General features: G+C 72.3%; 100 protein-coding genes and 5 pseudogenes (1 of these 105 cut by a window edge). 60 read left to right on the forward strand and 45 right to left on the reverse strand.

Going from position 1 to position 113548, the window contains the following annotated elements:
* A pseudogene (locus KBX37_RS03815) lies at window positions 1-324 on the forward strand (hypothetical protein); the annotation flags it as partial.
* A 75-nt stretch (window positions 325-399) separates the two neighbouring features.
* On the opposite strand, the gene KBX37_RS03820 reads toward KBX37_RS03815, so the two are convergent.
* Window positions 400-2253, reverse strand: coding sequence for a glycoside hydrolase family 15 protein (locus KBX37_RS03820; protein ID WP_210774528.1), 1854 nt, complete (start codon window positions 2251-2253; stop codon window positions 400-402).
* 259 nt (window positions 2254-2512) lie between these two features.
* Between KBX37_RS03820 and lepB the strand changes: the two genes are divergently transcribed.
* Complete coding sequence (gene lepB / locus KBX37_RS03825) at window positions 2513-3007, forward strand: signal peptidase I (RefSeq protein ID WP_247657003.1); 495 nt, start codon at window positions 2513-2515, stop codon at window positions 3005-3007.
* A gap of 244 nt (window positions 3008-3251) precedes the next feature.
* Here the strand turns inward: lepB and KBX37_RS03830 are convergent, their stop codons facing one another.
* A complete protein-coding gene (locus KBX37_RS03830; protein WP_210774530.1) occupies window positions 3252-3518 on the reverse strand; it encodes a helix-turn-helix domain-containing protein in 267 nt (88 codons plus the stop codon).
* A gap of 76 nt (window positions 3519-3594) precedes the next feature.
* Between KBX37_RS03830 and map the strand changes: the two genes are divergently transcribed.
* Window positions 3595-4413 carry a type I methionyl aminopeptidase gene (map, locus tag KBX37_RS03835; protein WP_210774531.1) on the forward strand — a complete coding sequence of 273 codons (819 nt, stop codon included), beginning with the start codon at window positions 3595-3597 and terminating at the stop codon, window positions 4411-4413.
* A 182-nt stretch (window positions 4414-4595) separates the two neighbouring features.
* Window positions 4596-5330: pseudogene (locus KBX37_RS03840) on the forward strand (class I SAM-dependent methyltransferase); the annotation flags it as partial.
* 343 nt (window positions 5331-5673) lie between these two features.
* Here the strand turns inward: KBX37_RS03840 and KBX37_RS03845 are convergent.
* The gene (locus KBX37_RS03845) at window positions 5674-5844 is read right to left on the reverse strand and encodes a hypothetical protein (protein WP_210774532.1); all 171 of its coding nucleotides are present in this window, start codon (window positions 5842-5844) and stop codon (window positions 5674-5676) included.
* Between the two features lie 242 nt (window positions 5845-6086).
* Here KBX37_RS03845 and KBX37_RS34130 point away from each other — a divergent pair, with 242 nt between their 5' ends.
* Together KBX37_RS34130 and KBX37_RS03855 are read left to right on the forward strand one after the other, a co-directional pair.
* Window positions 6087-6302: a helix-turn-helix transcriptional regulator gene (locus tag KBX37_RS34130; protein ID WP_307848940.1), complete on the forward strand. Its 216-nt coding sequence runs from the start codon at window positions 6087-6089 to the stop codon at window positions 6300-6302.
* 23 nt (window positions 6303-6325) lie between these two features.
* On the forward strand, window positions 6326-6475 hold the full coding sequence (locus tag KBX37_RS03855; RefSeq protein WP_210774533.1) for a hypothetical protein: 150 nt from the start codon (window positions 6326-6328) through the stop codon (window positions 6473-6475).
* A gap of 133 nt (window positions 6476-6608) precedes the next feature.
* On the opposite strand, the gene KBX37_RS03860 is transcribed toward KBX37_RS03855, so the two are convergent.
* Together KBX37_RS03860 and KBX37_RS03865 are read right to left on the reverse strand one after the other, a co-directional pair.
* Window positions 6609-8264 carry an ATP-binding protein gene (locus tag KBX37_RS03860; protein WP_307848929.1) on the reverse strand — a complete coding sequence of 552 codons (1656 nt, stop codon included), beginning with the start codon at window positions 8262-8264 and terminating at the stop codon, window positions 6609-6611.
* The gene (locus KBX37_RS03865; protein WP_210774534.1) at window positions 8261-8998 is read right to left on the reverse strand and encodes a response regulator transcription factor; all 738 of its coding nucleotides are present in this window, start codon (window positions 8996-8998) and stop codon (window positions 8261-8263) included. The genes KBX37_RS03860 and KBX37_RS03865 overlap by 4 nt, the downstream gene beginning before the upstream one ends.
* A gap of 179 nt (window positions 8999-9177) precedes the next feature.
* On the opposite strand from KBX37_RS03865, the gene KBX37_RS03870 reads away from it, so the two are divergent.
* The 5 genes from KBX37_RS03870 to KBX37_RS03890 are packed head-to-tail and all read left to right on the forward strand — an operon-like array spanning window position 9178 to window position 13388.
* On the forward strand, window positions 9178-9345 hold the full coding sequence (locus KBX37_RS03870; protein WP_210774535.1) for a hypothetical protein: 168 nt from the start codon (window positions 9178-9180) through the stop codon (window positions 9343-9345).
* 56 nt (window positions 9346-9401) lie between these two features.
* Window positions 9402-10547, forward strand: a complete 1146-nt coding sequence (alr, locus tag KBX37_RS03875) for an alanine racemase (protein WP_247656993.1) — start codon at window positions 9402-9404, stop codon at window positions 10545-10547.
* The gene (locus KBX37_RS03880; RefSeq protein WP_210774536.1) at window positions 10544-11572 is read left to right on the forward strand and encodes a D-alanine--D-alanine ligase family protein; all 1029 of its coding nucleotides are present in this window, start codon (window positions 10544-10546) and stop codon (window positions 11570-11572) included. The genes alr and KBX37_RS03880 overlap by 4 nt, the downstream gene beginning before the upstream one ends.
* Window positions 11572-12747, forward strand: coding sequence for a glycosyltransferase (locus tag KBX37_RS03885; protein WP_210774537.1), 1176 nt, complete (start codon window positions 11572-11574; stop codon window positions 12745-12747). Before KBX37_RS03880 ends, KBX37_RS03885 begins: the two co-directional genes overlap by 1 nt.
* Window positions 12744-13388, forward strand: coding sequence for a M15 family metallopeptidase (locus tag KBX37_RS03890; RefSeq protein WP_210774538.1), 645 nt, complete (start codon window positions 12744-12746; stop codon window positions 13386-13388). The genes KBX37_RS03885 and KBX37_RS03890 overlap by 4 nt, the downstream gene beginning before the upstream one ends.
* A gap of 114 nt (window positions 13389-13502) precedes the next feature.
* Here KBX37_RS03890 and KBX37_RS03895 read toward each other — a convergent pair.
* Window positions 13503-13637, reverse strand: a pseudogene (locus KBX37_RS03895) (site-specific integrase); the annotation flags it as partial.
* A 103-nt stretch (window positions 13638-13740) separates the two neighbouring features.
* Between KBX37_RS03895 and KBX37_RS03900 the strand changes: the two are divergent.
* Window positions 13741-14355: an RNA polymerase sigma factor gene (locus KBX37_RS03900; protein WP_210774620.1), complete on the forward strand. Its 615-nt coding sequence runs from the start codon at window positions 13741-13743 to the stop codon at window positions 14353-14355.
* Window positions 14348-15295, forward strand: coding sequence for a CU044_5270 family protein (locus KBX37_RS03905; RefSeq protein WP_210774539.1), 948 nt, complete (start codon window positions 14348-14350; stop codon window positions 15293-15295). Before KBX37_RS03900 ends, KBX37_RS03905 begins: the two co-directional genes overlap by 8 nt.
* A gap of 67 nt (window positions 15296-15362) precedes the next feature.
* Here the strand turns inward: KBX37_RS03905 and KBX37_RS03910 are convergent, their stop codons facing one another.
* Both KBX37_RS03910 and KBX37_RS03915 read right to left on the reverse strand, forming a co-directional pair.
* Window positions 15363-16568 carry a D-alanyl-D-alanine carboxypeptidase family protein gene (locus KBX37_RS03910; protein WP_210774540.1) on the reverse strand — a complete coding sequence of 402 codons (1206 nt, stop codon included), beginning with the start codon at window positions 16566-16568 and terminating at the stop codon, window positions 15363-15365.
* A gap of 254 nt (window positions 16569-16822) precedes the next feature.
* Window positions 16823-17533, reverse strand: coding sequence for a DNA alkylation repair protein (locus KBX37_RS03915; RefSeq protein WP_210774541.1), 711 nt, complete (start codon window positions 17531-17533; stop codon window positions 16823-16825).
* A 92-nt stretch (window positions 17534-17625) separates the two neighbouring features.
* Between KBX37_RS03915 and KBX37_RS03920 the strand changes: the two genes are divergently transcribed.
* From KBX37_RS03920 to KBX37_RS03945, 6 genes are all read left to right on the forward strand, one after another.
* Window positions 17626-18069, forward strand: coding sequence for an OsmC family protein (locus KBX37_RS03920; RefSeq protein ID WP_210774542.1), 444 nt, complete (start codon window positions 17626-17628; stop codon window positions 18067-18069).
* Window positions 18070-18341: 272 nt separating this feature from the next.
* Window positions 18342-18881, forward strand: coding sequence for a hypothetical protein (locus tag KBX37_RS03925; RefSeq protein ID WP_210774543.1), 540 nt, complete (start codon window positions 18342-18344; stop codon window positions 18879-18881).
* A 38-nt stretch (window positions 18882-18919) separates the two neighbouring features.
* Complete coding sequence (locus tag KBX37_RS03930; RefSeq protein ID WP_210774544.1) at window positions 18920-19765, forward strand: DUF4097 family beta strand repeat-containing protein; 846 nt, start codon at window positions 18920-18922, stop codon at window positions 19763-19765.
* Between the two features lie 150 nt (window positions 19766-19915).
* Window positions 19916-20893, forward strand: coding sequence for an ATP-binding cassette domain-containing protein (locus KBX37_RS03935; protein ID WP_247656994.1), 978 nt, complete (start codon window positions 19916-19918; stop codon window positions 20891-20893).
* Window positions 20893-21687, forward strand: a complete 795-nt coding sequence (locus KBX37_RS03940; protein WP_210774546.1) for an ABC transporter permease — start codon at window positions 20893-20895, stop codon at window positions 21685-21687. The genes KBX37_RS03935 and KBX37_RS03940 overlap by 1 nt, the downstream gene beginning before the upstream one ends.
* A gap of 268 nt (window positions 21688-21955) precedes the next feature.
* On the forward strand, window positions 21956-22405 hold the full coding sequence (locus KBX37_RS03945; protein WP_307848930.1) for a hypothetical protein: 450 nt from the start codon (window positions 21956-21958) through the stop codon (window positions 22403-22405).
* 17 nt (window positions 22406-22422) lie between these two features.
* Here KBX37_RS03945 and KBX37_RS03950 read toward each other — a convergent pair whose 3' ends face one another.
* On the reverse strand, window positions 22423-23085 hold the full coding sequence (locus tag KBX37_RS03950) for a response regulator transcription factor (RefSeq protein WP_210774547.1): 663 nt from the start codon (window positions 23083-23085) through the stop codon (window positions 22423-22425).
* The gene (locus KBX37_RS03955) at window positions 23082-24209 is read right to left on the reverse strand and encodes a sensor histidine kinase (RefSeq protein ID WP_210774548.1); all 1128 of its coding nucleotides are present in this window, start codon (window positions 24207-24209) and stop codon (window positions 23082-23084) included. Before KBX37_RS03955 ends, KBX37_RS03950 begins: the two co-directional genes overlap by 4 nt.
* Window positions 24210-24426: 217 nt before the next feature.
* Between KBX37_RS03955 and KBX37_RS03960 the strand changes: the two genes are divergently transcribed.
* A complete protein-coding gene (locus KBX37_RS03960; RefSeq protein ID WP_247656995.1) occupies window positions 24427-24849 on the forward strand; it encodes a DUF6223 family protein in 423 nt (140 codons plus the stop codon).
* Window positions 24850-24990: 141 nt separating this feature from the next.
* Here the strand turns inward: KBX37_RS03960 and KBX37_RS03965 are convergent, their stop codons facing one another.
* The 6 genes from KBX37_RS03965 to KBX37_RS03990 form a co-directional block, all read right to left on the reverse strand.
* Complete coding sequence (locus KBX37_RS03965; protein WP_210774549.1) at window positions 24991-25395, reverse strand: VOC family protein; 405 nt, start codon at window positions 25393-25395, stop codon at window positions 24991-24993.
* Window positions 25396-25408: 13 nt separating this feature from the next.
* Window positions 25409-26179, reverse strand: coding sequence for an ArsR family transcriptional regulator (locus KBX37_RS03970; protein ID WP_210774550.1), 771 nt, complete (start codon window positions 26177-26179; stop codon window positions 25409-25411).
* 147 nt (window positions 26180-26326) lie between these two features.
* Complete coding sequence (locus tag KBX37_RS03975) at window positions 26327-26806, reverse strand: hypothetical protein (RefSeq protein WP_210774551.1); 480 nt, start codon at window positions 26804-26806, stop codon at window positions 26327-26329.
* Window positions 26807-27169: 363 nt separating this feature from the next.
* A complete protein-coding gene (locus KBX37_RS35520; protein ID WP_307848931.1) occupies window positions 27170-30310 on the reverse strand; it encodes a glycosyltransferase in 3141 nt (1046 codons plus the stop codon).
* Between the two features lie 161 nt (window positions 30311-30471).
* Entirely contained in the window at window positions 30472-31071 is a 600-nt protein-coding gene (locus KBX37_RS03985; RefSeq protein ID WP_210774552.1) for a hypothetical protein, read from the reverse strand.
* 350 nt (window positions 31072-31421) lie between these two features.
* Window positions 31422-33062, reverse strand: a complete 1641-nt coding sequence (locus tag KBX37_RS03990) for a glycoside hydrolase domain-containing protein (protein WP_210774553.1) — start codon at window positions 33060-33062, stop codon at window positions 31422-31424.
* Window positions 33063-33331: 269 nt separating this feature from the next.
* Here KBX37_RS03990 and KBX37_RS03995 point away from each other — a divergent pair, with 269 nt between their 5' ends.
* From KBX37_RS03995 to KBX37_RS04010, 4 genes are all read left to right on the forward strand, one after another.
* A complete protein-coding gene (locus tag KBX37_RS03995) occupies window positions 33332-34519 on the forward strand; it encodes a low temperature requirement protein A (protein ID WP_210774554.1) in 1188 nt (395 codons plus the stop codon).
* Window positions 34520-34671: 152 nt separating this feature from the next.
* Window positions 34672-37485: a BTAD domain-containing putative transcriptional regulator gene (locus KBX37_RS04000; RefSeq protein WP_210774555.1), complete on the forward strand. Its 2814-nt coding sequence runs from the start codon at window positions 34672-34674 to the stop codon at window positions 37483-37485.
* A gap of 114 nt (window positions 37486-37599) precedes the next feature.
* Entirely contained in the window at window positions 37600-38124 is a 525-nt protein-coding gene (locus KBX37_RS04005) for a sigma-70 family RNA polymerase sigma factor (RefSeq protein ID WP_307848932.1), read from the forward strand.
* A 121-nt stretch (window positions 38125-38245) separates the two neighbouring features.
* Complete coding sequence (locus tag KBX37_RS04010) at window positions 38246-41068, forward strand: BTAD domain-containing putative transcriptional regulator (RefSeq protein ID WP_210774556.1); 2823 nt, start codon at window positions 38246-38248, stop codon at window positions 41066-41068.
* A gap of 42 nt (window positions 41069-41110) precedes the next feature.
* Here the strand turns inward: KBX37_RS04010 and KBX37_RS04015 are convergent, their stop codons facing one another.
* Window positions 41111-44434: a S8 family serine peptidase gene (locus tag KBX37_RS04015; RefSeq protein ID WP_210774557.1), complete on the reverse strand. Its 3324-nt coding sequence runs from the start codon at window positions 44432-44434 to the stop codon at window positions 41111-41113.
* A 349-nt stretch (window positions 44435-44783) separates the two neighbouring features.
* Between KBX37_RS04015 and KBX37_RS04020 the strand changes: the two genes are divergently transcribed.
* The 3 genes from KBX37_RS04020 (at window position 44784) to KBX37_RS04030 (ending at window position 47310) form a co-directional block, all read left to right on the forward strand.
* Window positions 44784-45548 carry an SDR family oxidoreductase gene (locus KBX37_RS04020; RefSeq protein ID WP_210774558.1) on the forward strand — a complete coding sequence of 255 codons (765 nt, stop codon included), beginning with the start codon at window positions 44784-44786 and terminating at the stop codon, window positions 45546-45548.
* 99 nt (window positions 45549-45647) lie between these two features.
* Window positions 45648-46631: a zinc-dependent alcohol dehydrogenase family protein gene (locus tag KBX37_RS04025; RefSeq protein WP_247656996.1), complete on the forward strand. Its 984-nt coding sequence runs from the start codon at window positions 45648-45650 to the stop codon at window positions 46629-46631.
* A gap of 175 nt (window positions 46632-46806) precedes the next feature.
* Entirely contained in the window at window positions 46807-47310 is a 504-nt protein-coding gene (locus tag KBX37_RS04030; protein ID WP_210774560.1) for a hypothetical protein, read from the forward strand.
* 11 nt (window positions 47311-47321) lie between these two features.
* Here KBX37_RS04030 and KBX37_RS04035 read toward each other — a convergent pair whose 3' ends face one another.
* The 6 genes from KBX37_RS04035 to KBX37_RS04060 all read right to left on the reverse strand — a co-directional run bounded on the left by KBX37_RS04035 (window position 47322) and on the right by KBX37_RS04060 (window position 55446).
* Window positions 47322-48263 (reverse strand): TerC/Alx family metal homeostasis membrane protein, encoded by a 942-nt coding sequence (locus KBX37_RS04035; protein ID WP_210774561.1) that lies wholly within the window; start codon window positions 48261-48263, stop codon window positions 47322-47324.
* 247 nt (window positions 48264-48510) lie between these two features.
* Window positions 48511-49260, reverse strand: a complete 750-nt coding sequence (locus tag KBX37_RS35525; protein ID WP_210774562.1) for a cellulose binding domain-containing protein — start codon at window positions 49258-49260, stop codon at window positions 48511-48513.
* 56 nt (window positions 49261-49316) lie between these two features.
* Entirely contained in the window at window positions 49317-49697 is a 381-nt protein-coding gene (locus KBX37_RS04045; RefSeq protein ID WP_210774563.1) for a DUF742 domain-containing protein, read from the reverse strand.
* A 63-nt stretch (window positions 49698-49760) separates the two neighbouring features.
* Window positions 49761-51614 carry a nitrate- and nitrite sensing domain-containing protein gene (locus KBX37_RS04050; protein WP_210774564.1) on the reverse strand — a complete coding sequence of 618 codons (1854 nt, stop codon included), beginning with the start codon at window positions 51612-51614 and terminating at the stop codon, window positions 49761-49763.
* Window positions 51611-54175 carry a helix-turn-helix transcriptional regulator gene (locus KBX37_RS04055; protein WP_210774565.1) on the reverse strand — a complete coding sequence of 855 codons (2565 nt, stop codon included), beginning with the start codon at window positions 54173-54175 and terminating at the stop codon, window positions 51611-51613. The genes KBX37_RS04050 and KBX37_RS04055 overlap by 4 nt, the downstream gene beginning before the upstream one ends.
* Entirely contained in the window at window positions 54172-55446 is a 1275-nt protein-coding gene (locus tag KBX37_RS04060; protein WP_210774566.1) for an Hsp70 family protein, read from the reverse strand. The genes KBX37_RS04055 and KBX37_RS04060 overlap by 4 nt, the downstream gene beginning before the upstream one ends.
* A gap of 302 nt (window positions 55447-55748) precedes the next feature.
* Between KBX37_RS04060 and KBX37_RS35405 the strand changes: the two genes are divergently transcribed.
* From KBX37_RS35405 to KBX37_RS04075, 3 genes are all read left to right on the forward strand, one after another.
* Window positions 55749-56666 (forward strand): IniB N-terminal domain-containing protein, encoded by a 918-nt coding sequence (locus tag KBX37_RS35405; protein ID WP_210774567.1) that lies wholly within the window; start codon window positions 55749-55751, stop codon window positions 56664-56666.
* 113 nt (window positions 56667-56779) lie between these two features.
* The gene (locus tag KBX37_RS04070) at window positions 56780-58633 is read left to right on the forward strand and encodes a dynamin family protein (protein WP_210774568.1); all 1854 of its coding nucleotides are present in this window, start codon (window positions 56780-56782) and stop codon (window positions 58631-58633) included.
* Window positions 58630-60099: a dynamin family protein gene (locus tag KBX37_RS04075; protein WP_210774569.1), complete on the forward strand. Its 1470-nt coding sequence runs from the start codon at window positions 58630-58632 to the stop codon at window positions 60097-60099. The genes KBX37_RS04070 and KBX37_RS04075 overlap by 4 nt, the downstream gene beginning before the upstream one ends.
* A gap of 66 nt (window positions 60100-60165) precedes the next feature.
* Here KBX37_RS04075 and KBX37_RS04080 read toward each other — a convergent pair whose 3' ends face one another.
* The 4 genes and pseudogenes from KBX37_RS04080 to KBX37_RS04095 form a co-directional block, all read right to left on the reverse strand.
* Window positions 60166-64458, reverse strand: coding sequence for a GH92 family glycosyl hydrolase (locus KBX37_RS04080; RefSeq protein WP_210774570.1), 4293 nt, complete (start codon window positions 64456-64458; stop codon window positions 60166-60168).
* A gap of 122 nt (window positions 64459-64580) precedes the next feature.
* Window positions 64581-64751, reverse strand: coding sequence for a hypothetical protein (locus tag KBX37_RS04085; RefSeq protein WP_210774571.1), 171 nt, complete (start codon window positions 64749-64751; stop codon window positions 64581-64583).
* Between the two features lie 193 nt (window positions 64752-64944).
* A complete protein-coding gene (locus tag KBX37_RS04090; RefSeq protein ID WP_210774572.1) occupies window positions 64945-65757 on the reverse strand; it encodes an SDR family NAD(P)-dependent oxidoreductase in 813 nt (270 codons plus the stop codon).
* 22 nt (window positions 65758-65779) lie between these two features.
* Window positions 65780-66070, reverse strand: a pseudogene (locus KBX37_RS04095) (NADPH-dependent FMN reductase); the annotation flags it as partial.
* A 45-nt stretch (window positions 66071-66115) separates the two neighbouring features.
* On the opposite strand from KBX37_RS04095, the gene KBX37_RS04100 reads away from it, so the two are divergent.
* Together KBX37_RS04100 and KBX37_RS04105 are read left to right on the forward strand one after the other, a co-directional pair.
* On the forward strand, window positions 66116-66592 hold the full coding sequence (locus KBX37_RS04100; RefSeq protein WP_210774573.1) for a MarR family winged helix-turn-helix transcriptional regulator: 477 nt from the start codon (window positions 66116-66118) through the stop codon (window positions 66590-66592).
* A gap of 82 nt (window positions 66593-66674) precedes the next feature.
* Window positions 66675-66962 (forward strand): cupin domain-containing protein, encoded by a 288-nt coding sequence (locus KBX37_RS04105; RefSeq protein WP_307848933.1) that lies wholly within the window; start codon window positions 66675-66677, stop codon window positions 66960-66962.
* 306 nt (window positions 66963-67268) lie between these two features.
* Here the strand turns inward: KBX37_RS04105 and KBX37_RS04110 are convergent, their stop codons facing one another.
* The gene (locus tag KBX37_RS04110; protein WP_247656997.1) at window positions 67269-67865 is read right to left on the reverse strand and encodes a TetR family transcriptional regulator; all 597 of its coding nucleotides are present in this window, start codon (window positions 67863-67865) and stop codon (window positions 67269-67271) included.
* A gap of 169 nt (window positions 67866-68034) precedes the next feature.
* Here KBX37_RS04110 and KBX37_RS04115 point away from each other — a divergent pair, with 169 nt between their 5' ends.
* The 11 genes from KBX37_RS04115 (at window position 68035) to pdxY (ending at window position 77593) form a co-directional block, all read left to right on the forward strand.
* Window positions 68035-68805: an SDR family oxidoreductase gene (locus KBX37_RS04115; protein ID WP_210774575.1), complete on the forward strand. Its 771-nt coding sequence runs from the start codon at window positions 68035-68037 to the stop codon at window positions 68803-68805.
* Window positions 68805-69587 carry an SDR family oxidoreductase gene (locus KBX37_RS04120; protein WP_210774576.1) on the forward strand — a complete coding sequence of 261 codons (783 nt, stop codon included), beginning with the start codon at window positions 68805-68807 and terminating at the stop codon, window positions 69585-69587. Before KBX37_RS04115 ends, KBX37_RS04120 begins: the two co-directional genes overlap by 1 nt.
* Entirely contained in the window at window positions 69584-70567 is a 984-nt protein-coding gene (locus tag KBX37_RS04125; RefSeq protein ID WP_210774577.1) for an NADPH:quinone oxidoreductase family protein, read from the forward strand. The genes KBX37_RS04120 and KBX37_RS04125 overlap by 4 nt, the downstream gene beginning before the upstream one ends.
* Window positions 70564-71277 (forward strand): HAD family phosphatase, encoded by a 714-nt coding sequence (locus KBX37_RS35530; RefSeq protein ID WP_210774578.1) that lies wholly within the window; start codon window positions 70564-70566, stop codon window positions 71275-71277. The genes KBX37_RS04125 and KBX37_RS35530 overlap by 4 nt, the downstream gene beginning before the upstream one ends.
* On the forward strand, window positions 71274-72029 hold the full coding sequence (gene fabG, locus KBX37_RS04135) for a 3-oxoacyl-ACP reductase FabG (RefSeq protein WP_210774579.1): 756 nt from the start codon (window positions 71274-71276) through the stop codon (window positions 72027-72029). Before KBX37_RS35530 ends, fabG begins: the two co-directional genes overlap by 4 nt.
* 17 nt (window positions 72030-72046) lie before the next feature.
* Window positions 72047-72499: a MaoC family dehydratase gene (locus KBX37_RS04140; RefSeq protein WP_210774580.1), complete on the forward strand. Its 453-nt coding sequence runs from the start codon at window positions 72047-72049 to the stop codon at window positions 72497-72499.
* Complete coding sequence (locus KBX37_RS04145) at window positions 72496-73524, forward strand: phosphotransferase family protein (protein WP_210774581.1); 1029 nt, start codon at window positions 72496-72498, stop codon at window positions 73522-73524. Before KBX37_RS04140 ends, KBX37_RS04145 begins: the two co-directional genes overlap by 4 nt.
* On the forward strand, window positions 73524-74756 hold the full coding sequence (locus tag KBX37_RS04150) for an acyl-CoA dehydrogenase family protein (protein WP_210774582.1): 1233 nt from the start codon (window positions 73524-73526) through the stop codon (window positions 74754-74756). The genes KBX37_RS04145 and KBX37_RS04150 overlap by 1 nt, the downstream gene beginning before the upstream one ends.
* Before the next feature lie 223 nt (window positions 74757-74979).
* Window positions 74980-76203 (forward strand): multidrug effflux MFS transporter, encoded by a 1224-nt coding sequence (locus KBX37_RS04155; RefSeq protein WP_210774624.1) that lies wholly within the window; start codon window positions 74980-74982, stop codon window positions 76201-76203.
* Window positions 76204-76310: 107 nt separating this feature from the next.
* Window positions 76311-76613 (forward strand): GNAT family N-acetyltransferase, encoded by a 303-nt coding sequence (locus KBX37_RS04160; protein ID WP_210774583.1) that lies wholly within the window; start codon window positions 76311-76313, stop codon window positions 76611-76613.
* 128 nt (window positions 76614-76741) lie between these two features.
* Window positions 76742-77593: a pyridoxal kinase PdxY gene (gene pdxY, locus KBX37_RS04165; protein WP_210774584.1), complete on the forward strand. Its 852-nt coding sequence runs from the start codon at window positions 76742-76744 to the stop codon at window positions 77591-77593.
* A 47-nt stretch (window positions 77594-77640) separates the two neighbouring features.
* On the opposite strand, the gene KBX37_RS04170 is transcribed toward pdxY, so the two are convergent.
* Window positions 77641-78300 carry a TOPRIM nucleotidyl transferase/hydrolase domain-containing protein gene (locus tag KBX37_RS04170; RefSeq protein ID WP_307848934.1) on the reverse strand — a complete coding sequence of 220 codons (660 nt, stop codon included), beginning with the start codon at window positions 78298-78300 and terminating at the stop codon, window positions 77641-77643.
* A 182-nt stretch (window positions 78301-78482) separates the two neighbouring features.
* On the opposite strand from KBX37_RS04170, the gene KBX37_RS04175 reads away from it, so the two are divergent.
* The 4 genes from KBX37_RS04175 (at window position 78483) to KBX37_RS04190 (ending at window position 83302) form a co-directional block, all read left to right on the forward strand.
* Window positions 78483-80111: a glycoside hydrolase family 10 protein gene (locus KBX37_RS04175; protein WP_210774585.1), complete on the forward strand. Its 1629-nt coding sequence runs from the start codon at window positions 78483-78485 to the stop codon at window positions 80109-80111.
* A gap of 188 nt (window positions 80112-80299) precedes the next feature.
* Window positions 80300-81628: a SpoIIE family protein phosphatase gene (locus KBX37_RS04180; RefSeq protein WP_307848935.1), complete on the forward strand. Its 1329-nt coding sequence runs from the start codon at window positions 80300-80302 to the stop codon at window positions 81626-81628.
* A gap of 118 nt (window positions 81629-81746) precedes the next feature.
* Window positions 81747-82688: a sensor histidine kinase gene (locus KBX37_RS04185; RefSeq protein ID WP_210774586.1), complete on the forward strand. Its 942-nt coding sequence runs from the start codon at window positions 81747-81749 to the stop codon at window positions 82686-82688.
* A 143-nt stretch (window positions 82689-82831) separates the two neighbouring features.
* A complete protein-coding gene (locus KBX37_RS04190; protein ID WP_247657000.1) occupies window positions 82832-83302 on the forward strand; it encodes a phage holin family protein in 471 nt (156 codons plus the stop codon).
* Between the two features lie 88 nt (window positions 83303-83390).
* Here the strand turns inward: KBX37_RS04190 and KBX37_RS04195 are convergent, their stop codons facing one another.
* The 4 genes from KBX37_RS04195 to KBX37_RS04210 all read right to left on the reverse strand — a co-directional run bounded on the left by KBX37_RS04195 (window position 83391) and on the right by KBX37_RS04210 (window position 87410).
* A complete protein-coding gene (locus KBX37_RS04195) occupies window positions 83391-84734 on the reverse strand; it encodes a glycoside hydrolase family 18 protein (protein WP_210774588.1) in 1344 nt (447 codons plus the stop codon).
* A 258-nt stretch (window positions 84735-84992) separates the two neighbouring features.
* Window positions 84993-86366, reverse strand: a complete 1374-nt coding sequence (locus tag KBX37_RS04200; protein ID WP_210774589.1) for a permease prefix domain 1-containing protein — start codon at window positions 86364-86366, stop codon at window positions 84993-84995.
* On the reverse strand, window positions 86363-86737 hold the full coding sequence (locus KBX37_RS04205; RefSeq protein ID WP_179804021.1) for a PadR family transcriptional regulator: 375 nt from the start codon (window positions 86735-86737) through the stop codon (window positions 86363-86365). Before KBX37_RS04205 ends, KBX37_RS04200 begins: the two co-directional genes overlap by 4 nt.
* A 121-nt stretch (window positions 86738-86858) precedes the next feature.
* Window positions 86859-87410 (reverse strand): DUF5872 domain-containing protein, encoded by a 552-nt coding sequence (locus KBX37_RS04210; protein ID WP_210774590.1) that lies wholly within the window; start codon window positions 87408-87410, stop codon window positions 86859-86861.
* A 232-nt stretch (window positions 87411-87642) separates the two neighbouring features.
* Here KBX37_RS04210 and KBX37_RS04215 point away from each other — a divergent pair, with 232 nt between their 5' ends.
* Window positions 87643-88833 (forward strand): MFS transporter, encoded by a 1191-nt coding sequence (locus tag KBX37_RS04215; protein WP_210774591.1) that lies wholly within the window; start codon window positions 87643-87645, stop codon window positions 88831-88833.
* A 49-nt stretch (window positions 88834-88882) separates the two neighbouring features.
* On the opposite strand, the gene KBX37_RS04220 is transcribed toward KBX37_RS04215, so the two are convergent.
* The 3 genes from KBX37_RS04220 to KBX37_RS04230 all read right to left on the reverse strand — a co-directional run bounded on the left by KBX37_RS04220 (window position 88883) and on the right by KBX37_RS04230 (window position 94092).
* Window positions 88883-89656: a thioredoxin family protein gene (locus KBX37_RS04220; RefSeq protein WP_210774592.1), complete on the reverse strand. Its 774-nt coding sequence runs from the start codon at window positions 89654-89656 to the stop codon at window positions 88883-88885.
* 271 nt (window positions 89657-89927) lie between these two features.
* Window positions 89928-93455 (reverse strand): glycosyltransferase, encoded by a 3528-nt coding sequence (locus tag KBX37_RS04225; protein ID WP_210774593.1) that lies wholly within the window; start codon window positions 93453-93455, stop codon window positions 89928-89930.
* Window positions 93456-93627: 172 nt separating this feature from the next.
* A complete protein-coding gene (locus KBX37_RS04230; protein ID WP_210774594.1) occupies window positions 93628-94092 on the reverse strand; it encodes a MarR family winged helix-turn-helix transcriptional regulator in 465 nt (154 codons plus the stop codon).
* Between the two features lie 138 nt (window positions 94093-94230).
* Here KBX37_RS04230 and KBX37_RS04235 point away from each other — a divergent pair, with 138 nt between their 5' ends.
* Together KBX37_RS04235 and KBX37_RS04240 are read left to right on the forward strand one after the other, a co-directional pair.
* Window positions 94231-94791 (forward strand): NADPH-dependent FMN reductase, encoded by a 561-nt coding sequence (locus tag KBX37_RS04235; RefSeq protein WP_210774595.1) that lies wholly within the window; start codon window positions 94231-94233, stop codon window positions 94789-94791.
* 257 nt (window positions 94792-95048) lie between these two features.
* Window positions 95049-95975 carry an MBL fold metallo-hydrolase gene (locus tag KBX37_RS04240; RefSeq protein WP_210774596.1) on the forward strand — a complete coding sequence of 309 codons (927 nt, stop codon included), beginning with the start codon at window positions 95049-95051 and terminating at the stop codon, window positions 95973-95975.
* 97 nt (window positions 95976-96072) lie between these two features.
* Here KBX37_RS04240 and KBX37_RS04245 read toward each other — a convergent pair whose 3' ends face one another.
* Window positions 96073-97071 carry a hypothetical protein gene (locus tag KBX37_RS04245; protein WP_210774627.1) on the reverse strand — a complete coding sequence of 333 codons (999 nt, stop codon included), beginning with the start codon at window positions 97069-97071 and terminating at the stop codon, window positions 96073-96075.
* 402 nt (window positions 97072-97473) lie between these two features.
* Here KBX37_RS04245 and KBX37_RS04250 point away from each other — a divergent pair, with 402 nt between their 5' ends.
* The gene (locus KBX37_RS04250) at window positions 97474-98235 is read left to right on the forward strand and encodes an MBL fold metallo-hydrolase (protein ID WP_307848936.1); all 762 of its coding nucleotides are present in this window, start codon (window positions 97474-97476) and stop codon (window positions 98233-98235) included.
* Window positions 98232-98813 (forward strand): DedA family protein, encoded by a 582-nt coding sequence (locus KBX37_RS04255; protein ID WP_210774598.1) that lies wholly within the window; start codon window positions 98232-98234, stop codon window positions 98811-98813. Before KBX37_RS04250 ends, KBX37_RS04255 begins: the two co-directional genes overlap by 4 nt.
* On the opposite strand, the gene KBX37_RS04260 is transcribed toward KBX37_RS04255, so the two are convergent.
* From KBX37_RS04260 to KBX37_RS04270, 3 genes are all read right to left on the reverse strand, one after another.
* Complete coding sequence (locus KBX37_RS04260; RefSeq protein ID WP_210774599.1) at window positions 98746-101097, reverse strand: phage holin family protein; 2352 nt, start codon at window positions 101095-101097, stop codon at window positions 98746-98748. The two genes, KBX37_RS04255 and KBX37_RS04260, sit on opposite strands and share 68 nt — an antisense overlap.
* 208 nt (window positions 101098-101305) lie before the next feature.
* Window positions 101306-101728: a thioesterase family protein gene (locus KBX37_RS04265; protein ID WP_210774600.1), complete on the reverse strand. Its 423-nt coding sequence runs from the start codon at window positions 101726-101728 to the stop codon at window positions 101306-101308.
* A 45-nt stretch (window positions 101729-101773) separates the two neighbouring features.
* Entirely contained in the window at window positions 101774-103624 is a 1851-nt protein-coding gene (locus KBX37_RS04270) for an FG-GAP-like repeat-containing protein (RefSeq protein WP_210774601.1), read from the reverse strand.
* A 512-nt stretch (window positions 103625-104136) separates the two neighbouring features.
* Between KBX37_RS04270 and KBX37_RS04275 the strand changes: the two genes are divergently transcribed.
* The 4 genes and pseudogenes from KBX37_RS04275 (at window position 104137) to KBX37_RS04290 (ending at window position 106549) form a co-directional block, all read left to right on the forward strand.
* Window positions 104137-105150, forward strand: a complete 1014-nt coding sequence (locus KBX37_RS04275; RefSeq protein ID WP_210774602.1) for a glycosyltransferase — start codon at window positions 104137-104139, stop codon at window positions 105148-105150.
* Window positions 105151-105281: 131 nt separating this feature from the next.
* A pseudogene (locus KBX37_RS04280) lies at window positions 105282-105530 on the forward strand (dihydrofolate reductase family protein); the annotation flags it as partial.
* On the forward strand, window positions 105527-105988 hold the full coding sequence (locus tag KBX37_RS04285) for a deaminase (RefSeq protein ID WP_210774604.1): 462 nt from the start codon (window positions 105527-105529) through the stop codon (window positions 105986-105988). The pseudogene KBX37_RS04280 and the gene KBX37_RS04285, both read left to right, overlap by 4 nt.
* Window positions 105989-106102: 114 nt before the next feature.
* Window positions 106103-106549, forward strand: coding sequence for an SRPBCC family protein (locus tag KBX37_RS04290; protein WP_210774605.1), 447 nt, complete (start codon window positions 106103-106105; stop codon window positions 106547-106549).
* A gap of 4 nt (window positions 106550-106553) precedes the next feature.
* Here KBX37_RS04290 and KBX37_RS04295 read toward each other — a convergent pair whose 3' ends face one another.
* Together KBX37_RS04295 and KBX37_RS04300 are read right to left on the reverse strand one after the other, a co-directional pair.
* Entirely contained in the window at window positions 106554-107297 is a 744-nt protein-coding gene (locus KBX37_RS04295) for an N-acetyltransferase (RefSeq protein WP_307848937.1), read from the reverse strand.
* A gap of 73 nt (window positions 107298-107370) precedes the next feature.
* Entirely contained in the window at window positions 107371-108429 is a 1059-nt protein-coding gene (locus tag KBX37_RS04300; RefSeq protein ID WP_210774606.1) for a nitronate monooxygenase, read from the reverse strand.
* 128 nt (window positions 108430-108557) lie between these two features.
* On the opposite strand from KBX37_RS04300, the gene KBX37_RS04305 reads away from it, so the two are divergent.
* The gene (locus KBX37_RS04305; protein ID WP_210774607.1) at window positions 108558-109067 is read left to right on the forward strand and encodes a DinB family protein; all 510 of its coding nucleotides are present in this window, start codon (window positions 108558-108560) and stop codon (window positions 109065-109067) included.
* A 65-nt stretch (window positions 109068-109132) separates the two neighbouring features.
* Here KBX37_RS04305 and KBX37_RS04310 read toward each other — a convergent pair whose 3' ends face one another.
* On the reverse strand, window positions 109133-109861 hold the full coding sequence (locus KBX37_RS04310; protein WP_210774608.1) for a DUF4386 domain-containing protein: 729 nt from the start codon (window positions 109859-109861) through the stop codon (window positions 109133-109135).
* A 106-nt stretch (window positions 109862-109967) separates the two neighbouring features.
* Between KBX37_RS04310 and KBX37_RS04315 the strand changes: the two genes are divergently transcribed.
* Both KBX37_RS04315 and KBX37_RS04320 read left to right on the forward strand, forming a co-directional pair.
* The gene (locus tag KBX37_RS04315; RefSeq protein WP_210774609.1) at window positions 109968-110687 is read left to right on the forward strand and encodes a TetR/AcrR family transcriptional regulator C-terminal domain-containing protein; all 720 of its coding nucleotides are present in this window, start codon (window positions 109968-109970) and stop codon (window positions 110685-110687) included.
* Window positions 110688-110909: 222 nt separating this feature from the next.
* Window positions 110910-111032 carry a 50S ribosomal protein L36 gene (locus KBX37_RS04320; RefSeq protein WP_210774610.1) on the forward strand — a complete coding sequence of 41 codons (123 nt, stop codon included), beginning with the start codon at window positions 110910-110912 and terminating at the stop codon, window positions 111030-111032.
* A 36-nt stretch (window positions 111033-111068) separates the two neighbouring features.
* Here KBX37_RS04320 and KBX37_RS04325 read toward each other — a convergent pair whose 3' ends face one another.
* Together KBX37_RS04325 and KBX37_RS04330 are read right to left on the reverse strand one after the other, a co-directional pair.
* Entirely contained in the window at window positions 111069-112223 is a 1155-nt protein-coding gene (locus KBX37_RS04325) for an L-dopachrome tautomerase-related protein (RefSeq protein WP_307848938.1), read from the reverse strand.
* A gap of 156 nt (window positions 112224-112379) precedes the next feature.
* Complete coding sequence (locus tag KBX37_RS04330; RefSeq protein WP_210774611.1) at window positions 112380-113237, reverse strand: SDR family oxidoreductase; 858 nt, start codon at window positions 113235-113237, stop codon at window positions 112380-112382.
* Between the two features lie 111 nt (window positions 113238-113348).
* On the opposite strand from KBX37_RS04330, the gene KBX37_RS04335 reads away from it, so the two are divergent.
* A protein-coding gene (locus KBX37_RS04335) for a helix-turn-helix domain-containing protein (protein ID WP_210774612.1) crosses the window boundary here: on the forward strand, window positions 113349-113548 show its beginning. Its footprint extends 235 nt past the window's final position; 200 of the gene's 435 nt are visible here — the first part of the coding sequence; its start codon is at window positions 113349-113351; its stop codon lies off the right edge, out of view.

The raw sequence follows: 113548 nt of genomic DNA on the forward strand, positions 1-113548 counted from the left end.
TCCGGTCGAGTCTTGACCCCGACCCCTTACCGGCGTTTGCCTGCACCGAGCCGGGAATCAGCACAAACCGGTCGCAAGCAGTCCGACCAAGAAGGGTTGACACGGCCCCACTCCTTCAGGAATGACAGACCCGTCGTTTTTGCCGATCCGACGCAGGCGCCGGCGTGGCACACCATCCCGTCCTGGGGTCTGGTCGCCACCGCCGACAAGGCAATTCCGGCGAAGCTTGAGCGATTCGAGTACGAGCGGGCCGGTGCTCGCAAGGTGGTCGAGGTGAGCGGCGCATCGTACAGCGTCATGGCCAGCCAGCCCGGCTACGCCTGATGCAGTTCCGGCGCTGCGACAGGTGCCGGCGGTCAGCCCAAGGACACCCTTTGGGCTGACCGCCCCGCCGTCCGTTCACCGTCGCTGGTCGTTCTCCGGCCGACCGCTCTCCTGGAAGGACGGGATGAGCCGGCCTGGTGCCGGCGGAAGGTCGTGGCGCCCGGCGTCCAGGTCGGTGAGGTCTCCGGCGGCGTTGATGAGGCCGATGTGTGAGAACGCCTGAGGGAAGTTGCCCAGGGCTTCCCCGCTGTACGGGTCGATCTGCTCGGCGAACAGGCCCAGGTCATTGGCCCGGTCGGCGAGCCGCTCGAAAAGCTGCCCCGCCCGGTCGCGCTCGCCGGTCAGCGCCAGGCAGCTGACCAGCCAGAACGAGCAGATCACGAAGCCGGCGGGGTCGCCCTCCCAGCGGCGTAGCAGCCCGTTGTGGGACAACCGATCCTCGATTAGCCGGATGGTGGAACGCATTCTCGGCTCATCGGCGGGAAGGAAGCCGACCAACGGCATCAGGAGCACCGACGCATCCAGCTCGTCGGTGTCGAACGCCGCGGTGAAGGCGGCAAGCCGGTCGCTCCAGCCCCGGGTCAGAACGGCTCGGCGTACCTCGTCCCGTGCCGCTGCCCACCTGGCGACGTCCGCCTCGGAGCCGAGGCGGGACCCGAAGCGTACGGCTCGGTCCAACGCCGTCCAGCACTGCACCTTCGAGGACACGTAGTGGCGTGCGGCGCCGCGTGCCTCCCACATCCCGGCGTCCGGCAGGTGCCAGTCCTGCTCGGCCCGCTCGATCATCGCGCGCAGCAGTTGGCGGACGGGCGGCGGCATCGGGTCCAGGTGCTCGCGCATCAGCCAGGCAGCGGCGAGCGCCTCACCGGGCACGTCGCTCTGACGCTGCTGCCAGGCGTCGTTGCCGACCAGTACCGGGCGGCTGCCGGCGTAGCCGGCGAGGTGGTCGAGGTGGTGTTCGGTGAGGTCCCGTTCCCCCTCCACGCCGTACATGATCGGCACGATGCCCTCGTTCACGCCCATCGACCGCGCCAACCACCCGATCTGCAGGTTGACCTCATCCGTGCAGGCCACGCGCCACAGCGCCTCCAGCGTGAAGCTGAAGTCGCGTACCCAGCCGTAGCGGTAGTCGTAGTTGCGCTCGCCGCCCAACTCCTCGGGCAGGGACATCGTCGGGGCGGCCACCATCGCGCCACTGGGCCGGTAGGTCATGCCCTGCACCACCAGCGCGCTGCGCAGTACCTGGTCCCGGTAGAGGCCACGGTAGTCGTGCAGACCCATGAAGGAACGCCAGCCCGCAACGGCATTGTCGATCACCTGCTCGGCGTCGAGCATCGCCGGCGGGCCGGCACCGTAAGCCGGTGCGTACCCCACGGTGAAGCCACGCGTCTCGCCGGCCCGTACCGTGAACGACCCGGACGCCTCCCCGGCCTCGCAGACCAGCGGGATGGTGGCGCGCAGATCCAGCCGGGCCGACGCGGCTACGGCGACCAGCGCGTCGTCCTGCCGCACCAGTTGGGCGGCCATCCGGCCGTACTCGAACCGTGGTCGGTAGTGCAACCGTAGTCGGACCTCGCCGGAGAGCCCCCGCACCACCCGGGCCAGCACCCTCGGCGAGCGCAGACCAACCTCATGGCCCCGCGCACCCGGTTCCAGAGCCAGCGCGTCGATCACCGCCACGCTGCCGTTCGCGGTGGTGAAGACGGTACGGAGCACGAGCGTATCGGTCAGGTAGGCACGTTCCGTGCTGAACCTGCCCTCGGGACGGATCACCCAGTGCCCGGCGTCATCATCAAGCAGGCGGGCGAACACTGACGGAGCGTCGAAGCGTGCCGGGCACCACCAGTTCACCGAGCCGGCGCGGTCCACCAGCACCGCGCTGCGACCATCGGCCAGGAAACCGTGATCCGCGATCCGTCCGCACCCCATGGAACGGACTACCCGAGCGGAACGGAGTGACACGCCACGTCCCGCCTTGAACCACCGTCCAAAGCCTGACAGCCCACCTGGCTCTGGCCGCCGGACCGGTCATGGGGTGCGGGCGTCGTGCCGGGCCGGTTCAGTCGACGGGTGCCGGCATCGGGGAGAGGGAGACCGAATCCGGGGGCCTCGCGCCGGGCTGTCACGGTCCGCGGGTTCGATGAGGGAGGCGGATTCGCGAAGCAGCTGGCATGATCCGGACGTGCGGATGGCTGTCGTCCTGATCGGACTCGTTGTTTCCCTGGCCGCCTGCGCGTCGCCCGGCGATGCCCCCCGGGACAAGCGCTACCAGGTCAACTCTCCCACGATGGAGCCAACGATCACGGAAGGCTCGACAGTCACCGCCAAGGTAGTGAAGCCGGGCGAATACCAGCCGGGCACGGGCGACGTCGTCGTGTTCGATCCACCGGACAGCTACGGCTGGAATCCCGATGGACGGCCACGGGTTTTACGAGTGGTGGCGGTATCCGGCGACACCATCGCCTGCTGCGACGCTCAGGGCCGGATCATCCGTAACGGCACCGCGCAGGACGAGCCCTACGTCAACGAGGCATCGAAATTCGAACCCTTGGGGGCGTTCGAGCCCATCACAGTGCCGGCGGGTGAGCTCTACCTCCTCGGCGACTACCGAGGCGCGGCCAACGACTCATCGCAGAACGGAACGGTGCCGGTGAAAAACGTGATCGGCGTCGTCAAGCTCTGAACCCGCCGTGTAGAGCATCAACCGGCGCAGGACAGACGGCTCTTGGCGGGCCACACGCGCCGCCGCCTGGGCGTGCCGGCAGCGCCGCTGTCGCTCTGCGGCCGTCACGCCTGATGCCCGGCGGCTGGCGCGGAGAGCGGGAAGCGCGGGCATCAAGCCGCCGCCAGGACCAGCCGTTACACCCGGCAAGCCCGCACGGAACCCTGAACCGGATCTCCTACTCAGGTACCTGGGCGGCTGGTCTCTAGGACGCCTGGCGGACGGGCATGCCGGCCAGCCAGACGTCGGCCAGGTCGCTGAGGGGGACGTCGAGGGCCTGGCTGAGGCAGACCACATTGCCGAACGCCGGTGCGGGAAGGCGGCCGGCTTCGATCTTGCGCAGCGTCTCGGGGGAGATGCCGGCTGCCAGGGCCACCTCAACGAGGCTGCGGTCGGCCCGCGCGGCCCGGAGGGCGGCTCCGAGGCGCTGGCCCGCTGCGATCTGTTCGGCGGTGAGTGGTTGGCGAACCATGCCAGCAGGATATCCCTCCGGAGCATCCCTGACCTGGCGTGGTATAAAAATACCGTATCCGGAGGGGGAGGCTGTCGTGATCGAGCTCAAGTCCGCCGAGGAGATCGGCCGGATGGCGGTGACCGGCCAGTTCGTCGGCGAGCTGCTCGCCGAGCTGAGCGGTGTCGCCGCAGTCGGCGTCAACCTGATGGACCTCGAACACCACGCCCGCCGCCGGATCACGGAACGCGGCGCCGAATCCTGCTACTGGGACTACGCCCCGTCGTTCGGTCGCGGCCCGTTCCGCAACGTGCTGTGCCTGTCGGTCAACGACGCGGTGCTGCACGGCCTGCCGCACGACTATGTCTTGCGGGACGGTGACCTGCTCAGCATCGACATGGCGGCCGGTATCGACGGCTGGGTCGCCGACTCCGCGCTCTCCGTCATCGTCGGCACCCCCGACCCGGCCGACCTGAAGCTGATCGAGGCCACCGAGGTCGCACTGGAGGCCGGCATCACCGCCGCCCAGCCCGGCGGCCGCCTCGGCGACATCTCCGCCGCGATCGGCGAGGTCGCCCACTCCTACGGCTACGGCGTCAACGCCGAGTTCGGCGGCCACGGCATCGGCCGCACCATGCACGAGGCCCCGCACGTCTCCAACAACGGCCGCGCCCGCCGCGGCATGAAACTCGACCCCGGCCTCACCATCGCCATCGAGCCCTGGTTCTGCCGCTCCACTGACAAAATCAAGTTCGACAACGACGGCTGGACGATCCGCTCCGCCGACGGCTCCCGCGCCGCCCACTCCGAACACACAGTCGCCATCACGGCTTCCGGCCCCCAGGTCCTGACCCGCCGCCCCACTCACGGCGCCACCTCGGCCGACCCCACCAAAGAGCCCGCCACAGCCTCCTGACCCTCTCCCGCCTTGAGGCGTGACTCAGGATCGATGGATCAGCCTAGGTGCTGCCCGGATCGCCGCCTGCACTGTTGTCCGACCCAAGCGCGTACGTGACCTACTCTCCAGGGCAGCGACGCCAGGCCCCGTGCGCGGCGTGGGCTGGTGACAGCCAGGGAGGCGGCGACATGTCCAGCACGCAGTTGTACGACACCATCGGAGCCACTTACACCGTGACGCGGCGCACCGAGCCGCGGATCGCCGCAAGGGTCTGGACCGCGCTCGGCGATGCGCGGACGGTATTGAACGTCGGGGCCGGTACCGGCTCCTACGAGCCCGTCGACCGTGACGTCACCGCGGTGGAACCGTCGGCGCTCATGCGTGCGCAGCGCTCCACAGGCGCAGCGCCGTGCGTGGCTGCCGCCGCGGAGAGCCTTCCGTTCGAGGACCAGTCCTTCGACGCGGCGATGGCTTTTGCCACCATCCATCACTGGCAGGACCCGATCGCGGGCCTGCGCGAGATGCGGCGCGTTGCTCGCCGCGTGGTGGTGTTCACGCACGACACCAGTGACACCGGATGGCTTCGTCGGTTCTGGCTTACTCGCGACTACCTTCCCGAAGTCGCGGACATCCTTGTCGGCCGGCCTTCACTGACCGAGCTGGCCGGCGCGATCGGAGCCCGCGTGGAGCCGGTGCTCATCCCGTGGGACTGCGTTGACGGCTTCTTCGAGGCCTACTGGCGCCGGCCGGAGGCATACCTGGACGAGAATGTCCGTCGCGGGGTATCGGTCTGGGCCAGAGTCGGGCCGGACGCCGAGCAGAGGGCGGTGCACAGCCTCCGTGATGACCTCGCCTCAGGTCGGTGGGCAGAACGCAACAGGGACCTCGTCGATCTCGATGCGGCAGAGCTCGGCCTTCGCCTGCTCATCGCCTGAACCCGCCATATCCGGGTACGACTTCGCTGCCCGAAGCCGGGTCTGCACGTCCCGCGGCATGTCTCGTGCCGGGGCACCCCAGGCCGAAGCGTCATGGACAGCGATCGCCTGCCAGCACAGTGATGGCCTGCTGGCACCCGCCGAGACCTGGCCCGATCGCCAGCAATGCCAGGGCCGCGAGCATCCGATGGCGAGAGGACGTCACTTTGGACATTCCTATCGCTGGAAGGCCCGGCTGTTTGAGCTGGTCTTTGTCCTGCTCGGGGCGACCGAGGGGCTCGGAGTTGAGCCACTCGGTCGCCCCGGCGAGCGCGGGCATCTGCACCCGCTCGCACATGGTGATTCAGCGCATCGACCGGAAGCCCGCCCGCACCTCCTGAACGAAGGCCGTCGGCTGCTCCCAGGCCGCGAAGTGCCCGCCCTTGTCGAGCCGGTTGTAGTGGACGAGCTTGGGGTACGCCTTCTCCGCCCAGCTCCTCGGAGCCTGGTAGAGCTCGTCGGGGAAGACGCTCACGGCGACCGGGATCTTGGTGCCCTTGACACCGAAGAACGAGAACTTGTTCTCCGCGTAGAGTCGCGCCGCGGAGACCCCCGAGTTCGTCAGCCAGAAGTGGGTGATGTTGTCGAGGACGCCAGGAAAGCCGTACGCAGCTACGCTCCGCCTACGAGGTCTTCAGCCGGATCGGCGCCGACGGCTTCGCCGAGCGGGCCCGCCGGGAACTTCTGGCAACCGGGGAAACGGTACGCAAGCGGACGATCGGCGCCGTCGCTGAACTCACCAGCCAGGAGGCCCAGATCGCCAGGCTGGCCAGAGACGGGCACACCAACTCTGAGATCGCCGCCCAGCTGTTCATCAGTCCACGCACGGTGGAGTGGCACCTCGGCAAGATATTCACCAAGCTCGGGGTCAGCTCTCGCCGCCACCTCCGCTCGGCGCTGTCTGCCCCGAAGCCGGCGACGCCGCCGGCGTAACGGGATCACACATCCCCGAGGTGGTGGCGCGGCAAGCGGCAGAGCTCTACCGCCCGGGCGGCAACACCGAGTACCGGAAGTTCGACGATCGCGGCCACTCCCTCGTCTTCGACAGCGGTTGGCGCGAGGTCGCCCAGCCCGTTCTCGACTGGGTGCGTACGCAGACCGCCTGAGCAGCAGCCCTTCGCGGCAAGGACTACGCGAGAGCCAGCTCCTCCACCCGCATGCGGCCTTCGCCGACGGTCCGCACAGCGGAAAGGCCACCTCCTGGAAACGGGAGGTGGCCTTTCCGCTGTGAAGATCAAGCTAGTCGACGCGGGGAAGCGTGATGGTGAACGTCGTCCCGACGCCGACCTCACTCGCGACCGTGATGGTGCCCTGGTGGTCCGTGACGATCTGCCGGGCGATGGCGAGGCCGAGGCCACTGCCCCCGGTACGGCGGCCCCGTGCGGAGTCGGCCCGCCAGAACCGGTCGAACACGTGCGGCAGCGCGTCCGCTGCGATTCCCGAGCCGGTGTCGACGACCCGGACGGTCGCCTGGGTGTCGGTCCGGCTCGCGACCAGCCGGACGCTGCCGTCGGCAGCGGTCGCCTGTAGGGCGTTGGTGACGAGATTGCCCATCACCTGGCGGAGCCGGTCGGGGTCGGCGTGTACCGCGACCGGCTCGGCCGCCACGCGCAACGACACCCCGGCCGACTCCGCCCTTGCGTGGTGGGCGGTGCGGCAGGTCTCCAGGAGTTCGGCCAGATCCACCGTGACCCGGTGGTACGCCAGGTTGCCGGCCTCGGCCAGGGCCAGGTCCTGCAGGTCGTCGACGATGCGCTGTTGCAGCACCGCCTCTTCGTGGAGTGATGCGAAGAGATCCTGGTCCGGCGTGATCACGCCGTCGGAGAGCGCCTCGAGATAGCCGCGCAGGTTGGCCAGCGGGGTGCGCAGTTCATGGGCGACATCGGCGACCATCCGGCGTTGCCGCTCCTCCCCGCGCTGCAGGGAGTCGGCCATCCGGTTGAACGACCGGGCCAACTCCGCCAACTCGTCGTTGCCCCGCACCGGAACCCGTCCGGTGAGGTCGCCCCGGCCGAGCCGTTGAGCGGCCGCGGTGAGCGTGTCGATGGGGCGCAGCACCCGCCGGCTCAGCAGCAGGGTGCCGATGACCGCGACCGCCGCAACGCCCGCTGCCGCGGCGAGCAGTGGACCGGCGGTCAACACGGACGCCGGATCGCCGCGAGCACCGAGGTAGACCCGGGCGGGTACCGGCGCGACGTCACTGATGTCGTTGGTGAAGGCCTGGGCCAGGCAGGAATCCAGTGCTTCCACCCTCGAGGTGCCGCACACCTGCACCGAGGCAGCGTCTGCCAGGTTCCGGCCCGGCTCTGCCGCGACGTCGGCGCAGCCGTCGACGATCTCAGCGACACCAGGGCGATCACGCACGTCGGCCGCGCTCAGGCCGGCGTCGAACTGCGGAACTCCCGTGCTGGTGGGTGAAGCGACAACAGGGACGGATTCCCGGGTCAGGCAGGCCGCGAACAGCACGCCGGTGCGGTAGCCGGCGATCGCAGCGGCCACACCTTTCTGCCGGCTCGCCGGCTCCGCCGGCAGTGCGGCCAGATTCAGAACCGGCCGCGGGTCGACGACCCCGACCATCGTGCCGAGCGGCCGGGCGGTGCGGTCCTCCTGGGTGTCCGTATCCACGATCACCTGGCCCGTGTCGGCGACCAGGTGGATCCGCTGACCGGTCTGGGCGCGCAGGTCCCGCACCAGGTCGGGCACACCCTCCCAGGTGCCGTGCCGGCTGCCGTACGTCGTGAGTCGGCCGACGACCTCATCGAGTTGCGCCCGGTCGGTGGTGGCCGAGTCGTTGATCTGTTGCGAGGCCTGCCGCAGGGTCAGCCACGCGGTCGCCGCGGTCGCGCTCACCGCGACGAGGACGACCAGCCAGAGCACCCGGAGCCGAAAACTCACCGGCCGGCTCCGGGCGTGCCCTCGGGCGTCGGCGCCGCCGCCAGTGGCTCCGGTTCGGCGAGCCGGTAGCCGCGGCCGTAGACGGTCTGCACGTACCGCGGCTCGGCAACGTCGTCCTCGATCTTGCGGCGGAGGTTCATCACGTGCGCGTCAACGGTACGTTCGAGCACGAAACGATCGAATCCGAAGGCACGGTCGATTATCTGCGCCCGGGTGAACGCCCGCCCGGGCTCGCCGGCGAGCACCTCGAGGATGCCGAACTCCTTGGCCGTCAGGGCGACCGGCCGGCCACCGACGCGTACCTCGAACCGGCCGGCGTCCACCTCGAGCTCGCCGACGCGCAGCACCGCCCGGTTGTCGGCGCTCACCACCCGGGCCCGGCGCAGCAGCGCCCGCACCCGAGCGGCCAGCTCGCGCGGGCTGTACGGCTTGGTGAGGTAGTCGTCGGCACCGAGATCGAGGCCCAGCAGGACGTCGTCCTCGGTCGTCCGGGCGGTCAGCAGCAGGATCGGAATGTCCGATTCGGCGCGCAGGATCCGGCACACGTCGAGGCCGTCGACGACCGGCATCATCACGTCGAGGACCACCAGGTCCGGCCGGCGGGACCGGCACTGGTCCAGCGCGGCCCGCCCGTCGCCGACCAGCAGCACGCTGTGCCCCTCGCGTTCGAGATAGATCCGAACGAGGTTGGCCTGCTTGGGGTCGTCCTCGGCGACCAGGATCCGCGCGCTCATGTTTCCCCCGTCCTGCCTGGTGGTTGCGGGGTCAAGTAAACCCGAAACCCGTGAAGAACTGATGTGGGCGGGCTCCGGAGAGCGGCGAGCGCAATATCGCACAGCTGGCCCACGCCTTCTTCAAGGGTTCTTCACAACCGGCTGCCTACCGTTCCCGTCGTGTCAGTCAGGAGCCGGACATGATCTTCGAACCAGCACACCCAGGCCGCCGCGACGAGCAACTGCGGCGGGCGGTCCGGCGGCGGATCCGGGAGACGCTGGCGGTGCGCCGGGCCGCCGCGGTGGGCGGGCACGGGGCCGCCGAACCGCCGGATGAACCACCCGTCGAGCCCGGGGCTGCCGGGTGACGCCGGGTACGCGTGGCCGGCGCGCGCCGACCGGTGTGATCAACGAGAGTGCCCCGTTGGCCGAGGCCGTGATCGATCTTGCGGCGATCGCGGAGAACATCCGGACGATCGCGGCGATCGCACGTACCGGGTTGATGGCCGTGGTGAAGGCCGACGCGTTCGGGCACGGCGCGGTGCCGGTGGCGCGGGCTGCGGTGGGCGCCGGCGCCGCATGGCTGGGTGTGACCTCGGCGACGGAGGCGGTGGCGCTGCGATCGGCGGGCATCGACGCCCCCGTCCTGAGCTGGCTGCACCGGCCGGACGAGGACTTCACCCGCCTGATCGCCGCGGACATCGACATCGCGGTGTCGACCGTGACCCACCTGCGCGCGATCGCCGACGCGGCCAGGGAACTCGGGGTGCCCGCCGCGGTCCAACTCAAGGCGGACGTCGGTCTGTCCCGCAACGGTGCCGACGTCGACGAATGGCCCGAGCTGGTCGCCTGGGCTCGCAAGCACGAGGCGGAGGGCAGCGTCCGGGTACGCGGGGTGTGGTCCCACCTGACGAACGCCGACGTGCCGGGCTGCCCGGGCATCGCCCGGCAGCTGTCGACGTTCCAGGAGGCGCTGCGGATCGCCCGGGATGCCGGACTCGACCCCGAAGTGGTGCATCTGGCCAATTCGGCGGCGGCACTGGCTGCCCCGCAGACCCGGTTCGATCTCTGCCGGATCGGCCTGGCCATGTACGGCGTCGACCCGTTCGGCGCGACCGGTCCCCGCCGTTTCGGCCTGCGACCCGCCATGACCCTGCGGTCAAGGGTGATCAACCTGAAGCGCGTGCCCGCCGGTACCGGCGTGTCCTACGGCCCCGATCATGTGACCGATCGGCCGACCACGCTCGCCCTGCTGCCGCTCGGGTACGCCGACGGCCTGTCACGCACCGCCGAGGGCCGCGCGTGGGTCTGGCTCGCCGGTCGGCGCTGCCCGATCGTCGGCCGCATCGCCATGGATCAGTGCGTCGTCGATGTCGGCGACCTGCCGGTGGCGCTCGGCGATCCGGTGGTCGTCCTCGGTCCCCGCGCCCAGCCCGGCTCGCCCGACCCGGCCGAGCCGACGGCCGCCGAGTGGGCACGGTGGTCCGGCACCAACCCGCACGAAGTCCTGACCGGAATCGGCGCGCGAGTGGCGCGCGTACACCTGCACGGGGAAGCGGCAACATCATGACTGTTCGTCTGGCGGTGCTGTTCGGCGGGCGCAGCGGGGAGCACGACGTCTCCCGGCGCTCGGCGGAGAGCATCCTGGCCCACCTCGACCCCGCCGCCTACCAGGTGACCGAGGTGCTGATCGAGCGGGACGGCCGGTGGCGGGTCAACGGCGACCGGGCCACGTTCGCGCAGGCGCTGCGGACCCTCGGCGACCAGGACGTGGTGTTCCCGGCGCTGCACGGCCCGTACGGTGAGGACGGCACCGTCCAGTCGATGCTGGAGTGGCTCGGCGTCGCGTTTGTCGGAAACGGTGTCTTCGCCAGCGCCGCCGGGATGGACAAGCCGGTCACGAAGAAACTCCTCGCCGCCGACGGCCTGCGCGTGGCCGACGGGGTGACGCTGCGGCCCGACGAGGATCTGTCGTCGCGGGAGCAGGAGCGGCTGGGGCTGCCCGTCTTCGTCAAACCGGCCCGGGCCGGCTCCAGCCTGGGAGTCTCCAAGGTCGAACAATGGGCGCAACTGCCCGCCGCCCTGCGGCTCGCGCGCGAGAGCGACGCGAAGGTTCTCGTCGAACGCGCCGTGCCCGGGCGCGAGATCGACGTCGGCGTCCTTCAGCACCCCGACGGCCGCGTCGAGGCCGGGCCGCCGCTGGAGATCCGGGTGGCGAACGCCGCCTTCTTCGACTACGACGCCAAGTACGACGGCGGCGCCGTCTTCCACATTCCGGCCCGCCTCGACCCCGGCACCACCCGGCTACTGCAGGACCGGGCCGTGCGGGCGTTCCACGCGCTCGGCTGCCGTGGGCTGCTCCGCGTCGACTTCTTCCTCCCGGATCCGGACGCCGACCACGGCACAGGGTGGACCGGAGACCACCGGGAGCCGGTGATCAACGAGGTCAACACCTTCCCCGGATTCACCGCCGCCTCCCAGTACCCGCAGATCTGGCAGCGGGCCGGCGTCGGCTACTCGGCACTGCTCGACATCCTCATCCAGGGCGCACTACAGCGAAGCGACACCGCCTCCCCCTGCCCGAGTCCCTGCTGATGGCCGTCTACACCGCGGAACATCTCCGTGGCCTCCGCATGATCGTCACGGGCGGGGGAACGGGCGGGCACACCTACCCGGCACTGACCACGATCCGTACGCTCCGCGACCGGCTGGCGGCAGCCGGCACCGCACCGGACGTCCGCTGGGTGGGCGTCGCCCACGGACTGGAGGCCAGGATCGCCCGGCAGGAGGGCATTGCCTTTACGGCGATCACCACCGGCAAACTGCGCCGCTCGCCCAACCTGCACGAGTGGGGCCGCAACGTCGCCGACGCCTTCCGCGTGCCGCTCGGCATCCTCCAGGCCATCATGATCGTGGTGCGCACCCGGCCCGAGGTGGTCTTCTCCACCGGCGGATACGTCTCCGTCCCGATCGGGATCGCCGCCTGGATGACCCGCCGCCCGCTGGTCATGCACGAGCAGACCCTCACCGTCGGGCTGGCGAACCGGATCCTCGCCCGCCTCGCCGATCGAGTCCTGCTGAGTCACGAGTCTTCCATCGACCATCTGCCCGCCCGAGCGAGAACCCGCGCGGTGGTCACCGGCAACCCGATCCGGCCCGAGATCCTCACGGGCGACCGCGACCGGGCGCTCGCCGCGTACCACCTGGATCCGCGCCTGCCGCTGGTGTACGTCACCGGCGGCGCCCAGGGCGCCGTCCAGGTCAACAACCTGATCGCCGACATCCTCCCCGGGCTCCTGCAGAAGTGTCAGGTGCTGCACCAGTGCGGCGACTACTCCCTCGACCGGATGCGGCAGGTCGCGGCCGCCCTCCCGGAACACCTGCGCAGCAGGTACCGGGTCGTCGACTTCGTCCACGGCGAGCTGCCCGACGTCCTGAGCGCCGCCGACATCGTCGTCGCGCGCAGTGGCGCCGGCACCGTCGCCGAACTCACCGCCCTGGGCAAGGCATGCGTCTTCATCCCGCTCATCCCCACCGGCGGCGACGAACAGCGGCGGACCGCCCGGCACCTCGCCGACGCCGGTGCCTCCCGCATGCTCGCCGGCCCCGACGCCTCTGCCCACCGCCTCTACGAGGAGATCATGGTGCTGCTCGACCACCCGGAACGACGCCGGGAGTTGGCCAACGCCGCCCGCCAACACGGCCGGCCCCATGCGGCCACTGCCGTGGCCAGCGCGATCATCGACGCCGCTGGGCGGTACCGGTCATGATCCTGCTGTCTGATCGGCGAATCTCGGCCATCCCGCTCGGCGACAACGGGGAGGCCCTGGTCGACGTACGCCAGGTCGCGGACCTTCGGGTGGACGACCGGCTGGCCGACGAGGCCGGCGCGTACGCGCACCTGCGCGAGGCGACGGTGCAGCGTCTGCTCGCCGCCCAGCGGACCCTGCCCGGAGGGCTGCGGCTGCTGGTCATCGAGGGATACCGGCCGCTCAGCCTGCAGACGACCTACTTCGAGAGCTACCAGGACGAACTGCGCCGCAGGTACCCGGAGTGGGACTCGGCGCGCCGGCACGTGGAGGCCAGCAAGTACATCTCGCCGCCCGAGGTGGCTCCGCACAGTACCGGCGGGACGGTCGACCTCACGCTCTGTACGGCCGATGGGATCGAACTGGACCTGGGCACGATCGTCAACGCCAGCCCGGTGGACAGCGCCAACGCCTGCTTCACGGGATCACCCCGCATCTCCCCGCGGGCCCGCACCAATCGCGGCATCCTGGGCCAGGCGCTGTCGTCTGCCGGCATGGTCAACTACCCGACCGAATGGTGGCACTGGTCGTTCGGCGACCGCTACTGGGCGCTGAGCACCGGGGCCGCCCGGACCCGGTACGGGCCGGTGGATCTGCCGTGAAGCGGCTGTACGACATCGACCTGTTACGGATCATCGCAGCTCTGGCGGTGATGATCTTCAAAGGCCACTTCCCAGTCTCGGGGGTGGCCTTTCTGCTGTCGAACAGCAACGGCGTCAGCGGACGAGCGAGTCGCCGAGGCGCTTGAGGGCTTCCCGCGTCGCCTTGGCCGAGACCCGCGTGTAGACCTGCATGGTGACGGAGAAGCGGGCGGGCCGGAGGACCTGCATCGCGACTCTCGGGTGGACGTCGGGGCGGCACCTCAGTTCGGACATCTACCGTCCCGTCCGTGAACCGTCCGGCCGTGGGGTGCGGATAACAGGTGATGCTTCCCCACTCCGCGAAGGGCGTTACATGAAACACCTGCGACGAGTGAAGGATGTCGACGTCGGTGCGGTGACGGACGCCGCGATCATCGCGCGGTCTGTGCAGGAACCCGAGATCTTCTCCACGATCTTCGACCGGCACGCGCCGTACATCCATCGCTACCTGGCACGGCGCCTCGGCGCGCCGGCCGCGGACGACCTGGTCGCTGAGACCTTCCTCGCGGCGTTTCGTCGTCGGGATCGATTCGACATCACCTATCCGAACGCCCGGCCCTGGCTGTACGGGATCGCCACCAACATCGCCGGCCAGCACCGGCGGACGGAGGAGCGCGAATACCGACTGCGGCAGGCGTACGTCCCCGCGACGAACGAGGCATCACACGCCGACCGGGTCGCCACCGTGGTGACGGCGCAATCGCTACGCCGACTTCTCCTCGACGCGTTGGCCACGCTCTCCGACGGCGATCGCGACGTGTTGCTGCTGATCGCCTGGGAGGAACTGACGTACGAGGAGGTTGCCGCCGCACTGGGGATCCCGGTCGGCACCGTGCGATCACGACTCAACCGAGCCCGCAGGCTGCTCCGCGAGCAGTTGGGCGGCGACCCGGCCAGCACGATCGAGGAGGCACTGAGCAATGGATGAGATGCGACTGCTCCAGCAATTCGGCGACGAGACCGAGCTGCCGACTGTCGAGCGGTTGAGCCCGGCCCGCAGCCGACTGACGACCGCGATGGCCGCGATGACGGCACAGTCGTCCGTACCCATGACGTCGACCGTGCCCTCGGCGCTTCCTCGCTCGAGGCGACCGGCCTGGCGGCTCGTGCTCAGCGGGGTGGTATCGGCGGGCATCGCGGCGTCGCTCGCCGTGGTGCTGGTGCTTGCGCCGGACCGGCTCGGTGGCAGCACGCCGCCCGCGCGGGCCGATGCCACCCAGGTTCTCCGGAACGCGGCAACCGCCGCGCTGCGAGTGCCCGACGTCAAGCCCCGGCCCGACCAGTTCGTCTACTCCCGCAGCCAGGAGGGTCGGGGGATGCGGGAGAGCTGGATGTCGGTGGACGGAACCCGAGACGGACTGCTCATCGAGACCTCTGCCACCGGTCGCACGGAAAGCATCGTCCCCGGCTGCCGGAACGGACGGGCGGCGGTGCTCAAGGGCGGCGAGGTGGTTCCGGGCGTGACCGAGCGGTGCACCCCAGCACCGGCCTACCGTGCCGACCTGCCCACCGATGCCGCCGCCATGCGGACCTTTCTGATCGAGCATGGCAGCGGTGAACCAGGTGACGCCAATGCCGCCGGCAAGGACGTGCTCTACTACCTCACCGGCAGCTATCTACGCCCTCGCACCCTTGCTGCGCTCTACGAGGCCGCGGCGACGACGCCGGACCTGCAAGCCGTTGAGCATGTCAAGGACGGCGCGGGCCGATCCGGCATCGGGATCAGCTGGCCATCGACGCGCGGTTCAGGCGAAATTGTGCTCGTCTTCCACCCCGAGACCTACAACTTTCTCGGGGTGGGCGGATCGGCGGGATCGTCGGCCGTGCTTGGCCTCGCCATCGTCGACCGAGTTGGTCAGACGATCTGAATTCCGTCTCACCGGGCGGGCCGCCTCGGCGCGCCCGCCCGGTCTCCGGATCTGAACCGCCGGCTTCCTACGGGTTGGCCGCCCGGCGCGTGGCCCTTTGTCGCCAGGACGCCGCCAGGAGGAGGACGGCCAGCACGACGGCTGCGGCGAGGCCCAGGATGGCCGCCAGCGAGAACGATGGTCCTGCCCCAGCATGACCGTCGAGCCCGCCTCTGACCTCGGCAATGGGGCGGTCCTGCTTCTTCTCATCGGGAGTGACCAGGCGGCCGACCGACGCGTCGGGCGGGAGAGCGAAGCCCCAGTCCAGCAGGGCCGCCGCCTCGCCCAGGCTCCCCAGTGGCGCGGTCTCCGCGCCGAGCAGGGTCACGGCGAGCCGTCGGCCATTACGTTCCGCCACCCCCACGTATGTCTGCCGCGCCAGGTCGGTGAAGCCCGTCTTGCCGCCGAGCGTCCCCGGGTAGTGGTCCAGCAGGGTGTTGTCGTGGGTGATGGAGAAGCCTGGCGTTCCCGGCTTTGCCGGTATCTCCGCCACCCGGGTGGCGATGTATCGCCGGAAGTCTGCGCGAGCGTAGGTGGCGCGCGCGATCAGCGCCAGGTCGTACGCGCTGGTGTACTGACCGGGACCGTCCAGGCCGGACGGTGTCGCCGCGTGGGTCTGGTTTGCGCCCAGCCGGCGTGCCTCGTCGTTCATCGCCTGCACGCCGCCCTGCCGCCCGGCGGTGCCGCCGCCGGCGCGGGCCAGCACGTTCGCCGCGTCGTTTCCCGATTTGAGGAGGAGCCCCAGCCACAGGCTCTCGACCGAGTAACGGCCGCCCTCGACCACCCCCATCAGTGAACTGGCCGGATCGAGATCCCGCAGATCCGCCCGGGTCACCTGGACCACCTGTGCAGGGTCGAGGTGAGGCATCAGGGCCGCGGCCAGCAGCATCTTCTGCACGCTGGCTGGCGTGCGGTGTTCGTGCGGGCCGCATCCACCCAGCACCGCGCCACTGTCGAGGTCGGCCACGACCCACGAGGTGGCGGTCACCGACGGCGCCATCGACGCACCCGCGGGAATGGCCAGCCCCGCCGTCGCCAGCGTCTCTCCGCCGACGGCCAGGTCGGCGGGACCGACCGGTGGCGGCGACGGTGCGGCGGGCGGGGGCACTGGCGGCTTCACGGCCGGGCAGGGCACGTACGGCGCGGACGCCGCCACCGCCGAGGACCCGACTGCCACGGCGGGCGTGGTCAGTACGGCGCTGAGCACTACGGCAGTAATACGAACAACCGTCATGTTAAAGCACCGTAACTGCTGACAAGGCAGGCACAGGCCGGTTGCAGAAAGGCGGCGCGAATTCCGGTCTTTGGGTGGACTGCGCTCTTTCGATCACCTTTTCCGTTTACCAGGGCTCTCTGTGAATATTGGGACATATGCGATCGCTGGGTCCGCAGGCGAACAGCACAGAGTGGCCTCGTCGGACCGAAAGCGGAAAGGCCGGGCGTAGCCGGTCCGCGCGACGGTGCCCGCGCCCGGCGGGCATCAATCATCTAGACCACGCCGGACAGGTACTCCCGACGTCGCTGCGGTTCAAACTTTTCGATCGCGTACCGCAGCATGACCCGCGGCATGACCCGGTAACGTCGGGCCAGAAACTCCTCCTCCGCCGCTCTGTCACGGTTGCCCACCTCGCGCAGCATCCAGCCCACCGCCTTCTGGACGAGGTCGTGCGGGTCGCGCAGGAGCCGTTCACCGAGGCGGAAGGTCCAATGGAAATCGCCGGCTTTGATGAAGGCGAAAGTTGCCATGATGGCGACGCGCCGGTCCCACACCAGGCTTGACCCGGCCAACCCATCCAGGACGCTCCGATCCTTGTCGATCAGCCAGGGGCCGACGATGTACGGCGCGGATGAGTCCACCAGGTCCCAGTTGTTGATGCGGTCGGTGTTGGCCAGGACGATGCTGAAGATCCGGCCCTGTTCCTCCTCGTCTCCCTTGGTGAACTTTCGCACCAGGATGAAGAGCGCCGTCAGCCTCTCCTCGTGCACGCCGCTGGTCAGCAGCTTCGCCGTTTCGGCGAGGGAGAGGTCGCGCCAGTACCGGGCGGCCACCCTGCGCTGTTCCGGCACGGAGACACCAATGGCCGTGTCGCCCTCGCCGTACCCGCCCGGAGTCATCTGCAGAAACCGGCTCGATGCCTCCGCCCGCCGGGGGTCGGCGAGGCTGGCGAGGTCGTGACGGACATCGGCGGTCGTGGCCATGACTGGGAAACCTACCGCGACCGCCGGTGGATGGGCCGTCAGCCGGCCAGGCCGATGGCTCGGGACCGGAGGGCCCCGGTAGTTTCCCTGTCATGAGTGATGACACCTTCCGCTCGGTCGAGATCGAGCGCACCAGCGTGGGGAAGTACGTCGCGCGAAACGTCCGCGGTGGATCGCTGTCGATGGGCACGGGCGAGGACGCCAGCTTCACGCCGGTGGAACTGCTGCTGGCCGCCATCGCCGGCTGCACCGCGATAGACGTGGACCACATCACCAGCCGCCGCGCCGAGCCGACCCAGTTCTCCGTCGAAGTCACTGGCGACAAGATCCGGGACGAGGCCGGAGGAAACCGGATGCAGAACCTCAGGGTCGAGTTCACCGTGACGTTCCCGGTGGGCGCGGACGGCGACAGGGCGCGCGAGGCGCTGCCCCGGTCGCTGCAGCAGTCGCACGAACGACTGTGCACCGTCTCCCGTACCGTCGAACTTGGCACTCCCGTCTCGATCGTCGAGGCTGCCGGTTCCACCGGAGACTGAGGTCTCCGGGCGTCACCCGGGGTTACGGGCGGCGAGGCGTTCGATCACTCGGCGGGCGAAATGCCGGTGCCTCAGTCGTCCCTGTTGACAGGGGGTGCTTGGCGACCGCCGTAAGGCCGTGGGGGAGAGGTCCTCGCTCGTCGCCGCAGGCGCAGATGCTGGGCTGCCGGCTGCCCGTCCGCGACCCACACTCGGCACGGTTCGAGCGGAAACTGCGCGGGATGGCACCACTCTGCTTGCGCATGGCATCAATGTGATGCCATGCTGGCACCATGGAACTTCGCGCTTACGTCGACGCGATCCGGCATCAGCTCGCGGTAGCCGCCGCCGCGGGCGGTGACGATGCCCGGGAACTGGCCGAACGGCTCACCGCACCGCTGGAGTCCGCGGTCCGGCTCGCCCTGCTGGACGCGCTTTCCGAAGCGGCCACCGAGATCACCCGCGATCTCGCGCCCGGTTCGGTTGACCTGCGCCTGCGTGACCGGGAGCCCAGCTTCGTCGTGACGCCGCCGCCCGCCGAGCAGTGGGCCGACGAGGCGGAGGCGGCAGCGGCGGCCCCGCCGAATCCGGTGCCGCAGCCAGCCGCGGACGGCGAGGACGAGGCGACCGTGCGGATCAGCCTGCGCCTGCCGGAGCACCTCAAGGCGCGCGTCGAGCACGCGGCCGGCCGCGCCGGCGTCTCGATCAATACCTGGCTGATCCGGGCTGCAGCCGCTGCCGTCGACACCGACAACCAGCAGCACCGGGCGGACGCCCCCCGGCGATCCGGCGTCGCCACCGGCGGTCAGCGCTTCACCGGCTGGGTGCGCTAGCAGCGCCGGCCCCATCGACTACCCGAGAGGGGAGCACCATGCCATCCTTCGACACCCCCGGACCGATTTCGGCATCGGTCGAACTCGTCGCCGGTGAGGTACGGCTCACCGCCGGTCCGCGAACCGACACCGTCGTCCAGGTGCGGCCGGCCGACGAGACCGACGACCGCGATGTGCGCGCAGCCGCGCAAACCCGTGTGGAGTACGCCGCCGGCCGCCTCGTGGTCCGCGGCCCCAGGCAACCCGGCTTCGGCATCTTCGGCAGGACTGGCTCGGTCGAGGTGACCATCGGCCTACCGGCTGATTCCGGCGTGGACGGGAAGCTGGGCGTCGGTGCCATCAGCTGCTCCGGCTCGCTGGCCGACTGCCGCCTCAAGACCGGCGCCGGCGACCTGCAGGTCGAGGACACCGGCAAGCTCAGCCTCCACACCGGCTTCGGCGCGGCCATCGCCGAGAACGTGGCAGGCGACGCCGAGGTCACCACCGGCTCCGGCAAGCTCAGCGTGCGCGCCGTCGGCGGTCACGCCGTACTGAAGAACGGCAACGGCGACACGTGGATCGGCGAGGCGGGTGGCGAGCTGCGGGTCAATGCCGCGAACGGCCACGTCGCCGCCGAGTACGCCGCCGCCTCGGTCACGGCGAACACCGCCAACGGTGACATCCGCATCGGTGAAGTGGTCCGCGGATCGGCCACGTTGCGCACCGCGGCCGGGCGGATCCAGGTCGGGATCCGGCGTGGTACCGCAGCCCGGCTCGACCTGCACACCCAGTTCGGCAAGGTTCGCAACGACCTGGACGCCGCCGCCGGTCCCGCGGACAGCGACGAGAAGGCCGAGGTGCGGGCTCGCACCGCCTTCGGCGACATCGCGATCCACCGCTCCTGAAGCATCCCACCAACTGTTCGACCGGTCGCGGGCGTCCCGCCCGGACCGAGGATGATGCGCCCTTTCCTATCCCGGTCCGCCTGTGCGGCCTGACCGGCGATGACGCGCGCCTCCGTATTCGTGCAAAGCCCTCGATCAGTGGAGGAAGCAATGGCGGTAACGACCGCGACGCGGCCGGCCATCTCGGTGTCCGGCCTGCGCAAGACGTTCGGGGACAAGGTCGTCCTGGACGGCATCGATCTCATGGTCACCGAGGGAACGGTCTTCTCGCTGCTCGGACCCAACGGCGCGGGCAAGACCACCATGGTGCGGATCCTGTCCACCCTGGTGCCCGCCGACGCCGGTTCGATCCGCGTCGCCGGCCACGACCTCACCAAGCAGCCCGACGGGGTACGGGCGGCGATCGGTGTGACCGGCCAGTTCTCCGCCGTCGACAACCTCCTCACCGGCGAGGAGAACCTCAAACTGATGGCCGACCTGCACCACCTGGGCCGTACCGAGGGCAGACGCCGCACCGTTCAGCTGATAGACCGTTTCGATCTCGGCGAGCTGGCGAGCAAGCCCGCCTCCGTCTACTCAGGCGGCATGCGCCGCCGTCTCGACCTGGCGATGACCCTGGTCGGCGACCCGCGGCTGATCTTCCTCGACGAGCCCACCACCGGACTCGACCCCCGCAGCCGGCACGCGATGTGGCAGATCATCCGCGGACTCGTCGCCGAGGGCGTCACCGTGTTCCTGACCACCCAGTACCTCGACGAAGCCGACCAGCTCGCCGACCGCATCGCCCTACTCGACCACGGCCGCATCGTCATCGAGGGCACCCCCGACGAACTCAAGCGCCGCATCCCCGGCGGACACATCCTGCTGCGCTTCGCCGACCCCACCGCGCTGCACACCGCCGCCCGCACACTCACCGTCGCCCAGCGCGACGACGTCGCCCTCACCCTGCAGATCCCCAGCGATGGCGACGTCCGCTCACTGCGGGCCGTGCTCGACCGGCTCGACGACGCACACGTCGAGGTCGACCAACTCTCGATCCACACCCCCGACCTGGACGACGTCTTCTTCGCCTTCACCGGCACGCCCACGCCCGCCGCCGCAGGACACGACCTCACCGAGGGACACTGATGACCAGCCTGGTCTACACCCTGACCGACTCGGCGACCATGCTCCGCCGACAGATCCGCCACATCCAGCGCTACCCCTCGTTGACCGGGATGCTGATCGGTCTCCCCGTTGTCATGCTGTTGCTGTTCGTCTACGTGTTCGGCGGGACCCTCGGCGCCGGACTTCCAGGCGGCGGGAGCGGCGACCGCGGCGCCTACCTCAACTACCTGGTTCCCGGCATGCTGCTGTTCGCCGTGTCGGGTGCCGCCCAGGGAACCGCCATCTCGATCGCGATGGACATGACCGAAGGCATCGTCGACCGCTTCCGCACCATGGCCATCTCCCGGGCATCCGTCCTGACCGGACACGTCCTCGGCAGCTTGGCACAGACCATGCTCTGCATCGCCGTCCTGCTCGGCGTCGCACTGGCCATCGGCTTCCGTCCCACCGCCGCCCCGGTCGAGTGGCTCGCCGCCGCCGGCATGCTCGCCGCGATCGCGTTCGCGCTGATCTGGCTGTCGGTCGCGCTCGGCCTCGTCAGCGACAGCGTCGAGACCGCCAGCAACCTGCCGATGTTCCTGATTCTCCTACCGTTCCTGGGCAGCGGTTTCGTGCCCACCGACACCATGCCCGCCGGCCTGCGGTGGTTCGCCGACCATCAGCCGTTCACGCCGGTGACCGAGACACTGCGCGGACTGCTGCTCGGCTCGGGAATCGGGAACAGCGCGCCAGTCGCGCTGGGCTGGTGCGCGGCGATCTCGCTGTTGTCCTACCTGTGGGCCAAGCGCTCGTTCCACAAGCGGGCGGCCCGCTAGGACGTGTCCTGGAGGTGCCCGTTGCGAGGGCTGGTGCCGGGTGAATGACCCCTCCTGACCCGGCTTCGGCCCGTCCGCGGCTGCCTCGTCGTCCGGCGGCGCTGGCCAGCACCTCTGGACGCCCTCAGTGCAGGCCGCGTGACTCGAACGCCTCGTCCGGGCCGGCCATCTGATCAGGAATCGAGAAGCGGCGGGGTGTCGTCGGGTCCTAGCCTTTTCCCAGGTAGCCGGCATCACGCCGAACCTTTACGGCGAAGGGGAGAACAGAGTGTCCGCGAAGAATTCCACCACCGTGTCCGACGGCTTCAGCGCTGAGGAGCGTGCCGCGATGAAGGAGCGCGCCGCCGAGCTGCGCGCCGAGGGCAAGAAGGGGACCAAGAAGGCCGAGGGGCTGCAAGCGCTCCTCGACAGGATTGCGCAGATGGCGCCGGAAGATCGTGCGCTCGCCGAGCGTGTGCATGTGGCGGTGACCGCTGCCGCTCCGGAGCTGTCGCCAAAGACCTGGTACGGGATGCCTGCCTACGTCAACGCGGACGGCAAGGTTGTCGTCTTCTTCCAGGACTCGGGCAAGTTCAACTACCGGTACTCGACCCTGGGCTTCCAGGACACGGCCAACCTCGACGACGGAGACCTGTGGCCGGTGGCGTACGCGCTGCAGAAGTGGAGCCCCGCGGTGGAGAAGAAGGTCGTGGAGCTGGTGAAAGCCGCGGTTTCCTGACCGCCCCGGACGCGATGTCAGGAGTTGCGCGGGGTTGCCAGGCCGGATTCGTAGGCGAGCACCACGAGTTGGGCGCGGTCGCGGGCGTGGAGCTTGGTCATGGCTCGGTTGATGTGGGTCTTCGCGGTCAGCGGGCTGATCACCATGCGTGCGGCGATCTGGTCGTTGGACAGGCCCTGGGCGACCAGGGCGACGGCCTCGCGTTCGCGGCTGGTCAGCTCGTCCAGCCCGGCGTCGGCGGCGGTGTGGAGCGGCTGGTTGACGTACCGGTTGATCAGCCGGCGGGTGATCGACGGCGCCAGCAGGGCGTCGCCGCGCGCGGCGACGCGTACGGAATGGAGGAAGTCTTCCGGGTGGATGTCCTTGACGAGGAACCCGGCCGCGCCGGCTCGCAGCGCGTTGAAGACGTATTCGTCCAAGCCGTAGTTGGTCAGGATGACGACGTGTACCCCGGCCAGGGTCGGGTCCGCGGCGATGCGCCGGGTCGCCTCGATGCCGTTGACGACCGGCATCTGAATGTCGATGAGCGCGATGTCGGGCAGGTGTTCCCTGGCCAGCGCCAGGCACTCGCTCCCGTCGGCGGCCTCGGCCACCACCTCGATGTCGTCCTCGACGTCGAGGAGCGCGCGGAACCCGCTGCGAATGAGCGGCTGGTCGTCGACCAGCAGGACCCGGATCATGACGTCTGGTCCACGGGGAGTTCGGCCCGGACGGTGAAGCCGCCCTCACTGCGCGGTTCCGCGCGCAGGCGGCCGCCGAGGGCGGTGACCCGTTCGCGCATCCCGAGCAGCCCGACGCCGGGCATCGGCGCGGTGTCCGGCGTGGCCTTGCCGTCGTCGTCGACCTGTATGGCGAGGACGTCGGGACGGCAGTCGATCCGGACCGACGCGGTAGCCGCGGCGGCGTGACGGGCGATGTTGGTCAGCGACTCCTGAACGATCCGGTAGGCGGTCCGGCCCACCGCGGCCGGCACGTCGTGCCGCTGTCCCTCGATCGTCAGCGTCGCCTCCAGGCCGGTCCTGCCAGCCCGCTCCACCAGCTCCGGGATGTGGTCGAGCCCGTGGGGCGGGGTGGTGTCGTCGTCGCGCAGCGCCTCCAGAGTTGCCCGCAGCTCCCGGGCCGCCTCACGGCCGGCCTCCCGGATCGCCAGCAGGGCCTCCGGCACCGGGTCACCCCGCTTGCGGGCCAGGTGGACGGCGACTTCGGCCTGCACCTTGATGACCGAGATCTGGTGGGTGAGCGAGTCGTGCAGCTCCCGCGCGATGTGCAGCCGCTCCTCATCGGCGCGGCGCCGTGCGGTCTCCTCCCGGGTGCGCTCGGCTTCGTCCGCCCGCCGCTCGGCCTGCCGCAGCGCCTCCCCGGCGGCGCCGGCAGCGAGCAGCCAGGCGATTTCGAGGGCGCCTCGGGCCTGCGCGAACGCCTCGCCCGTATCGTGCAGGCCCGACGCCAGGGCCGCCAGGGGGAGAGCGGACAGCAGGGTCACGCTCGCCGCCACCGTGATGATGCGGTGTCCCGCCCGCACGGCTGCGTACACCGCGAACAGATACGCGACGGCAGGTACGTCGAAACCGGCCGCCTGGTAACCCACCGCGCACAACCCGGTCACGGCCAGCACGGGAACCGGAGCCCGGCGACGCGCGGCCAGCGCCAGACCACCCGCCGCCAACAGCGCGTAGCCGAGCAGGTCGACGTTCGTGGCGGACTGCTGTCCGGACAGCCCGGCGGCCAGCAGCGCCGCCGCCACGCCGACGGCGATCGCCCAGTCTCGGACCCCGGCCGGGACACCGAACCGTCCTCTGTCCATGCGGGCACCCTAGCCGGACGCCGCTGCGAGCGAATCCCGCTCCCGGACGACTGCTGTATACCGCGCCCGCAGTACCTTCGCGGCGCCTACGGCACCCGCGGCAGCCGGCTACGGCATCGGCGGCAGCGCGAATTGCCTGCGTCCGCAGGACGACCGGCGGTGGGTCCAGCGGACAGGATCAGGCGACGTCCAGTCGTCAGAGGAGAAGGAGCACCTCATGTCCGTCCGTCACCTGCTTGCCGCCGCCGAAGCCGCCATGATCGGAGATTTCGGGCCGGCCACACCGTCGGCCGCGCACGTCGTGGTCGAGTCAGCCGCCGCCAGTTCCTACACCTTGACCGCCGGGCGTTTCTGGTCCCTGGTGGCCGCGCTGCTGGGGCTGGTCGGCGTGGTCATCGGTGGGCTGGCTCTGGCCCGCTCGGCCGGTCGTATCGGCACCGGCACCGGGAAGAGAGGGGCCATCGTGGCCCTGGCTGCGGGGCTGGCCGCCGCGGTCATCGGCGGGCTGGTTGTGGCCGGCGCCGATGGTGGTCCCGGTACCGGCGGCGGAATAGTCGGCGGCTTCGTGGCCCTGGTGGTGGGGCTGATCGCCATGGTCCTCGGCGGACTGGGTCTGGCCCGCTCCCGCCGCACCGGCTGACCGGCTGGTCGCAGCGAATACGAGGGCGCGCTCAGGTCTGCCGGAAGACCGCCTCACCAGGTTCCAGCGCGCCGTACGCGTCCGTCGGGCCGCCGCCCCACCGGCACGAACGCCGACGGATCTTCTCCCGGCGGGCTGCGGTCAGGTGGTCGGCGTGGCGGGGGACTGGTGAGCGGGTTGGAACAGCTCGATCAGGTTGCCGGCGGGGTCGGCGAGCAGGATCTGCCGCCCGCCGGGCCCGGAGATCGGCTCGCTGCGGAACGACACCCCCGCGCCACGGAGCCGGTCGACCTCCGTGTCCAGGTCGTCAACGATGAGGTGGATGCGGTTGCGGCCCGGGCTGGTGGCGTCGTTGGGGGTGGCGCGGGCGCCGGAACTGGCTGGCCCGGACAGCAGCAGCCGCAGCGGGCCGCGCAGCACGTCGGCGAACGCGGGCGCGGCGCTGGTGTTCAGGGTGAAGCCGAGATGGGTGGTGTAGAAGTCGACGGCCGCCTGGACGTCATCAACGAGGTAACGGACGTTGGCGTACTGGTCGGATGCTGTCACGACGGAATCTCCTTCAGGAGCGGGTGGCGGTGAGCACGGGCAGCAGGTGCGTGACGCGGGTGTCGATGTCTGTCGCGGTGTGCTGGAAGGCGGGGTAGCTGGTCTGGTCGGTGTTGCCGGCCGTGGCGGGGTCGGCGATGCTCCAGTGCACCCGCCGGGGATGGTCCGGGAAGTCGGGGCAGGCCTCGCGGGCCTTGTCGCACAGGCTGATCACGTAGTCGAACCGGCAGCCGGTCAGGGTGTCCAGGTGCCGGGGGCGCCGGCCGGTGATGTCGATGGCGAACTCGTCATGTAGCACCCGTATGGCGTTCGGATGATGGCGGGGCTTGGGTCGGCTGCCGGCGCTGGCCACCTCGACCTGGCCGCCGGTGCGGTGGCGTAGCAGGGCCTCGGCGATCGGTGAGCGGGCGCTGTTGCCTGTGCAGACGAACAGCACGCTGACGCGAGGCGAGCGCCGCAGCTCCACCGGTGTGTGCGGGGCGGGCTCCCGGCGCAGCGCCGGGTGCAGCGCGGCGCCGGTGTCGGCCAGCGCATCCGTGCAGCGATCCAGATCCAGGTGGTAGTAGCTGTCGCGGCCGTCGAAGCTGCTGCGCGTGGCCGTGACCAGCCCGCCGTCACGCAGCAGGCGGAGATGGTAGGAGACCAGGTTCTGCGGCTCATCCACCAGCGTCACGAGTTCCCGGACCCGGTAGTCGCTGTCGGCGAGTGCGGTCAGCAGCCGCCACCGCAGCGGATGGGCGGCCAAGCGCACGAACGCCGGGGGAGCCTGACTCGACGACGCCACGATCAACAGAATACATCAAATCGGCTTGATGGAATAGCGGCCGACGCTGGACTCCCGCAACCCGGTCGAGATCGCCGCGTGGGCGTGGGAGAGCCGCATCCTGGAAAGACCTGAGGGACAGGACCGGAGGTGGGACCGGGTCTTCGGTCAGCGTCCGAGCCGGCAGTGCGGGACCTGTCCGGACGCCGGCCGGGACGACCGGGCGGCGCCGACCAGGGCCACATCGAGAAAGGCGCCGACCCCGACCTGCGCCACGAGGGCCAGGTGGGTGATCAACAGCAGCCGACGCGTCGTCTCCTCCGGATCACCGGGCGTAGCCGCCAGTCGTCCATCGTGGCGTCGGGGGAGGAAGGTGAGCAGACCAGGGTCCGCCCGTGCCCACGGCGCGAGGCCCGCGCCGGGCGGCACCGAAAGTGGCCAGTGGACAGACCCGGGCGGGCCGATTTCCTCGGCCAGTAGTTCGGCGGTGTGGTCGAGGACCTGGTCCGCCCACGGCCGGGGGAGGCGTCGCAGGCGGCTGACCGCCGCCTCGAAACCCGCCCGATCCGATGCGCCGGCCGCGCGGACCCCGTCCACCACGGCGCTCCACAGTGCCCGCTCGGTCGGCGTGTTCGGCGGATACGACATGCTCTCTCCTTTCGGCCCTCGGCACGGGGCGAGTCTCTCGCCAACGCCAACCTGTGGGGCGACGCCCCCTGAAGGTGGCCGGCACGGGCCCCGTAGGAGGCGAAGGCCCGTGCCGGCCGTGGTGACCACCCAAGTCACCGTCTTCCCGCTCGCGGGCGTCCGGACGGATCGTGTCCGGTCCGGTCGGCCCGCGGCGGCGTCCTGCCCGCCGGGCAACCGTCCGCCGCCGTCGCTGCGGACGCATCGCCCCCGGTGTCAGCGCCTCCGGACCTGCGGCCTGGGAAGCGCCAAGTTGAGTCAATGATACGACAAAATTAACTGAATGTTACGTTTTCGCATGAATGCGACGTGCGTGTCGGCTGGTCATCGCATGGCGGCCGCCTCCTGCTGCCGAACGTCCGCCGCGGTGACGCCGTCCGGGTGCTCTCCGACCGACTGAGCGGGTCCGGGCGCCCTCGTGGGACGTGCCCAGGGCAGCAGACGGGGCCGACGCCGGGCGCTGACGTCCTCGATCCAGCCCAGGGCCAGCACCACACCGGCGAGGATCACCAGGGCCACCGCCAGGTAGCCCACCTGGCCCACCCGCCAGAGGCCCATGCCGTCGCCGACGGCGAAGCAGACGGCGATGGCGGCGTTGTGCCAGAGGTAGATGGTCAGGGCCCGGCTGTTCAACGCCGTCACCAACACCTCGAGCGGCCGGATCCGGGTCAGCCAGCCCATCGGGGGCGTGACCCGGAGCAGGACCAGCACGAAGGCCAACGACCAGAACGCCTGGGCGACGGGGATGTCGTTGAGGTCCAGGCCCCCGTCGGGGTGGGTGGCGAGCCAGCCGAGCGCGAACCCCAGGCACCCGGCTGCGGCGGCCAGGAGCGCCGACAGCGGAAGCCGCCGCAGCCGGCCGTCGCGGTGCGCGAAACCCACCAACCAGCAGGCGCCGAACGTGGCCAGGTCGGTCAGCGCCGACCCCACCGGCCCGCCGGGTGACGGGTCAGCCGTCTGCAGCACCACCACTGCGGCCAGCGGGACGAGTACGGACCCGACCGGCCACCGCCGGTACACCGCGAGCAGCACGGGGGAGAGCAGGACCAGCCACAGGTACGCCACGAGGTACCACAGCACCCCCGTCACGTCCGCCGCCCACTCGTTGCCCGGCGGCTGCACCAGCGGAACCAGCCAGCTCAACAGCGCCGGCCAGGCCGGCCGGTCGGACCAGCCGTGCCAGACCATCACGGGCACCAGCACGAGCCCCATCGCGCACAGGGCCGGCAGCAGGCGGCGCAGGCGGCTGATGACCGCCCGGTCCGGCGACCGGGCCAGCGAGGCGGCCATCAGCGAACCGCCCAGCGCGAACATCACCCCCATGGCGGGGAAGACGAAGCTCAGCCAGGCGGCGCCGAACATGTGGTACACGACGACGCGGCCCAGCGCCACGGCTCGTAGCGTGTCGAACCAGCGGTCCCGGACCGGGCGTCCTCCCGCGCCACCGTCCGTCGGCGCGGGTGGCGCGGCATGGTGCCGCACGACGTCGCCGGCGCGCTTGACCTTGCGCCAACCCAGGCGGGAGCCGGTCACCGCCGTCACCACGGACCGGGCCAGTACCAGGTACATCAGCTGGCGGTAGGCGAACTGCTGAATCGGCAGGGTGAGCAGCGGGCGCAGCGGTTCCCCGTCGAGCCGGAAGGCCACCGCCGCGGTCAGGGCCTGCACGACCAGCATCGCGACCCACGCCACGGCCGTCGTCTTCGTGTCCATGAAGAAGAGCCCGTACAGGGCGAGCAGGTCGAGCACCGGGCCGAGCAGGGGCAGTACCACGCCGAAGAGGGCGAGCATGGGCAGGCCGAAGCGGCCGAAGCGGCCCGAGGCGCCGCGGTCGAACACCGCGCTCCGGTGCTTCCACATCGCCTGCAGGGTGCCGTAGCTCCACCGGCAGCGCTGTCGCCACAGGTCGCCCAGCGACGCGGGCGTCTCCGTCCAGGCGCGGGCACGGTCCTGGTACACCACCCGCCAGCCGGCACGGAGGACCGCCATGGTGACGTCGGTGTCCTCGGCCAGCGTGTCACCGCTCATCCCACCGACAGCCGTCAGTGCGTGCCGGCGGAAGGCGGCGATCGCCCCGGGCACCGTCGGTATGCAGCCGAGCGTCTCGTAGAACCGGCGGTCCAGGCTGAAGCCGATGACGTACTCGATGTGCTGCCACTGGCCGAGCAGCCCGTGCCGATTGGTGACCTTGACGTTGCCGGCCACCGCGCCGATCCGCGGATCGGTGAACGGTTCGACGAGCCTGCGGATCGCGTCCGACTCGAAGACGGTGTCCGCGTCGGCGGTCACGATGATGTCGTGCGAGGCGTACAGGAGACCGGTGTTGAGGGCGCTCGCCTTGCCTCCGTTGGGCTTGCGGATGACCCGCACGGTGTCGAGGCCGAGCGCGTCGACGAGGTCGGCCGTGCCGTCGGTCGAACCGTCGTCGACCACGATCACCTCGATGCCCGGGTGGTCGTTGGCGGCCAGCGATCGAACCGTGGCAACGATGCCGGCCCGTTCGTTGTAGGCGGGCACGATCACCGACACCGGTGCGGTGGTGACTCCCCAGGGCCAGCGGTGCGCCCGCCGTCGCCGCGCGAGTTTGCGGGCGAGCAGGACCAGCAGCAGCGTCCGGGCCAGCATGAGCGCCCCGACCACCACGAAGAGGACGGCCAGACCGCGCAGCATCGAATCGGCCAGCACGATCGCCCAGCGGAGCGGGGCCGCCTGCCAGCGGTCCGCGGTCGACGCCGGGACGTTGCCGGCGAAGGCTTCCGCCCCCGGCCGCCCCCGGTTCATCCCGTCGCTGACCGTGGTGAAGGTGTAGCCCTGTGCCTGCATCAGAGGAATGAACCTGTCCAGTGCGGCGATGGTCTGCGACCGGTCGCCGCCGGCGTCGTGCAGCAGTACCACGGCACCCGCTCCCTCGGCCGGCGTCATGTTCCGCACGATCGCGTCCACGCCGGGGCGGGCCCAGTCCCTGCCGTCGATGTCGTTGACGACGGTCAGGTAGCCGAGTCGGGCGGCCGCCCGGATGGCCGGCCACTTCGAGTCGTCGACGGCGCTGGGCACCGACGAGTAGGGAAACCGTACGAGGCTGGTGCGTACGCCGGCTGCGTCCACGATCGCCATCTGCGTCTGTGCGTACTCCATCCGCTGCCGCCAGTTCGGCAGCGCGCTCACGTCCGGGTGGGTGAAGGTGTGCACACCGAGCTCGTGCCCCTCCGCGACGGTCCGCCGGGCCAGGTTCCGGTGCCTGGCCGTCTGCGAACCGACCACGAAGAACGTGGCCCTGGCCCGGTGCCGTCGCAGGACGTCGAGCACCTTGGGGGTCCAGGTGGGATCGGGCCCGTCGTCGAAGGTGAGCGCGATGGTCCTCGCGGGCATCCGGTAGGACCGGGGTTGCTCGCCCCGGACGTCGAGGACCGGGCCGCCGCTCAGGATGTCGGTCGGAACGGTGCGCTGGTCCGCGGACCCGCCCACGTGGTCGGGTCTGAATCCCGCGTTCGCGTACGCCTCGACCAGGAGCACACACACGACCACCGTCAACAGGGACGCGCAGACGAACCGGCCGGTCCACCGACCGGGGCGGCCGGACCTGCGCCGCCCGGGTGGGCCACTGGCGCGAGGGCGGCTCCGAACGGTCATCCGACCGGCTCCGGGCCGGGAACGGGCAGGGCCGGCGAGGCCGTGACCGGTGCCGGTTCGCTGCTTTCGGGGGTCGACGGCGTCGCCTCCGGGCCGGGAACGGGCAGGGCCGGCGAAGCCCTGACCGGTGCCGGGTCGATGCTCTGGGCGGTCCGGGGCGCGTCGAACTTGGGCCGGTGGGGAGCGGGATCGAGCGGCTGGGCCGGCAGATCCGGCTCGTTGGGCTCCCGCTCCTGCCGGCCTGGACGCGGTGGCCGGTCCACCGTGTCCGAAGGCCTCTCGGTCCCCTCTGGGTATGCGGCGTCGAGTGGCGGTGGTGTGCTGGCCGGCGGGCGTCCGCTGCGATCGAGTAAACCGCCGCCGACGGTGAGCGGCCCGGGTTGCGCCGGCGTCGGCGGACCGGGCAGCAGGCCGCTCCCGGCCATCGGCAGGTACGTCAGCGACGCGAGGGCGACGATCACTCCCGCCCGTCCGATTCGTCGGCGGCGGGTCCCGGTGACATCGACGAACACGGGTCGATCGGGTCCGGACGAGAGGATTGGCGAAGTGAACTGCGGGCGACGGGGGGTTCCATCGAAGGAGACGCGAAAGGGCACCGGTCGAGGCTACGAGTCCCCTGAGAGGGGATATGTCCTGATTGACTAATCAAACCGCCGTGGATGTACCACTATCTGCATATTCGAATTTCGGGTCATAGATGCACCAAACAGGACATCTCAACCTTGAGTGACCGAATAGGAACAGTAAGGCCGAAAACGCTATGAGCCTGGGCGACAGAACAGGACACAGAGGTAGAAAACGCTTGGGCTCGTCGCGAGTGAGGCAGCCTCATACCCGGCGAGTCCCGTGGGCCGGTAGGGCCAGCCGGTCTGCGCGCCCTGCCCGCCGACCGGCTCGCGGCGTCCGACGCCGACGCGCGATACCGCCGCTCGCGGACGGCCGTACTTCACAGCAGGGGTTGCATCCCGCCCCAGCTCACACCGAGCCGGATTCTGGCGGCGAAGCCCGTGCCCTGACCGCGGTAGAGGTACAGGTAGCTCGTGGACTTCTCGATGGCGAGCAGATCCGGGTAGCCGTCGCGGTTGAAGTCACCGACGCCGACGAGGTCACGCATGCTGTTCCACGCGGTGCCGACCTGCAGCCTCGTACCGAGCCCGCCTGCCCGTCCCGGGTAGAGGAAGAGGTTGCCGGTGGACTTCTGCCGGGCGAGGAGGTCTTGGTAGCCGTCGCGGTTGAAGTCGCCGATTCCGGTGAGTTCGTCCATGGTGTTCCAGCCGGTTCCGAGACTCGTTCGTGGGCCGAACGACGTGCCCCGGCCCGGGTACAGGTACAGGTATCCGGTGGAGGCCTGCCCGGCGAGCACGTCCCGGTAGCCGTCCCGGTTGAAGTCGTTGGCGGGGGTGATCTCGCGCATGGAGTTCCAGCCGGTACCGAGGCGGATCCGGCTGCCCCACCCCGACGGCGTGTGCGGATACAGCCACAGGTAGCCGGTCGCCTTGTCGCGGGCGATGACGTCTCCGTGACCGTCCCCGGTGAGGTCCGTCCGGACGATGACGTCCATGCCGTTCCATCCCGTGCCGATGGTCGTGCGGATGCCGAGGGACGTCCCGTTGCCGGGGTAGAGATAGAGGTTGCCCGTGGCGGGCTGGCGGCTCAGCAGGTCGGACCAGCCGTTGCCGTTGAAGTCCCCGAAGGGAGTCGCCGGAATGGGAGCGACGTCAAGGTAGTCGTTGTCGATGTTGATCGTCACCCCGCCCCACGTCTCGTTGTGGTCGCCTCGGTACTGCTTCATCCGTCGCTGGGGAGACCAGTACGAGCTGGGGATCGCCGGGTCGGACACGGTGGCGACTCCGTCCCAGCGGGCGAAGTCCAGGTAGTCGGGGCGGACGTAGCCGGGGGTGTTGTAGGCCGCGACCTGGTCGGCGACGCCCGAGGCCATGCTGCCGTAGAAGCCGGAGAGGTAGCCGAGGTCGTGCAGCCGCGCCGTCCAGGCGCTCATGAACGAGAGCACCGCGGAGCGGCAGGCCGCATCGTCGGTCCGGTACGCCTCCATGTCGAAGACGAGTACGCTCTCCGGCGCCAGGCCCAGCGCCTTCGCCTGTGCGACCGCGTCGTCCGCCTGTGTGCGTCCCTGCGCCGCCGCGTTCGCTGCGTCGATGAGATAGCGCTTGGTGGACGTCGTGCACGGCGCCTGCAACCCGAGATAGATCGGCACGAGATGCCAGCCCGCCGCCTGCTGCGCGGCGACCCACGAGGGGGTCAGGTTGGGCTGTGCGCACGCGCGGTTGACACCGCCGAAGTAGATGACGATCGCCCGGTAGGGCGAGGCCGCCAGCCACGCCTGCATGGTCGCCGACGATGGGGCGGTGCAGGCGTCGAAGCCCAGTCCGGTGAACGTGCCGGGCGACGGGCCCGTCACCGCGGCCGCCGTCGTGCGGCCGGCGGTGGCCGGGGCGGCGGTGGCCGGGGCGGCGGTGGTGCGGCCGGAGGCGGGCGCTGCTCCGGCGAACGCCAGCAGGGTGACGACGCCGACCAGGAGGGCGCAGCTCAGGCGGCGCGCGCTTCGAGGGAGATGAATGTTGTCCATGCCGGTCTCGATTCCGGTCCAGATGACCAACCGAGTGGTCCTATCCCTCAGCAGACCAGGTCAGACGTGGTTTCACCAGAGCTGAACGGACTGATTCGGCTGCTGCATGGAGGCGTTCCGAGCGACCGGAGCATGGCCGACGGCGGTACTGGGTCCGCAACGCCTGAGGGCGCCCGGCTACTGCCGTTCCTGTTCGTGGACGTCGGGAGGCGTGTCGGCGTGATATGACTGCTTCGGCCTGTTACAAATCCGGCAGAACGGGCGAGCCTATGACGACCGGTAGGGCGCGCGGGCTGTTGCGCGGGCGGGGAGATCCCCGGGCAACGTACCTGGAACTGTTCTTTGATCTGGCCTTTGTCTTCGCGCTCGCACAGCTTTCGTACGCGCTGGTCCAGGATCTCGGGTGGAGCGGTGCCTTCCAAGCGTTGGTGCTGTTGCTGGCCGTCTGGTGGGTGTGGTTTACCACGGCCTGGACAACCGAGTTGTTCGACCCGCAGCGGCCGGCGGTCCAGGTCCTGACCATCGCGATCATGATCGGCGCCCTGGTGATGGCGGTCGCGCTGCCCGACGCGTTCAGCGAGCGGGGCCTGATCTTCGCGGGCGCATACGTTGCCATCCACATAGGTCGCGAAATCTTCCTTGTGATCGCTCTGCGGGGTCACGAGCTGCGCCGCGCCCCCCGCAGGGGGCTGTTCTGGTTCGGCGTGTCCGCGCTGCCGTGGATCGCGGGGGCGCTCGCACACGGTACGACACGTGGGGTGTTGTGGACCCTGGCTGTGCTCCTGGACTACGCCGCATACGCGCTCCGGCACCCCACGCCGGGGATCGGCCGCACGCCCACCGCACTGCTACCGAACGTGGCCGAGCATCTGGCCGAACGATATCGGCAGTTCTTCATCATCGCGCTCGGCGAGTTGATCCTGGTGATCGGACTGACGCTTCGCGGCACCGGGTTCGCGGCCCACCGCACCGCAGCCTTCATCGTGTCGATCACCATCACCGTGCTGCTGTGGCGGATCTACATCTACCGCGCCGGGGAGTTGCTCTCCGCAGCCATCGCAGCGGCCCCTGACCAGGCCCGCCTCGCCCGCTCCGTGTCATACACCCACCTGGCCATGGTGGCCGGCATCGTGTTCACCGCCGTCGGCGCCGAGTTCGTCATCGCTCATCCAGTCGGGCACAGCGAGCCGGCCTGGGTCGCCGTGATGCTCGGCGGACCCGCGCTGTTCCTCGCCGGGCGGGCTGCTTTCGAATACACGGTCTTCGCCCGCGTGTCCCGCACCCGGTTGATCGGGCTGGTCGCGTTGGCCGCCTTGACACCCGCGATGCCGCACGTGCCGCCGCTGCTGTCGAGCGTCGCCGCCACCGCCGTACTCGCCGGCGTCGCCATCTCCGACGCGGTCCGCGCCCGTGGACGCCCACCTGAGCCGCCGTTGCCACCCGGCGTACCGGCATGACTGGCGACGGCCAGGTCGACCTCGTTCAGTGATGTGGGGGATCGGTTGCTGCGGGTCGACGAGGAGTGGTCGGACCCGCCGCTGTCGTCGCCGTCCCGGAGACCCGGTGGTCGAAAGGTCCGGGTGGCGGGTCGCCGGTTACCGTTGCCGGTGTGCGGGCGGAGGCGGGCGAGACGATCGGTTTCTCGGTGCTCGGCTCGATCAGGGTCGTCCGCGCCGGCGTCGAGCTGCATCTGGGTGCCCGCCAGCAGCGCCTGGTGCTCGCGTTGCTGCTGGCCCGGGCCGGTTCACCGGTCTCCCTGGCCGAGCTGGTCGACCTGCTCTGGGACGAGGAGGCCCCGGCCAGCGCCGCGAACGTCGTGCACCGGCACGTCGGGGTGCTCCGGCGGCTGTTCGAGCCCGGCCTGCCCACCCGGTCGGCCGGCCGGCACATCCTCAGGGAGCTCTCCGGCTATCGGTTGCGCGCCGACGAGGACTCCCTCGACCTGCTGAAGTTCCGGTCGCTGAGCCGGCTGGCGGGCCGCAGCCTGCAGGACGGCGACCCCGAGTCGGCGCTGCGGCATTCCCTCGACGGGCTGCGGCTGTGGCGCGGCCGGTGCGCCGCGGGCCTGGAACCGGCCTCCCGCCTGCATCCCGCGTTCCTCGCCGTGGAGGCCGAACGCGCCCAGGCCGTGCGCGAGGCCGCCGACGCCGCCGAGCGCTGCGGCCGGATGAGCGCGGTGCTGGCGCCGTTGCGGCAGGCCGCCGAGCAGCACCCGCTCGACGAGTCGCTGCAGAGCCGGTTGCTGCTGGCGCTCGCCGCCGACGGCCGCCAGGCGGAAGCCGTCGAGATGTACCGGGTGGTGCGCCGCCGACTCGCCGACGACCTGGGCATCGATCCGGGCGAGGAGCTGCGGGAGGCGTACGACCGGCTGCTGCACCAGCGCACCCAGCCGGCGCGTACCGAATCGCCGTCGCCGTTTCCCCGGCCCGCGCAGCTGCCGCCGGATCTGCCCTTCTTCAACGGCCGGGGCGACCTCGTCGCCGAGGCCCGCGCGGCGGTCGCGCGCCCGGGCGGGCCGGCGGTGCTCGCGATCGACGGCATGCCGGGGATCGGCAAGACCGCCCTCGCCGTCCACCTCGCCCACGAGTTCGCCGCCGGCTACCCGGACGGGCAGCTCTATGTCGACCTGCGCGGATACGACGGGCGGGAGCCCGCCATGAGCCCGGCTGAGGCGCTGCGCGGCTTCCTCGGCTCGCTCGGGGTGCCCCAGGAGGGCATTCCCGCCGAGCTGCACGCCCAGGCGGGCATGTACCGCAGCAGGCTTGCCGGCCGGCGCCTGCTGATCCTGCTCGACAACTGCCGGGACGCCGAGCAGATCCGGCACCTGCTGCCGGGCAGCCCCGGTTGTCTGGTGATCGTCACCAGCCGCAGCCGGCTCAGCACCCTGCTGACCACCGCTGGCGCCCACCCGTTGCCGGTCGGTCTGCCGAGCATCGACGAGGCCCGCGCGGCGCTCCTGCGGCCGCTCGGCGCCGGCGGCGTCGCGGCGGACCCGGCCGCGATCGACGCCATCATCGCCAGCTGCGGGCGGCTGCCGCTCGCGCTGGCCGTGGTGGCCGCCCGCGCGGCGACCCTGCCGCGGAGGCCACCGGCGCAGATCGCCGCCGAGCTGGCCCAAGCGCCCGGGAGCCTGGACGGCTTCGACGGCGATGACCCGCAGACCGGCCTGCGTGCCGTCTTCTCCTGGTCCTACCAGGCACTCTCCGCCCCGGCCGCCCGGCTCTTCCGGCTGCTGCCGATCCATCCCGGCCCCGACATCTCGATCGCCGGCACGGCGGGCCTGGCCGGCGTTTCGCTGCGGAGCGCGCGGGCGCTGATCGGCGAGCTGAGCCGCGCGCACCTGATCAGCGAGGACCTGTCGGGCCGCTACCGCACCCACGACCTGCTGATGGCCTATGCCACGGAGCTCGGCGAGGAGAACGACAGCCCGGCCGAGCGCGCCGCCGCGGAGCTGCGTGGCCTGCAGTTCTACCGGGCCACCTGTTATCAGGCGCACCGGCGGCTGCTGGCCTCCGAGCACCACCCGATGATCGAGCCGGGGCCGGGCGAGACGCCGCTGCGCTTCGCCGGCCACGGCGACGCCATGCGCTGGTTCACCGCCGAGCGGCAGGTCCTGATCGCGCTGGTCGGCCGGGCCGCCCGGCAGGGCCGGCACACCGACGCCTGGCAGCTCGCCCTGGGCATGCAGCACTTCTTCGACCGCAGCGGCCGGTGGGCCGACTGGACGACAACCGGCGAGGTGGCCCTCGATGCCGCCCGGGCGGGCGGCGACCTGGTCGGGCAGGCCCGGATGCACCGCAGCCTGGCCGGGGCGGCCTACTTCCGGCGCGAGCACGAGACCGCGGTCAGGCATCTCGACCAGGCGCTCGAGCTGCTCGCCCGGCTCGGCCTGCACGCCGAGATGACCCGGGCCGTGATCAACCGGGCGATGATCCTGGGCGCCCAGGGGCGACATGAGGAGGTCGTCCGGACGCTTTCCGTGGCGCTGGGGCCATGGGCGGCCGGAGACGACAGACTGCGCGCGGACGCCCTGGTGATCATGGCCGCGAGCAACGCCGAACTGGGCCGGGAGGAAGAGGCCGTGCGCTGCGCCGAGCAGGCGATGGCGCTGTCGCGCGGAGCGCAGTACAGGCTGGGCATCGCCGAGGCGTGGGAGGTGCTCGGCCAGGTGCATTCCGCACGCCGGGAGCCCGGCAAGGCGGTCGGCTGCTGGCGCGAGGCGGCCGTCGCCTACCAGGAGGCCTCGGCACCGGCGCCGGCCGCGGAGGTGCTGGCGCTGCTCGGCGGCGCCCACGCCGCCACCGGCGACCAGGACGCCGCGGTGCGGACGTGGCAGGAGGCGCTGGCCCTGATCCCGTACGCGCAGACCCGCACCGGCCGGCGGCTGGCCGGCCTGCTCGCGGCGGTCACGTCGCGTCCGTGACCGATCGCGATCGGCGACGGCACTCGATCCGCACTTACGCATCAGTTCATTCGCATCGGCCGTCCCTAGGCTCGTGCCTCATTCACCGTTGCTCCTGCTAGCGGGGGAGATATCGTGCTGCGGGCACCCGACGAATCACCGGCCGGCCGGGCCGAGCGCATGACCGCGCTGCATGCGGACCACGCCCGTGCCGTGCTGCGTCTCCTGCTCCTGCTGACCCACGGCCAGCGGCAGACCGCCGAGGATCTGCTCCAGGAGACGATGCTGCGGACCTGGCGGCACCTCGACTCCGTGCCGGCCGAGCCCGATGCCGCCCGCCGGTGGCTCCTCACCGTCGCCCGGCGGCTCGTCATCGACGGCGTCCGGCTGCGGCGGGGCCGCCCAACCGAGGTCCATCTCGTCGACATGACCTGGATTCCCGCCGGTGACGACACCACCGGCAGCGCGCTGGCGTCGCACGCCATCCGGCACGCGCTCAGCCGGCTCAGCCCGGCGCAGCGCAGTCTGCTCTCCGAGGTCTACCTGGTCGGGCGGTCACCGGAAGAGGTCGCGGGCCGGCTGGGAGTGCCGATCGGCACGGTGAAGTCCCGGACCCACTATGCGCTGCGCGCCCTGCGCACCGGGCTCAAGGCGGCCTGAGCAGGGACGACTCCGGCGGCCGGCGATCGGTGCCGCTGAGTCGAAGCTCACATTGCGGCGGCGCGCCCGTCGGGCGGCGCGGGCCCTGCCATGCTATGGCGATCGTGGCAACCAGCCCTGTATGGATCGCATCGAGATGACCACCCCCCTCTCCTTCGCCGTCCTCGGCCCGGTGCGGGCCTGGCGCGACCAGTCCGAGATCGACCTGGGCACCCGGCAGCAGCGGCTGATCCTGGCGCTGCTGCTCGCCCGGGCCGGCGGCGCGGTCAGCGTCGCCGAACTCGTCGACCTGCTCTGGGATTCCGACCCCCCACCCAGCGCGGTCAACGTGGTCCACCGGCACGTCGGGATGCTCCGGCGGCGCTTCGAGCCGGGCCTGCCGACCCGGGCAGCGGGCTCGGTGCTGATCCGCGACGGCGCCGAATACCGGCTGCGGATCGACGGGGAGTCGCTCGACCTGCTGCGCTTCCGGCGGCTGGTGGCCCAGGCCGCCGGCAGTTCCGGCGAGCCGGCGGTCGAGCTCTACCGGGAGGCGCTGGCGTTGTGGCGGGACCGGTGCGCCTCGGGCCTGCAGCCCGGGGGTCGGGCCCATCCGGAGTTCGTCGCTGTCGACGGCGAGCGGTTCGCGGCCGTCCGGGCCGCGACCGACGCCGCCCTACGGGCCGGGTGCGTCCACGCGGTGCTGCCCGCGATCCGGCTGGCCGCCGAGTACGAGCCGCTGGACGAGGCACTGCAGGCGCGGCTGCTGCTCGCGCTCGCCGCGGACGGCCGGCGGGCGGAGGCCCTCGCGGCCTATGCCGACATCGAGCACCGGCTCGCCGACGAACTCGGCATCCAACCGGGCGGCGACCTGCGCGCGGCTCGGGACAGCGTGCTCGACCAGGACGCCTCGACCGACGGCTCCAGGTCGCGGCGCGGCGTCAGACGCGCCGAGCTGGAGTTGTCGCAGCCGACCCGGGCCGAGCCGCCGGCGCAGTTACCGGCCGACCACCCCCACTTCACCGGCCGCCGCGACGTCCTGGCCGCCGCGGAGGAGCTGCTGGCCGGGGACCGGCGGACCAGCGCGCTGGTCATCGACGGAATGCCCGGCGTCGGGAAGACCACCCTCGCGGTGCATCTGGCCCACCAGTTGGCCGCCCGCTTTCCCGACGGGCAGTTGCACGCGGACCTGCGCGGTTTCGACTCCGGCGACTCGGTGATGACACCGGCGGAGGCGCTGCGCGGCTTCCTGTGGTCCCTCGGGGTCGCGCCGGCCGCCATCCCGGCCGAGCTGCACGCCCAGGCCGGCCTCTACCGCAGCATCCTGGCCGAGCGCCGGATGCTGATCCTGCTCGACAACTGCCGCGACTGGGACCAGATCCGGCACCTGCTGCCCGGCACCGGCGGCAGTCTCGTCATCGCCACCAGCCGCCGCCGGATCACCGGCGTGGCCGGCCCAGCGGGCGCCCACCCGCTGCACCTCGACCTGCTCACCCACGCCGAGGCCCGCGAGCTGCTCACCCGCCGGCTCGGTGACGCGGCGGCCGCGGATCCGGGCGCCGTCGACGAGATCATCGCGCGGTGCGGCCGCCTGCCGCTGGCCCTGGCGCTGGTCGCCACCCGCAGCGTCGGCCGGCCCGGGCTCAGCCTGCCCGCGGTCGCCGGCGAGCTGGCCGAGGCCGACGGCCGGCTGGCCGGCTTCGGGGACACCCACGCCGACCTGGAGGCGATCTTCTCCTGGTCCTACCGGGCCCTGACTCCCGAGGCGGCCCGGCTCTTCCGGCTGCTGCCCCTGCACCCGGCCGGGGAGCTGAGCGCGGAAGCGACGGCCGCTCTGGGGGGCCTGTCCCTGCGCTCCGCCCGCGGCCTGCTCGCCGAGCTCGGGGCGCAGCTGCTGGTCCAGCCCGGCGACGGCCGGTGGCGGATGCACGATCTGCTGCGCGCCTATGCCGTGGAGCTCGGGGAGGAGCACGACGACGCGGCCGAGCGGGACGCCGCCATCGAGCGGGTCTACGACTACTACCAGCTCAGTGCGTACGCGGCGCACCTGCCCTTGCAGCCGCAGGTGCCGCTGCCGGAGCCGGAGCCGTCCGAGCGCGGGGTCACCGGGCCCGGCTTCACCGGCCGGGCCGACGCGATGGCCTGGTTCGCCGCCGAGCAGCGGGTGCTGACCGCTATCGTCGCGCGGGCCAAGGAGCGCGGCCGGCCGCGTACGGCCTGGCAGATCGCGTTGGCCCTGCAGAACTTCTTCCAGGACACCGCGCAGTTCCGGCAGTGGGCGACAACGATGAGCACCGGCCTCGCCGCGACCGGGGACGACCCGGCCGCCCAGGCCCTGCTGCACCGCAGCCTCGCCGGCGCCTGCTACTTCCTGGCCGATCTGGACCGCGGGCTGTCGCACCTGCAGCACGCCCGGGCGCTCTTCGAGCGGCTCGGCCGGCGCAACGAGCAGGGCCACGCGGAGAACAACATCGCCGAGATCCGGCTGGACCAGCGGCGCTACCACGAGGCGATCTGGCATGCCGAGGCCGCACGGGCGCTCTTTCGCGCCGAGGGCAACGTGCGGGGCGCCACCAACGCCCTGCTGGTCATCGCGCGGGCACAGGGCTGGCTCGGCCGGCACGCCGAGGCGCTGGGCATGTTCGTCGAGGCGCGGCGGCAGTTCGAGGCCCTCGGCGACCTGCACGGGACGGGCACCACCCAGGCCTGGCTGGCGCACACGTACTCGATGATCGACGACCTGCCGCACGCGATGGCGACCTGGCAGCAGGCGATCGACATCTTCCGCGACGCCCGGGCCACCCACCACACCGCGGAGGTGCTGGTCTCGATCGGCGACTTCCACTCGGCCAACGGCGACCCGGCCCTGGCCGGGCAGGCGTGGAGCGAGGCCCTCGCCGAGCTCGACGGGACGGACTCGCCGATGGCCCGGCGGATCCGCGACCGGCTGCTCTGGCACCGGTGACCCGGACGCGGCGCCGGTGGGCGCCGCGTCCGGGGGCCGTTCTCAGTACCGGTAGGCGCGGATGACGGTCTGCTTGACCGTGTTACCGCTGGTGTCCGTCGCGGCGGCGCGCAGCGAGACGAAGCCGGTGCCGGCCGGGTTGCGCACCCAGGCGACCGCCTTCTCGCCGGACCGCTGCACGGTCAGCTCCTGCCAGGTCTCGCCGTCGTCGAAGGACGCCTCGACGGTCAAGGTCCTGGTCTGGCCCGGTGCCGCCCCGATCTGACGGTCGAGCGAGAACGGGATCCGGAACAGCCGGCCGGCCGGCGCCCGGTTGTCGATGTCGAGCTCCGGGGTGTACCGGATCGCCGTCATCGGCAGCTTCACCAGTTCGCCGTCGCCCACGTGCCCGGACTTGAAGGTCCACTCCGCGTCGACCACCGTCGACAGGGTGAACGCCGGGTCGCTGCGGAACGTCGCCGCCAGCCGGTAGTCACCCGTCTCCGCCGGTACGTTCCACACCCAGGGCGTCTGGTTCGCGTCGCCGACCTTGACCCCGTTGCGGTAGAGGTTGACCTCCACGCTGCCGCCGCGCACATGCCGGAAGCCCATGTGCCCGGTGCCGTCGCCGTGCAGCGGCCCCGGCCCGCCGATCAGGTCGCCCCAGTAGCGGGTGGCGAACTGCTGGCCGAAGTTCGGCTCCGGGAAGACCGGCCCGGCCACCGCGTTGGCCCACTTCACCGTGTACGTGCGCCCGGGCCGGAAGCTGGTCCACGCCGACTCGTAGTACGTGTACCGCGGCTGGCCCGAGGTCGACTGCCACACCGCCTTCTTGTCCTGGTTGTAGTACTCGGTGATGGTGCTCGGCACGTCGTAGGTGAAGCTCGGCGGGCCTACGCGCTCGGTGCGGTAGACCGGCGAGTTGCCGGGCGCGTGTGCGCGCGCGAGCCGCGCAACCGGCACGCCGGCCACGTCCGCGCTGATCTGGGAGCGGACCGTGGCGAAGTCGCCCGCGCGCAGGTTGCGGGTCAGCCCGGTCATCATCTTCTCCGGCTCGTACAGGTAGACCCGGTAGACGTACGGGCTGTTGTGCAGGCTGTAGTCCTGGGCCACCTGGCCCCACATGCCGTTGACGTAGGAGACGAAGCCGGGCGTCTCGCCGGCCCCGATCTGCGCGGTCCGCAGGTGGTCGAAGGGGATGTTCATCAGCACGCCGTACAGGTCGTTGCTGCCCCAGATCTGCGGCTCCTCGGTCCGGATCGTCCAGCCGAACTCCTGGTGGACCGCGGTGGCCTTCGAATTCGGCACGGACACCGAGATCGGCTTCGCCAGGCGGGCGTCCATGGTGAGCGCCTGGTCCGTGGTCAGGTCGAGGCTCGGGCGTACCAGCGTGATGACGTCGTCGCCGCTCACCAGGTAGGTCTGGACCAGGTAGCGGCCCGCGCGGACCCGGTACCCGGTGGTCGCGAGGTCGCCGAACACCTGGATGGTCTGCCGGTCCAGGTCGGTCAGGACGGTCACCCAGCCCTGCTCGGGCGTGGGCGCTCCACCGTCCGGCCCGATGAGCTTGAGGGCCAGATCGTGGCGGGCGATGTCGAGCGCGACCGGGGTCTGCACCTGCGCGCCGCCGCCGGTGGCGGTCACCTCTCCGCCGAAGTAGCGGTCGGGCAGGTCGGCGCCGGCCTGCACGGTGACGGTCACGGTGGTGGTGCCGCCGGCCGGGACCGTCACCGAGGAGGCGCTGAGGCTGAACAGGCCGGCCGGCGCCGGGGCGCCCCCGGCGTCCTTGGCGTCGAGGGAGACGGCCAGGGTGAGGGCGGAAGAGCCGCTGTTCGCGTACGTGATCGTCTGCTGCTGCGCCGCGGTGGTCCGCTCGAAGGCGACGCTGACCGGGCTCGCCGTGACGGTCTGCTGGATCGCCCGGGCGACGTCGAGGAAGCCGGCGCCCTGCTCGTAGACACCGATGCCGGCGTTCGGCTGCGCGGCCGCCATCAGCGTGGACTTGATCCGGTCAGGCGTCCAGTCCGGGTGCTGCTGGGTCAGGATCGCCGCCGCGCCGGCCACGTGCGGAGCCGCCATCGAGGTGCCGTTGAGGCTGGCGTACTGCGGGTTCTCGTCGTTTGGCCACAGGTCGGAGGTCGAGCTGCGGGCGGCGACGATGCCGACGCCGGGAGCGGTGATGTCCGGCTTGATGCCGGCGTCGCCCGCGCGCGGCCCCCGGCTGGAGAACTCGGCCAGCTCGCCCGTCTTGCTCACGGCGCCCACGGTCAGCGCCTCGGCCACACCGCCGGGCGAGCTCACCGTGGACTCGCCGGCCTCGCCGCTGTTGCCCGCGGAGACGACGAAGAGCACCCCGTAGCGGGAAGTGAGGTCGGTCAGGGCCGCCTCGATCGGGTCGGTCCCCGGGCTGTCCGGGCCGCCGAGGCTCATGTTGGCGACCTTGACGCCCTGCTCCGCCGCCCAGGTCATGCCGGCCAGGATCGCCGACTCCGGGCAGCCCTCCGCCATGCAGACCTTGGCGCTGTAGAGGGTCGCGCCGGGCGCCACGCCCTTGTGCCGGCCCTGCGACGCGGCCGCGTTGCCGGCGATGGTGGAGGCGACGTGGGTACCGTGGCCGACCCGGTCGAGGGCGTCCGGTTCGGCGGTGAAATTCTCCGCGGCGGCGACGCGGCCGGCCAGGTCGGGGTGGGTCTGGTCGACGCCGGTGTCGATGACGCCGACCTTCACCCCCGTTCCCGTCCAGCCGGCCTGCCAGGCCTGCGGCGCGCCGGTCAGCGGGACGCTGACGTCGAGGGTCGGCTGGCGCAGCCCGTCGAGCCAGATCTTGTCGAATCCGGCCCGCAGCTGCCGCTCGGTGCCACTCCCGGCGGACGTGACGGTGTTCCAGAAGGCCACCGCGTCCGCGCGGCTCTCCGCGACAGCGCTCGCCCCGGAGAGCTGGCGGGTGGTCCGGGCGCCGGCGAGGCCGGCGGCGGCGCCGCTGCCGTGTTGGACGATGAGCGGCAGGGTGGCCCGGGTGTCGTCGTAGCCGAACTCGACCAGCTTCGAGATGTCGAAGAGCCGCGTGTCGAGCTTGCCCCGGTTGAGCAGGCCGACGGCGTCCGCGGGGATGACCCGCACGTCCTTGCCGGCGCTGTGGGTGATGAACGGGATCCGTTCCCGTCCCTTGCCCGGCACCACGTCGACGGTCGTCTGGCCGTTCACGGTGCCGAGGTGGACGGTGTCGCCGGTGAGCAGAGTGACCGTCCGGGGCTCGGCCGCGACCTTGGGTGTGGTCGTCGGCTTCGCGGCCCCGGGCTGCGCCGATGCCGGCACACCCCCCGGAGCCGCCGCCGAGACGCCGAGCACCAGCAGTGCCAGCGCCGATATCTTGCGAATTGAGCGCATCATTCTCCCTGGATGAACGCGAGAGGTATCCGGGTGCTCCGGACGTGGCCGGCGGACGAAAGTTCAACCTGAGTGACCTGGGTCACATCCCGCGAGCATCCCGATTCGCGCCACGCGGCACCTCGACCGCTCCTACCCTGTAGCTCACGCGAGGCCGTCGACCACCGCGCTGTCATGGCATCGAGCCCGCTCGGCCAGCGGGTGCGGTCGGGCGGGCGCCGGCTCGACCACTCATCGAGGCGCTGTCGCGCGGGCCGGCCAGGTCCTGGGTCGTCAGGTACGGCGGCGATCCCGCGTCTGGTTGTCACGTCCGCTGCGCCTCGCACCGGATCTGAGACAGGAGCGCACCATGCGGGTGGCGGTCGCCGGCGCATCCGGCAACATCGGGTCCCTCACCGTGACGGCCCTGCGCCGTCACGGGCACGACCCGGTACCCATCAGCCGGTCGCACGGCGTCGACCTGCTGACCGGACGGGGGCTGGACGAGGCCCTGAGCGGCGTCGACGTCGTCGTCGATGCGATCAGCGCGCCACCCGCCGACCGCGAGGCCACGGCGAGGTACTTCGCCACCACCACGCAGAACCTGCTGAGGGCGGAGCAGCAGGCGGGGGTACGACACCACGTGGTGCTCTCGATCGTCGAGGTACACCGCATCGCGGGAACCGCGCACTATTCCGGCAAGCGCGAGCAGGAGCGCCTGGTGTCCACCGGACCGGTGCCGTGGACCATCGTGCCGGCCACCCAGTTCTTCGACTTCGGCGCGACGGTGGCCAGCTGGACCGAACGGGACGGCACCGCCTACCTCGCGCCACTGCTCGTCCAGCCGATCGCGCCGGCTGACGTCGCCGAATTCCTGACGGTGGCCGCAGGTGGCCCACCGCAGGGACGCCACCCTGGTGTGGCCGGCCCCGATCGTCACGACCTCGTGGACATGGCGCGCCGGACCCACCAGGTGTTGGGACGTGACATGAAGATCGTCCCCACCTGGGAGGCGATCCTCGGCGCGGACATGGCAGGAAACGTGCTACTGCCGGGACCGGACGCCCGGATAGCACCGATGACCTTCGACGACTGGCTCGCGGAGCAGGAAGCGGAACGAGTACGGCCAGGTTGAGGATGCATCGGGGTTCGGTAGCCGCCCAGAAGCCGCCCGGGTGGCAATCCAGTCATGCAGCGTCCGCCTGACGCCTCGTCGAGGACGGTGTGGAGAGTCATGCTTGCCGCAGTGCTTCGAGAGTTCAATACCCCGCTGAGGGCCGAACAGATCGACCAACCCGTCGCCGGCGCCGGTCAGGTGCTCGTGCGTGTCGTGGCCAGTGGGGTCCCGCTCGACACGAAGATCCAGGCCGGGAAGGCCCCGCACGCGCGCATCGAACTGCCGGCGGTGCTCGGCCTGGACCTCGCCGGCGTCGTCGCCGCGCTGGGCCCGGAGGTGACCGGCTTCGAGCTGGGCGATGAGGTGTACGGGCTCACCGGCGGGGTGGGCGACCTGCAGGGCTCGCTGGCCGAGTACGCCGCCGTGGACGCCCGCCTGCTGGCGCGCAAGCCGCGGACGCTGTCGATGCGTGCGGCCGCCGCGCTGCCGCTGGCCGTGATCACCTCCTGGGAGGGGCTGGTCGATCGGGCCGGGGTCAGCGCCGGGCAGAAGGTACTGGTCCACGGCGGTGCCGGCGGCGTCGGCCACGTCGGCGTCCAACTTGCCCTGGCCCGCGGCGCCGAGGTGTACGCGACGGGCGCGCCGGCGAGCATGGGCGTGATCGAGAGCCTCGGTGCGGTGCCGATCGACTACACGTCGACCAGCGTCGAGGAGTACGTCGGCAGGTACACCGCGGGTGAAGGTTTCGACATCATCGCCGACAACGTCGGCGGCGCGACACTCGACGCGTCGTTCGCCGCGGTGCGTACCTACCACGGGCACGTCGTCAGCGCGCTGGGCTGGGGGTCGCACTCGCTCGCGCCGCTGTCGTTCCGGGGCGCGAGCTACTCCGGGGTGTTCACCCTGCTGCCGATGCTGACCGGGCACGGTCGTGAGCACCATGGCGAGATCCTGCGGGAGGCCGCGACCCTGGCCGACGCCGGGGCGCTGCGGCCACGGCTGGACCCACGGCGGTTCACGCTCGACACGGTCATGGACGCCCACGCGCTGGTCGCCGGCGCCACCAGTGCCGGCAAGGTCATCGTCGACATCGACGGCTGAGCGACGAGGACCGGGCCCGGCCGCCGAGGGTGGCCAGGGGCCACCCCCAGCACCGATCGTTCGCTATCGTGCCCTCGTTCCGGCCGCCCGGCCGGCCGCCACGGGGAATCACCATGAACCATCGCACCACGCTGTTCACGCTGGGTCTGGCCGGCGTCCTGCTCGTCGCGGGTGGATGCACCGGGTCGGCGGAACCCACCCGGGCCGAGTCGCCGGTCCGGACCGGCAGCGCCGCGCCGTCTCCGACGCCGACACCGCGCGGGCCGAGTTGGTCGAGGCGTTGCGGCGGTCGCAGGGCGTCGCCCACCGGTACGCGGTGCGCGGCGACCTGCCCGAGAGGGAGAGCGTCAAGGGCAGTGGTGTCTTCGACCCCAAGGCGCGCCGCTTCCAGTCGACGATCGCCGTCACCGGCGGGAAGTATCCCTCGGCGGGCAGCCGGATCGTGATCGGAACCGACAGCTACCTACGGCCGTCCGACGAGAAGGACTGGGTGCACGTCGACCTGAAGCGGGTGAAGCGGGACGACCCCTTCCTGCGCTTCGACTGGGCCGACCCGACCGGCCTGAAGACGTTCACCTCGACGTTCACCTCGGTGCAGCGGACCGGCCCGCACTCCTGGACCGGCCGCTTCGACCCGGACGGTGCGGAAGAGGCCGCCGACTTCTACTACGCCAGGTGACGCGCGGCTCCTCAGCCGCCGGCGTGGCGGCGCCGGTCCCGGCGGGCCGACAGCACGCTCCAGCCGATCGAAACCGACAGGGTCACCACCACCACCAGCAGGGTGAGCCAGAGCGGCAGCGTGCCCACCGGCGTCTCGGCCAGGATCAGCTTCGCCCCGGCGAACGCCAGCAGCACCGCCAGCCCGTAACGCAGGTAACCGAAGTGCCGCAGCAGTCCGGCCAGACAGAAGTAGAGGCTGCGCAGCCCCAGCACGGCGAACGCCGTCGCCGTCCAGACCAGGAAGGTGTTGGTGGTGATGGCCAGGATCGCCGCCACGGAGTCGATCGCGAAGACCACGTCGGTCGCCTCGATCGCCACCAGCGCCACCAGCAGCAGCGTTGCCCGCCGCCGGCCGTCGACCCGGACGGTGAACCGGCCGCCGTGGTACCGCTGCTCGGTCGGTACCATCCGTCGGAAGAACCGGACCACGACGTTGCGGTCGGGGTCGACGTCGGGCTCGCCCCGCACCGCCAGGCGCCACCCGGTCCAGATCAGGAACGCCCCGAGCACGAACCCGGCGAAGGCCAACCGGTGCAGCAGTTCCGCTCCGGCGAAGATGAAGACCAGTCGGAACGCGAGCGCGCCGATCACACCCCAGAACAACACCTTGTGCTGGTATCCCTCGGGCACCCGGAAGTAGCCGAACAGCAGCGCGAAGACGAAGACGTTGTCGATGGAGAGCGCCTTCTCCAGCAGGTAGCCGGAGTAGTACGCGACCGCCGGCTCGCCGCCCCACCCCACCCAGACGATCAGGCCGAAGGCCAGTCCGGCGGCGATCCAGACGGCGCTCCAGATCAGCGCTTCCCGCAGCTCGATCACGTGGTTGTCGCGGTGGGAGAGCATGTCCACCGCGAGCATGACGGCGATGACGGCCCCGATCGCGGCCCAGGCCCAGAGCGGAGCCGGGAACATGCCCGGGTCCATCAGACGCCCTCCGCATCCACCAGAGGAATCGACGGCGGCTGTCGCCGCCGTGCAGCCCGATCAGGCAAGCGGCTGCCGTGCGAGCGGAGCGGTCAGCTGGTGTTCCGTTGCCGCGACGCAACGTCGCTGAGCTTAGCCAGCGGTCACGGCGCACCGCTGTCTGCTCGGTCGGCGTCACCCGTCCGGGGGCGGCCGCCGCTGATCTCACCAGCCGCCAGCCGCCAGCCGCCAGCCGTCAGTCGGGCAGGCCGGTGCAGGCCGCGCCGTCGATGGTGCAGGCCGTGGGAGTCGAGCTGATCGGCGCGCCGCTGACCCGGAAGGTGACCTGGACGGAGCTGCCGGCCGCCACCTCTGCGGTCGTCCCGTCCGGCACGAACGTCCAGGTCGCGCCCGCGCGGGTGGCTCGGGCGCCGCTGACCGAGGAGACTTCGAGGGATTCCCGAGGCAGCGTGATGACCATGGTCCAGCTCGTCACCCTCGTCCGACCGGCGTTGCTGATGGTCACGTCGGCGCCGTAGCTGAGCAGGGCGCGCTCCTCGATGGCGAAGGCGGCACGCAACGCGGCCGGGGTGCTCGACCCCGCCGCCGCTGACGGGGTGCGCGCGGACGGTGCCGTCGCCGGCGGGGCCGCCGCGCCGACCGGCGGGCCCGCCGCGGTCGTCGTCCGCCTCGCCGCCGCCGGGCTGGAGGCGGCCGGCCTGGCGTGCGGGTCGGGCCCACCGACCGCGGGGTCCGTGGGCAGGGCGACGTCCGGCGGCGGGTCGAGGGCCACCGGGGCCAGCCGTTCCGGCGTCCGCACGACCAGGACGACGGAGGCCGCCGTCGCGACCAGGACCACCAGCGAGGCGGCCAGCAGGACCCAGGTACGCCGGGACGAAGCCCCGAGGCCGCCGAGGGCGCGCCGCGCGTGCCCGGCCAGGGCCACGGTCCGGTCGAGCAGGATGACCGCTACGGTCCGCCGTGGCTGGGGCGGTGATGACGGCACGTGCTCTTCTCCCTCAGATCCTTCACCGTATGCGCGTCCCCGGCCCACGCCGTTGGTCACAGCGCCTGCAGCCCGGTGAGCATCGCTTCGAGTAGCTCCCGGGACGGCAGCTCGGACAGCGTCGGCGACACGTGCGTCTCGATCAGTCCGGCGTCCAGCAGCTCACCGAGCAGTACCCGAACCGTACCCAGCGGCAGGTCCAGTTGCGCGCCGACCTCGGCCACCGACAGTGGCCGCCGGCACAGCTCGAGGATTCGCGCCTGCTCGGGAAAGAGCGGCGTGGCCGCCGGAACCGCGGCCCGGGCCACGACCACCGTGATGAGATCGAGACGCCGGCCGTCGTCCGCGCCGGCCGCCCGGGCCACCACGTACGGCCGGGCCAGGAGCCCGGTGTCGTCGTCGTACCACGCCTCGTCAGGGTCGCCGGCCGTCGGCATTTGCGTCTCCGCTCGTCGCCGTCGAGGACCGTTCCAGGTCGTCCGGGGCGCCATTGTGGGGGATCATCTGTCGTCCTCTGCTGCGGTCGTGGTGGCCATCTGCGTGGGGTCGGCGATGTCGAGCCGGGGCGGCGGTGGTCCACCGTGGGCCGGCACCGGCAGTTCGTCGCCGTTCTCACCTGGCTCCCGCATCGAAGCGGGGTGCGGCCCGGCGGTTGCCGGCTGCGGCGCGGTCGGCGTGACCAGGCCGGCGGGGAGCAGCACGACCGCCGCCGTGCCGCCGCGCGAGCCGGACCGCAGCGAGACCTGGGCGCCGCAGCGCGCGGCGAGCAGCGCAGCGGAGTGGAGCCCGGCCCGGCCGACGGGCAGGCCGACGGGCGGGTCGGCAAGCAGCTCGTTCGCCTCGGCCAGGTCGGTCACGCTCAGGCCCGGTCCGTCGTCGGTGACCACGATGGCGCAGCCCTCCGCCTCGGGCTCACCGGCGACCCGCACCGTGGTGTCCGCCGGTGAGCACCGGAGTGCGTTCTCGATCAGCTCGGCCAGCAGGTGGACGACCGGAGTGACGGCGGGCCCGGCGAGGGACCAGGGCCAGTGCGGTGCGACCAGCACCCGCTGGTAGTCCGCGACCTCAGCCATCGCGCCGCGCGCCACCTCGAGCAGCGGCACCGGCCGCCGCCAGCGCCGGGCCGGCGTCGCGCCGCCGAGGATGATCAGCTTCTCGACGTTGCGCCGGAGCCGGGCGGCGAGGTGGTCGAGCTGGAACAGGTCGGCGGTCTCCGCCGCCGAGGACTCCCGCCGCTCCATCGCGTCGAGCAGGGTGAGCTGGTCGCGCAGCAGCACCTGGTTGCGCTGGGTGAGCCGCAGGAACAGCTCCCGGGTGGCGTGCTCGGTCCGGTCGGGTCCGGCCGGCAGCGCGGACGGGTCCCGCCACCCGATCAGCCGGCGGACGGTGCCGGTCCAGGTGAGGAGCAGGGCGAGCACCGTGATCAGGCCGAGCCCCAGCACGGCGCCGGTGCGGACGACCACCAGGGCCGCGTCCGGCGTGGCCCGCTCGGCACTCTTGCGGGCGGTGGCCCGCACGAACTCCTGCAGCCCGGTCAGGGCCGCGTCCGCCGTAGCGCGCCAGTCCTCCTCGGTGACCACCGGCTGGCCGTCGTCGGCGCGGAGCAGTGCGTCCTCCAGGGACAGCAGGCCGGTGAAGCGAATACCGTCCACCAGCGCCTGGTAGCTGTTCCGGTCGGCCGCCGGCAGTCCGGCGACGGCCTCGCCGCGGGCGTACCGCTGGTTCGCGACCAGCTCGGCGAGGCGGCGCCGGTCGTCGGCGGTGATCCGGTCGCCGGCCAGCGCGGCGGTGAGCAGCGTGTCCTCCCGGGCGAGCAGCTCCCGGGCCCGGGCCAGCGCGACGATCGCCCGGGTCTCAACGGCCGGCGGGCTGTCCCGCGCGCTCCATTCCGGGCCGTACACGGTGAAGGCGGTGTCGATCAGCCGGTCGTAGCCGGCGACCGCGTCGGCCCGGCCGGCGTCGGCCACCGCCCGGAGGCCGGCCAACCCACCCAGCTGCCGGATGAGTTCATCGGCCCGCTCCCGGACGCCGGCGGTGAGCAGCCCGAGGTCGTCGGCGGCGGAGGCGCGCAGCCCGGCGACCGCGCGGTCGGTGCCGTCGCGTGCCCCGGCCAGCGCGGAACCCGCCCGGCCCTCGGCGACCGTCCGGGCGGTGAGCCGGCGCTCGACCTGAAGCTCGACGATCAGCCGGTCGGTGGGTTGGCCGAGGGCCTGGGCCAGCGCCCGTACCCGGAGCAGGTCGGCCGCGTCCCGGGCGGTCAGATACGCCGCGTACGACCAGAGCGTGATCAGGACAACCGCCAGTGCGGCGAGCCGGGTCCGCATGCCGTGGTCGCCGGTCCGGGGCCGGCTCACGACGCGGACCGTTCCGGCCAGGGCTGCGCGGCCGCCTGGCCCGACCGGTCGGCCAGGATCGTCCGCAGCAGGGCCAGCAGCTCCGTCCGGTTGGCGCAGTCGAGCCGGGACCGCATCCGGGCGACGTGGTGCTCGACGGTCTTGGCGGAGATGAACAGCCGGTCCCCGATCTCCCGGTAGGTCAACCCGGCCAGCACCAGCTCGGCGACCTCCCGTTCCCGGTCGCTGAGCCGGTTCGGGGCCGGACCGGCGAGGGCGTCGACGGACGCCGGCTGCTGCCCGGCCTTCGCCCCCGCCGGCCGGCCCTGCAGCATCCGGGCGCAGTCGAGCAGCGTGGTCATCGCCCGCCGGTCCGACGTGCGGATCGCTGCCTGCCCGGCGAGGCGGGCGCCGTCCCAGCACAGACCGGCGTCGTGCAGACCGCGGGCGGCGGCCTCCACCCGGACCGGGTCGACCATCCCGCGCAGCACGTCCACCCAGGCGGCGGCGGCCGCGGCGACCACGGCCGCGTACCGGTTGTGGTCCGCGGCGGCGAGCAGGGCGGCCACGTGGCCGTCCGCGACTGCCGGCTCCTCGGCCAGGATCGCCGCGTGCAGTCCGCTCCAGTGCAGGGGGGTGCTCCACAGCGGCGGGTCGCCGAGCCGGGCCAGCAGCAGGCGTGCCTCCCGCAGGTACGGCTCCAGCCGGCCGAGGTCGCCCAGCCGGGCCCCGGCGATGGCCAGCTCGCCCAGCGGCAGCAGCGTGAACAGGTCGACGGGGTGGCGGACGACGGCCTCCAGCGCGTGCCCCCATCGGCGCTGGAGCGCGCCGAGGTCGCTGTTGCGCCGGGCGATCCCCAGCTCGAGCGCGGAGGCGAAGAGCAGGTCCCGGGACTCGAGCGGCCGGCCGTCGCCGGTCACCGCCGCGAGGTGGTCGGCCGCGACGACGGTACGGCCCCGGACCATCGCGATCCACGCCTGCAGCAACCGGTGGCGGCGGGCCATCAGGGGGCCGCCCGTCCCGCTGGTGGCGGCGCGGTCGAGCACCCGCTCGGCGATGTCCAGTTCGCCGCAGTGCAGGCCGGTCAACGCGGCGAGCGCCGCCGGGCTGTCGGGCAGGAGCGCCGCCCGGCCGGCCGGCTCCAGCAGTGCGGCCGCCTGCACGAGGGTGGAGAGCGCGGCGGTCGGTGGGCCGGCGACGCTGTCCCGGATTCCGTCGGCCATCAGCCGGGCGGCGCTGGCGTGCAGGGTGGGCGGTCCACCCGCCCGGTCGTCCCCGGACGGGGGCGTCACGTCGGCCGGGCGGCCGGCCGCGAGCGCGCCGACGGCGGCGAAGGACTCCGCCGAGGGCGTACCCGACCATCGGTACAGCTCGACGCTGCGACCGACCTGACCACGGTGCGCCAGCGCGGTCGCGGCGACCGCCGCCGCCTCCGCCCGGTCGGCCGGGGCGGCCGTGGCGAGGAGTCGGTCGGCCAGCCGGAGGGCGGTGTCCAGGTCGCCGGCCAGTGCCGCGGCCACGGCCTGTCGGACCGCGGCCGGCCGCCCGGCGGCCGTGGCCGCCGCGAACAGCTCCGCCGCGAGGGCCGGCTCGCCGGCCAGCGCCTCCTCCGCCGCGGCCGCCAGTGTCGGCGCCGGACAGTCGGCGGCCACGTGCGCCGCGTACAGCGAGCGGACCAGCGGAAGCACCGGCCCACCCCGGGCGAGCTGCAGCTCGGTGAGCCGACGCCACACGGCTCCGCGGTCGGCGGCCGGGCTGAGCGCGGTCACCGCGCGCCGCACGATCGGGGCGAGTCGGCCGTCCGCGCCGAGCAGGCCGGCCGCCCGGGCCGCGGCGATCAGCGCGTCCACGTCACCTGGCTCGCGGCCCAGCAGCGCCCCGAGCAGGTCCACCGGCAGCGGTACGCCGGCGGCGACGGCGAGCAGGAGCCGGCGGACGTCGGGTGCCAGGTCCTCCAGATCCGGTCCGAACTGGAGGACGGCCTGCCGGGGCGGCTCGGTCGGGACGCCCGCCGGGATCTCCGTCCCACGCAGGCCGCGGACCAGCCGCTCGACGTCGCGGGGAACGCCGGCGGTCTGCCCGTGCACGAAGTCGACCAGGTCGGGCCGTCGGCCGACCTCCGGCACCGCGCTGAGGTAGGCGGCGGTCCGCTCCCGGGTGAACGGGGTGAGCGGCACCAGGTGCCCGTCCCGCCGGAGGGCGTCGGCCAACTCGACCAGCGCCGCCGGCCGGGGCCACGGCCGGTACCCGACGGCGAGGCGGTGCCGGCGGGTGAGCACCAGTTCGCGCAGCGCCCGGAGCCGGGCGTCGTCGAGCAGGTGCGCGTCGTCGACCACCAGCACGTCGTCCGGCTCGATCTCCTCGGGTCGGTCGGGGGCGCTCTCCAGCACCGTGCTTCCGGCCCGCCGGTGGACCCGGGCCAGCTCCTGGAGATACGCGCTGCGGCCGTGACCGCCCGGCCCGGTCACGCCGAGCGCGAGCGGCGCGTCCGGATCGGCCGCGACCGCGTCGAGCAGGGCCTGTGGTCCCCGGTCCAGCACCAGCCGGGACCCGGCGACGCTGCTCATGATCATGGTGGTCATCCTTCACGTCCCCGGCCGCGGGCCAGCACCAGGCGGGAGGCCTTCGGCAGTTCCAGCGGGGTGATCCGGACCGGGGGACGGGGTGGTGGCTCGCTGCGGGCGGAACGGTCGTGCTCAGGTCCACGCAGCGCCGGGACCGCCGGGGCGGCGGCCCGTCCGGCCCCGACGGCCGGGGCGGGCCCGCGGTCCGGCTCCGGCCGGCGCGGACGGGGCGACACCACCTGGCAGGCGGCCAGCGCCGCGCCGGTGGCGGCGGTCAGCTGCGGATCGGGCTCCACCTCCACCGGTACCGGGAAGGCCGCGGCGAGCAGCTCGACCACCAGGGGGATACGGGTGGAGCCGCCGGCGAGCAGGACGCCGTCGAGCTGCGCCGGCAGCAGCCCGGCGGAGTGGACGGTCCGGGTCAGCAGGTCGACGGTCGCCTGCACGGCCGGCCGGATCATGTCCTCGAACCGCACCCGGCTCACCGGCACCCGGACCGGCCCGGTCGGCAGGGTCAGCAGCACGTCGGTCTCCGTGCCGACGGTCAGTTCCCGCTTGGCCCGGTCGCACTCGGGCAGCAGCGCGCGCAGCGTGGCATGCGTCTGCCGAGGTCCGGCCGCGGCGAGTTCCCGGGCGAGCACGGTACGCACGTGCTCGGCCAGCGCCTCGTCGAAGTCGGCGCCGCCGATCCAGTCCAGCCCCTGCGGCAGGCCGAACGTCTCGTACGTGCCGCGGGGGGTGCGGCGGACCAGGGCCGCCTCGAAGGTGTTGCCGCCCAGGGCGTAGACGGCCGCCGCGCTGCCCGGGAAGCCGCGCGCCGCGTGGCTCTCCGCCACCGTCACCGTACGGGGCAGCAGCGTCACGTTACCCAGGCCGAACTGCCACAGCGCCTCGTGCAGCAGCTCGCGCCGGTGCCGACCCCAGCCCGCGGGGTGGCTGAGCACGACGGCCTCGGCGGGCTCACCCTCCCGGTCGAGGACCCGTTCCACCACCCACGCCGCCAGCAGCGCGGTCAGCATCTGCGGCGGGCAGGCCTCGCCGCCGAGCAGCAGGGGAACGTCGTCGCCGACCCGGCGGACGAACCCGCGTGCGGTCCGGCTCCCGTCCTCGGCGGGGGGTTCACCGACCACGAGCGTCCCGTCGGCTGCCAGGTGCAACACCGACGGCGCGGTCACCGACCCGCCGTCCAGCGCGACCACCTCGGGTCGCGCCCAGGTCGCACCCCGCCGCCGGGCCACGCTGGCCGCGGTGTTGGTGCTTCCGATGTCGATCCCCAGGACGTACGGCATCCGCAATCTTCCTTCACCGTGAGTTGGCCGGCCGGTGGCGACGGTGTCGGCACCGTGCGGCGACCCACCCCCGGCGACACCCCGTGGGCTCCTACGTTCGTACCAGAGATCGCTCCCGCATCGGGACCCTAAATCTGGCCGGCCCGGTTCCCCCAGTCCCCCTAACGTACGAGGCGGTGGGCACCCTAATCCGGCGGGGCGGATTGCGGGCCGATCCCCGATGACCGGATGCCGTCCGCGGCCATAGCGTCCCTGTCGACGATCACGGTCGCTGACGCCAACGTCCGAGGAGAAACCGGCACATGGACCAGACCCTGCACGACTTCGTGCTCAACCTGCTGACCAACCCTGACGCCAAGTCGGCGTTCGACCTCGACCCGGAGGGCGCGCTGCAGGCCGCCGGGCTCACCGACATCACCGCCGCCGACGTGCAGGACGTGGTTCCGCTGGTCGTCGACTACGCCCCGGTGCACGGGCTGGCCCCGGTGGCCCCAGTGGCCGGGCAGCTCGGGCTCGACCCGCTGCTGGCCGACACCACCGACGTGGTCGCCCAACTCCAGGCCGTGCCGCAGGACATCACCATCAGCAGCTCCTACTCCGGAGTGGACGTCAAGGCGGGTGTGCTGGGCGCCATCGCCGTCGACCCGACGAGCGTCGCCGCCGGGGCGACGGTGCTGCCGGGGATCGGCCTCGGCATCGGGCCGAGCGGCATCGAGACCGACGTGACCGGGGTGCACGACGTGGCGCACACCCTCGACGCCGACGTGGTGGGTGCGGTGGACACCGTGGCCGACCCGGCGGTCGGTGACGTGGCCGGCATCGCCGGCAACCCGGACGCCCTGCTCGACGGTACCGACGCCGGCCTGCTCGGCACCCCGGACGGCCTGCTCGGCGGCCCGCTCTCGGGCACCTACGGCCAGGTCGGCGGGGTCGTCGACTCGCTCGGCGTGGACGACACCCTCGGCGGGCTCGGTGTGACCGACACCCTGGGCGGGCTCGGCGTCAGCGGCTCCGGCGGCCTGGTCCCGCAGGTCGACGTGTCGTCCACGGTGGGCGGCGTGACGCACCAGGTGGACGGCGTCGTCTCCGGCGTCACCGGCACGGTGGGCAGCGTGACCGGTGACGTCAACGGTGGTGTGAGCGGCGACTCCGGGGTCCACGCCGACGCGTCCGCGTCGGCCGGCGGCGGGCTGCTGGGTCTCGGCGACGGTCTGCTCTGATCGGGTTCGGCGGAGACGAAAGCCGGATCGCCACTGGCGATCCGGCTTTCCACCTGATCCTGCTCAATTCACCACTTGATAATTAATCCGAAATCCGCACACTTGGTGCGGTGATGGCGGGGATCTGGCTGGACGCGCTCGACGGGATCGCCCGCACGTGCCGAGAACACGGGCGGGCGGACCTGCTCCAGGCGGTCCGGCAGAAGCGCGCCCAACTGCTCGACCCGAAGCTGCGGGTTCTGGTTGTCGGCGAACCGCACCAGGGCAAGAGTCAGCTTGTCAACGCGATCGTGAACGCGCCGGTGTGCCCGGTCGGCGACGGCCGCACCACCGTCCTGCCGACCGTGGTGCAGCACTCCGAGGTCGCGTCGGCCACGGTGGTCCAGGCGGCGTCCGCCCCCGGGCGACCCGCCGGCGGCTCCGTCGCGACGACCGCCGAGCGGACCCCGGTACCGCTGGACCAGATCGCGGCCGGGGTGGCCGGCACGCTGGGGCGCCGGTCCGGCGGCGGTCCGGCGTACGTCGAGATCGGACTGCCGCGCGCGCTGCTCGGCGCGGGACTGGTGCTGGTGGACACGCCCGGCACCGACGAGGTGGCCCTGATCGGTGCCGGCGCCCCGGCCGCCGCGCTGAACCGCGCCGACGCGGTGCTGGTCGTCTCCGACTCGACCCGGGAACTCTCCGTCGCCGAGCTGAACATGCTGCTGCACGTCACCCGGTCGCACCCGAACGTGGCGCTGGTGCAAACCAAGATCGACCTGGTGCCGGACTGGCGCGCGGTCGCCGAACGCAACCGGCAGCACCTGGCCGAGGCGGGCGTACCGGCGGCGCTGATCCCGGTCTCGGCGGCGTTGCGCCTGCGCGCGGCGGTCACCGACGACCACGGGCTCAACGCGGAGTCGGGCTTCCCGCAGCTGATCGCCCGTCTGCAGCGGGACCTGGCCGGCAAGGGCGACGTGCTGGCCCGGGCCTCGGTCGCGATGCTCGCCCGCACCGTGGTGGAGCAACTCGCCGCGCCGCTGCGCGCCGAGCTGGAGAGCCAAAAGGAGGAGGACCAGTCCGGCCCGATCTCCCGGCTGCACGCGGCCCAGCGCGAGGTCGACGAGCTGCGCCGCTGCTCCACCCGCTGGCAGAACACCCTCGCGGACGAGATGGCCGACCTGCTCTCCGACATCGAGTACGACCTGCGCGACCGGACCCGGCAGATCCTGCGGATGGTCGACGAGGCGTTCGACACGGCCGACCCGCTGGTCTCCTGGGACACCTTCCAGGAGTGGTTGCAGCGCAGCCTGGTCGAGGCCGCCGAGGCCAACCACGAGTGGCTGGCCCAGCGCTGCGACTTTGCTGCCCGGCGGGTCGCCGGCAACTTCGCCCGGTACGGCTACGACGTGCTGCCGCCCTGGTCCATGAGGGTGCCGGAGGATCTCGTGGACCGGCTGCCGGAGATGGAGCGGCCGACGATCGACCGGTTCACCGCGAGCCAGAAGGTGATCACCGGCATGAAGGGCTCGTACGGTGGCCTGCTGATGTTCGGCCTGGCGATGACCCTCGCCGGCATGCCGATGATCAACCCGGTCTCGATCGGCGCCGGTGCGCTCTTCGGCGGCAAGAGCATCCGGGACGAGAGCAGGCAGCTGCTCCGCCGCCGCCAGGCGAGCGTCAAGACGGCGATCCAGCGGCACGTCGACGACTTCTTCGTCCGGACGACCAAGGACTGCCGGGACACCGCGCGGCAGGTGCAGCGGATGCTCCGGGACCACTTCACCGCGCTGACCGAGGAGTTGCAGGAGGCCATCGTCCAGTCGTTCCGTACCGCGAAGCAGGCCGCCGACACCGACGCGGCCGTCCGCGACCAGCGCCAGCGCGAGATCCGGCTGAAGATGAGCCGGTTGGCGGCCGTCTACGAGCAGGCCCAGCAGTTGACGGCGGCCCGGCCCGCCCCGGCGCCGTTGGAGCCCCGGGCATGACGGTCGGCCTGCGGCTGGACGAGGCGGTCTGGGGGCTGCTGCACCAGGCCCTCCAGCTCTACCGGGACAACCCCCGCGCGACCGGTCACCTCCGGCACCAGCTGGCCCGGCTGGAGCAACCGCTGCGGGTCGCGGTCGCCGGCCCGTGGCGGTCCGGCAAGTCGACCGTGCTGAACGCGATCATGGGCGAGGAGGTCGCGCCGATCGACGGCCCGGACGGCAGCGGCATCTTCACCTGGTACGAGGACGGTCCGCAGCCGCGCGCCACCGCCTACTCCAGCAGCCAACCCCCGCAGGAGCTGACGGTGCTGAAGTCGGCGACCGGGATGCGGGTGGACCTCGTCGGCTGGCGGGAGGGCGAGCTGCGCGACATCGTGGTGCAGTGGCCGACCAGGGCGCTGCGACAGGTCACCCTGATCGACACTCCCGCGATCGTCGGTGCCGACGAACACGGCCGGGCGCCGGTGATGGACCGGGTGCTGCGCGACGCGGACGCGGTGCTGTACCTGACCCGCGACGGTCGCGGCACCGACCTGCGGGTGCTGGAGTCCACCCGGGACAGCCGGGTCGGGCAGGCCGCCCCGGTGAACGTGATCCTGGTGCTGTCCCGGGTGGACGAGACCGGGGGCGGACGGATCGACGGGCTGCTCACCGCCCGCCAGCTCGCCCGACGGCAGCACCGCGACCCCCGGGTGAACGCGCTCTGCGTGAACCTGGTGGCGTGCAGCGGGCTGCTCGGTCTCGCCGGACGGGTGCTCAGCGAGTCGGACTTCGCCGCGCTCGCGCAGCTGGCCCGGATGTCGCGGGAGGAGCTGGACCCGCACCTGCTCTCCGCCGACCGCTTCGTCCGCGCCGAGCTGCCGGTACGGCTGGACACCGAGGTACGGGCCGCGCTGCTGAACCGGCTCGGCCTGATCGGGGTACGGCTGGCCACCACCCTGGTCCGTACCGGCTGCGACAGCCGGGGCAAGCTGGCCGCCGAACTCATCCGGCGCAGCGGCCTGACCGAACTGCGCGAGTCGATCAGCCGGTTCTTCGTCGACCGGCGGGACACGCTCAAGGCCCGCTCCGCGCTCGCCGCGGTGGAGGCGCTGCTGCAGGCCGAGCCCGGCCCGGGCACCGGGGAGCTGCTCAGCGCGGTGGAGCAGATCCTCGCCGGTGCGCACGAGTTCCGGGAGCTGCGCCTGCTCGCGGCGCTGCGGACCACCCGGCTCGGGTTCGACGCCGAGCTGGCGGCGGAGGCGCAACGCCTGGTCGGCGGGGACGGGGTCGGCCTGGCCGCCCGACTCGGCCTGGAGCACGACGCGCCCGTACAGCGGCTCTGGGAGGTCGCCGCCGACGCGCAGTGGCAGTGGCGCAACCGCGCGGAGGATCCGCTGCTCCGGCTCTCCCAGCGGCGGGGCGCGCAGGTCGTCGTCCGCAGCTGCGAGGGGATGCTCGCCGAGCTGGCCGAGGGCGGCCGGTGACCTGTCGCCGGCCGGCGGACAGGGTTTGGGGCGCCCGGCGGTTCGCCGGGCGCCCCGATTCGCCGGTCAGCGCGGGGCGCACTGTCCCGAGGAGCCACCGGTGACCGTGCTGGGCAGCCCGTTGTCGCGGGGCGCCGGGACGTTGTCGGCGCAGGACAGCGCGCCGGTCACCGTGCTGGCGGCGAGCACCGGATCCGCGTTGCCGAGGAGGCCGACCGCGCCGGCGACCTGACCTGCCTCGATGGCGACCTCGCCGGTGGTACCGGCCACGGTGACGCCACCCCGCACGGTCACGCCGTGCAGCACCACCGCGTCGGCGCCGCTGGCCGACACCCCGCCGGAGAGCACGCCACCCCGCACGTACAGCGCGGCGCCGGGCTGCACGGTCACCATCCCGTTGATCGTCGCGCCGGTCAGGCACGTCACGCCGGACGTGACGGTCAGCGCGGCGTCCCGCCGTCCGGTGATCGTCGAGGTGCAGGCCGGCGACGGCTTCGCCAGCAACTCCACCTCCGCGAGCGTGGCGGCCGGGTCGGCGGCGGTCACCTCCAGCCGGTAGTGGGCGTACCGGCCGGGCTGGTCGACCTGGAACGACCGGGTCTGCGACCGCCAGGGGAACGACTCGCCGGCCCGGTCGTCGAGCACCGTCCAGTTACGGCCGTCGTACGACCCCTTGAGCTGCCAGCCGTGCAGGTCCCCGGCGACCTTGCCGGAGGTGAGCGTGTAGTGGGTGACCTTCTCCGGGGTGCCGGAGACCTTCCACTGCACCGGGACGTCGACCGCGACGGTGGTGCCGGAGCTGTCGTCCCGCAGCGCGGCGGCCCCGCCGGTGGCGGTGATGTCCGCCAGCGGCCGGGCGACCGGGCCCGGCTTGCTGAGCGAGGTCGGCAGGTCTTCGGCCGCGGTGGCCCACGACGACGGGTACTCGCCCATCTCGAAGTCCAGCACCGCGCCGTCGGCCAGCTCGCCGTGCGAGATCGAGGACTTCCGGTGGGTCTGCCCGTCGACCGTCAACCCCTGCACGTAGACGTTGCGGGCGTTGTTCTGCGGTGCGTTGACGACGATCTGCCGGCCGTTGGGCAGGTGCACCGTCGCCTTGCGGAACAGCGGTGAACCGATCACGTAGTCCGCGCTGCCCACCTGCAGGGGGTAGAAGCCGAGCGCGCTGAAGAGGTACCAGGCGGAGGTCTCGCCGTTGTCCTCGTCGCCGGCGTAGCCCTGGCCGATCTCGCTGCCGAGGTACATCCGCGACAGCGCCTCCCGGACCTTCGCCTGCGTCTTCGCCGGCTGCCCCGCGTACGTGTACATCCACGGGATGTGGTGGGCCACCTGGTTGCTGAAGCCCCACATGCCCATCCGGACGTCCCGCGCCTCAATCATCTCGTGGATGGTGCCGCCGTAGGAGCCTGGGAACTTCGCCGTCTCCGGGGTGCGGAAGAACTCGTCCAGCTTGTCGGCCAGCTGCTGCCGACCGCCGTACAGGTTGGCCAGGCCCTGGCCGTCCTGCGGGACGTGGAACGCGAAGTTCCAACCGTTGGTCTCGGTGTAGTCGTGCTCGTGGCCCCAGACCCGTGGGTCGTACTCCGCCGTGGTGGACTTCCACTTCCCGGCGGCGTCCCGACCCTGGAAGAAGTCCACGTGCGGGTCGAACATGTGCACGTAGTTCTGCGCCCGGTCGCGGAAGTACTCCGACTCCTCGCGGTAGCGGGCCCGGTCCGCCTCCGGGGTGGCGGGGTCGTCGGCGAGCGCCGCGCCCATGTTCGCGATGCCGAAGTCGTTGATATAGCCCTCCAGCGCCCAGGAGACCCCCTCGGATACGTCCGACGCGGTGTACCCCTGGAAGATCGACGTCTGCAGTCCCTTGCGACCGACGCTGGTGTTGTTCGGGTTGCTGCCCGGCGGGCTGACCGTGGCGTTCTTCACCGCCGCCTCGTACGCGGCCTTGACGTCGAAGCTGCGCACGCCCTTGACGTACGCGTCGGCGAAGGACACGTCCGAGCTGGTGCCGGTCATCAGGTTCGCGTACCCGGGCGACGACCAGCGCGACACCCAGCCGCCGTCCTTGTACTGCTGCACGAACCCGTCGACCAGTTCGCCGGCGGTGTCCGGGTCGAGCAGCGTGTACGCCGACCAGGTGGTGCGGTACGTGTCCCAGAAGCCGTTGTTGACGTACACCTTGCCGTCCACGACCGGGGCGCCGGTCCGGGTGGGGGTGGTGCCGGCCGGGATCGTGCTCGACGTGGTCGACTGCACCGCGTGCTTCCAGACCGGCGCCTCCGGCGTGCCCACGTTCTCGTGCGCGGAGTTGGGGTAGAGCGAGAGCCGGTAGAGGTTGGAGTACAGGGTGGTGAGCTGGTCCTCGGTGGCCCCCTCGACCTCGATCACCCGCAGCTTGTCGTCCCAGAGCCGCTGCGCGCGCTCGCGGACCGTCTCGAGGGTGTCGTCGTGGCCGATCTCGTTCTCGAGGTTGCGCCGGGCCTGCTCCACGGAGATGAGCGACGTGGCGATCCGCAACTCGACGGTCTTGGTCTGCCGGGTGTCGAAGGCCAGGTACCCGGTGACGTTGGCCCCACCGCCGCCGGCGAGCCGGCCGCTGGCGGTGACCGGGGCGTCGACGACGCCGTGGACGAACATCCGCCCGGCGCCGTTGGACAGCCCGCTGCGCACGTCCGAGTAGCCGCTGACCACGCCGTCGGCGCCGAGGGTGAGGCCACCGTTGTTGTTGACGTTGTCGAAGATCAGGTTGCCCTGGTCGCCGGTGAAGGTGAACCGGAACAGCGCGGCGTGGTCGGTCGGTGCCAGCTCCGTCCTGAGGCCGTTGTCGAAGGTGACGCCGTAGTAGTGCGCCTTCGCCACCTCGTTCTCGTGCCCGAACGGCAGCGCCCGGGCGGACCGGCCGGCGGCGGGCACCCCGGTGGCCGGTGAGGGCATCACCTGGAACGTCTGCCGGTCACCCATCCACGGGCTCGGCTCGTGGCTGACGGTGAACGCCTGCAGGGCCGGGCGGTTGGTGGCGGTGTTGCGGCTCTGGTAGTCGTACAGCCAGCTGATGGAGCCCGCGTTGGTCATCGGGGTCCAGAAGTTGAAGCCGTGCGGCACCGCGGTCGCCGGGATGTTGTTGCCCCGGGAGAAGCTGCCGCTGGAGTTGGTGCCGCGGGTGGTGAGCACGTGGTCGGAGGGGCGCGGCGTGGCCACCTCGGCCGGGTTGCCGGTGATCCGGATGTCGTCGACCCAGCCGTTGAACAGGCCGGTCCCGGTGGTGCTGTCGTAGGCCAGCAGGACGCGGTCGACGCGCTTGCCGGCGGCGACAGCGCCGATCCGGGACCGCTTGACGTTCCACTGGTCGGCGTAGAGCGACTTGGACTCACCCTGCGCCTGCGGGCTCAGCCCGAAGCCGTGCTGGTCCACCGCGCCCAGCTCACTGAGGTAGGTGCCGTCGTCGAAGGCCAGGTCCACCGCCGCGTAGGTGCTCGGGTAGTCCAGGTCCTGCCCGGTCAGCTCCGGAAAGATGACGTACGACAACTCGGTCCGGTCGGTCACCGTGAGGTCGACGTCGAAGACCTTGTTGTACGCGTACCCGCGCCCGCTGACGGTCTGCCCGCCGGAGTACTGCAGCGCGCGGACCCCGGTCCAGCCGACGTTCGGCTTCATGGTCGGGCCGTTGACCGGGCCGCCGCTGCTCATGGTGCGCATGTTGCTGGGCGGCGGGGGAGTGGTGTCGCCGTTGGAGAGCTGAAGCTCGGCGAGCTGGGTGATGCCGCCCCCGCCGATCGCGGTGACGTTGAGCCGGTAGTAGGGATACGCGGTGGCGTTGTCGAACCGGTACTCCCTGGTCTGGAAGCGCTCGGTGAACTGCTGCCCGGTCCGGGTGTCCAGGGTGGTCCAGTTCTCCCCGTCCGCGGAGCCCTGCAGGGTCCAGTCCTTCGGGTCGCGTTCCGGTGCGTCGTTGGCTGAGGTCAGCGCGTAGTGCACGACGGCGACCGGCGCGTCGAGTCGGACCCGTACCCAGCCGGTCGGCGTGAAGGTCAGCCACTTGGTGCTGACATTGCCGTCGATGACCCGGTCCGCGGTCTCGCTGGGCGGGTTCTCCCCGTTGGCGGTGACCTCGGTGATCCGGCCGGCCAGGTTGCCGGGGATTCCCTTGACCGGGCTGCCGGTCACCCCGGAGGTCTTCTCGGCGCCGCCGGCGTCGGTCTCGGTGGTGTTGATCCAGGTCGGCTGGGGATCGCCGGCCTCCAGCGAGGTGGAGAAGTCGGTGGCGGGCGTCTCGGCCGCCAGCGCGGGCAGCGGTACGGCGGGAACCGCGAGGCTCACCATCACCACGACCGGCAACAGGGCCCTGCGTCTACTACGCCTCATACGAAAACCTCCAGAGGGGAGTCCGAATGCGACGGTCGCGCACCCGGTTGGAGATTTCGACAGCGTTCGCGGCGCATGACAAAGCTGTCAAGAGCCTTAACAAAAGTCCCGGCGCGAGCCGGTCAGGCTGTCCGCCGGCCGCGATTGATCGACAGCAGCAGACCGACGGCGGTCGGGGCGGCGCCGGCCACGGCGGCGTACCCGGGAAGGCCGGCGGGGATGCCCAGGTGGACGGTGATGCCGAGAAGGCGGGACAGGCCCCAGGGCAGCAGCGCCATCTGGTCGTTCCACACCGTCGGCGCGCGCTCCAGCCCGACCGCCGCGACCAGCCCGGACAGCAGTCCGAGCGGGACACCCGCGGCGGTCAGGGTCAGCCCGCGCCTGTTGGACAGGACCGAAGCGGTGGCGGGCTGCCCGGGCGCTGCCCGGCGGCAGGTGCACGTCGGCGCACGCTCGGATCGAGCGCGCGCCGGCTTGCCGAGGGGATCAGGTGAAGTTGGCGCCGCCGTCGACCAGCAGCGACTGGCCGTTGATGTAGGCGGCGTCGTCGGAGAAGAGGAAGGCCACCATCGCGGCAAGATCCTCCGGTCTACCCAGCCTCGGCGAACGAACCGTCGCGAGAATCTGCTCGCGGAATTCGGCCGTGGTGGTCTCGAGCGCGGCGCCGGTGAGGATCACGCCCGGCGACAGCAGGTTGGTACGAACACCGTGCTTGCCGCCGAGCGTCGCGGTGTGCCGGGTGAGGCCGATCAGTCCGCTCTTGGCCGCCTGGTAGGCGACGCGCTCGGTCTCGCCCAGCCACACGGCGCTCGACATGGTGTTGACGATGGAACCCTCACCTTGCTTGATCATGATCGGCAGGGCGTGCCGGAGGCCGTACAGGTAGCCGGTGAGGGTGACGTCGATGGTGTGCTGCCAGACATCGAGCGGCACCGAGGTGACGTCGCTGTCCCGCCCGATGTTGCGTGGCGAGAGATCCGCCGCCACGTTGAACAGGCCGTGCAGGCCGCCGAACCGCTCGACGGTGAAGTTGATCAGGCCCTGGTAGGACTGCTCGTCGGTGATGTCGAAGCCTCGTGCCACGGCGGTTCCGCCGGCGGCGGTGATCTCGTCGACCACCGTCTGGGCGGCGGCCTGGTTCAGATCCGCCGCGACGACCAGCATGCCTTCCTCGGCGAGCCGGATCGCGGTCGCGCCGCCGATGTTGCCCGGCGCCGCACCGGCGACGAGGGCGACCTTGCCTGTGAGTCCACGCATTGTCCTGTCCCTTCCCCATTCGACGTTCAGTTCCGGTAGCAACGGCTGCCGGCCGTGCGGTCGATCACCTGGTGCGCAGCGGCTCCAGGGCCTCGCTCCAGGCCACGACCTGGTCGAGGGTCACGGTCAGCGCGTCCCGCTGGAAGTCGCTGGGCTTGAAGACGCTGAAGTTCTCGAAGTCGGTGAAGAGCGAGAGGGCGACCTGGGACCGCACGTCGGCCATCTGCAGCTCGCCGGCGATGAGCCGCAGGTGCTCCACCGCCCGGGCTCCGCCCACGGAGCCGTAGCTGACGAACTCGACGGCCTTGTTGTTCCACTCGTTGTAGAGGAAGTCGATCGCGTTCTTCAGGGCGCCGGACGTGGAACTGTAATTGCTTCGTCAAGCAAGTATGCTGGGGGCATGTCCACCGTCACACCGAAGTCGCCACGGGCCCCGAAAAGGCCGCAACCTCTCAACGCGGACGAAGAGGCCGTCGTCCGGGCCCTCCCGCGGGTCATTCACGCCCTACCCCGCGCCATCGACGCCGACCTCGTACGCGAGCAGGGACTGCCCAGCGTCGAGTACGAGGCGCTGATGCATCTCTCGGAGGGGCCCGACCGGCGACTGCGCATGAGCGAGCTGGCCGCCGCCTGCGAGATGTCGCTCAGCGGCATGAGCCGCGTCGTGCAGCGGCTGGAACGGCAGGGGTACGTCCAGCGGGTCAGGTGCGCGCAGGACGCCCGCGGCTGGAACGCCGTCCTCACCGACGCCGGCCTTGCCCGCCTGACGCAGGCCTGGCCCACCAACCTGGCCGCCGTACGCCGGCACTTCCTCGACCACCTGGCGGGCCTCGACCTCAAGCAGCTCGCCGAGGCCCTGGAAAAGGTGGGTACCTGAGCCGAAGGCCGACCCGCGCCTGGTCGGCCGGCGGTGGGAACCCGGCGGCCGGGGCGCCCCGACCATCGACAAGGAGAAGCCAGTGGAAGTCCTGCCCGTGCAGCCGTCCGTCAAGGGACCGGCGGAGATGTTCACCGGCGATGTCTACTTCGACGTCATCGCCAAGGGCGAGGAGCCCTTCCGGATGCGGGTCAACACCGTCCGCTTCGCGCCGTGCGCCCGCACCGCCTGGCACTGCCATGCCGTCGGTCAGACCCTGCACGTCACCGACGGCGTCGGCCTGATCCAGTCCCGTGATGGCGAGATCATCGAGATCCGACCCGGCGACACCATCCACACGCCACCCGGGGGAGTGGCACTGGCACGGTGAGGCCCGCGGTGCAGCGCACCCGTGGCCCGACGCCCCGCGACATCCCGGGCGGCCGCTACTCAACGTGGTCGGCACGGACACAGACCCGGCTATGAGTGATATGCCCCTGAGTCATATTTATGCCTCTGGGGTATATCGCCCACCAGGCATACGCGCTCCCCAACCCGACACGCCTGCTGGCGCCCACCCGATCGCGGGCGTGGCGCGACCACCGTCACCCAAAGAAAGGTCGGAGGCGGGTCTCGGTGATCAGGATCGGCCCGCACGGACGCCGACGGCAACGCCTACTCCGAACCTCGGTGCCGTTCAGCGGGCGCCGACGATACGGAGCGCCATCTCGGCGTACTGGGTGGCGATGTATTCGGGGCTCCAGCCGCCGTCGTCCCGGTACCACCGGCCGAGGTCGACGCCGAGGGACAGCAGGGCCGCTCCCGCGATCCGCGGATCGCGGGTGTCGAAGACGCCGGCGGCGACGCCGGCCTCCACGAGCTGGCGGAACGCCTGCTCGATCCGGTGGCGCACGGCACGGATCTCGGCGAGATGCTCGGGGCTCAGTGCGGCCAGCTCGTAGTTCACGACCCGGGTGCGGGTGTGGTCGCGGGCGTGCGAGACGACGAAGTCGTGGACGGCACGCCGCAGTGCCGTGGCCGGGTCGTCGGAGGACGCGATCGCCTCCTGCACGAGGCGCAGCACGTGGTCGTGTCCTGATCGCGCGATCAGGTAGAGCAGCTCCTCCTTGGATTTGTGGTGCACGTAGAGCGCGGCCGGGCTCAGCCCGGCCGCGGCGGCGATGTCGCGTGTCGTCGTGCCGTGGAAGCCTCGCTCGGCGAACGCGTCGACGGCCGCCTCGAGCAGCCGGGCGCGGGTCGCGTCGGCGCGAGAGTGATCGGCGGTGGAGGTCAACCCGCGTCCATCCTTCCTTCTGGCCTGGCCGGCATTGATACCACAACGCCCGGTGGGCCGGCCGGATGTCGACCACCGGGCCGGACCTGTTGACGGCAGCCGCTGCGGCGTCGCACACTTCATCGAGCGTAACGTAAGCAAGCGCTTAGTAACCCTGAAGGGGAGGCCCGTGTCTCAAGCTGGAGCGACGTCCACCAGATTCACCGGACGAACGGCGATCGTGACCGGTGCCAGCCGGGGCATCGGCCTGGCGATCGCCGAGCGGCTGGTGGCCGAGGGCGCCAAGGTCGTCATCACCGCCCGCAAGCAGGAGGCGCTCGACCAGGCCGTCGCCCAGCTGGGGCCGGAGCACACGCTCGGCATCGCCGGCCACGCCGACGACGCCGACCACCAGGCCGAGGTCGTCGCACGCGCGGTCGACACCTTCGGCGGCGTCGATCTGCTGGTCAACAACACCGGCATCAACCCGACGTACGGGCCGATGGTCGAGCTGGACCTGGCCGTGGCCCGCAAGATCTTCGAGGTGAACTGCCTCGCCGCCCTGTCCTGGGTGCAGCAGGCCTATCGGGGCTGGATGAAGGAGCACGGCGGCGCCGTGGTCAACGTCGCCTCGGTCGCCGGCCTGCGGCCCGCGCCCGGCATCGGCTTCTACGGGGCCAGCAAGGCGATGCTCGCCCACCTCACCCAGCAGCTCGCCGTCGAACTCGGCCCGGACATCCGGGTGAACGCGGTGGCCCCGGCCGTGGTGAAGACGAAGTTCGCCACCGCCCTGTACGAGGGCCGCGAGGAGCAGGTGGCCGCGGCGTACCCGCTCAAGCGGCTCGGCATCCCCGACGACATCGGGAGCGTCGTCGCGTTCCTGCTCTCCGCGGACGCCGCCTGGATGACCGGCCAGCTGCTGGTGGTCGACGGCGGCGTCACCCTGACCGGAGGTGTCTGATGCCGGTACGGGACAAGGGCGTCGTCGTCACCGGCGCCGGCCACGGCATCGGCCGCGCGCTGGCCACCCGACTCGCCGCCGAGGGCGCGCGGGTCGTCGTCAACGACCTTGACGCCGAGGCGGCCGTCCGGGTGGCAGGGGAGATCGGTGGGTACCCGGCTTCCGGCGACGCCGCCACCGAGCAGGGAGTTACCGCGCTGGTCGAGGCGGCCCGCGGCCACCTGGGCAGCATCGACGTCTGGATCGGCAACGCCGGAATCGACCGCGGCAACGGGCTGCTGGCCACCGAGGAGGACTGGGCCGCCAGCCACGAGGTGAACGTCCTGGCCCACGTACGGGCCGCGCGACTGCTGGTCCCCGGCTGGGTCGAGCGCGGCTCGGGTCGGTTCGTGGTGACCGCGTCGGCGGCCGGGCTGCTCACGATGATCGGGAGCCCGACGTATTCGGTCAGCAAGCACGCCTGCGTGGCGTTCGCCGAATGGCTGTCGTTGACCTACCGGCACCGTGGCGTCGTGGTGCAGGCGATCTGCCCGCAGGGGGTGCGGACCCGGATGCTCGACAACGCCAAGCCGTTGCAGGAGTTGCTCAGCCACGACGCGGCGCTCACCCCCGAGGACGTCGCCGAGGCGACGTGGCAGGCCCTCCACCACGACCGGTTCCTCGTCCTGCCGCATCCCCAGGTGGCCACCTACTACGCGCACCGCGCCACCGACACCGACCGTTGGCTGGGCGGCATGAACAAGCTCCAGCGACGACTCGAGGACCAGGGGACAGCCCGATGAAGGCATGGCGGGTCGTCGACCTCGGTGAGCCCCGCGACGTGCTCCGGCTCGTCGACGTGGCCGACCCGGAGCCGGGCCCCGGGCAACTCGTGGTGCGGGTGCTGGCCGCGCCGGCCAACTTCCCCGACGTCCTGATGTGCCGGGGCGAGTACCAGGTCAAGCCGGAGCTTCCGTTCACCCCGGGCGTCGAGCTGTGCGGCGAGGTCGTCGCGCTGGGCGAAGGTGTCGACCGGTTCGCCGTCGGCGACCGCGTGCTCGGCGGCGCGACGCTGCCGTACGGCGGGTTCGCGCAGTTCGCGCTGCTGGACGCGGCGGCCACGTTCCCCGCGCCCGCCGAGCTCGACGACGCCGAGGCGGCCTCGCTCTACATCGGATACCAGACCGGCTGGTTCGGCCTGCACCGGCGGGCCGGGCTGCGCGCGGGCGAGACGCTGCTGGTGCACGCCGCGGCCGGCGGCGTCGGCAGCGCCGCCGTCCAGTTGGGCAAGGCGGCCGGCGCCCGGGTGATCGGCGTCGTGGGCGGTCCCGAGAAGGCGGCGGTGGCCCGGGCGCTCGGCGCCGACGTGGTCGTGGACCGCCGGGAAGAGGACTTCGTCGCGGTGGTCAAGGCCGAGACCGGTGGTCGGGGCGTTGACGTCGTCTACGACCCGGTCGGCGGCGAGACCTACCAGCGTTCGACCAAGTGCGTCGCCTTCGAGGGCCGGATCCTCGTGGTCGGCTTCGCCGGCGGTGAGATCCAGTCCGCCGCGCTCAACCACGCCCTGGTGAAGAACTACTCGATCGTCGGCCTGCACTGGGGCTTGTACCACCGCTACGATCCGGCGGCCGTCGCCGACTGCCATCGGGCCCTCACCGCGTTGGCCGCCCAGGGTGCGGTACGACCCCTGGTCAGCCAACGCCTCGCGCTCGACGAGGTGGCCGACGGGGTGCAGGAGCTCGCCGACGGCGTCACCGTCGGCCGGGTGGTGTACGTCTCGTGAGCACCGTCAACCAGGTGGACGCCGTGGTCTTCGACTACGGCGGCGTGCTCACCGGACCGGTCCGGGACTCGATCGCCGCGTGGCTGCACGCCGACGGCATCGACCCGGCCTCGTTCTCGCGCACGCTCAAGGCCTGGCTGTCCCGCGCCGCCCCGGACGGCACCCCCGTCCACCGGCTGGAGACCGGGGCGCTGAGCGTCGACGAGTTCGACGCGCTGCTCGCCGCCGAGCTCACCACGCTCGACGGGCGTGCGGTCGATCCGGTCGGCGTCCTGGCCCGGCTCTTCGCCGGGATGCGCCCCGACCCGGCGATGGTCGACCTGGCCCGGCAGTTGCGCAACGCCGGCGTGCGCGTCGGCCTGCTCTCCAACAGTTGGGGCAACACCTACCCGCGCGAGCTGATCGACGGGCTCTTCGATCCCGTCGTCATCTCCGGCGAGGTCGGCCTGCGCAAGCCGCTCGCCCCGATCTACACGCTCACCCTGGAGCGGCTCGGGCTGCCGGCCGACCGGGTGCTCTTCGTCGACGACGCCGAACCGAACGTGCTCGGCGCCCGCGCGGTCGGCCTGCGGGCGCTGCTGCACACCGACGCCGACACCACGCGGGCCGCGATCGCCGAGCTGCTTCCCGCCTTTGGCAACGGCCTCCCACGGCCGCGGCCCGGAGCCGACCTGCCCCATCCCGCCCGCACCGAGGAGTTGACCCCATGACCGTCACCCGCACCGCAGTCGTCACCGGAGCGGCCCGTGGCATCGGCGCCGCCGTCGCCAAGCGCCTTGCCCGGGACGGCTTCGCCGTCGCCGTCGTCGACCTGGACGAAGCGGCGGGCAAGCCGGTCGTCGAGGAGATCCAGGCCGGCGGCGGCCGGGCCCTGGCCGTCGGCGCCAACGTCGCCGACGAGCAGGCGGTGCAGGCCGCCGTGGACCGGATCGCCGAGGAACTGGGCGAGCCGACCGTGCTGGTCAACAACGCCGGCATCCTCCGCGACAACCTGCTGTTCAAGATGACCGCCGACGACTGGGACACGGTCCTGAACGTGCACCTGCGTGGCTCGTTCCTGATGAGCCGCGCCGTGCAGGGCTACATGACCAAGGCCGGTTGGGGGCGGATCGTCAACCTGTCCAGCACCTCGGCCCTGGGCAACCGGGGCCAGGCCAACTACGCGGCCGCCAAGGCCGGCCTGCAGGGCTTCACCAAGACGCTGGCCCTGGAACTCGGCAAGTTCGGGGTCACGGCGAACGCCATCGCCCCCGGCTTCATCGAGACCGAGATGACCGCCGCCACCGCGGCGCGGGTCGGCATGGCCTTCGAGGACTTCAAGAACGCCGCCGCGGCGCAGATCCCCGTCGCCCGTACCGGCACGCCGGAGGACATCGCGCACGCCGTGTCGTTCGTCGCCAGCGAGGGAGCCGGTTTCGTCTCCGGCCAGGTGCTGTACGTCGCCGGCGGGCCGAAGGCCTGACCGGGAAAGGAGAGATGATGAAGGTCTTCCACGGCATCAATGAGCTGGAGCAGGCGGTCGGCACCCACCTCGGCTACTCCGACTGGCACACCGTCACCCAGCAGCAGATCGACGCCTTTGCCGAGGCGACGGGTGACCGCCAGTGGATCCACGTCGACCCCGCGAAGGCGGCGCACGGCCCGTTCGGCAGCACAATCGCGCACGGATACCTGACCTTGTCGCTGGTGCCGATGCTGGTCTGGCAGGTGTACAAGGTGGAGGGGCTCAGCATGGGCGTGAACTACGGCGCCAACAAGCTCCGGTTCCCCGCCCCGGTCCCCGTCGACTCCCAGGTGCGGGCCGGGGTGGAGCTGCTGTCGTTGGTGCCTGGCGGCGGTGGCTACCAGCTCACGGCGAAGGTGACCGTCGAGCTGGCCGGCGCCGAGAAGCCGGCGTGCGTGGTCGAGACCGTCAGCATCCTGGTGCCGTGACCGCCGCCGAGCGGCAGGACCCGCCGGGCCTCGACCTGGCCCGACTCGCCGACTGGTTCGCCGCCTCGATTCCCGAGGCGGCCGGGGAGCTCACCGCCCGGCTGGTCGCCGGCGGCAAGTCCAACCTCACCTACGAGGTCGGTGACGGGCGGCGGACCTGGATCGTCCGGCGGCCGCCGCTGGGGCACGTGCTGGCCACCGCACACGACATGAGCCGGGAGTACCGCGTCATGTCGGCGCTGTGGACGACCGACGTGCCGGTGCCGGAGACGTACGCGCTCTGTTCCGACGCCGACGTACTGGGCGCCCCGTTCTACGTGATGGAGCGGGTCGACGGTACGGCGTACCGGCACGCGGCCGAGCTCGAGCGGCTCGGCCCGGAACGTACCCGGGTCATCTCGACCCGGCTGGTCGACACCCTGGCCGCGCTGCACGCCGTCGACCCGGTGGCCGTGGGGCTGGCCGACTTCGGCCGGCCGGACGGCTTCCTGGCTCGGCAGGTGAGTCGCTGGAAGAAGCAGCTCGACGCGTCGTACTGCCGGGACCTGCCGGCCGCCGACGAGCTGCACGCCCGGCTGGCGTCCGGCGTGCCGAGCGAGTCGACGCCGGGCATCGTGCACGGCGACTACCGCCTCGACAACGTCCTCACCGACGACCGCGACCGCCTGGCGGCCGTCATCGACTGGGAGATGGCCACCCTCGGCGACCCGCTCACCGACCTGGCGCTGCTGGTGCTCTACCAGCGCCTCGGGCGGCTCGTCGGAGTGGCCGTCGCCGACGCCTCGTCCGCGCCCGGCTTCCTGACCGAGGACGAGATCCTCGACCGGTACGCGGCGAGCAGCACCCGCCCCCTCCCGCCACTCGGCTTCCACCTCGGGCTGGCGGCCTTCAAGCTGGCCGCGATCCTCGAGGGCATCCACTACCGGCACCTGCGCGGCCAGACCGTCGGCTCCGGCTTCGAGCGCCTCGGCGAGGTCACCGAGCTGCTGCTCGACGCGGGCCTGACCTACCTCAAGGAGCACTGATGGACTTCGCCCTGGACCCGAGGACCGAGGGGCTGCGGGACAACCTCCTGGACTTCATGGACAGCCACGTCTACCCGGCGGAGCACGCCTTCCACGAGCAGCTCGGGCAGCTCGGCAACCGCTGGGCCTGGGACGCGGTGCCGGTGCTCGCGGAGCTGCGCGCCGCGGCGCGGAAGCGCGGGCTGTGGAACCTCTTCCTGCCGGGTACGCACGGAGCCGGCCTGACCAACCTGCAGTACGCCCCGCTGGCGGAGATCACCGGGCGTAGCCACCTGGCGCCCGCCGCCCTGAACTGCGCCGCCCCGGACACCGGCAACATGGAGGTGCTGGCGATGTTCGGCACCGAACAGCAGCGCAAGCAGTGGTTGGAGCCGCTGCTGGACGGTCGGATCCGGTCGTCGTTCGCCATGACCGAGCCGGACGTGGCGTCCTCGGACGCCACGAACATCTCGACCCGGATCGAGCGGGCCGGCGACCAGTACGTGATCAACGGCCGCAAGTGGTGGATCACCGGCGCGATGAACCCGAACGCCCGAATCCTCATCGTCATGGGCAAGACCGACCCGGACGCCGAGCGGCACCGTCAGCAGTCCATGGTGCTGGTCCCACGGGACACCCCGGGCCTGGTGATCAAGCGGGGCATGGAGGTGTTCGGGTACGACGACCACGACCACGGCGGGCACGCCGAGCTGGAGTTCCACGACGTACGCGTGCCGGTGGAGAACCTGATCGGCGGCGAAGGCGACGGCTTCGCGATCGCGCAGGCCCGGCTCGGCCCCGGCCGCATCCACCACTGCATGCGCTCCATCGGCGTCGCCGAGCAGGCCGTCGAGCTGATGTGCGCCCGCGCCGAGCAGCGGACCGCGTTCGGCCGGCCGCTGGCCGAGCAGGGGGTGATCCGCGACTGGATCGCCGAGTCCCGGGTGCGGATCGAGCAGCTGCGACTGCTGGTGCTCAAGACGGCCTGGCTGATGGACACCGTCGGCAACAAGGGCGCGCACACCGAGATCCAGGCCATCAAGATCGCCACCCCAGCGACCGTCCTGTGGATCCTGGACAAGGCGATCCAGGTGCACGGCGCCGCCGGCCTCTCCCAGGACTTCCCGCTGGCGGGCGCCTACGCCCGCATCCGCACCCTGCGCTTCGCCGACGGACCCGACGAGGTGCACAAGAACGCCCTGGCCCGCCACGAACTGCGGCGCCAGGCGGCGAGGCGGGCCAACCTGGCCTGACCCACCGGAATCCGCTGCCGGATCGCCGGTTGACCGCCGTCGCCCGGCTGTGACCTGCGTTACCTGTTCGGCGACGGGGAATCAGATCACCGGATCCGGATTTGGATTCAGGTGTGACTCCTGCCCCGCACCCCGCCCGGCTCCGTGACGGCCGATCGGAGACGACCCGATGACCGTCGACGCCCCGCAGCGGCGGGCGGTCCCGCTGACACCGGGCGACCTGATGACCCCCCGACAACGCCTGCAGCTCGTCCTGGTGCTCGGGTCGCTGATCGCGGTGGGTCCGCTGACCATCGACATGTACCTGCCCGCGCTGCCCGCGATCGTCGCCGATTTCCGGACGACGCAGGCGGCGGTCCAACTGACCCTCACCGGCACACTGGCGGGCCTCGCCGTCGGCCAGTTGCTGATCGGCCCGCTGTCCGACGCCGTCGGCCGGCGCGCGCCGCTGATCGCCGGCATCGCGCTGCACGTCGTGGCGTCGCTGCTCTGCGTCGTCGCACCGAACGTCGCGGTTCTCGGTGGCCTGCGGGTGGTGCAGGGCCTCGGCGTCGCGGCCGCCTCGGTCGTCGCGATGGCCGTGGTGCGCGACCTGTTCGACGGCGCGGCCTTCGCCAAGCTGCTCTCCCGGCTGCTGCTGGTCATGGGGGCGGCGCCGATCCTCGCGCCGACCCTCGGTGGCGGGTTGCTGCGCTGGACCGACTGGCGTGGCGTCTTCGTGGCCCTGGCCGCCTTCGGTGTGCTGCTGGTCGTGGTCGCCGCGCTCGGCCTTCGCGAGACGCTGCCGGCCGAGCGGCGCCGGCGCGGCGGGGTGGTCGCGACGCTCACCGTGTACGGCGGGCTACTGCGGGACCGGACGTTCGTGGGTCTGGTGCTGGTCGCCGGGCTGGCCATGGCGGCGTTGTTCGCCTACGTCGCCGGCTCCTCGTTCGTCCTGCAACAGCAGTACGGGCTGGACGAGCAGCAGTTCGGGCTGGCCTTCGGCGCGGGCGCGGTCGGACTGATCGCGGCGACCCAGTTCAACGTACGGCTGCTGCGCCGCCACTCCCCGCAGCGGATCCTCGTCGTCGCCCTCGGCGTGGGAACCGTGGCCGGACTGGCGCTGCTCGCCTTCGCCGCGACCGGCCTCGGCGGGCTGCCGAGCCTGCTGGTGTCGTTGTGGGTGGTGCTCGCGGCGGCCGGCCTGGCGATGCCGAACGCGCCGGCCCTGGCCCTGTCCCGGCACGGGGAAGCGGCCGGTACCGCCTCCGCCCTGCTCGGCGCCGTGCAGTTCGGCGTCGGCGCGCTGGCCGCGCCCCTGGTGGGCGTGCTGGGCACCGGCGCGGTGGCCATGGCCCTCGTCGTCGCCGGTGGCATGGTGGCGGCGATGGCGGTGCTGCTCGTCGTCGTGCGGCCGGCCCGGCTCGCCGGCCTGGCGCCGGAAGCGGCGGTCGTGGCAGCGCACTGACGCCCCCGGTGAGCCAGCACCGACGACCCGGTTCGTCCGGGCCGCGGTGCCCGGGAGCGTTGCCGGCCTCACACCCGGATCCGCAGCAGGCGTGCTTCGATGGTGGGGTGGAGTTCACCGTGAATGACGCGCCGGAGCGGGAGCGGTTCGAGGCGCGGGACGAGTCGGGTGCGCTGGCCGGCGTGGTCACCTACCAGTTGACCGGCAACATCATCGCCTACACGCACACCGAGGTCGATCCGCAGTTCGAGGGCAGGGGCCTCGGATCGACCCTCGCTCGCGGGGTGATGGACGACGCGCGGGCCAGGGGCCGGACGGTGGTGCCGATCTGCCCGTTCCTCGCCGAGTGGCTGGGCAAGCACCCCGAGTACGACAACCTCGTGGTGCGATCCACTCGTAAGGTCCGATAGCCGGCGCCCGACAGGGCTGCGCGACGGCGAACAGGTCGTCGGTGAGCCGGTCCGTCCGGTGAGTGGGTCACCCGACAGGAACGGCGGGCCGTCCGCGCGGTGCCGGCGGGAAGCGCCATGATGAGCCGGTGAAGATCCTGTCCATCCAGTCCTCGGTCGCCTACGGCCACGTCGGCAACTCCGCGGCCGCCTTCCCCCTGCAGCGCCTCGGGCACGAGGTGTGGCCGGTGGTGACGGTCCACTTCTCCAACCACACCGGGTACGGCGCGTGGCGTGGGCCGCTGCTGGCGCCGGCCGACGTGGCCGAGGTGATCGCGGGTATCGGCGACCGCGGGGTCCTCGGCACCGCCGACGCGGTGCTGTCGGGCTACCAGGGTGACCCGGCGATGGGCGCGGTGATCCTCGACGCGGTCGACAAGGTCAAGGCCGCCAACCCGGACGCGGTGTACTGCTGCGATCCGGTGATGGGCGACGCCGGCCGCGGGATGTTCGTCCGGCCGGGCATTCCGGAGTACCTGCGGGACACCGTCGTCCCGCGCGCGGACATCATCACCCCGAACCATTTCGAGCTGGACTTCCTCGCCGGCCGGGCGACCAACTCTCTGGCGGAGCTGTTGGACGCGGTCGACGTGGTACGCGAGACGGGACCGCGGCACGTCCTGGTCACCAGCGTGCTCCACGGCGACGTGCCGGTGGGGTCGCTGGAGGTGGTGGCCGTCTCCGACGAGGGCGCCTGGGCGGTGAGCACCCCGCTGCTGCCGATCAGCCCCAACGGCGGCGGCGACGTCACCGCGGCGCTGTACCTCGCGCACCTGTGGACGACGGGTTCGCCCGCCACGGCGCTGGAACGCACCATCGCCTCCGTCTTCGCCGTACTGGAGGCGACCCTCGCGGCGGGCACCCGGGAGATCCAGTTGATCGCGGCCCAGGACACGATCGCCGCGCCACCCGCCAGGTTCGCCGCCCGGCGGCTGCGCTGAGGTACGTCCCTCGGGGGCGTCACCGCGCAGGCGGGCCGGATCGGGGGTCAGGAGTGGGACGGGAGTAGGTGATCCAGCGGCCGGGGTACCTGGTTCGGGTCGAGGGCGTCAACGAGCGCGCGGGCGTACCGGGACTTTCGACCGCTGGTCGTACCCATGAAGCGGCGCAGTTGCCGCTCGATCGCGCGCCCGCGCTGCGCGGGCTGGTTCTGGAAGACCCGGAAGCGGGCCAGATCCTGTTCGGCCGCCAGGACCTGCTCGACCCCGGCCGTGCCCAGCGCGCGAATCAGCTCGTCCTCCAGGTCGGCGACGCACACGTAGAAGCCCAGCGCCTCCATTCCGGAGCGGGTCAGGTCGCTACCGAGGCCGGCCTGCTCCAAACCGCGCCGGAAGTAGCCCTCTTCGGCCTCGTCGCAGAGCCCGCGGATGGTCACGGCGAGTCCCTGCGCGCCGAAGAGCCGCAGGAACCGACCGACGCTCATCGCGCCGCCGATCGGCAGGACGCACACGCCCTCGCCGGCCAGGTCCCGGTTGCGTCGGACGGCCAGCGCCTCCACCGCGCTCCGGTCGCTGACCCCTTCGACGAGGACGACCGTTGCCAGGCCGTCCTCGGCCAGTTCGCGGGCCACCGCGGCCGCCGCCACGGCGTCGGTGCCGCCGGCCGCCCACGTGCCGACGGCGGCACGGAAACGCTCCGGCTCTCGCACACAGCAGAGTCTCGCAACGGCCGGTCCCGGACCGCCACCGGAATTGTGGTCAGGTAGCCGCGTGGCGAGGTGCCGCCGGAACCCTCCGGGCCGACTCCCGGCGGACCCACCGGCCTTAGCTGACCGTTAAGTAACCCTCCACCCGGTTCACCCCGCGGGGCGGCACTGGGCAGACTGGGGCAATGCCCGCCGCCGATCCGCCCGCTCACCGCCGTCGTACCCGCGCACTCGTCGCCGTCGTCGCCGCGCTCGCCCTGGCGGTCGCGGTCGGCGCCTGGTCAGTGCGAGAGCGGGTCGTCGACGACGAACGCGGCGCCGTGGCCGCCCGCGGCCCGGCGCCCGCCGCTTTCAGCTGCGCCAACCGGGCGGCGCGGGCGCCGCGCGAGCTGCGCGGCATGTGGATCACGACGGTGAACAACATCGACTGGCCGAGCCGGCGCGGGCTGCCGGCCGAGGCGGCGCGGGCGGAGTTCCGGGGCTGGCTCGACCTGGCCGTGCGGCGCAACCACAACGCCGTCTTCGTGCACGTGCGGCCCAGCGGGGACGCCCTCTGGCCGTCGACGTACGCGCCCTGGTCGGAGTGGCTGACCGGACGCCGCGACGGCCGCGACCCGGGCTGGGATCCGATGGAGTTCATGGTCAGCGAGGCGCACGCCCGCAACCTGGAGTTCCACGCCTGGTTCAACCCGTACCGCGGCGGGCAGCCGGCCACCGTCGGTGGGCCGGGCCCCCGGCTGGACCAGTTGGCGCCGACGCACCCGCTGCGGCGGCACCCCGACTGGGTGGTGACCTATCCCAGCGCCGACCGGCCCGGCAGTCGCCTCTACTTCAACCCGGGCATCCCGGAGGCGCGCACGTTCGTCGAGGACTCGATGCTGGAGGCGGTCCAGCGCTACGACGTCGACGGCGTGCACTTCGACGACTTCTTCTACCCGTACCCCGAGGCCGGGCAGGACTTCCCGGACGACGCGGCGTTCGCCCGGTACGGCCGGCGGTTCGCGGACAAGCACGCCTGGCGCAGGGACAACGTGAACACGCTGGTCCGCGAGATGAGCGAGCGGATCAAGGCGATCAAGCCGTGGGTCAAGTTCGGCATCAGCCCGTTCGGTATCTGGCGCAACAAGCGCACCGACCCGGCCGGCTCACCGACCGCCGGCCTGCAGAGCTACGACGACATCTACGCCGACACCCGGCTCTGGGTGCGGGAGCAGTGGCTCGACTACGTGGTGCCGCAGCTCTACTGGCACATCGGGTTCGCCAGGGCCGACTACGCCAAGCTGCTGCCGTGGTGGGCGGCCACGGTGAAGGGCACCCGGGTGCAGCTCTACATCGGCCAGGCCGACTACCGGGTGGGGGAGCGCGGCGCCTGGCGCGACCCGGCCGAGCTGGACCGCCAGCTCGCCCTCAACCGCCGGCACGGGGTGAGCGGAAGCGTGCACTTCAGCGCCCGCCAGGTGCGCGCCGACAAGCTCGGCGCGGTCAGCCGCTACAGCGGAGCGCACTACGCCGGCCCGGCGCTGGTGCCCGCGATGGCGCAGCTACCGGCGGCGGCGCCCGCCGTACCCGCGATCACCGGCGCGCGGCGCGATGCCGGCGGGGTGGCGCTGACCTGGCGCGGAGACGGTGCCGCGAGCTTCGCCGTCTACCGGGTGGACGGCGACGCGGCCCGGCTCGTCGGCACCGCCCGGGGGACCGGCTGGGTCGACCGCACCGCCCCCGCCGACCGCCCGCTCTCCTACTGCGTGTCCGGTCTGGATCGCAGCGGGAACGAGGGCCGACTCAGCGCGCCGGTCTCCGTCGACGTGCGGTAGGGGACGTTCTGCTCGGTGCGGCGGCGGAGCCGGCCAATCAGCCCGCACCACCTGCCGGGGGTGGACGAGCGCCGGTCACCCCGATGACCGATTCGTCGGGCTGAGCCACCCCGTGATCAGCAGGATGACATTGACGGTGGCGCTCCTGATTGGCTGCTCCGGGCCCGGCAAGGACTAGGCTTCTGCCCGTGATTGGCGTGCAGGGTGGTGGGAGCGACGAGCGGCTGCGCCGTATCGAGGCGATCACCGACGCGGCGCTGTCCAAGCTTGACGTCGACGACCTTCTCGACGAACTCCTCGACCGGGTCCGAGAGGTGTTGCGGATCGACACCGCCGCCATCCTGCTGCTGGACGTGCACGCCCGGCAGTTCGTGGCCACCGCGGCGAGAGGGTTGGCGGGGAAGGTTCGGCAGGGCTCGCGGATCTCCGTCGGCCGCGGGTTCGCCGGCCGGATCGCCCGGGAGAAGCAGCCCGTCGTGCTGGACGAGGTCACGGCCGCGGACGACCCGACACTGTTCGACAGCGGGGTCTGCTCGCTGCTGGGCGTGCCCATGCTCGCCGGCGGCGAGGTGATCGGCGTACTGCACGTCGGCTGCCTCCAGCCGCACCGATTCACCGGCGACGACGTGCAGGTGCTCCAACTCGCCGCCGATCGGGCGAGCCTGGCCAGCCGGAGCCGGGCCAGCAGCATCGACCGCACCGCCGCCCTCGCCCTGCAACGCAGCCTGCTCCCCACCCACCTGCCCGATGCGCCCGGCGTGGACATGGCCGCCCGCTACGTGCCCGGCCACGACGCCGGCGTGGGCGGCGACTGGTACGACGTGTTCACCCTCCCGTCCGGCTGGCTGGGCGTCGTCATCGGCGACGTGTCGGGACACGGGCTGCGCTCGGCGGTCGTGATGGGGCGCCTGCGCAGCGCGCTGCGCGCGTACGCCTTGATCTGCGACGATCCGGCGAGCGGTCTGACGCTGCTGGACCGCAAGATCCACCATTTCGAGGCCGGGAACCTCGCCACGGTCCTGTACGCGATGATCTCCCCGGACCGCACCACCATTCGGATGTCCCTCGCCGGGCACCTGCAACCCGTGCTGGCCGCACCGGGACAGTCGGCCGATACGCTGAATCTTCCAGTCGATCTTCCACTGGGCGTGCGCCCGGATCGACCGGCCCGCCGATACACCGAGGTCGCGTTCCCGGCCGAGGCGGTGCTGGTCTGCTACACCGACGGGCTCGTCGAACGGCGCGGCGAAGTCATCGACACCGGCATCGAACGGCTCTGCGCGGCCGTCGAACCAGGTGCCGCCGAAGCGGTCTGCGCCCGCATCATGACCACGCTCGCCGGCGAACAGCCGACCGACGACATCGCTCTGCTCGCCATCCAGGCAACCGCCGAGTCCCGCCCGGGCCCGGGCGCCGACGGTCACCGCCGGGCCGCCGCCGGCGGGATTCGTCCGCTCCGGCAGCGGCGACAGCCAGGGCCGGGCCCGCAGCGGCAGCCAGGGCCGGGTCGGGTCTGACCGGCCGTTACGTCGCGCCGCCCGTACACTTGCACCCGACCCGGTGCCGACCTGGTATCCGGAGTGACGCTGCGGTGGCCCGACGAGGCGGCTGGACCACGCACTCGGAGGCTGCCGCATGAGCATCTCGGTCGCCACCAGGACCGACAGTTTCGTCCACCCCGCCCTCTTCTACGGCGACCGCGAGGAGTACCTGGCCGGCACGGTGCCGTTCATCCACGCCGGCCTCGCCGTCGACGAACCGGTCATGGTGGCGGTACCGGGGGACAACCTCCACCAGATCCGTACCGCGCTCGGCGTCGACGCGGACCGGGTGCAGTTGCACGACATGAGCGAGGCCGGGCGCAACCCGGGGCGGATCATTCCCGGCGTCCTGCTCGCCTTCGCCGCCGCGCATCCCGGCAAGCGGGTACGCATCATCGGCGAACCCATCTGGGCCGGCCGGAGTGCTGTCGAATACCCCGCCTGCGCCCAGCACGAGGCCCTGATCAACGCGGCGTTCACCGGCCGGCAGGCCACCATCCTCTGTCCCTACGACACCAGCCGCCTGGACCGGAGTTGGCTCGACGACGCCTGCCGCACCCACCCCGTCCTGCAGAAGGACGGCGCGGAGTGGGCGAGCCCGTACTACGCGGACCCGGTCGCGGTGGCCGCCGGGTTCAACCTGCCGCTGCCGGATCCGCCCGCCCGGGCGACCACCATCGCCATCGACGTGCACGCTCTCCCGGCCATCCGCCGGTTCGTGACCGCGCACGCCGTCGCCGCCGGGCTGCACCCGGACCGCGTCTCCGACCTGACCCTGGCGGTCAACGAACTGGCGGCGAACACGGTCAGACACACCACCGGGGGCGGCACCCTCGCGGTCTGGACCGACAGCACGCGCCTGATCTGCCAGCTCACCGACACCGGGCACATCACGAATCCGCTCGCCGGCCGGCTTCCCGTGCCGCCACGGCAGCCGGGCAGCCGAGGACTCGTCCTGGTCAACCAACTCTGCGATTTCGTGCGCGTCCACACCAGGCCGGGTGCCACCACGATCCGCCTGCACATGCACCGCTGAGCCGGATGACCGCTTCCGGGCACTGCTCGGCTCCCGCCACCACCTTCTCACCTTTGTCCCAGCTTCCGCCCCGGGCGTCGGGACAGGTATGGCGGTGACGTTGATGGGTAAGCGGCTGCCCCCAACGGAGGAGGAGCGGGCCCATGAGTGATGCGGCAGCGGGACGGTCCGGCGGATCCGGACGGGCGGCCGGTCCGACCGATCGCTTGGCCGCCGAGGTGGCGGAGGTGGTGCGTGCGGAGGTCCGCGAGGTACGCACGCACCTGCTGAGGGCGGTTCGTCCGGCGGGGGTCGGCCTGGCGCTGCTCGCCACCGCCGCAGGGTGTGTGGTCCTGGGAGCCGGGGCCGCCTCGGCGACCGCGCTGCGCCTGCTGGAGACCTTCCTGCCCCGCAGGCTGGCGACGGCGGGACTCACCGGGGGCTACTTCGTCGCCGCCGTCGTGCTGGGCCGGGCGGGCCTGACGCAGCTGCGGGCGGCCGGCGGTGGCCCGGCCTGGCTGGCGGACGAGATGCAGGACGCCGTCTCCGCCACCGCGAGTCAGGTGGTGCCGGCCGGTGCCGCCGCCGTTCGCGAAGAATTCGACCGGTGGGCCTCCGACCGGCAGGGCCACTGACGTCGAGCTTTCCGTCTCCCGCCGCCGGCAGCACCAGCCGTCCCGGGGGATTTCCTGGTAGGAGCGCTACGACGGCCGCGGCGCGCGGCTACGGCGTCGCCAGCCCGAGGCCGATCGTCTTGGTCAACGTGGCGTTGTCGTCGTCGCCGTCCAACGACCAGACCATCGCTCCGGCCAGGCCGGCCCGCCGGATGTACAGCGTCTTCTGCAACACCACCGCCGGATCGTCGTACGTCCAGAAGGTCGTGCCGTCGAACAACCAGGCATGCCCGGCGCGAAGGTCGCGGTGGACGGTGAAGCCGTTGCCGGCCAGGGTCTTGAGCCGCCGGTAGTCCTCGTACCCGGCCTCGAAGGTGGCCGGCGCGGGCCCGGTCGCGGGCTGGAAGAGACCGTTGCCGCTCCCGCTGACGCCGGTCCAGCCTCGGCCGTAGTACGGGATGCCCAGGACCAGCTTCTCGCGCGGCGCGCCGCGGGCGAGCCAGCCGTCGATCGCCACCTCGGCGGAGAAGTCCGGGTTGTCCGGCGCTCCCGACGGTACGCGCAGCGCCGACTGCTGATTGGTCACCGGGTCCCACGCGCCGTGGAAGTCGTACCCCTGCACCGTGGCGAAGTCCAGGTACCGGAAGATCTCGCGACCCTCGTATCCGGCGTCCATGGTCGCCGGGTTGGCCGGCAGGAAGGCGGTCAGCGGGTGGTGCCGGCGGGTCGTCCGGCCGTACGCGTCGAGTTGCCGGCGGAACTCGGCGACCAGCTCGGTGAAGTTCTGCCGGTCCTCCGGGCGGACCACGTTGCCCGGTTCACCCGGCCAGTTCGGCCACTCCCAGTCGAGGTCGATGCCGTCGAAGACCCCGGCGGCGGCACCCGGGCCGCCGCTGCCACCGTCCAGGACCGGGAGGTTTCCCTTGAGGTAGAGGTCGATGCAGGAGGCCACGAACGCCTTGCGGGAGGCGTCGGTGCGGGCGGCGTTCGAGAAGTACGTCGACCAGCTCCAGCCGCCCAGCGAGATCATCACCTTCAGTCCGGGGTGCTTGGCCTTGAGCTTGGCCAGCTGGCCGAAGTTGCCGTTGAGCGGTTCGCCCCAGGCGTCGGCGACGCCGTCGACGCTCTCCTCCGCCGGGACGGGACGCTGGTAGTCGGCCCAGGCGTCACCCTCGCCCGGCCCGCCGTCCACGTAGCAGCGCCCGTCCTCACTGACGTTGCCGAAGGCGTAGTTGACGTGGGTGAGGCGGCTTGCCGCCCCGGAGGTGTCGAGCTTCTTCACCGGGAAGGCCCGGCCGTAGATGCCCCACTGGGTGAAGTAGCCGACCCGGTGGTAACCGGCACGGCGGTTCCTGCTGTCGTCCGCGCTGGCGGCCGCCGGCGGGGCGGTGGTGACCAGCATGGTCGCCAGGGCGACGACGGCGGTGAGGCGGCGGTGACGGAACGGTCGCATCGGCACTCCCACGACGGTGGAGAGAATTAGTAAAGAGACCTTTCTGATTGATGAACCTAAGCGGACCGGCATTCCGGGGTCAAGAGCCGATCCATGGCCGTCACGCCGTTCACCGATACCGGTGTCGCCTTCGGCTCGACAGCGGTGGCGGAGGCCGAGTAGCGGCGGGCCACGTCCAGTCCGCGGCTGTGGCCACGTCGGCTGAGACGCTCAACCCCGTCCGGGCACCCGGACGGGGTTGAGCGGGTCGGATCCGGCTCAGGCGAAGTTGAACACGAGCGGGAAGGCGAGGACGACCGTCCAGGCCCAGACCGCGTACACGATCACGTACCGGGTCTGCCACCGTTCCAGGCGGGCGAAGGGCATGCGGCCACGGATGAAGCCGAGGAACAGCCATGCCGACCACGCCAGGTTGGTGAGCAGGATGACGTTCTCGCCCAGGGCGGCGGTCTTGTTCGGACTGAAGCCCCATTCGGTGATCCGGCCGGTGATCGCCAGCAGCACCAGGGCGTCGATGAGCAGGGCGCTGACGACGAGCGCGAGCTGTAGGCGGTCGAAGAGGCTCGGCCGGGCCGTGAGGTCACGGGCGGAGATGGCGTACAACAGCAGGCCCAGCACGACGACCAGCAGCAGGTCGAAGAGAATGAGCGCATCCCGCTCGACGTCGATGCCGTTGCTGGTCCAGACGATGGCGACCAGGAAGGCCAGCAGGGCGGCCGCGAACAGCGGCGTGAAGACGCGGGTCAGCACCGGCGCCATGTTCTCGATGACGCTCTGCTTGGCCTCCACCAGCCAGGCCGCCACGATGACCGCGGCGGTGGCCCCGCACGGCATCAGCCACGATTGAATGAATCCCTCGGCGTCGAGGCCGATGGCGTTGAAGGTGCCCGCCGTGAAGGCGGCGAGCACGCCGCCACCCAGTCCGATGAGGGCGAAGTAGATCAGCCACTCCCCGGTGAACCGGATGAAGTCCATCCGCCGCCGGTCCGAACGCCAGTCGCCGCCCGCGTAGGCGATGCCGACCACCAGCCACAGCGCGAGCGGCAGGTGGATCGCCGTCAGCACCAGGGTCTGCGAGTCGTCCGCCAGCGGGTACGCGTTCGCGGCGACCGCACCGAGCACGAACAGTGCCGCGAGCACCCCGATGACGCGCATGCCGACCCGGCGTTGCCAGGCGAAGTAGGCGGCCAGCGCCGGCAGCGCGAACAGGCTGACGTTCCGCGCGTAGAAGGCGCCGTGGTCGCCCGAGGCCAGGTCGAGGCCGAACAGGGCCGGCACCTTGATCGAGAGCGCCGCGACGGCCGCGCAGAGCACCATGACGGGCAGTTCCCGACGGGTACGGGCGGCGGCGGGCGCGTCCGGCTCACCGGGCAGTACGAGCTGCTTCCACAGCCGCTCGGAATGCTCGCGGGCGAACTCCCGGGACAGCTCGTCGAGGCTGCCCATCCGCTTGACCGCGATGAGGAAGGCCTCGTCGGCGCGCAGGCCCGCCTCGGTCAGCTCGGTGATCCGGGTGCGCAGGTGGTCTTCCAGCTCCTCGGCGTCGGTGTGGTGCAGCTCCCGGCGGCGGTGCGTGTAGGCCCGCCACTCGGCGATCTGGCCCTCCAGATCGTTGTCGCTGTTGACGCTCATCGTCCCGCCTCCCAGGCCGGTGCCGCGATCGGCGTGATGGACTGGGTGGCGTTCCAGACGCCCCGCAGGGCGTCGACGACGGCGGCCCACTGGCGGCGCTGCTCGGCGAGCTCGGCCCGACCCTGGTCGGTGATGCGGTAGTACTTGCGGCGGCGGCCCCCGGGCGGGGTCTCCCAGGCCGATTCGACGTGCCCCAACCGCTCCAGCCGGTGCAGCAGCGGGTAGAGCAGACCGTCGGTCCACTCCAGCTGCCCGCCCGACAACTCGTTGACCTGCTTGAGGATCGCGTAGCCGTAGCTGTCGCCCTCGGCGAGGATCCCCAGCACGAGCGGGGTCGCCGAGGCCGCGACGAGATCCTTGGTGATGTGCATGTGACCACCTAACCCTAGAACTGCAATGCATAGTAGTTCTAGGTATGGCGGCCGCGCAACGGATCCCGGGGTGGCTCTCGCCGTACGCGATATCCCGGATGTGGTGCGGCGCCGCGCGGAGTCAGCGGCGCTTGAGTTCCGACTGCAGTCGTTGGACGAGCGTCTTGCGGTTCTTGCCGGCGCGTTCCTGTTTCAGCGCCGCCTTGAGCTCGTCCGTGTCGAGACCACGGACCAGCCCGGCCGCCTCGGCGACCGTCACCTCCGACAGCCGGTCGACCGACGTGGCCTCCCTGCGCGCGCGTTTGGCGGGCGCGGTGTTGGCGACGAACTGCCTGCCGGACCTGGACGCCTCGCGCTTCTTGGTGTCCGTTGCGCGCTGCTCGTCCTCCGAGAGCCGCTCCCAGGCATGCTTGGGTAGGTAACGCTTGGTTTCGCCGCCCTTGCGGGCCCGGGTGGCGCCGTTCCTGGTCTGCCAGTCCTCGGCGCCCCACCGCTGCAGGGACTTCTGCCGCTCGTCCTTCGGGCCCTGATAGCCTCCGCCCCGCTTCTGGTACTCCTTGGTGAGCAGCTGCGACTTGCGCGCCGACCACTGCCCCGGCCTGCCGCCCTTGTCGGAAGCCTGCAGCTCTTCCTTGATCTGGTTCCTCAGCTCGGGCTTCGTGTACCTGGCCATACGCAGCACTTTCCCGAGGCGACCAGGCCTATGCGCCCCGCCGCGCGCCACCGCCCGGCCGACCCGGATCGGCCGCCTTGTCCAACGCCGCGAGGAAGTCGCGCGAAGAGACGCACCATTAACGTCGCGTGCGACGTGGCGCAAGGGGTACTCCGCTGCGGCCTTTCAGCGGCAAGCGTCCGGATCGACCGCGCCGGACCGCCGCTCGCAGCTCACCTGAGGAGCACGTCTGATGCAGAACGCCGGACCGGGGCGCATCTCGCCGGGTGTCGCCCTGTTTCTGCTCGCCTCGATCCTGGTGTCGTTCCTGGCCGCGTCGGCGGCCCCGACCCCCCTCTACGGGATCTACCAGGAGCGCTGGCACTTCTCGCCAATCACCACCACGGTGGTGTTCGCCGTCTACGCCCTCGCGGTGCTGGCGTCCCTGCTCACCTTCGGCAAGCTCTCCGACCACGTCGGGCGGCGGCCGGTCCTGCTGGTCGCGATCGCGATCCAGATGATCGCGCTGGTCATCTTCGTCTTCGCCGGCGGCGTACCCACGCTGGTGGCCGCCCGCGTCGTACAGGGGCTCGCGGCCGGCGCCGCCACCGGCGCCGTCGGGGCCGCCATGCTCGACATCAACCCCGCACGCGGCACGCTCGCGAACTCGATCGCTCCCGGCATCGGGACCGGGACCGGTGCCCTGCTCTCGGCGGTGCTCATCCAGTTCTTCCCCGCGCCGACCCGCCTGGTGTACGTCGTCCTGCTCGTCGTCCTGCTGATCCAGGGCGTCGGGGTGGTGCTGATGGGGGAGACGGTCACGCCGATGAGGGGAGCGCTGCAGAGTCTTCGACCGGAGATCACCCTGCCCCGCGCCGTACGCGCGCCGGTACTCGTCGTCGCTCCGGTGGTCTTCTCCGTCTGGGCGCTGGCCGGCTTCTTCGGCGCGCTCGGTCCGGCGCTCACGCGCGCCCTCATGGAGAGCTCGATCGTGGCCGGCGGCCTGGTCGTCTTCGTCTTCGCCGTCTTCGGGACCGTCGCCATCCTGCTGCTGCGCAACGCCCCCGCGCGGACGGTGATGCTCACCGGAATCAGCGCACTCATCCTGGGCATGATCATCACGCTGGTGTCGGTCACCACCGAATCCGTCGCCGGATTCTTCGTCGGGCTCGCGTTCGGGGGCGTCGGCTTCGGTGGCGGATTCCAGGGCAGTCTCAAGACGGTCGTGCCGCTGGTGGAGGCGCACGAACGCGCCAGCGTGCTCTCCCTGCTCTACATCGTCTGCTACGTCGGCTTCGGCCTGCCCACCGTCATCGCCGGCTTCCTCGTGGTCCGCGGCGGCCTGCTCCCGACAGCCAAGGGGTACGCCGTCGCCGTCATCCTGCTCGCCCTGGTGGCCCTGCTCGGGCTGCGCAAGGCCAACCGGGCGCCGGCCGGCCGATGACCCCCGACGGGACGCCGGCGGCAACCCGCCGACCGCTGCCGGGGCGGGGCTAGACGCCCTGCTCGATCGCGAGCTCGACGGCCGTGGCGCCCACGATCGCCTTGTTGCCGTGGCGCTGCACATAGCCGACCACCGAGGCATGTCCAGGATCGAGGTCCGGTGGCACCGCCAGTTCGACCCGCCCGTTCGGGGGGTCCAGGCCCACCGACGTGAAGGCGCGCACCACGTTGTCCTGCCGCAGCGTCCGCCCGGCGTTCTCGCCCCGGGGGACGTCGTTCTCCAGGCCACGTTCCACGACCGCAATGTTCAACACCGCCCGCCCCGGCGGACGTTCGGCCTGGTAGTCCACCATCACCCGGTGCCCGTCACCCCCGGCGGCGTCCTCGACCGAGAGCGCGAGCGGCGTGGTGGCTGCCTCCGTCAGGGCGGCGGCGATCGCGGTCGCCGCCCGTCGGCGGTCGGAGCCGACGAACTCGACGGTGCCGTTCACGATCATCTGCGGCGTGTACAACCCCCCGGAGCCGAAGGCGCGCGCGTACGCCCCCTGCCGCGCGGTGTACGCCCCGTCGGCGAACGGGTCGGGCCAGCCCAGGTCGTCCCAGTAGTCGACGTGGAATCCGAGGGCGTAGACCGGCTGTCCCTCCTGTCGGGCCTCGCGTTCGATCTCGGTCAGCAGTTCCTCCGCCGGTGGACAGCTGTTGCAGCCCTGGGAGGTGAACATCTCCACGACGGCGAAGCCGCCGCCGGCCGGCCCGCGGTCCCGCTCCTGCGGCGAGGACTGTGGCCGAGCACTGGTCGACCCGGTGAGCGATGGGTCCGTCATGGCGTGTCTCCTCCGTCGGTCCTGCTGGCGGCCCTGCGATTCCCGATCCGACCGCGACCATGCCCGGTCGCCCGCCGCTGCACGGCGGGCTGGGCCGGCGGGGCTTCCGGCCGCGACGGCTCAGGCTGGGATCGCCGATCATGACCCGTAGCGGGGGTGGGCGACGCCGCCCGAACACAACCTTGACTGATTCCAGAAACTGGCGACACTGCGCTCATGGCCACGACCCGGTGCGGCGCGGCCCTCCGGACCCGGGTCCGGCTCCTCGCGGTCAAACTCGCGGTGCCGCCGGCCGTTCGTACGGCGACTCCTCGGGTGACCGGGGCGCCGGTGGCCTGGTGTCCGCCGTGTTCAGGACGCGGTCCAGCAGGGTGGCGGTCGCCATGGACCAGGTCAGCTCGCTGGCCAGCCGGGCGCGAAGCTCGGCGATCCCGGGGAACTCCGCCTCCCGCTTGCGCAGCGCACCGTGGATGGCGTTGCTCCAGTTCTCGACGTCGCGCTCGTCGTCACCCGTCGTCGGTACCACGATCCGGGCCGCCTCCTCCGGCCCGAGCCGCTCCTCCAGCAGCTCTCCCAGGCCGCTCTCGCTGCTCACCAGCACCGGCGTGCCGGCGAGGATGGCCTCCACCGCCACGAGGCCGAAACCCTCGGCCCGGGAGGGCATGAGGAGCAGGCTGGCCGCGCGCAGGTCGGCGGCCAGCCGCTCCGCCCTGGTCGAGTACGGGCGCACCCGCACCGGCAGCGACGCGTCCGCGGCCCAGCCCCGCATCCGGTCCTCCAGGGTGGAGCACGTCTCCGGAGGAGCGCCGCGGACGAGGAGTTCGACCCGGGGAGTGCCGGCGCCACGCCGACGGCGCGCCAGGTTGAAGGCGCGCGCCGCCAGGTCGAGCCCCTTGAGCCGGTCGTCCTCCGTCCGGCCGACGAGGAGCACCGTCCAGGGCCGGCCCTGTGGTGGCTGGCGGGAAGGTCCGACGCCGAGGTCGAAGCCGGGATCGAGGCGGATCAACCGCGCCGGGTCGACGCCGCGAGCCTCCAGGTCCCGCAGGAACCAGTAGTACATCCGCGGCCCCACCGCCACGGCGTGGTCGGCCTCGGCGCTGAGCGCCAGCTCGACCTCCTGCCGTTCCTCGGCGAGCACCCCCGCGTCCACCCCGCGGTCCGCCTTGTGGCGCTCGATGTCGTCGGGAATGACGTGCAGGAAGTGCAGGCGCTTGGCGTGCGGGAAGTCGTCGCCCAGGTGGTGGGCGGCCGGGCCGGTCCACCGGCCGTGTCCGATGATCACGTCGGGAACGGTGCCCTCGGGAAGCGGCGGCCGGCGGGACAGCCGGTCGACGTCCGAGGCTCCGGGCGCCTCCGGGGCCTCGATCAGCGTGACGCCCGCCGAGGTGGCGTCCCGGCGCTCCTCGTCGGTGGCCCGCAACACCACGCACGTCACCCGGGCGTGCGCGGTCAGCGAGCCGCACAGCTGCCGGTTGAAGGTGCTCAGGCCGCCGAGCGAGGAGGACCACTCGGTGGCCAGTGCGAGGACGTGCGGCCGGCCGTCCCGGGTCGCCCCGGCACCGCCCGGCTGCTGCCGAGGCAGGACGGGATCGCCGTACTGCGGCCGGACGGCGATGGTCGACAGGCCGCTGAGGGCGGGCGGCAGGATCGGAAACACCAACGAGGGCGGGGAGGTGAAGTCCAGGCGGCCGACGCTGGTGTCCCAACTGTGGAGCAACAGCGCGCGGAGCTGTTCCGGAGTCGAGACGGCGACGTCGCTGCCGAGATAGGTCCGGGCCAGTTCCGACGCGTCCGAGGTCCGTCCGAGTTCGAGGGCGACCAAGGCCGCGCACCAGGTGGAGGCCGACGACGTGGAGAAGCTCTTCTGGGCGGGGTAGTTGTCGACGGCCTCCTGGGCCCGCACGGCGTCGGCCAGCGCGAGGTGGCACAGCGCCTCGTGCACGGAGAAGTTGATGTATCTCGGGCTCAACCGTCGGCCGTCGGCGAGAAGCGCCAGCGCCTCATGCCAGCGCTGCCCGCGTTCCAGCAGGTAGACCTGCGCCAACCGGTACTGGACCTCGAGTTCCGGTTTTTCCCGCAGCCAGGCGACCACCTCTTCGAGCAGGTCGTCGGTGGGCGCGCCGGCCGCGTACTGGGCGGCCAGCGCGGCCAGTCGCTCGGTGTTGCCCCGGGCGCGGTCCACACCTTGGCGCAGCGCCGCGATGGCTTCCCCGGTACGCCGCCGTTCGTTGAGGTAACCGCCGAGTTGCTGGTACACCGAGAAGAGGCTCTTGGCCGGCGCGACGTGGGCGGTGGCCTTGCGGGCCACCGCGATCGCCGCCTCGGTGCCGTCCACCGCCCAGACGAGCTTGGCCCACAACACCCAGGGGTCGGCGTGATCCTGGTCCAGGGTGGCCGACTCGGCCTGGGGGACCGCTCGGGAGAGGTCCTCCGGACGGCCGCGATCACGCAGGAGCATGGCCAGGTGGTAGTGGGTTCCCGGGGTGCCCCACCGGCTGTTGTACAGCTCCAGCAGCGCGATGCGGGCGTCCCGTTCCCCGACGGTGTTCACCCGCACCGACATCCACCCGTAGCGCTGTCCGATGTGGCGCCTGGCCGGCTCGATCGCCGTCAGCAGGGCCTCTTCCGCGTCGGCCGCGGTGTAGTGGTAAGCGGCGCCGTCCAGGCCGAGCAGGAGGGTCCGGTCGTGGACCGCGGTCCGGCCGGCGGCCTGCAGCTTCCGGGCGTACCAGTCGCCGGCGCGACCGTGGGCGGCCCGCCATGCGGCGCCGTCCCGTCGCAGCTGGACGCCGTCCGCCTCGCGGAGCAGCGGATGCACCTGGTATCGCCCGGCGGGACCGGCTCCCGGCCGGTCGGTCTGGGTGCGGGCCTGCAGGAGGTACCGCTCCTGGGCGCCGCGGACCAGCTCCCGGACCTCACCCCGGCCGCCGCCCATCGCCTCGATGAGGTCCCAGTCGGCCCAGTCGCGGATCACCGACATGTCGCGCAGGAAGGCGCGGGTGGACTCCGGCAGGCCCTCGGCGGCCTTGGCCAGCAGCGTCCGTTCGATCTCCTCGACGAGCTTCGCGTCGAAGGGTTCCTCGGGGGCACTCCCGGTCGGTGGCAACAGCCCTTCCAACAGGTGTGACTTGAGCAGGTAGCCGAGCAGCCGCAGCACTCTCGGGTTCCGTCCGAGGCGGCGTACGACCTCCGGCCGCCGGTGGTACGGGAACCGGGCGTCGGCCTGCTGCGCGCCGAGATGGTCGAGGACGATCGTGATGGCGTCGGCGTCGTCGGGCGGCAGCAGTTCGGTGACGTGAAAGTGCTCGGTCCAGGTCCAGTCGAGGTGCCGGTTCGACACCAGCAGCAGGCAACCCCGGTCCGTCGGGCGCCGGGCGAGCTGCTCCAGCATTCGCGCCATGGAAGCCGACGGCTTGCCCTGCGGGTCGAGCAGCCGTTGGAACTCGTCGATGACGACGAGCGTGCCCGCCGCCAGCAGCGAGCGGAGGATGTCGGCGAGGGTGGCGTCGGCCGACACCGTGGCGGCCAGCCCCGCGTGACCCCCGTCCTTCAGCTCCTCCAGGATGCGGCCGCCGATCGTCGTCGCCACGTCGGCTGTCCCCACGGGCACGTCGACCCAGGCCGTCGGAATGGACTGGCCCGCCGCCCAGTTCCGCAGTGGTCGGACGACCTGGTCCGACTTGCCGACACCGGCGAACCCGAAGAGCAGGGCGGCGCCGCGGCCCTCGAATCGCCACTTCTGCCAGAGCTCTTCCGCCACCGCCCGGCGTTCGGCGCCGACCAGATCGGAGATGGCCACGGGGCCCTGCTCGGCTGCCACTGCTCCTTGATACCCCATGACGACGCTGTGTTGTGTCTGCCAGCCGAAGTATCGACCATTCTCCGGATGCGGCTCGACCTCGAGAGACCGGGGGTGAGCCGGCGGCCGGCTCGGTGTGCCACCTCGGCCCGGGGGATCGCGACGTCGGGGCTCAGTCGGCCGTGCCGACCCGCTGGAACGCGCTGGCCAACCGGGCGAGGTCGAAGCCCTCGAAGTGGTCCAGGAACCGCCGCCGCACGGCGGCCAGGTGGCTCGGCCAGGACTGCTCCAGGCGGGCGAAGCCGGCATCGGTGAGGACGGCGTTCCAGCCCCGCGCGTCCTCCCCGCTCCGGACCCGCTCGACCAGGCCCTGTGACTCCAAGCGGCTGATCGTGCGGCTCATCCCGCTCAGGGAGAGTTGGCAGGCGGCGGCGAGTTCGTTCATCCGCAATCGCCGGTCCGGCGCCTCGGAGAGGATCCGCAGGGCGTTGTACTCGGTGAAGGGCAACTGGTGTGCGCGGACCATGTCGGCGTCGATCGCCCGGGGCAGGACGTACATCAGCTGGCCCAGGGCGCGGACCAGCGCCTCCTCGTCGGGGCTGAGAGGTCGCAGGGGTGTGGCGGAGTTACCGGACATGCCACCCATTCTAGTTGCTTGACCAAACAAATCGGTACCGGTGCTGTGACAGTCGGCACGGGCCAGTTAATTGCTTGACCAAGCAAGCAGTGGCTAGCCTTCACGGAGCCAGGCAAGGACTTCTGAAAGGCACCCGCCATGACCAGGATCGGAATCATCCTCGGTAGCACCCGCCCGGGGCGTAACGGAGAAGCCGTCGCCCGCTGGGCCCTCGAGGTCGCCAAGCAGCGCTCCGACGCGGAGTTCGAGCTCGTCGATCTGCTCGACTACCAGCTGCCGCACCTCGACGAGGCGTACCCGCCGGCGATGGGCCAGTACACCCAGCCGCACACGCTCCGCTGGGCCAACACCATCGCGTCGTTCGACGGGTTCGTGATGGTCACCCCGGAGTACAACCACTCCACCTCGGGTGCCCTCAAGAACGCCATCGACTTCCTGTACGCCGAGTGGAACAACAAGGCCGTCGGCTTCGTCAGCTACGGCTCCGCCGGCGGCACCCGGGCCGTGGAGCACCTCCGCCTGATCGCCGGCGAGCTCCAGATGGCCGACGTGCGCGCGCAGGTGGCGCTGTCGCTCTTCACCGACTTCGAGAACTTCAGCGTCTTCAAGCCGACCCAGTTCCAGCAGGACGCGCTCACCGCCACGCTGGACCAGGTCGTGGCCTGGAGCACCGCGCTCGCCCCGCTGCGCACCCGCTGACCGCGTCCGCACCCTGATCCGGCGATCGCCGCGGGATCTGCTGCGCGGCAACCTGTCGAGACCGACGGGTCCCGCCGGTCCGCCTCCGTTCGAGGTCGGATCGGCGGGACCACGTCGTCCCTCGCCGACGACCGCCGCGGAGCCGGCCGCGCGGAGCCGGACGACGGTCCGGGCCGGCCTCGAACGGAGGCGCCCCCGCGCCGCGCCGGACAACGAGCGGCGTCCGCCGCGACCCCCGGCGAGCTAGCATCCCGCCCATGCGCCTGAAGCTCGGCCGTCCCGACCTCCACCGCTACGCGGCCCGGTTCGACGTGCCGCCGGCCGCCGGAAGGTTCGCGGCCGTGTTCCTGGGCGTGTCCACGCTGCTGCTGGACGACGGCGAATCCGCCATCCTGACCGACGGGTTCTTCTCCCGGCCCTCGCTGCTCAAGGTCGCGTTCTCCAGGATCGCTCCCGACCAGGAGCGGATCGCCGGCGCGCTGGCCCGGGCCGGGCTCTCCGACCGCCGGCTGGACGCCGTCGTGCCGGTGCACACCCACTTCGACCATGTCCTGGACTCCGCCGTCGTCGCGGAGCGCACCAACGCGACGCTCGTCGGTGGGGAATCGGCCGCCAACGTCGGGCGCGGCCACGGCCTGCCGCCGGACCGGATCCGCGTCGTGGCCCCCGGCGAGCAGGTCACGTCGGGCGAGTTCACCCTCGGGTTCGTGGCGTCGGAACACTGCCCCCCGGACCGCTTCCCCGGGCACATCACCGAGCCCGTCGTGCCGCCGGTCAGGGCCCGTGCCTACCGGTGCGGTGAGGCGTGGTCGCTCCTGGTCCGGCACGACAGCGGTCGCACCGCCCTGGTGCAGGGCAGCGCCGGCTTCGTTCCCGGGGCGCTGGAGGGGCACCGCGCCGACGTCGCGTACCTCGGGGTCGGTCAGCTCGGCGCGCGGGACGAGGGGTACCTCACGAGGTACTGGGCGCAGACCGTGCGGACCGTCGGTGCCCGGCGGGTCGTACTCACCCACTGGGACGACTTCTTCCGCCCACTGGACCGGCCACCGCGCGCGCTGCCGTACGCCGGTGACGACCTCGACACCACCATGCGCGTGCTCGGCCGCCTCGCCGACCGCGACGGCGTCGCCCTGCACCTGCCGACGATCTGGCGCCGCGAGGACCCCTGGAGCGGGCTGCCCTGAGGCCGGACCGGTCGGCGGCCGGCACGGCGCCGGACGTTGATTCCCCGGGCGGCCGTGGCCGCGACGGCGGTCGGGGCGGCGGTCGGGGAGGCGGAGTTCAGCGGTCGGGCTCCGGGCCCTGCCGGCAGAGCCGTCGGTGTTCCGCGGTCACCACGCCGAGCAGGAAGAGGTCCACGGCGAGCGCGGTGAGCGCCCCGAACTGGTTGACGGTGAAGCTGAAGATCTGCCCGAACAGCAGGTCGACCAGGAGGGCGAGCTTGAACAGCCGGAAGGCCCGCGTCCGGTCGCGAGGCAGCAGCGACGCCCCGCGGATGCTGAGCACCGCGGTGATCAGCGCGGAGATCGAGACCCCGAGCACGGCACGCCACTCCCGCTGGTCGTGCAGCTGGCCGCTGATCGTGTCCACCAGGACCCCCAGCACGACGACGAACGGCTCGCCGACCAGGTAGAGCACCACCAGCGCCACCACCCACCGGTGCGTGGTCACCCAGACCACCGCCTGGCGGGCCCGGCGCAGCCAGGGCTGCCAGAACCGGGGGCCGGGTGCCTCCCGCCGGGGCACCGTGTCGAGCAGCCGGCCGATCGCGTCCTCGACGTCCGGGCCGCATCCGCGCACCAGCCGGGCGGCGGCGGCCCGCCGGTCGTCGGTGAGGCCGGTGCGCAGCCCGCCGACCACCGCGTACAGCGCGTTCGCCGTCCGCTCCGGACCGGTGGGGCGGATCCGGCCCCGGATCGCCTGGGTGATCACCACGAGCAGGGCGAAGGCGCCGTAGATGATGCCGGCCGCCGGGGCGTAGAAGTAGTCGGTCCCGGCGGTGACGAACTTGCCCACCTCGTCGATGAACAGCCCGAAGCCGATCCCGCCCAGGACCGCGCCGAGGTTGCGCGCCGCGCTGCCCAGGAAGACCAGCGCGACACCCAGTCCGGTGGTCATCAGCAGGCCACCCCAGAGCACGTGCGCGATGTGCAGCCCACCGCCGCCGAGCTGCGGGTAGCCGGCCGCCTGGAGGAAGGCCCGGACGAGCAGCACGGTGACCACCCCGGACAGCACGAACGCCTGCAGGTACGACGGCGCCTCCAGTACCCGGGGCGGCATCGTCCAGCGGGACGGGCGGGCGGGCATGGTCCCGACGCTAGCGGCGGTGGCCGGCACCCAGGGCCGGTTCCGTCCAACTGCGAACCGGCCGGCGGCCCGGTTCCGCCCGCGGCCTCCCGAGCGTCAGGACGGACCTCGCTCCGGGCGGTGCCGGGTGCCGCTCACCCCGCCCCGCCCGTTGCTCACCTGCGACGTGATCGGTAGGCGGTGCGGGTGGCGGGCAGACCCCGGCGGAGGTTGCCGGGCCCAGTCGGTGACAGCATTTCCGGCGGAATGGTTGATTCGACCCCTCCGCCGACCGGCAGGGGAGGAAGCCCACCTCGGTCCGCGGCGGGCCACGTCAGGTTCGGGCCGCGCGGTGGCACCGCCGGATACGGTGGCAGGCGTGACCGAGGCGGTGTCGTGCGGCTGACGTGGTACGGGCACAGCACCGTGTGGATCGAGGACTCCGACACCCGGCTGCTGACCGACCCGCTGCTGCGTGACCGGCTCGCCCACCTGCGCCGACGCCGTGGGCCCACCCCGCGGCTGCCGGGCGCCCCGGACGCCGTACTCGTCTCGCACCTGCACGCCGACCACCTGGACTTCGCGTCGCTGCGCCGGCTGCCCCCGGACACCGCGTTGGTGGTGCCGGCGGGTGCGGGCCGGGTGGTCCGTCAGGCGCTGGGCGCGGCGGCCGCCCGGCGCTGCACGGAACTCGCGGTCGGCGACCGCACCACGATCGGGCGGGTCACGGTCGCCGCCGTCCCCGCCGCCCACCACGCCGGCCGCGGTCCGTGGTCCCGGCACCGCGCACCCGCCCTCGGCTACCTGATCGACGGCGGGCTGCGGACCTGGTTCGCCGGGGACACCGGCCTCTTCGACGAGATGGCCGGGCTGGGGCCACTCGACCTGGCGCTCGTCCCGGTCGGTGGGTGGGGACCCACGCTCGGCCCCGGCCACCTCGATCCGGCGGGCGCCGCGGAGGCGGTACGGCGGGTGGCGGCGGCGCGGGCCGTACCCATCCACTTCGGCACCTTCTGGCCGGTCGGCTGCGAACGGGTCCGGCCGGACCGGTTCTTCGGCCCGGGGGACGACTTCGCCCGCCACGCCGAGGCGGTCTCGCCGGGCACCCGGGTGCACGTGCTGCGGCCGGGCGAGTCCGTCGCGGTGCGCCGGCCGTGACGGCGACGCTCGGCGTGCTGGGCTCGCTGGTCCTGGTGGTGCTCTTCGGGTCCGTTGTCCCGGTGGTGCCGACCGGCGCGGCGGTCAGCGGCGCCGCCGCGCTCGCCGCCCACCAGCATCCGGTCACCGTGGTCCTCGTCGTGATCGCCGGCGCGTTCGGGGCGTACGCGGGCGATCTGGCGACCTACGGCATGCTCGGCTGGGGCGGCGAGCGGCTCGCCCGGCGCCTGCACTGGCTCCGCGGGCGGCAGCAGGTCGGCCGGATGACGGCGCGCGTGCGCGAGAAACTCGTCTCGACGCTGCTGGTGTCCCGGCTCATCCCGGGCGGCCGGATCCCGGTGCTGCTGGCGGCGGCCCTGTCCGGGCTGACCTGGCGGCGTTTCGCCCTCGCCGACGTGCCCGCCAGCCTGCTGTGGTCGGTGCTCTACGCCGCGATCGGCGTCCTCGGGCGAGCGATCTTCCCGGAGCCGTGGCAGAGCGTCGTCGCCGCGATCCTGCTCGTCGTGCTGGTCAGCCAGGGGCTGAGCTGGCTGGCCAGGCGCCGGGCCCTGCCGGGCGAGCCGCCGGTGGCGCCGTAGCCGATTGCCGGCGCTCCGCGTCGCTCACGTCGGGGTCCACTGTGCGGGCCGCCGGGTCGTCCCGCTCGTCGGGCCGGCGCAGCCCGAGCCGGCGCAGCCAGGCGAGCAACTGCCCGTGCACGGCTTCCGGGCCGACCAGCTCGCCCTCCTGCGGCCAGTCGGCGGGGTGGATGAGCAGGGCCTCCGTCTGCCAGCCGCCGAGTCCGCCGTGGCAGCCGACCAGCTCCTCGAAGGCCGCCACCTCCTCCAGACCCGGGTCCACCGCGCTGATCACCACGAGGTCGCCGACGTGGTCCATCGTCTGGTGGCGCAGCAGGTCCTGACGCGCCCACCGGCCGTACGGGGCCAGTGGGTCGTCGCCGTCGACCTGTCCGTCCCTCAGGTTGTGGCAGCCGCGCGCCCCGATGGCCAGCGGCCCGGCGGCCGAGTCGACGACGACCAGGCCGATGCCGGGATGCCCGGCCAGGCCGTCGATCAGCCCCGGTACGAGGGCGTCGACCCGCTCGCGGGTCAGCCGCCCCGGATGGCGGGGCAGGTAGATCATCGCCAGGTTGCCCGACGCCACCACCACGGTCTCCGGATCGGTCCGGGTCGCCGCCGCCGCCTCCTCGTCGGCCGGGCCCAGGGTGACCTCGCCCCCGTCCGTGTGCGACCGCACCGCCACCCGGGTCGCCGTGCCGGTCGCCCCGCCCCGGCCCGCCACCTCGGTCAGCAGCGTGTTGACCCGTCCCCACTCCTCGACCGGGCCGGCGGCCTCGGCGGTCGCCGCCTCCCGCACCGGCGTCGGGGGCGTCGGCCGGCCGTCGGGGGCGGTCGGGCGTACCGTGGGCGCGGCGAGTCGGGCGACCACCTGTGCCAGCGACTCGCCGTACCGCTGGCGGAAGGTGGCGCCCTGGCTCTGCCCGTGGTCGCTCAACACCACGATGTGGTAGTGCCGCGCCGCCTCGGCCGCCAGCCGCTGAAGGATGCCGAGCGTCTGGTCGAGCGCTTCGAGGACCGCCAGCGCCTGCGGCCGGGCCGGCCCGGCGTGGTGGGCCACCTCGTCGTAGTCGAGGAAGTCGCAGAAGATCACCGGTGCCCCACCGGCCATCTGCTCGGCGATCAGCGACACGTTGAGGTCGCTGAGCAGGCTCGCCATCGGGCGCAGCGCCAGATAGGAGCCGCTTCGGCGCCCCCGGGGCTGTACGCCGCGCAGTCGCTGCCGCCGCGCCTCGTACAGCTCGCGAACCACCTGCCCGGCGCCGCGCACGATGGCCCGGGCGAACCCGTACGGGCTGGCCATGAACGCCGCGTAGCCCCGGGTGGACCGCCCGGGCAGCCCGGCCCGGCTCACCGTGAGCAGGCTGGTGGGGGCGTCGCCGGAGAAGACCGTGCTGATGCTGACCCCGCCGTCCCGCAGCAGCCCCTGCCCGGTCGACAGCCGCCGCTCGACCGCGGCGGCGTCGCGGGGACGGCTGGTCACCATGAGACGGCTGGCGCTGTCGTCCGCGGTCGCCTTCTCGTACCAGCGATAGGCCGGCACCCGGCGGACCTCGCCGTGCAGCAGGCCCGCCTGCGCCGCCGGCGTGGTGGCCGGCAGGCCGGTGTGCCAGTGGGTCATCCGGTGACTGCGGGAGCGCAGCCACCCACCGATCGTGGGCAGGTTGCCGGCCCGGATGGCCCACTGCACCAGCGGAGCGGCCACGCCGTCGAGCTGGACGACGAGCAGGGCGTCGGCCGTCTGCCGCTCGGGTGGCGCCCCGCCGGCGCCGCGGCGGTGCCAGGCCGGTCGCCGGTGGCGAGCCGGTCCACGGCGTACCCGGTTCATCACCCACAGCATCTCGCTGACGAACGCGTCGTCGGTGCCGGCGTCGGCGAGCCAGTTCAGGATCGCGGCCAGCGCCACGGCGAGCCAGGCGGCGGCGAAGGCGTCGGCGAACCCGCGGACGTGCGCCTCCGGGTCCAGGCGCAACGCGACGTACATGACGACGGCCTGCACGCACACGCCGATGGCCAGCGCCCCGAGGCCGCCCAGCGCGGTGGAGAGCGCGAACAGCAGCGGGCGCAGCACCGCACCGATCCCGGCGATCAGCCCGACCAGCCACAGCATCGCGACCAGGCCGCTGGCGGTGACCCCCGGCAGCAGCCACAGCGTCAGGCTGAGCACCACGAACGAGGTCACCATGCTGCGCAGCAGCGCCCGCAGCCGCCCGAGCGTGGGCCGGTAGTCGCGCAGCACCCGCAGGCCCACCCGCAGCGGTTCGGGCAGCGTCCGGCGCGCCTCGGCGTCACCGTCCGGCTCCATCCCCATCACGATGCCACACCCCGCCCACCAAGATCGGCAGGCGCGGAGCGGGTCGTCCGGGCAGGTCCGCCACCGGTCCGCCGGAGGCCGCCGGGGCCGACGGTCGACGCGCTGTCAGAGCGCCGAGAAGCCGGCCGGAAGGCTGCCCGTACGGCCGGTGGCGGCGTCCCGTCGCCGGGTCGGTCGCCGCCCGGTCGGCACGCCGGCCTCAGAGGCGGAGCGGTCCCGGCTCGGTGGCCAGTTCCCGGAACCGCTCCCGCGGGTCGGCCACGAGCCGCCGGGTCGACAGGTCGAGCAGACCGCCCACCCCGGTCACCGTCGCGACCTGGGTGCCGTCCAGGCGGCGGTAGTCCTGCTCGATCCGGAACGTCCGGCCCTCGCCCCAGTGGAACTCGCAGGACACGTCCACCTCGTCCCCGCCGCGCAGCTCCCTCAGGTATCTCAGGGTGACCTCCAGGGCGACCGGTCCCACGCCGGTGGCGATGAGCCGGTCCTGCGAGATGCCGGCGGCACGCAGGCACTCCCACCGGGCGTGCTCGGCGTACTGGAGGTAGACGGCCTGGTTCAGGTGGCCCTGGGTGTCGAGCTCGTAGCCCCGGACCGCGATGCGCACCGTGAAGGGATCTCCCATGCACCGGGAGCCTAGGCGGTGGGTACGACGCCGCCTCCGGAACGGCTAGCCGAGATGCCTGCCGAAGCCCGCGAAAGCCTCGGGACCGACCGGCAGGTCGGCCGCCGACCACGTCCTCAGGCCGTTGACGGTGACCCCGCCGGGCGCCTCCGGCGTCGCCGGCGTGCTGCGGACGACCATCACCGCGCCCGCCCGCTGCAACCCGTTGACCGTCGCGTTCCAGCAGCCCACGACGAGGCCGGCGGCGCCGTCGGGCTGGCGCACCGTACGGAGGACGTCGCCGAGGTAGAAGTACGGGCTGCCGGCGCTCGCCGGTACGCCCGTTGTCTTCCAGTCCAGCCTGCGCAGCCCGGTGGTGGTGAGCCCCGGTGCGCTGCCCCGGAAGACCGTGATCGCGCCCGTCCCGGCGACACCCCCGACGGTCTCCTGTGGGCTCCCGACGGCGACGTCGCCCCGACCGTCGTTGTCGAAGTCGCCGAACGCGAGCTCGGAACCGAAGAACGCCGACGGGTCGTCGCTGCCCGGGACGCCGGGGCTCCGCTGCGTCCAGTACTGCACGCCATCGGCGGTGAGACCGGTGGACGAGCCACGCAGCACGGTGACCGAGCCGCCCCGGTTCACCGTGTCGGAGCTGAAGCCTTCGCGCTGGGCATTCACCACGAGGTCCGCGTAGCCGTCTCCGGTCAGGTCACCGGCGGCGAGGGCGTGACCGAAGCCGTCACCGTACTCGGCGACGTCCGGCACGCCCGGCGTGTCCTGGTAGAACAGCCGCGCCCCGGCGATGCCGAGACCGTCGCCCGTTCCGGGCAGGATGACCACCGATCCGGCGAAGTACACCGACCCGAAGTGGTCGCGCGGGTAGCCGACCGCGAGGTCGTCGCGGCCGTCGTTGTCGAAGTCCGCCGCAGCCAGCACGGCACCGAAGCCGTCGGTCTCCGGGCGGACGGGCAGGCCGGCCGCGTTGCCGGGGACGTACTGGGCGGCGGCGGGACGCAGCCCGTCGGGCGTACCGCGGAACAGCGCGACGCCACCGACCCAGGGACGGCCGGCGCGGGGTGCCCCGGTCACCAGGTCGTCGGTGCCGTCACCGTTGAAGTCGCCCACCGTGAAAGCGGAGCCGAACTGGTTCTCGCCGGTGACGCCCTCACCGGGGACGTCGGCCTCCGGCGCCACGTCGGCGAGCCGGATCATCCGGGCCTCGGCGGTGGTCAGCCCCGACGGACCGCCGTAGAGGATGCGGAACCGGTCGTGCACGCTGCCGATCGCGAGGTCGGCGAAGCCGTCGTGGTCGAAGTCGCCGGAGCCGAGCGCGCGGCCGAAGTCGTTGATCTCGCCGTGCGGGTCGGGCGAGCCCTCGTCGGTCGGCATGCCCGGCGTCGTGTGGTCGAAGTACTGGCTCCCCGCGTTGGTGAAACCACCCCTGGGATCGCCGAAGAGCACGTGGACGGCGCCGGTCTGCCCGCCGTTGACCACCTTGCGCAGCTCCGCCACGGCGAGATCCGGCCGGCCGTCGCCGTTGAAGTCGCTGCGCACCTCGTTCAGCCCCGTGATCGGCCGGAAATGACGGCCGACAGGGTTCGTGGGCACCGGCTTCACGGCCCCCGTCGCGGTCGGCGTCCGTGTCGCCGCACCGGACGCCGTGTCGCCCTGCGCGGTGTCGCCCTGCGCGGTGTCGCCCTGCGCGGTGCCGCGCTCCGCGGCCGCGCCCGTCGGCGCGAGGCGTGCGCCGACCGGGCCCGGCTGGGCCGGCTGGGCCGGCCGGGCGGCGCCCACCACCGTCGGGTCGAGGTACGAGGTCGGTACGCCCGGACCCAGGGGAGGGGCGCTCGCCGTCATGCTCGCCGCGACGAGTCCACCCAGGACCGCGGCAATGCCCACCAGCCGGTACGCGCGCATGAATTTCTCCCCCCGCGATGTAGGGTCATGATGACACGCCGCTCGGCCGGCCGGGGGGCGCCAGAAGTGACAGTCGTGGTCGCCGCCGGTCGGGTCCGGATGCCGCAGACTGTGCCGGTGGCCGGAGCGGAACTCGTCGTCGCACACGACCTCGTGATGGACATGTGCGGCTGCACTGCCCGGTACCGCCCGGCCGGTACCGGCTCCAGGTCGCGGGCGGGGAATTCGTGTCGCGAAGCTGGCCCGGCTTCACCCGACCGGGCGACCGGTGGCGGGCGCGGCTGTGGCCGGCGGCCGGCCCGGTGGAAACTGAGCGACAACGATCGATTGGCGTGTTACGGGAGGCCACGCATGACTCGTTCGTTGCGCCATCCGGTTGTCGTGCTGGCGACGAGTAGCGGTCAACGCGTTCCGGCAGGTCAGGCAGCGGCGGGTCACGTCCATGACGCGGCCCGCCGGTGTCGGCCCCGGGGGCCGCGAGGTGCCCGGAGGCGCGGCGTACCTTCGTCGGAATGCGCGTACTGTTCGCCAGCCTCGCATCGGTCGGTCACACCTATCCGCTGATCCCACTGGCGGTGGCCGTCCGGGAGGCCGGACACGAGGTGCACTTCGCCGTCGGCGAGGAGGTGCACGCACCGCTCGCCGCGAACGGCCTGCGCCCTTTCCGTCCCGCGGACGCGTTCTACGAGATCTACGCCGAGGACCTGGCACCGGAACTCGCCCGGCTGGAGCCCGACCTCGTCGTACACGAATGGGGCGTGCCGGGAGCGGCCGTCGCCGCCCGTCGGGCCGGCATCCCGGGAATCTGGCACGGCTTCGGGCGGATGATCCCCGAGGGCATCGGCCTGGAACTGCCCACCCGGAACGCCGAGGCCGCCGGGCGGCCGCACGTCGACATCTGCCCACCGTCGTTGCAGGACGAGCGCTTCCTCGCCACCGCGGACCGGATCGAGTTACGGCCCGTCGCGTACTCGACGCCGGCGGCGCTGCCCGGCTGGGACCGCCACCGTAGGTCACTGCCGCTGATCTACCTGACGCTCGGCACCGCCTTCGGCACCCGGGAGCTGCTGAGCGCGGCCATCGAGGGGTCGGCCGCGCTGGACGCGCGCGTGGTGGTCGCCGCCGGCCGGGTGCCCCTGGACCAGCTCGGCAACGTGCCGGACAACGTCAGCGTGCAACGCTGGGTGCCGCAGGCGCAGCTGCTGCCGCACGCCGATCTCGTCGTGCACCACGGCGGCAGCGGCACCACCCTCGGCGCGCTCGCCGCCGGCGTCCCACAGCTGATCCTGCCGCAGGGCGCCGACCAGTTCGCCAACGCCGAAGCGGTCAGCGCGGCCGGCGCCGCGCTGCGCCTGCTCGGCGACGAGGCGAGCGCCGCGGCCATCGCCGAGCACGCCCGGCGGCTCCTGCCGAGCGTCGGGCGGACCGATCACCGGGACGCCGCCCGCGCGATCGCCGAGGAGATCGCGCGGATGCCCGCCCCGGCCGAGGTGGCCCGCCAGCTGCCCGATCTTTCACGCGGGTGAGAAGAGCGGTCGCGCGCCGTGCTGGTGCGGTCCGTGTCGCGCCGGGCCGCGCGGCTGCCCTCGCCAGCGGTCAGGGGCACCGTCAGCGGGCCGGGCCGACCGGGAGCCGACGGGGCGGTCCCTCGTCCGAGCGGGGTGTGCGCCGGCTCATGGTCGACGGCGGTGCGACGATGCACACTCAGGTCCTCGAGGCGGGTCCGGCCGACGAGCTGCACCCGGTGCTGGCCCCGTTCTTCGTGGCGGACAGCCGGGCGCCGCGCTTCGTCGCCGGCGGTCCACGTCGGCACCCGGATCACCGGGCCCGCCCGGCCGAGGTACGCGAGATGGGGGACGTGGTGCTGCTGCGGTGTGCGTTGTCGGAACGGTTCGGCACCCCATGACCCCGCCGCCCGCCCTCGACCGCCGCTGGCTCCAGGACGCGGTCGACCTCTCCCGGCGGTGCCCGCCGAAGGCCACCGCGTACGCGGTCGGCGCGATCGTGGTCGGCCGCGACGGGACCGAGCTGGCCCGGGGGTACTCCCGGGAGACCGATCCCCATGTGCACGCCGAGGAGTCCGCGCTGGTCAAGCTCCGCGGGGTCGACCTGTCCGGAGCGACCATCTACAGCTCCCTGGAACCGTGCAGCGTGCGTCAGCGCCGGTCGCCCACCTGCACCAGCCTGATCCTGGCCGCGGGTATCCGTCGGGTCGTGCTGGCGATGCGGGAACCGCCGATCTTCGTGGACTGCCAGGGGGTCGAGCTGCTGGCGGCGGCGGGCGTCGAGGTGGTCGAACTGCCGGACCTCGCGGACCAGGTACGCGCGATCAACGGGTACGTCATGGAGGTGCCGGGCGCCTGAGCCCTCGCCCGTCGGGGTGGCGGACGCGCCCGGTCACATCCTCCGCTCGCGGTGTGTCATGAGTGGTGGGCGGGACACCCTCGACCCGCCGCGTCACCACGACCAGGAGGAGCCATGACCGCCGCCGTCTCCACCATCGACATCGACCGGCCGCCGGACGAGATGTTCGCGTACGTCACCGATCCCACCCGGTTCGCCGAGTGGCAGCACGACGTCGTCGGCGTACGCCTGGAGTCGGGTGGCCCGGTCGGACTGGGCACCCGGTTCACGACGACCCGCCGGATCGGCGGGGTCGAGCGCACCATGACCCAGGAGGTGACCGAGGACAGTCGGCCCGGCCGGTGGGCCGTGCACGGGGTCGACGGGCCGATCAGGCCGAGCGTGACCGTCACCGTCGAACCCCTCGACGAGGGCGCGCGGTCGCGCGTGACGTTCGCCCTGGACTTCGCCGGACACGGGGTCGGTGTGCCGCTCGTGCCGATGGTCCGCCGGCTGGCGGCGAAGGGCGCGCCGGCGAGCTACCGGCACCTGAAGGAGCGGCTCGAGACAGGAGTCTCCTAGCCACCTACAGCCGGTGCCGGACCCAGACGTTGGGCTCGACGTAGACGGCGTGGTCGTGCGCCACGTCGCAGTGCACCGGCACCAGAGCGCCCGGCACGTGCACCGGCCCGCTCGTGTCGAACGGCAGGCCGGTCCAGCGGCGCCAGTCCTCGAGGCTGCCGCTGATCATCATCGACCGGGTGGCCACCCGCTCGATGCGTCCGCCCGCGCGCACATGCACCCGCAGCCACGGGTCGACCGGCAGGCCGTCGTCGCGGACCCGGGCCGCGTACTCGGTCATCGGCAGCTCGGGGTCGGTGTGCTTGCCGCTCGGGCGGACCGGGGCGACCAGGGTGTCGTACCCCCGGTCGGCGACGGCCTGCCGCATGGCGGCGAGCATCCGGGCGGACAGCCCGGCGCCGCGCCGGTCGGGTCGGACGCAGATCTCGATGGCCGACACGATGTTCGGGGTGGCCCCGGTGAGGCGGGTGACGCTGGCCCGCTGGATCGCCCGGTCCCAGCCGCCGTCCGGCAGCTCCGGCTCGGTCCAGCGCAGCGGCACGGCGTACGCCTTCGCGACGGCGCGCCCGGGCTCGGCGGAGTCGACGGCGGCGAACACGAACTCGGGATAGAGGTCGTGGGCGACGTTGTAGTAGATGCCACCCATCGGATCCCAGAGCATGAACTGCGGCCACGCCCCGTCGAAGTCCTCGTCGAACAGGGCAGCGAGGTCCGGGCGGTCCGCGAGGCGCACGATGTCGATCGTCACGGAGGGACACCGTAGGGCGGCCACCGGGGCGGCGCATCCCAATTCACGGCTGGCCCGGGAAGGCCGTGGCTGCTCAGCCCCAGGCGCCGGACCTCGCGACGGCCGCCGTCAGCGCGGCCCTGGCCCCGGCGGTCAGCTCGGCCACCAGATCGCCCGCCGGCGTCTCCGTCGCCAGGGCATGCGCCTGACCGGCCCACAGGTTCGCCACCGAGGCGTCCCCGCTGCCCTTGGCGGCGGCCAGCAGCGGGCGGGTGAGGTGCAGCACCTGCGGATAGCCGACGGGTGCCGACCCGTCGTGCCGGCGAAGGAAGTCGTTGACCACCCCCCGCGCCCGCTTCCCGGTGAACGCGCGGGTCAGCGCGGTCGGCGCGGTGCCGGCCACCGCCGCCCGGTGCATCGGGGAGGTGCCCGCCTCCGGGCAGCGCAGGAAGGCCGTACCGACCTGGGCGGCGGCGGCACCGGCGGTCAGCACGGCCGCCACCCCGGCGCCGTCGGCGATGCCGCCGGCCGCCACCAGCGGCCGGTCGCAGCGGGCGGCGACCAGCCGGAGCAGGGACAGCACCCCGTAGTCGTCGTCGTCCGGCAGGCCACCGCGGTGCCCGCCGGCCTCGGTGCCCTGCACGACGACGGCGTCCACGCCGAGTCCGACCGCTTCGGAGGCGGCGTCGGGGCTGGTGACCGTGGCCCAGACCTCGGTGCCCCGCTCCCGCAGGGCGGCCACCGCCGCCCGGTCGGGCAGCCCGAACACGAAGGACACCACCGGCACCGGGTCCGCGAGCAGGGCGGCCAGCTTCTCCGGGTACGCGTCGTCGCCGCCGACCGGTTCGCCGAGCGTCACCCCGTGCCGCCGGGCCTCCGGGGCGAGCCGCTCGGCGTACGCCCGGACGGCGGCCTCGTCGACCGCACCGCCGCCGCTCGCGTCCGGCAGGAAGACGTTGACGCCGAACGGGCGGTCGGTGCGGGTACGGACCTCGGCCACGTCGGCGGCGAGCCGGTCGGCGCTGATCATCCCGGCGGCCAGGAAGCCCAGGCCACCCGCGGCCGAGACGGCCGCCGCGAGGGCCGGTGTCGACGGGCCGCCGGCCATCGGCGCGGCGACGATCGGGCGAGGCAGCACGGACAGCACGGACATCCACCCATCCTGCCGGATCGCCGTCGCTCGCAGCGGACGCGGCCCGAGTTCCGCCCACGCGCGGGAGTTCCGTCGCCGCCGGCTGGCGTGGGGTCGCCTCCCCGTGGTGGTGCCGTTAGCCTCAGCGGGTGGATCAATGCGACGAGTGCGGCTTCGACTACGCCGGCGTCTCCGCCGCCGACCTGCCGCGGCTCCTGGCCGCGGCCGGTGAGCGGTACGCGACCGCGCTGGGCGGGGTGGCGGACCTGCGGCGGCGACCGGCCGAGGGGGTGTGGTCGCCACTGGAGTACACCTGCCACGTCCGGGACGTGCTCCGGGTCCAGACCGATCGGCTGGTCCTGGCGCTCACCGTCGACCAGCCGGAGTTCACCCCGATGGGACGCGACGAACGCGCCGTCACCGACGCCTACAACGAACAGGACCCGCCGGTGGTGCTCGCCGCGTTGGCCACCGCCGCGACCGACCTGGCGGCCCGGTTCTCCGCACTCGACCAGGCGGACCTCGCTCGCACCGGCGTCTACCCGTGGCCGGAACCCCGGGCCCGGACGCTGCTCTGGCTCGGCCAGCACACGATCCACGAAACCGAACACCACCTGCTGGACATCACCCGCGCCTCCGGCGCCGCGCCCGCCCGCTGACCCGTCGCCGCATGTGGGCGGTCCCGCGCGGAGCCCGATCCCCGGCACCACCGCGGCCGGACCGCTCACCCGGCCGACAGTTCGGCGCGTACCGGGCCCGTCGGGACGTCGCCGCCGGGCGCGGCGGCCGGCGCGAAGCCGCGGAGGATGAGGTACCCGGCGAGACTGACCTCCCACGCGAACACGGGCAGCGCGGCGAGCGCGCCCCAGGTGGAGACCTGGTCGTAGAGCCCGAACAGCACGGCGGTCGCCGAGGCGCAGATGAGCGGCCCGCCGACCAGCCCGAGCACGGTGATGGACCGGGGCGCCATTCGCGACCGGTACAGCAGGAGGGCGAGCAGCAGGCTGTTGGCCCCGAGCGCGACGTTGGGACCGAGCAGGAACGCCCAGTCGTGGAGGGCGACGAGTGCCCGGGCGGCGGTGACGAGTGAGGCGTCGTCGGCGCCGGCCGTCCCGGCGACGTCCCGGCGCAGCGTCACCACCGACAGGACGCTGAGGATGCCCACGACGATGACGACCGCCTCCAGGACGCGTACACAGAGGTAACCGAGAGCGGCGGCGTGGTGCTGCCGCCGGACGACCGGGTAGAGCGTGACCGCCGTGCCGACGATGGCGCCGACCAGGATCAGCTCGAAGAACCCGCCGAGCAGCACCCGAGGGTCGGCGCCCGCCCCGAGGACGTAGTCGGCGTCGGTCAGCGCGGGGCGGTAGAGCACCAGCCCCGCGATCGCGGCGATCTCGGTGATCAGGAAGAACACTCCCGCGGTCACCGCGGTCCTTCTCGTGGGGCTCATGTCGACTCCTGTCCGCGACGGCCAGGTGTACGCCGTACACCTGAATACGCACGGACTCTAGGTGTACGCTGTACACCTGTCAAGCGGGAGTGGAAAGGGCGAGCCGGTGACCGAGCAGAGCGAGGCCGGGCGTCGCCCGCTGAACACCGAGCGGGTGCTGCGCGCCGCCGTCGCGCTCGCCGACACCACCGGGATCGACTCGCTCAGCATGCGCCGGCTCGCGCAGGAACTCGGCGTCGTCCCGATGGCGCTCTACAAGCACGTCGCGAACAAGGAAGAGCTGCTGGACGGCATGGCCGACGTGGTCGTCGGGGAGATCGACCCGCCGGACCCCGACGTGGACTGGAAGAGCGCCGTCCGGCAGCGGATCCTGTCCGCCCGGCAGGCGCTCCTGCGTCATCCGTGGGCGTCGCGGGTGATCGAGTCACGTACCAGGCCGACGCCGGCCACCCTGGCGTACCTGGACTCGATGATCGGGATGTTCCGGGCCGGCGGTCTCTCCGTCGACCTCACGCACCACGTGATGCACGCGCTCGGGAGCCGCGTCCTCGGGTTCAGCCAGGAGCTGTTCGACGAGGGCGCACCGGGCGCACCTGGCCCCGACCCGGGCACGCAGGCGGCCGCGCTGCGGAAGATGTCCCGCAGGTATCCCCACATTGCGGAGGTCGCCTCGCGGGCCGACCACGACGGGCGGTCCGTCGTCGGTCCCGGCTGTGACGACCAGTTCGAGTTCGAGTTCGCTCTCGACCTCCTGCTGGACGGGTTCGACCGACTCCGGCGGCAGGGGTGGAGCTCCACCACCCAGCGGAGCCACCACCGGTCGTAGGCACGCGCCGAGGTCAGCGCCCGGTCACCCCGGCGGCCCGGTCCGGCCCGCACCCGGCGGCGGCCCGCTGCGGGCACGGCGAATGCCCGCTGCCGGGTCGGGTACACCAGCCGCGGTGTGCCGACGGCCCGGGTGACGACGTTCCGGCGCCGGGGCCGCCTCGTGCCGGCCGACCGTGCACCGGTCACGGCTGTGCGTCACCAGAGGAAGGGATGGCTCGGGATGAAGGTCAGAAGCTCCCTGCGGTCGTTGAAGCGGAAGGCGAACTCGATCGTGGTCCGCCGCCGAGGCAAGCTGTTCGTGCTCAACAAGGCAGACCCGCGCCAGAAGGCGCGGCAGGGCTGAGTGGGGGCGCGCGGGCCCGCCCGCGCGCCCCCGGCGTCAGCGCAGCAGCACCGGTCCGGCGTCGATCCGGGTCCGGAACAGGGCGTACGGCTTGCGCCGCAGGTCCTGGCCGCGCTGGTACGTCGGCTGGCGGTGCAGTTGGTTGGCGGTGATGTAGAGGTACCCGTCGGTGGCGACCGACATCGTGTCGGGCCAGAGCAGCCGGGGATCGTGGACCAGCGTCTCGTACTCGCCGTCGGCGCGGCGGCGCAGCACCGCGTTGTGCTCGTACGAGGTGAGGTAGAGCCGACCGTCGTCGTCGGACTCCAGCCCGTCGGCGCCGCCGCCCTTGTCGCCCTCGTGGGCCACGGACGCGGCGACCAGGCCGTCGTCGACCGCCGGGTCGGCGAGCGCGTCGGTGGACACGCTGTACCAGTGCCGCGAGACGAGCGGGCAGTAGTACAGCCGGGCGCCGTCGTGCGAGATGGCGATGCCGTCCGAGCCCATCGCGATCGGCTTCGGCGGGCCGTCGGCGGGGCGTTCCAGCAGCGGCCGGCCCTCGACCACCGGCCGGAACGTCGCCAGCGGCTCGGCCTTGGTGGACGGGTGGTCGTGCAGCCGCCGCCAGGACGCCCCGGAGGCCAGGTCCACCACGATGATCCCGTTCGGGCCGGAGTGAGAGGAGTCGGTGATGTAGGCGGTGCCGGCCGCGCCGCGCCGCAGGTCGAAGCGCACGTCGTTGAGGTACGTCGTGGGCAGCGCCACGTCGGTCGGGAAGGTGATGACCTGGCCGACGCTGTCGGTGTCCAGGTCCACCCGGACCAGCTTCGGCCCACCGGCAGCGGTGGGTCGGAACATCGGGCTGCCGGTGTCGAGCACCCAGAGCCGGTCGGCGGGGTCGACCACGATGCTCTGCACCGACACGAAGGCCGTCGCGTCGTCGTCGCCGGACGGGCTGTTCCACCGCTGGTCCGGGAAGGGCACCTCCGCGCCGTCGCGCAGTTCGACCACCGTCGCCGGCACCTCGTCGCCCCACTGCGGGAAGTTGACGAAGACGCGGCCGGTGTGCGAGACGCTGACCCCGGTCGGCATCGGCCCGGTGAAGCTGTGCACGAGTTCCAGCTCACCGAGCGGCTCGTCGGCCACCGGCCCGGTCACGACGTGCTCCGTCGCGTCCGCCCGCTCGCTCGCGCCGCGAGGGTGCGCGGGCACCGGTGGAGGTCCTCCATCGACGTCATCTCCGTTCGGCAGGTGGAGGTCGGTCCTTCCCGCCGACCACCGCCGCAAACGCCCGGATCACGAGTTACTCGGCGCGGGCGCGGGCGCCGGTGGCCGGGGCGCGCACCCGGGCCACCGGCGCCGAGGGGATCAGCCCTTGAGCGCCACCGCGACCGCGTCGGCGAGGGTGGTGGTGGGGCGGCCGGCGAGGCGGCGCAGGTCACCGCTGTCGGTGGTCAGCTCGCCCCGGGCGATGCCCCGGTCGCACTCGGCCAGCGTGGCCGCGTACGGCTCCGGCAGGCCGGCGGCGACCAGGGCCTTCGTGTACTCCTCGGCCGGCAGGTCGCGGTAGACCACCTCGGTGCCGCTCTGCCGGGAGATCTCGGCGGCGAGTTCGGCCATGATGAACGGCTCGTCGCCGCCCAGCTCGTAGACCGCGTTCTGGTGGCCGTCGCCGGTCAGGACGGCGGCAGCGGCGGCGGCGTAGTCGGCGCGGGTGGCGGCGGCGACCCGGCCGTCACCGGCGCTGCCGAGGACCGCGCCGTGCTGGAGCGTGGCGGCCAGGCTGCCGGTGTAGTTCTCGGTGTACCAGCCGTTGCGCAGCAGCGCGTACGGCAGGCCGGAGGCCCGGATCAGCTCCTCGGTCGCCTGGTGCTCGGCGGCGAGCGGGAAGGTGGCGGTGTCGGCCTTCAGGACACTGGTGTACGCGATCAGGCGTACCCCGGCGGCCACGGCGGCGTCGACGACGGCGCGGTGCTGCGCCACCCGCCGCCCGATCTCGTTGGCCGAGACGAGCAGGAGGCGGTCGGCGCCGACGAGGGCGCCGGTCAGGGTCTCGGGGCGGTCGTAGTCGGCCTCCCGCACGAGCACGCCCCGGGCGGCCAGGTCGGCGGCCTTCTCCGGGGTGCGGACCGCGGCGACGATCTGCTGGGCGGGAACGCCCCGGTCGAGCAGTTCGGTGACGACGAGGCGGCCGAGCAGGCCGGTGGCTCCGGTTACGACGATCATGGTCACTCCTCGGGATGACGGGTGCCTCGAAGCATGCACTAACTTTTGGAAAGTGCCAACCCATCAGTAAGTGCGGTGGATAGGAGGGTGTCGGCCGGGTACGGTCGAGCCATGACTGCTCCCCTCACCAACCCCGGCGGAGCGGACGCCAGGGACGCCGACGACCAGCTCATCGCGGACGTCTTCGCCCGCGGCTGCGGCTCGCGTCGCACGCTGGAGAACATCGCCGGCAAGTGGGGGATCCTGGCCCTCTCCGCGCTGCACGAGGGCGCGTACCGGTTCAACGCGCTGCGCCGCCGCGTCGACGGGGT

The sequence above is a fragment of the Micromonospora sp. U56 genome, from assembly GCF_018070095.1.
In the GTDB taxonomy this organism is placed as follows: Bacteria; Actinomycetota; Actinomycetes; order Mycobacteriales; family Micromonosporaceae; genus Micromonospora; species Micromonospora purpureochromogenes.

Excerpts from the sequence above, each read along its gene's own strand:
- KBX37_RS03820 (WP_210774528.1), bottom strand. The coding sequence starts at position 2,253 with ATGGGGTGCGGACGGATCGCGGATCACGGTTTCCTGGCCGATGGTCGC.
- lepB (WP_247657003.1), top strand. The coding sequence starts at position 2,513 with ATGGCTGTCGTCCTGATCGGACTCGTTGTTTCCCTGGCCGCCTGCGCG.
- KBX37_RS03830 (WP_210774530.1), bottom strand. The coding sequence starts at position 3,518 with ATGGTTCGCCAACCACTCACCGCCGAACAGATCGCAGCGGGCCAGCGC.
- KBX37_RS03865 (WP_210774534.1), bottom strand. The coding sequence starts at position 8,998 with ATGAGCGCGCGGATCCTGGTCGCCGAGGACGACCCCAAGCAGGCCAAC.
- KBX37_RS03870 (WP_210774535.1), top strand. The coding sequence starts at position 9,178 with ATGATCTTCGAACCAGCACACCCAGGCCGCCGCGACGAGCAACTGCGG.
- KBX37_RS03880 (WP_210774536.1), top strand. The coding sequence starts at position 10,544 with ATGACTGTTCGTCTGGCGGTGCTGTTCGGCGGGCGCAGCGGGGAGCAC.
- KBX37_RS03885 (WP_210774537.1), top strand. The coding sequence starts at position 11,572 with ATGGCCGTCTACACCGCGGAACATCTCCGTGGCCTCCGCATGATCGTC.
- KBX37_RS03890 (WP_210774538.1), top strand. The coding sequence starts at position 12,744 with ATGATCCTGCTGTCTGATCGGCGAATCTCGGCCATCCCGCTCGGCGAC.
- KBX37_RS03900 (WP_210774620.1), top strand. The coding sequence starts at position 13,741 with ATGAAACACCTGCGACGAGTGAAGGATGTCGACGTCGGTGCGGTGACG.
- KBX37_RS03905 (WP_210774539.1), top strand. The coding sequence starts at position 14,348 with ATGGATGAGATGCGACTGCTCCAGCAATTCGGCGACGAGACCGAGCTG.
- KBX37_RS03910 (WP_210774540.1), bottom strand. The coding sequence starts at position 16,568 with ATGACGGTTGTTCGTATTACTGCCGTAGTGCTCAGCGCCGTACTGACC.
- KBX37_RS03915 (WP_210774541.1), bottom strand. The coding sequence starts at position 17,533 with ATGGCCACGACCGCCGATGTCCGTCACGACCTCGCCAGCCTCGCCGAC.
- KBX37_RS03920 (WP_210774542.1), top strand. The coding sequence starts at position 17,626 with ATGAGTGATGACACCTTCCGCTCGGTCGAGATCGAGCGCACCAGCGTG.
- KBX37_RS03925 (WP_210774543.1), top strand. The coding sequence starts at position 18,342 with ATGGAACTTCGCGCTTACGTCGACGCGATCCGGCATCAGCTCGCGGTA.
- KBX37_RS03930 (WP_210774544.1), top strand. The coding sequence starts at position 18,920 with ATGCCATCCTTCGACACCCCCGGACCGATTTCGGCATCGGTCGAACTC.
- KBX37_RS03935 (WP_247656994.1), top strand. The coding sequence starts at position 19,916 with ATGGCGGTAACGACCGCGACGCGGCCGGCCATCTCGGTGTCCGGCCTG.
- KBX37_RS03940 (WP_210774546.1), top strand. The coding sequence starts at position 20,893 with ATGACCAGCCTGGTCTACACCCTGACCGACTCGGCGACCATGCTCCGC.
- KBX37_RS03950 (WP_210774547.1), bottom strand. The coding sequence starts at position 23,085 with ATGATCCGGGTCCTGCTGGTCGACGACCAGCCGCTCATTCGCAGCGGG.
- KBX37_RS03955 (WP_210774548.1), bottom strand. The coding sequence starts at position 24,209 with ATGGACAGAGGACGGTTCGGTGTCCCGGCCGGGGTCCGAGACTGGGCG.
- KBX37_RS03960 (WP_247656995.1), top strand. The coding sequence starts at position 24,427 with ATGTCCGTCCGTCACCTGCTTGCCGCCGCCGAAGCCGCCATGATCGGA.
- KBX37_RS03975 (WP_210774551.1), bottom strand. The coding sequence starts at position 26,806 with ATGTCGTATCCGCCGAACACGCCGACCGAGCGGGCACTGTGGAGCGCC.
- KBX37_RS03990 (WP_210774553.1), bottom strand. The coding sequence starts at position 33,062 with ATGGACAACATTCATCTCCCTCGAAGCGCGCGCCGCCTGAGCTGCGCC.
- KBX37_RS03995 (WP_210774554.1), top strand. The coding sequence starts at position 33,332 with ATGACGACCGGTAGGGCGCGCGGGCTGTTGCGCGGGCGGGGAGATCCC.
- KBX37_RS04010 (WP_210774556.1), top strand. The coding sequence starts at position 38,246 with ATGGATCGCATCGAGATGACCACCCCCCTCTCCTTCGCCGTCCTCGGC.
- KBX37_RS04015 (WP_210774557.1), bottom strand. The coding sequence starts at position 44,434 with ATGCGCTCAATTCGCAAGATATCGGCGCTGGCACTGCTGGTGCTCGGC.
- KBX37_RS04020 (WP_210774558.1), top strand. The coding sequence starts at position 44,784 with ATGCGGGTGGCGGTCGCCGGCGCATCCGGCAACATCGGGTCCCTCACC.
- KBX37_RS04025 (WP_247656996.1), top strand. The coding sequence starts at position 45,648 with ATGCTTGCCGCAGTGCTTCGAGAGTTCAATACCCCGCTGAGGGCCGAA.
- KBX37_RS04030 (WP_210774560.1), top strand. The coding sequence starts at position 46,807 with ATGCACCGGGTCGGCGGAACCCACCCGGGCCGAGTCGCCGGTCCGGAC.
- KBX37_RS04035 (WP_210774561.1), bottom strand. The coding sequence starts at position 48,263 with ATGTTCCCGGCTCCGCTCTGGGCCTGGGCCGCGATCGGGGCCGTCATC.
- KBX37_RS04045 (WP_210774563.1), bottom strand. The coding sequence starts at position 49,697 with ATGCCGACGGCCGGCGACCCTGACGAGGCGTGGTACGACGACGACACC.
- KBX37_RS04055 (WP_210774565.1), bottom strand. The coding sequence starts at position 54,175 with ATGACCACCATGATCATGAGCAGCGTCGCCGGGTCCCGGCTGGTGCTG.
- KBX37_RS04060 (WP_210774566.1), bottom strand. The coding sequence starts at position 55,446 with ATGCCGTACGTCCTGGGGATCGACATCGGAAGCACCAACACCGCGGCC.
- KBX37_RS35405 (WP_210774567.1), top strand. The coding sequence starts at position 55,749 with ATGGACCAGACCCTGCACGACTTCGTGCTCAACCTGCTGACCAACCCT.
- KBX37_RS04070 (WP_210774568.1), top strand. The coding sequence starts at position 56,780 with ATGGCGGGGATCTGGCTGGACGCGCTCGACGGGATCGCCCGCACGTGC.
- KBX37_RS04075 (WP_210774569.1), top strand. The coding sequence starts at position 58,630 with ATGACGGTCGGCCTGCGGCTGGACGAGGCGGTCTGGGGGCTGCTGCAC.
- KBX37_RS04080 (WP_210774570.1), bottom strand. The coding sequence starts at position 64,458 with ATGAGGCGTAGTAGACGCAGGGCCCTGTTGCCGGTCGTGGTGATGGTG.
- KBX37_RS04100 (WP_210774573.1), top strand. The coding sequence starts at position 66,116 with ATGTCCACCGTCACACCGAAGTCGCCACGGGCCCCGAAAAGGCCGCAA.
- KBX37_RS04120 (WP_210774576.1), top strand. The coding sequence starts at position 68,805 with ATGCCGGTACGGGACAAGGGCGTCGTCGTCACCGGCGCCGGCCACGGC.
- KBX37_RS04125 (WP_210774577.1), top strand. The coding sequence starts at position 69,584 with ATGAAGGCATGGCGGGTCGTCGACCTCGGTGAGCCCCGCGACGTGCTC.
- fabG (WP_210774579.1), top strand. The coding sequence starts at position 71,274 with ATGACCGTCACCCGCACCGCAGTCGTCACCGGAGCGGCCCGTGGCATC.
- KBX37_RS04140 (WP_210774580.1), top strand. The coding sequence starts at position 72,047 with ATGAAGGTCTTCCACGGCATCAATGAGCTGGAGCAGGCGGTCGGCACC.
- KBX37_RS04150 (WP_210774582.1), top strand. The coding sequence starts at position 73,524 with ATGGACTTCGCCCTGGACCCGAGGACCGAGGGGCTGCGGGACAACCTC.
- KBX37_RS04155 (WP_210774624.1), top strand. The coding sequence starts at position 74,980 with ATGACCCCCCGACAACGCCTGCAGCTCGTCCTGGTGCTCGGGTCGCTG.
- KBX37_RS04175 (WP_210774585.1), top strand. The coding sequence starts at position 78,483 with ATGCCCGCCGCCGATCCGCCCGCTCACCGCCGTCGTACCCGCGCACTC.
- KBX37_RS04185 (WP_210774586.1), top strand. The coding sequence starts at position 81,747 with ATGAGCATCTCGGTCGCCACCAGGACCGACAGTTTCGTCCACCCCGCC.
- KBX37_RS04190 (WP_247657000.1), top strand. The coding sequence starts at position 82,832 with ATGAGTGATGCGGCAGCGGGACGGTCCGGCGGATCCGGACGGGCGGCC.
- KBX37_RS04195 (WP_210774588.1), bottom strand. The coding sequence starts at position 84,734 with ATGCGACCGTTCCGTCACCGCCGCCTCACCGCCGTCGTCGCCCTGGCG.
- KBX37_RS04200 (WP_210774589.1), bottom strand. The coding sequence starts at position 86,366 with ATGAGCGTCAACAGCGACAACGATCTGGAGGGCCAGATCGCCGAGTGG.
- KBX37_RS04205 (WP_179804021.1), bottom strand. The coding sequence starts at position 86,737 with ATGCACATCACCAAGGATCTCGTCGCGGCCTCGGCGACCCCGCTCGTG.
- KBX37_RS04210 (WP_210774590.1), bottom strand. The coding sequence starts at position 87,410 with ATGGCCAGGTACACGAAGCCCGAGCTGAGGAACCAGATCAAGGAAGAG.
- KBX37_RS04215 (WP_210774591.1), top strand. The coding sequence starts at position 87,643 with ATGCAGAACGCCGGACCGGGGCGCATCTCGCCGGGTGTCGCCCTGTTT.
- KBX37_RS04220 (WP_210774592.1), bottom strand. The coding sequence starts at position 89,656 with ATGACGGACCCATCGCTCACCGGGTCGACCAGTGCTCGGCCACAGTCC.
- KBX37_RS04230 (WP_210774594.1), bottom strand. The coding sequence starts at position 94,092 with ATGTCCGGTAACTCCGCCACACCCCTGCGACCTCTCAGCCCCGACGAG.
- KBX37_RS04235 (WP_210774595.1), top strand. The coding sequence starts at position 94,231 with ATGACCAGGATCGGAATCATCCTCGGTAGCACCCGCCCGGGGCGTAAC.
- KBX37_RS04240 (WP_210774596.1), top strand. The coding sequence starts at position 95,049 with ATGCGCCTGAAGCTCGGCCGTCCCGACCTCCACCGCTACGCGGCCCGG.
- KBX37_RS04245 (WP_210774627.1), bottom strand. The coding sequence starts at position 97,071 with ATGCCGCCCCGGGTACTGGAGGCGCCGTCGTACCTGCAGGCGTTCGTG.
- KBX37_RS04260 (WP_210774599.1), bottom strand. The coding sequence starts at position 101,097 with ATGGAGCCGGACGGTGACGCCGAGGCGCGCCGGACGCTGCCCGAACCG.
- KBX37_RS04265 (WP_210774600.1), bottom strand. The coding sequence starts at position 101,728 with ATGGGAGATCCCTTCACGGTGCGCATCGCGGTCCGGGGCTACGAGCTC.
- KBX37_RS04270 (WP_210774601.1), bottom strand. The coding sequence starts at position 103,624 with ATGCGCGCGTACCGGCTGGTGGGCATTGCCGCGGTCCTGGGTGGACTC.
- KBX37_RS04275 (WP_210774602.1), top strand. The coding sequence starts at position 104,137 with ATGCGCGTACTGTTCGCCAGCCTCGCATCGGTCGGTCACACCTATCCG.
- KBX37_RS04285 (WP_210774604.1), top strand. The coding sequence starts at position 105,527 with ATGACCCCGCCGCCCGCCCTCGACCGCCGCTGGCTCCAGGACGCGGTC.
- KBX37_RS04290 (WP_210774605.1), top strand. The coding sequence starts at position 106,103 with ATGACCGCCGCCGTCTCCACCATCGACATCGACCGGCCGCCGGACGAG.
- KBX37_RS04300 (WP_210774606.1), bottom strand. The coding sequence starts at position 108,429 with ATGTCCGTGCTGTCCGTGCTGCCTCGCCCGATCGTCGCCGCGCCGATG.
- KBX37_RS04310 (WP_210774608.1), bottom strand. The coding sequence starts at position 109,861 with ATGAGCCCCACGAGAAGGACCGCGGTGACCGCGGGAGTGTTCTTCCTG.
- KBX37_RS04320 (WP_210774610.1), top strand. The coding sequence starts at position 110,910 with ATGAAGGTCAGAAGCTCCCTGCGGTCGTTGAAGCGGAAGGCGAACTCG.
- KBX37_RS04330 (WP_210774611.1), bottom strand. The coding sequence starts at position 113,237 with ATGATCGTCGTAACCGGAGCCACCGGCCTGCTCGGCCGCCTCGTCGTC.